Raw genomic sequence first — 114,608 nt, forward strand, 5'->3', positions numbered from 1 at the left:
CGAAGGCGAAAGCGGTGTCGCCGCCCCCGTCGCGATCGCGCCCGGCGTGCATGCGCTGTCGAATGCGCGGCTCGATACGCCCTGGCCGAAAGTGGTACGCAAACGCGCGGAACTCGGCACGCTGCTTACCGACAATCCGACCCCGTCACTCGACGACCTGATCGCGTTGATGCGCGACCCGCATGTCGCGGACGACGACGCGCTGCCGCACACGGGCATTCCGATCGAGCGCGAGCGTGCGCTGTCGGCCGCGTTCATCGAGACGCCCGAATACGGCACACGCGGCACGACCGCGCTGCGCGTCACGATGAAGGAAGGCGTGCGGCTCACGGTCGAGATCAAGGAGCGCTGCGACGACGACGGTTCGCACCGCACCGTGCGGCCGGGTTCGTTCGAGCGCGCGTTCACGTTCGACCTCGACGCGACCCCGCCGCGCTGAGCGCGCGGGTGGGCGCCGTGCTACGGCGCGCGCGCCATCTCGACGTGCGGCACGCCCGCTTCGACGAACGGTTCGCCGACCGCCGTGAAGCCGTGCCGCAAGTAGAACGACACGGCCGAATCCTGCGCATAGAGCCGCACGACGATTTCGCCGCGGCGCCGCGCCGCGTCCAGCAGCGCGTCCAGTACGGCCGACCCGACGCCCTGGCCGCGTGCATCGGCCAGCACCGCGACGCGGCCGATCGTGCCCGACGGCAGCAGCCGCCCCGTCGCGACCGCGCGGCGCACGCCGGTCGCGGCATCGACCCGGTACGCCACCGCATGGAGCGACAGCGGATCGTCGTCGTCGAGTTCCCATTCCGGCGGAATCTGCTGCTCGCGCACGAACACCGCGTCGCGGATCCGCGCGGCGTCGCCGCCGAGCACCGCCCAGTCGCCCGTTTCCACCACGCCGTCCGTCATCGCAGCCCTCCACGCGGCGCGCGCGCCGTCAAATGCCGCCAACGTCGTCAAACATCGTCGAATGCGGCCTTCAGTGCCGCGACCGCGTCGGCATGCGCGGCCCGCACCTCGGGGATGTAGCCGCCCATCTTGAAGAATTCGTGGATCATCCCCGGATAGCAGACCAGCGTGACCGCATTGCCTGCCGCACGCAACTTCTCCGCATACGCGGCACCCTCGTCGCTCAACGGATCGTATTCGGCCGTCGCGATCCACGCCGGCGCGACGCCCGCGAACGACGGCGCATCGCGTGTGCCGTCGAGCGGTGCGAAACGCCAGTCGTCGCGGTCCGCCCGATCGCGCACGTATTGCGTGAAGAACCACTGGATCGTGTCCTGCGTCAGCAAGTAACCGTTCGCGAGCCGTGCGTGCGATCCGGTGTCCTGGTAGCCCGTCACGCCCGGATAGATCAGCATCTGCAGCGCAAGGCGAATGCCCGCGTCGCGTGCGAGCACCGCGCAGACGGTCGCGAGCGTGCCGCCCGCGCTGTCGCCGCCGACGGCCAGCCGTTCGGCATCGATGCCGAACGTGGCGGCCTCGCGATGCAGCCATTGCAACGCGTCGTCGGCGTCGTTCACCGCGGTCGGGAACCGATGCTCCGGCGCGAGCCGGTAGCCGACCGACAGCACCGCACACTGCGCGTCGTGCGCGAACATCCGGCACAACGCGTCGTGCGTATCGACGCTGCCGACCGTGAAACCGCCGCCGTGGTAGTACACGAGCGCAGGCAACGGCTCCGCGAGGCTCGGCGCGACCGGCAGGTACAGCCGCGCGCCGATCGTGCGGCCATCGCGCGTCGGGACGACGCACTCCTCGACGGAATGCATCGGCGCCGGTGCGACGTCGAGGATCGGCGCGCTCTTCTCGTACGCGGCGCGCGCCTGCTGCGGCGTCTGGTGATGGTAGGACGGACGTTTCGCGCGCTCGATCATGTCGAGCACCTGGGCGATCTTCGGATTCAGCGGCATCGATAAGGACGGCGCCGGTGCGACGCCGTGAACGGACAAGCGTCACATGATGCCACGCCCTCGTCGCGCGGGCGCGGTGCGCAATCCCGACCCTCTCTCGGCCTGCCGCGAACGCGTTCGACGGCACACCTGCGACGTGCAAAACAAAACGGCCCTGCCGGCAAAGCGGCAGGGCCGTGCGTCCCGGCGCTTACGCGTCGCTCGGGCCGGGCTGGGCGTCCGGCGCCGTACGCGAGCGTTGCCGTTTGATGTCGCGGCCCACCGCGAGCCGCCGCATGTACTTGAACGTGCCGAGCGCCTTCGCGACGAAATTGCCGTCGCTGTCGCGCACTTCGCCTTCGCAGTAGGCCATCGTCGTCGAGCGATGCATCACGCGCCCGTAAGCGCGCAACTCGCCGCGCCCCGGCTGCATGAAGTTCACCTTCATCTCGACCGTCACGACGCCGACACCGTCGTCGGTCAGGCTGCGCGCGGCCATCGCGAGTGCGATGTCCGCGAGCGTCATCGTCACGCCGCCGTGCGCGATGCTCCACGTGTTCATGTGCCGCTCTTCGAGCGGCAGCACGAGCTCGCTCGCCCCGTCCTTCGCGGACACGAGCTGCACGCCGAGCAGGTCGACGAACGGGCTTTCGATCGACGGGCCGTCCGTCGGGGTTGCCGCGTCGCTCATCGTGCGCTGTCGACGATGTAGTCGACGCATTCGCGCGACTCGGCCACCGCGACGACGAATTTCTTCACTTCCTGGTGAACCGGGTGCACCTGGTAGGCATCGAGCGCGGCCTTGTCCGCGAAATCGGACACGAGCACGATGTCGGCGGTCGCGTCGAGGCCAGGCGTTGCCACGCCGACGTCGATCTGCAGCGTGCCCGGCACGAGGTCGCGGCAGCCTTCGAGCTTTTCCTTCAGCTTCAGCGCGTTCTGCGCGCGCGTCGCGCCTTCGGCCGATTCTTTCAACTTCCACATGACGATATGTCGGATCACTTCGGTTGCTCCAGTTCGTTGGTGTTCACGATGCGAGTTCGGCCCGCTTCGTGGCCGGCCGGATGATGCCCGACCAGTCGTCTGCCCGCTTCGCTTGCACACGGTCGCGGCAACGGAGGGAAAACGCGTATCGAATCGGCTGTCGCCCGGCCTTTCCGGCGACGATACGCGCAATTTCCCCGTGTCGCTCACCGACGGCGCGATCCGCGCAAGCGGCGGCAATCGCCAAGCCTACCAAACTTGAAGGCTCCGATGGAACGATCGCGCACCTTCCATTGAATCGCGGGAACGCGGCTTGCCCGGCTTCGCGTGCGCCGCTTCGGCGCAGGCCTGCGCGCCTCGGCAATCGCCTGCGCAAACTGGACGATTCAATTCCGGCACGGCAGCAATCGGCAAAATGAAACGTCATTGCCGATTATTTATTCACCGAATATTCGGATTCCAATACCCGCCTTCATTAAATCGCACAATTTACCGACTCAATGAGTAATAGTTACGATCGCTTTTTTCGCAAAACAGCCTGAAATCAGGAAAACGCCATTGACTTCGATTCTTCTGAAAATTTAGAATTCCCTACAGCGGCTTACGATTGATTTTCTCCCGCCGCACACAAGGCGGCACGTGCCTGCACGAACGCCCCCCGCCTTGCCTTTTCTCGCTTCACGTCGGGGCGGCGTCCCTTGCCGTTTCAGCTTTCGGCATTTATCGCCTGTTTGCCAATTTCCTGCTCGATTCACTCACCGCAACAGCATCACATCCTGATTAACACCCGGCATTCACTCGAATGCCCGCGACACGGTACCAAACGGACAACAGATCCGTTCATTCGACCATCCCGATAAAAAAATCGCCAGTCATCAGGAGGGACATCAACATGCATCGCCTTGTGAAGTCGCTGTGCCTCGGATTCATCTGCGCCGGCCTGCTCGCGGCCTGCAACGACGACGACGTCAAATCGAACAGCCCGCCGTCGAACAACGCCGCCCTATCGTTCCGCATGGACGCCGGCGGCCAGATCAACGCGTTCTACCGGCAGGACAAGGTCGCCGCGCACCTGCTGGTGCGCTCGTCGACGAAACCGCGCCTGCTCGTGGTCTTCCCCGCCGGCAACAGCGGCACGGGGCTGTGGTTCGACGACACCCCGCAGCCGGTGAACTGGAGCCTCGACACGCCGCCGTCCGCGCTGTCGGCACCCGACGCGCACGGCCGCCCGCTGTACGGCATCGGCGCCGACGTGTCGGTGGACACCGGCACGCTGACGATCCGCCAGGGCGTGCTCAGCAACGTGCGCTTCCTGCGCGACTTCAACGGCGGCGCAACGATTCCCCAACAGATTCTCGCCGCGCCGACGGTCCAGGGCAGCGCCGCGCAATGGCAACGCGACCGGATCGACGGCGCGCCCGGCTATTCGCTGCGCATCACGTTGCGCGACGGCGGCAGCATCGTGCCGGCTGCGGGCGGCAAGCTCGTCCTGAGCGCACCCGCGGGCTCGCACACGCTGCGGCTGCATGTCGATGCGCTGTCAGGCGAGACGCCGTTGTCGCCGATCACGCGCGCCGACCTGCTCGCGCCGTCGGTGAACCCCGACCCCGTGAGCCAGAACGTGCTCGAATTCCTGAGCTTCCACGACAAGCTGCTGGCGGGCTCGTGGCAGTACGACACCTACTTCGGCCGCGACACGCTGATCTCGGTTCGCATGCTGATGCCCGTGCTCGAACCCGCGGCGATCGAGGCCGGCCTGTCGTCGGTGCTCAGCCGGCTGTCGGCCGACGGCAAGGTCGCGCACGAGGAAGGCATCGGCGAGTTCGCACTCGTCGACAACCAGAAGAATGGGAAACCGAACGATCCGACGCCGACCTACGACTACAAGATGATCGACAGCGACTACCTGCTCGCGCCGATCGCGGCCGCGTGGCTGATTGACGATACGCGCGGCCAGGCGCGTGCGGCTGCGTATCTGGCCCAGCGCGGCAGCGACGGGCAGACCAACGGCGCCCGCCTGGTCGTCAACCTGCTGCACGTCGCGACCACCGCGCAGCCGTTCGCGCAGCAGCCGTCGGTCGCGAACCTGATCCACCTGCGGCCCGGCGAAATCGTCGGCAACTGGCGCGACAGCACCGACGGGCTCGGCGGCGGCGTCTACCCGTACGACGTGAACGCGGTGCTCGTGCCGGCCGCGTTGCGCGCGGCGAACGCGTTCCTCACGCGCGGCCTGCTCGATCCGTACCTGGATGCCGGACAGCGCGCGACGCTCGCCAACACGGCGAACCAGGCGGCCACATGGGAAACGCAGGCGCCGCCGCTGTTCCAGGTCAGCGTGCCGGCCGCGCAGGCGACCGCCGACGTGTCGGCCTATGCGCCGTCCGCCGGCGTGCCGCCCGGTGCCGCGCCAAGCGCACCGCTGGCCTTCTACGCGCTCTCGCTCGATCAGCAGGGCAATCCGATTCCGGTGATGAACTCCGATGGCGGCTTCGCGTTGCTGTTCGGCACACCGCCGGACGACCAGCTCCAGCGGATCGTCGCCGACGTCACGCGGCCGTTCCCGACCGGGCTCGTGACCGATGCCGGCATGCTGATCGCGAACCCTGCGTATGCGAGCCAGTCACTGTGGCCGAAGTTCACGAGTTCCGCGTATCACGGCACGGTGATCTGGTCGTGGCAGCAGGCGATGTGGGTGGCCGGGCTCGATCGCCAGCTCGCGCGCCAGGACCTGTCGGCCGCGACCCGCACGCTGCTCGCGCAGGCGCGGCAGACGATCTGGCAGGTGATCTCGAACGGGCGCGACATGCGGACGTCGGAAATGTGGACGTGGTCCTACGTGAACGGCAAGTACCAGACCGACGCGTTCGGCACGCGCAGCGCCGATGCGACCGAAGCCAACGCGGCACAGCTCTGGAGTACGACGTATCTCGCGATCCGCGATCCGCAGCAGCGCGCGGGCAAGTATTGGTGGCAGGCGTCGCGGCAGATGCAGGATGCGCAGCCGGAAAACGCGGCGGCCCTGGCATCGCGCTAGCTGCGTATCACCCGTCGCATGCCGACCGGGCATGCTGAAGCCCCGGGTACGTTACCTCGCCCGGGGCTTGGGCGGAAATCGAAACGATCGACACGCCTTCGGCACAGCCGCGTTGCCGAACGTCCGGCGTACCGTGCCCCCCGCGTCACCGCGACACGACGCGGTTTCGCCCTTCCCGCTTCGCCTGGTACAGCCGTTCGTCGACGACGCGCAGCAACGCGTCGACCGTGCTGCCGTCGACCCCGTATTGCGCGACGCCGACGCTGACCGTCACCTGCACGCGCTTGAAATCGAGCCCGAACGGCGAGCTCGCGATCGACGAGCGCACGCGCTCGGCCGTCATCCGCGCGCCTTCGAGCGGCATCTCGGGCAGCAGCGCCATGAACTCCTCGCCGCCGACCCGCGCGAGCCCGCCGGCCGGCCGGATCGCGTCGAGGCACTGACGCACGACGCCGCGCAGCACCTCGTCGCCGATCTGGTGCCCGTACGCATCGTTGATGTTCTTGAAATTGTCGAGATCGAGTGCGAGCAGGCAGAACGGCGTGCCGTCGCGCTCGGCCCGAACCATCTCGCGCTCGACCTGCGCGATGAACTGCCGGCGGTTCGACGCGCCCGTCATCGGATCGGTCGCGGCCATGTATTCGAGCTTCTGGTTCGTGCGCCGCAGTTCCTGCAGCGCGCTCTCGGTGCGCGCCATCGATTCCGACAGCCGGCTCATCAGGTCTTCCTGGCTGTAGATCGCCGAGAACGAGCGCGTCGTCTGCAGCGCCTGCACGACGCCGTAGCTGAGCAGGAAGAAGCCGCCCGCGAAAATCGCGTGCGCGAGCCACCACATGTGATTCCACGGCTTGCCGAGAATGAACGCCAGCGACGACAGCGCAAACGCCATGATCGACACGCCGTAGATCACCATCAGCGGCGAGCGGATCCGGCGCGCGAGCAGCATGGCGACGTTCAGCAGCGAGAACACGAGCGCGCCGCCTTCCATCGACAGCCGCGTGCCCGGCGCGCCCGCGACCGGCGAATACGCGATGTACGCCACGACGACGTTGACGATCACGAAGAACACGATCCACGGCAGCCACGTGCGCACGCTCGTGCGCTTGTCGAAGCGATCGGGCGGACGGGCATAGGACAGCAGGCCCGTGAGCAGCAGGATCGACATCACGAGCCGCGACGCAGGCCCGTACAGCAGGAACAGCCAGATATTGTGATGCGCCATCCCGGTGAACGCACCGTGCAGCGCGTAGATCATCGCGAAGCCGAGAAAGCCGAGTGTCAGCCAGCGCAGCAGCGGTTCGCCGGACGACCGGTAGCACACCCACGTCACGTAGGTAACGAACCCGCCCTCGAGGGTCGCGGCCGCGATCGCGATTTCATGGAACGCGTGGTTCTCGAACACCGCGTGCGGGTCGCTGAAGAACCACAGATAGGCGATCAGATAGGCGGGCAGCAACGCGAATCCGACCAGCAGGCATTTCGCGTAGAGCCTCGCGGCCGCGCTGACGACGCGCGGCGGTTCCCCGGCTGCATAGGTCGTACTCATTCGGTCCCCGGTCGGTCTGCTGCGTTGGTTCGAACCTTCGCGGCACGGATCGTGCGACGCACGATCCGGCCCATCGTGCCGAAAGGCAAATGTCAGAGCAAGTATAGGTGGGGCAAATTGTTTGACAAGTAAGGGGAAACGGCATTGCCCGGCGCACGCCTTTTGCTTCCCGATTGTTTCGAATGGCGGTTCAGTCGCGCCGATTCGCATCGCGGCCGCCTGCCTCGCCGAAGCGAAGCCGCGGCCGCCACCCGCCAAAGATCAGAGGATTTCGAACAGGCCGGCCGCACCCTGCCCGCCGCCGATGCACATCGTGACGACCACGTACTTCACGCCGCGCCGCTTGCCTTCGATCAGCGCGTGGCCCGTCAGGCGCGCGCCCGACACGCCGTACGGATGGCCGACCGCGATCGCGCCGCCGTTCACGTTCAGGCGATCCTCAGGAATCCCGAGTGTGTCGCGGCAGTACAGCACCTGCACAGCGAACGCTTCGTTCAGTTCCCACAGGCCGATATCGTCGACCTTCAGCCCCGCCTGCTTCAGCAGCTTGGGCACCGCGAACACGGGGCCGATGCCCATCTCGTCCGGCTCGCAGCCCGCCACCGCGAAACCGCGGAATACGCCGAGCGGCTGCAGCCCTTCGCGCTGCGCGGCGTCGGCGCTCATGACGACACAGGCCGACGCGCCGTCCGAGAACTGGCTGGCGTTGCCGGCGGTGATCACGCCGCCCGGCACGGCCGACCGGATCTTCGACACGCCTTCGAGCGTCGTGTCCGGGCGGATCCCTTCGTCGGCCGATACCGTCACTTCCTTCGTGAACAGACGGCCCGTGGCCTTGTCGGCGATGCCCGCGAGCACCGTGATCGGCACGATCTCGTCGCGAAAGCGTCCGGCTTCCTGCGCGGCCGCGGCACGCAGTTGCGACTGCACGCCGTACTCGTCCTGCCGCTCCTTCGAGATGCCGTAGCGCTTCGCGACGTTCTCTGCCGTCTGCAGCATGTTCCAGTAGATCTCGGGCTTGTGCTGCGCGAGCCAGCCTTCCTGGATCATGTGGTGATTCATCTCGTTCTGCACGCACGAGATCGATTCGACGCCGCCCGCGACGTACACCTCGCCTTCGCCCGCGATGATCCGCTGCGCGGCCAGCGCGATGGTCTGCAGCCCCGACGAGCAGAAGCGGTTCACCGTCATCCCCGGCACGCTCACGGGCAGCCCCGCGCGCAAGGCGATCTGCCGCGCGATGTTCGCGCCGGTCGCGCCTTCGGGGTTCGCGCACCCCATGATCACGTCCTCGACGCGCGCGGGGTCGAGCTTCGCGCGTTCGAGTGCGGCCGCGACCACGTGGCCGCCGAGCGTCGCGCCGTGCGTCATGTTGAAAGCACCGCGCCAGGATTTCGCCAGCGGCGTGCGGGCGGTCGATACGATTACGGCTTCGGTCATGCGAGTCTCCTTCGGTCCTGCTTCATGTCCTGCATCGAATGGGGAAATGCGCTACGCCGCCGGGCGCGCGCCCGCGGACGTCACATGCGCGACGCCCGCTGCCTGCATCTGCTGCCATGCGTGGGCGAGCGACCCGTTCAGGTCGATCGCGCGGCACGCATCGTTGATCACCGCGGCGTCGAAACCGGCCGCACGCGCGTCGAGCGCCGACCACGCGACGCAATAATCGGTCGCGAGCCCGCAGCACCACACGCGCTTCGCGCCGAGCTCGCGCAGATAACCCGCGAGCCCCGTGCGCGTCGTGCGATCCGCTTCGACGAATGCGGAATAGCTGTCGACCTGCGCGTCGCCGCCCTTGCGGATGACGAGTCGTGCATGCGGGATGTCGAGATCGCGATGCAGCGCCGCGCCGTCGGTGTCCTGCACGCAGTGCACGGGCCACAGCACCTGCTCGCCGTACGGCAGCGCGAGCGTGGAGAACGGCTCGCGCCCCGGATGGTTCGCCGCGAACGACACGTGCTCGCGCGGGTGCCAGTCCTGCGTCAGCACGACCTGGTCGAAGCGCCGCGCCAGCGCGTTGATCACCGGCACGACCGCGTCGCCGTCGGGCACTGCGAGCGCGCCGCCCGGCATGAAGTCGTATTGCACGTCGATCACGAGCAGTACGTCGTCGGTGTGTCTCATTGCGTTTCTCCGGGTGTTCGTCGCGCCGCGATCCGGCGCGTCAGCCGTTGAACCCGCGGCCGGCCTTCGCGAGCTCCGTGATCGACGGCGCGAGCTGCCATGCGTCGCCGTTCGGCGCGGCCGCGTAGCGGCGAATCGCGCGCTCGACGTTGTAGAGGCCGACCACGTCCGCGTACAGCATCGGGCCGCCGCGCCACAGCGGGAAGCCATAGCCGGTCAGGTAGACCATGTCGATGTCGGACGCCTTCGACGCGATCTTCTCCTCGAGGATCTTCGCGCCTTCGTTCACCAGCGCGAACACGAGCCGCTCGACGATCTCGTCGTCGCCGATCTTGCGCCGCTCGACGCCGCGCTCCTTCGAATACGCGACGACCATCTCGTCGACGAGCGACGACGGCTTTGCCTTGCGCTCGCCCGGCACGTAGTCGTACCAGCCGGCGCCTGTCTTCTGGCCGAAGCGGCCCTGCTCGCACAGGCGGTCGGCGATCTTCGAGTACTGCAGGCCGGGCTGCTCGACATAGCGGCGCTTGCGGATCGCCCAGCCGATGTCGTTGCCGGCGAGGTCGCTCATCCGGAACGGCCCCATCGCGAAACCGAATTTCTCGATCGCGCGATCGACCTGCGCGGGCAGCGCGCCTTCCTCGAGCATGAACAGCGCCTGGCGGATGTACTGCTCGATCATCCGGTTGCCGATGAAGCCGTCGCACACGCCCGACACGACCGCCGTCTTGCGGATCTTCTTCGCCACGGCCATCACGGTGGCAAGCACGTCCTTCGCGGTCTGCGCGCCACGCACGACCTCGAGCAGCTTCATCACGTTCGCCGGGCTGAAGAAGTGCATGCCGACGACGTCCTGCGGACGCTTCGTGAATGCCGCGATCTTGTCGACATCGAGCGTCGACGTGTTCGACGCGAGGATCGCGCCCGCCTTCGCGACTTCGTCGAGCTTCCTGAACACCTGCTCCTTCACGCCGAGTTCCTCGAACACGGCCTCGACGATCAGGTCGGCATCCTTCAGGTCGTCGTAGGACAGCGTCGGCGTGATCAGCGCCATGCGCGTGTCGAGCTTCTCCTGCGTGAGCTTGCCCTTCTTCACCTGCGCGTCGTAGTTCTTGCGGATCGTCGCGACGCCGCGCTCGAGCGCTTCCTGTTTCGTTTCGAGCAGCGTGACGGGCAGCCCTGCGTTCACGAAGTTCATCGCGATGCCGCCGCCCATCGTGCCCGCGCCGATCACGCCGACACGGCGAATCTCGCGCAGCGGCGTATCGGACGGCACGTCGGGAATCTTGCTCGCCGCGCGCTCACCGAAGAACGCGTGCCGCAGCGCGCGGCTTTCCGGCGTCATCATCAGCGCGACGAAACCCTCGCGCTCGGCAATGCTGCCCTTGTCGAAGCCGTGCAGCACGCCGGCCTCGATCGCGTCGATGCACTTGTGCGGCGCGGGAAAATTCGGGGCGGCGGCCCGGGCCGAGTTGCGCGCGAACTGGATGAAGCCCGCGGCGTTCGCGTGGACGATCTTGCGATCGCGCACGCGCGGATGCGGCCCCTGCTGCACACCGGCCTTGCGCGCGAACGCGACGGCCGCGTCGAGCAGGTCGCCGTCGGCCATCTCGTCGAACAGCCCGCTCTTCGCGAGTTGCTCCGACGGCACGGGCGCGCCCGACACGATCATGTTCAGCGCGGTCTCGAGCCCCACCGCGCGCGGCAGGCGCTGCGTGCCGCCCGCGCCCGGCAGCAGGCCGAGCTTCACCTCGGGCAGCGCGACCTGCGCGCCGGGTGCCGCGACACGGTAATGCGCGCCAAGCGCGAGCTCGAGGCCGCCGCCCATCACGACGCTGTGCAGCGCCGCGACGACGGGCTTCGCGCTCGCCTCCACCGCGCGGATCACGGTGTGCAGCGTCGGCTCCTGCAGCGCCTTCGGCGTATTGAATTCGGTGATGTCGGCGCCGCCCGAGAATGCGCGTCCCGCGCCGGTCAGCACGATGGCCGTGACCGACGGGTCCTGCGCGGCGCGATCGAGCGCGTCCATGACGCCCTGACGGGTCGACAGGCCGAGCCCGTTGACGGGCGGATTGTTGAGCGTAAGGACGGCCACGCCGTCGCGAGTCGAGTAATCCACTGCCATCTGCCTGCCTCCATGCATCGCGCGCCGGGGTGGCTGCGCTTCATTGTGCGCGGTCGAACAGCCGCATGTCCGGTTGAACGCAGGCAGCATACAACGAAAAAGCACGGTCGTTCAATTTGAATTTTGTTCCCGATCCGGGGACGGATCGGGCGACCGTTTCGCGAGCCGCTTGCGGCCCGGGCGCAGACGTTACGGCTCGCGTTACGACTCGCCGACCGCCGTCGGCAACACGTAATCGCGGAATGTCTCGCGCAGCTTCAGCTTCTGCAGCTTGCCGGTCGCGGTGTGCGGCAGCGATTCGACGAACACGACGTCGTCGGGAATCCACCATTTCGCGACCTTGCCTTCGTAGAACGCGAGCAGCGCGTCGCGGTTCAGGTTCGCCCCTTCGCGCGGCACCACGACGAGCAGCGGGCGCTCGGTCCATTTCGGGTGCGCACAGGCGATGCAGGCGGCCTCGGCCACGCCCGGGTGCGCGATCGCGACGTTCTCGATGTCGATCGAGCTGATCCACTCGCCGCCCGACTTGATCACGTCCTTGCTGCGGTCGGTGATCTGCAGGAAACCGTCGGGGTCGATCGTCGCGACGTCGCCGGTCGGGAACCAGCCGTCCGACAGCGGCGACGTATCGCCGCGAAAGTAGTGGTCGATCACCCATGGGCCGCGCACCTGCAGCTCGCCGAACGCGACGCCGTCCCACGGCAGCTCGTGGCCGTCCTCGCCGACGATGCGCATGTCGACGCCGCAGATCACGCGCCCCTGCTTCTCGAGCAGCTTGCGCTGCGCGTCGAGCGGCCGCTGCGACTGCGCCCAGTTGAGCTTCGCGAGCGTGCCGAGCGGCGACAGTTCGGTCATCCCCCACGCATGGATCACGCGCACGCCGTATTCGTCCTCGAAGGTGCGCAGCATCGCGGGCGGGCACGCGGAGCCGCCGATCACCGTGCGGTTCAGCGTCGAGAAGCGCACACCGGCCTCGCGCATGTAGTTCAGCAGGCCGAGCCACACGGTCGGCACGCCCGCGGAGAACGTCACGCGCTCGGCTTCCATCAGCTCGTACAGCGATTTCCCGTCGAGATCCTTGCCGGGCAGCACGAGCTTGCCGCCCGTGAGCGGCACCGCGTACGGCAGCCCCCACGCGTTGACGTGGAACATCGGCACGACAGGCAGCACCGCGTCCATCGCGGACAGGTTCATCGCGTCCGGCAACGCGGCGCCGTACGCGTGCAGCACGGTCGAGCGGTGCGAATACAGCACGCCCTTCGGGTTGCCGGTCGTGCCCGACGTGTAGCAGAGCCCCGACGCCTGCTGCTCGTCGAGGCGCGGCCAGTCGTAGCGGCCGTCCTCCGCTTCGACGAGCGTTTCGTAGCACAGGAACGGCGTCGTGCCGGACGGCAGGTGCGCGGCGTCCGTCATCGCGACCCAGCCCTTCACGTGCGGGCATTGCGGCGCGATCGCATCGACGAGCGGGGCAAAATTGAGGTCGAAGAAGACGTAGCGGTCTTCCGCGTGATTGACGATGTACGCGATCTGCTCGGGGAACAGGCGCGGGTTGATCGTGTGGCACACGGCACCCATGCCGCCGATCCCGTAATACGCTTCCAGATGCCGGTAGCCGTTCCACGCCAGCGTGCCGACGCGATCGCCGGTTTCGACGCCGAGCCGCGCGAGCGCCTGCGCCAGTTGCTTCGCGCGGCGTTCGCAATCGCGGTACGTGTAGCGATGCAGATCGCCTTCCACGCGCCTCGATACGATCTCCGTGTCGCCGGCATGTCGCGCGGCATGAGAAATCAGCGAGGACACCAGCAACGGCATGTCCATCATCTGGCCCAGCAACGGCTTACCCATCGTCTTGTTCTCCGTGAGGATGCGAATCGGTGACCAGCCTCTGCGGCGCGCCCGTCAGCGGCCCCGGACGGGCGTCGCGCATCGCGCGCGAGCCGCCATGCGGGCGGCGCGGCGCCGCCTTACAATATCGGCTTACCCAGAGGCGCTCAACATGTCGTTTTCCCGAAGCGCAGCCGATACGGCTGACACCCTCCCCGACCTCGCCGCCACGCTCGGCGCGCCCGCCGCCGGCGCGTTCGTCGCGCTCGGCGACGCGTTTCATACGCGGTTGCCGGCCGCGCCGCTTGCCGCGCCGTACGTCGTCGGCTTTTCCGGCGAAGTCGCGCACCTGCTCGACCTGCCGCCGTCGCTCGCCGCGCAGCCCGGTTTCGCCGAGCTGTTCGCCGGCAACCCGACACGCGACTGGCCCGCGCACGCGATGCCGTACGCAGCGGTGTATTCCGGCCACCAGTTCGGCGTGTGGGCGGGCCAGCTCGGCGACGGCCGCGCGCTGACGATCGGCGAGCGCACCGGCACCGACGGCCGCCGCTACGAATTGCAGCTGAAAGGCAGCGGCCGCACGCCGTATTCGCGCATGGGCGACGGCCGCGCGGTGCTGCGCTCGTCGATCCGCGAATTCCTGTGCTCGGAAGCGATGCATCACCTCGGCATCCCGACCACGCGCGCCCTGACGGTGATCGGTTCCGACCAGCCGGTGGTGCGCGAGGAAATCGAGACGTCGGCCGTCGTCACGCGCGTGTCGGAGAGCTTCGTGCGCTTCGGCCACTTCGAGCACTTCTTCTCGAACGATCGCCCCGACCTGCTGCGCCAGCTGGCCGATCACGTGATCGACCGCTTCTATCCGGCGTGCCGCGACGCGGACGATCCGTACCTCGCGCTGCTCGAAGCCGCGACGCTGCGCACGGCGGATCTCGTCGCGCAGTGGCAGGCCGTCGGCTTCTGCCACGGCGTGATGAACACCGACAACATGTCGATCCTCGGCGTGACGATCGACTACGGCCCGTTCGGTTTCGTCGATGCGTTCGATGCGAACCACATCTGCAACCACTCGGATACGAACGGCCGTTATGCGTACCGGATGCAGCCGCGCATCGCGCACTGGAACTGCTACTGCCTCGCGCAGGCGCTGCTGCCGCTGATCGGGCTGCAGCACGGCATCGCCGACGACGATGCGCGCGCCGAGCGCGCGGTGGACGACGCGCAGGCCGTGCTCGCGAAATTCCCGGAACGTTTCGGCCCCGCGCTCGAGCGCGCGATGCGCGCAAAGCTCGGCCTCGAGCTCGAACGCGAGAACGATGCCGACCTCGCGAACAAGCTGCTCGAGACGATGCATGCGAGCCACGCGGATTTCACGCTGACGTTCCGCCGGCTCGCACAGGTCTCGAAGCACGACGCGAGCCGCGACGCCCCCGTGCGCGACCTGTTCATCGACCGCGACGCGTTCGATGCGTGGGCGAACCTCTACCGCGCGCGGCTGTCCGAGGAAACACGCGACGACGCGACACGCGCGGCCGCGATGAATCGCGCGAACCCGAAATACGTGTTGCGCAACCATCTGGCCGAAGTCGCGATCCGGCGCGCGAAGGAAAAGGATTTTTCGGAGGTCGAGCGGCTCGCGCAGATCCTGCGCCGGCCGTTCGACGAACAACCGGAGCATGAAGCGTACGCGGCGTTGCCGCCCGACTGGGCCGGGTCGCTCGAAGTGAGCTGCTCGTCCTGAGGCCCGCAACCCGCGCGTATCGACCGACCGATCAGGAGAACCCCATGTCCCACGATTCCGACGACAAGACCTTCCCGTACCAGAAGGACGACGCCGAGCTGCGCCGGCGGCTCACGCCGATGCAGTACGAAGTCACGCAGCACGCGGCAACCGAGCGTGCGTTCACCGGCGAATACACCGACACCGAGGACGCCGGCATCTACAAATGCGTCGTCTGCAGCACGCCGCTGTTCGAATCCGGCTCCAAGTTCCACTCCGGCTGCGGCTGGCCCAGCTACTTCAAGCCGCTCAACGGCGAGGTGATCGACGAGAAGGTCGACTACTCGCACGGGATGGTGCGCGTCGAGGTCCGCTGCAACCACTGCGGCGCGCATCTCGGCCACGTCTTCGAGGACGGCCCGCGCGACAAGACCGGTTTGCGCTACTGCATCAATTCGGCTGCGTTAAACTTCGAGTCCCGACCCGAAAACGAATGAGCGGCGCCGGGCGGATCGGCGGGCTACGCCGCGCCGCCGCCCCGATCCGCTCCGGCGGTGCCTGGCGGGTCCCTACAACGGTGAAAGGCCGCGCAAGCGGCCTTTCACGCAGCTGCGAGCGCCATGAAATTCCTGTTCGATCTGTTTCCGATCATCCTGTTTTTTGCCGCCTTCAAGGTCTGGGGCATCTTTACCGCCACCGCCGTCGCGATCGTCGCGACGCTGGCCCAGGTCGCGTGGGTCGCCTTCCGGCACCGGAAGGTCGACACGATGCTGTGGGTCAGCCTGGGCGTGATCGTCGTTTTCGGTGGTGCCACCCTCGTCCTGCATGACGAGAAATTCATTCAATGGAAACCGACTGTGCTGTACTGGCTGTTTGCGATCGGGCTGCTCGCCGCGCGCTATGCGTTCGGCAACAACCTGATCGAGAAGATGATGGGCAAGCAGCTCACGCTGCCGCACCCCGTGTGGGACAAGCTGAACGTCGCGTGGGCGCTGTTCTTCGCGGTGCTCGGCGTCGCGAACCTGTACGTGGTGCACAACTTCACCGAGTCGCAATGGGTGAACTTCAAGCTGTTCGGCACGACGGGCGCGATGGTCGTATTCATCATCCTGCAGAGCCTGTGGCTCACGAAATACCTGAAGGACGAGTGACATGACGGACGCCTTTCTCCACGCGTCGCCCGACGAACGCATCGCGCTGATCGAAGCGCGCCTCACCGCAGCGCTCGCCCCGCTGTCGCTCACCGTGCGCGACGACAGCGCGCAGCACGCGGGCCACGCCGGCGCGTCCGCCGGCGGCCACTTCACGGTCACGATCGTGTCGGCCGCGTTCGCGGGCAAGCCGCGCGTCGCGCGGCACCGGCTGGTGTATGATGCGCTCGCTGATGCGATGCAGCGCGGCATTCACGCGCTCGCGATCGTGGCTTACACGCCCGAAGAATTCAACGAATCTTCAATCTAGTCTCATTAGGAATTCCCGATGATCCTGAAATCCCCCCGCCTGTGGGTCGCGGCGGCTGCTTTCGCAGCGGCACCGGCATTTGCCCAGAACATCGCCGTCGTCAACGGCACGCCGATTCCGAAGTCGCGCGCGGACGCGATGGTCGCCCAGCTCGTGCAGCAAGGCCAGACCGACAACGCGCAGCTGCAGCAGGCCGTGCGCCAGGAACTCGTGAACCGCGAAATCCTGATGCAGGAAGCAATCCGTGAAGGCATCCCGAACCGTCCGGACGTGAAGGCGCAGGTCGCCGTCGCGCAGCAGACCGTCGTGCTGCGTTCGATGATCGAGAGCTTCCTGAAGAAGAACCAGCCGACCGACGCAGAAGTGAAGGCGCGCTACGACGACCTCGTCAAGGGCGCCGGCGGCAACCGCGAATACCACCTGCACCACATCCTCGTCAGCGACGAGCAGCAGGCGAAGGACCTGATCGCGAAGATCAAGGCCGGCGCGAAGTTCGAGGATCTCGCGAAGCAGTTCTCGAAGGACCCGGGCTCGGGCAAGAACGGCGGCGATCTCGACTGGTCCGACCCGAAGGCGTACGTGCCGGAATTCGCGGCGGCCGCGCAGAAGCTGCAGAAAGGCCAGATGACCGACACGCCGGTGAAGACGCAGTTCGGCTGGCACATCATCCGCGTCGACGACATCCGCGACATCGCGCCGCCGCCGCTCGAGCAGGTGAAGGCGCAGATCGCGCAGCAGCTCGTGCAGCAGAAGCTGCAGGCGTTCGAGGAAGGTCTGCGCCAGCAGGCAAAGATCCAGTAACGCAGGCGCTCGCCGCTCGTGCATCGAAAAGCCGCTCCCTGGAGCGGCTTTTTTGTTGCCCGCAGTGCCCGCAGGCTGGCCTGCCGGCGCATCACGATGTGCGGCGTTCCCACCAAAGAAAAGGCCGCTCCGAAGAGCGGCCTTTGCCGTATGCCTGATCGGCTCGCGCCGCAGACTTATGCGGGATGGAACACGTCGTGATAACGAACGTTGCCTGACGGCCGCGGCGCCGAGTCGTCGAGCGACAGCGCAAGGAAATACTCGGGCGGTACGCCCGGGAACACGATGTCTCCGGAAGGCGCAAAGCCGAAACGCGTGTAGTACGCGGGCTCCCCGAGCAGGACGCAGCCGCGCGCACCGAGGCGGCGCAACGCGTCGAGCCCCGCGCGCACCAGCCCCGTGCCGATGCTCTGCCGCTGGCAGTCGGGCAGCACCGCGAGCGGCGCGAGCCCGTACCAGCCCTGGCTGCCGGGCACCTCGCCGCCGATCGACACCGGCGAGAACGCGACGTGCCCGATCAGCCGGCCGTCGCGTTCCGCGACGAGCGAGACGCTCAACGCACCGTCCGCGCGCAACGTGTCGACGATCCGCCGTTCGAACTGCCCGCCTTCCGGCTCGCCCGCGAACGCGGCGACGATCACGCGGCCGATCGCGTCGGCCTCGCTCGCGCGCTCGTCGCGCAGCGTGACGACCTCGACCGGCGCGTTCGGATCGAACATCATCCCGATCAGCCGATCCAGCGGCGCGCGTTGCGGAACACGCGCATCCACGGGCTCGCTTCGCCCCAGCTTTCCGGGTGCCAGCTCATCGTGACCGTACGATGCACGCGCTCCATGTGCGGCATCAGCACCGAGAAGCGGCCGTCGGCCGTCGTGACCGACGTGATACCGGCCGGCGAGCCGTTCGGGTTGAACGGATAACGCTCGGTTGCTTCGCCGCGGTGGTCGACGAAGCGCATCGCGACCGCGACGCGATCGATATCGCCCTGTTGCGAGAAGTCCGCATAACCTTCGCCGTGCGCGACCGCGACCGGAATCCGCGAGCCTTCCATCCCCGCGAAGAAGATCGACGGCGATTTCTCGACTTCGACGAACGAGAAACGCGCCTCGAACTGCTCGGACTTGTTGCGCGTGAACTTCGGCCAGGCTTCCGCACCCGGGATCATCGACGAGATGCTCGACAGCATCTGGCAGCCGTTGCAGATGCCGAGCGCGAACGTGTCGGGACGCGCGAAGAACGCCGAGAACATGTCGGCGAGATTCGCGTTGAAGCGGATCGTCTTCGCCCAGCCTTCGCCCGCGCCCAGCACGTCGCCGTACGAGAAGCCGCCGCATGCGACCGCACCCGCGAAATCGGCGAGATTCGCGCGACCGGCCAGCAGGTCGCTCATGTGCACGTCGTGCGCATCGAAGCCCGCGCGGTCGAACGCGTAGGCCGTTTCGAGATGCGAGTTCACGCCCTGCTCGCGCAGGATCGCGACACGCGGCCGCGCACCCGTCGCGATGAACGGCGCCGCGATGTCGTCGGCCGGGTCGAAGCTCAGCACCGGCGAGATGCCCGGGTCGGCCACGTCCAGCAGCGCGTCGTATTCGGCATCCGCGCACGCGGGGTTGTCGCGCAGGCGCGCGATGCGCCAGCTCACTTCGCTCCACGCGCGATGGAGTTCGGCGCGCGGTGCGTCGAAAATCTTCTTCGCGTCGCGGTACACCTCGATCACGTCGCGATCGTTGACCGAGCCGATCACGTGCGAGCATGCCGACAGGCCGAATTCGCGCAGCGCGCCCAGCACCGCGTCACGGTCGGTCGCGCGCACCTGCACGACGGCGCCCAGTTCCTCGGAGAACAGCGCGCGCAGCGTGCGATCCTCGCGGCGGCCGCTCGTCTGCTTCGCCCAGTCCTTCGCGTCGCCGTAGTCGGATTCGTGATTCGGGTCGAGCGTCAGCATGTCGACGTTCAGCGACACGCCCGCGTGCCCCGCGAACGCCATTTCGCACACCGTCGCCCACAGGCCGCCATCCGAGCGGTCGTGGTACGCGAGCAGCTTGTCTTGCGCATTGAGCGACTGGATCGCGTTGAAGAAACGCTTCAGGTCTTCCGCATCGTCGACGTCCGGCGTCGTGTCGCCGACCTGCTGCGTGACCTGCGCGAAGATGCTGCCGCCCATCCGGTTCTTGCCGCGGCCGAGATCGATCGCGATCAGCACGCTGTCGCCCGCGTCGGCGATGCGGCGCAGCTGCGGCGTCAGGTGACGGCGCACGTCCTCGACCGGCGCGAACGCGGAGATGATCAGCGACACCGGCGACACCACTTCCTTCGCGACGCCCTGCTCGTCCCACTTCGTCTTCATCGACAGCGAGTCCTTGCCGACCGGGATGCCGATCCCGAGTGCCGGGCACAGCTCCATGCCGATCGCCTTGACCGTGTCGAACAGCGCGGCGTCCTCGCCGGCCGTGCCGCACGCGGCCATCCAGTTCGCCGACAGCTTCAGCTTGTCGAGCGACGCGATCGGCGCGCTCGCGATGTTCGTGATCGCCTCGCCGACCGCCATGCGGCCCGATGCCGGCGCGTCGATCACCGCGAGCGGCGTGCGCTCGGCCATCGTCATCGCCTCGCCCTTGAAACCCGCGTAGTCGAGCGCGGTGACCGCGCAGTCGGCCACCGGCACCTGCCACGGGCCGACCATCTGGTCGCGCACCGACGTGCCGCCGACCGAACGGTCGCCGATCGTGATCAGGAACGACTTGCTGCCGACCGTCGGGTGCTTCAGCACGTCGATCGCGACTTCCGACAGCGCGATGCCCGTCACGTCGACCGGCGCGCGCTCGGTCGTCACGCGCGTGACGTCGCGATGCATGCGCGGCGGCTTGCCGAGCAGCACTTCCATCGGCATGTCGACCGGGTATTCGTCGGCGCCCGTCGCTTCGTCGTCGACGAGCTTCAGCTGGCGTTCGTCGGTCGCGACACCGACCACCGCGAACGGGCAGCGCTCACGCGCGCAGATCGCCTCGAAACGCGGCAGGTCGGCCGGCGCGATCGCCAGCACGTAGCGCTCCTGCGCTTCGTTCGACCAGATTTCGCGCGGCGACAGGCCCGATTCCTCGAGCGCGACCTTGCGCAGTTCGAAGCGCGCGCCCTTGCCCGCGCCGTCGACGATCTCGGGGAACGCGTTCGACAGGCCGCCCGCGCCGACGTCGTGGATGCTCAGGATCGGGTTTTCCGCGCCGAGCTGCCAGCAGCCGTTGATCACTTCCTGCGCGCGCCGCTCGATTTCCGGGTTGCCGCGCTGCACCGAGTCGAAGTCGAGTTCGGCCGTGTTCGCGCCGGTCGCCATCGAGCTCGCGGCGCCGCCGCCCATCCCGATCCGCATGCCGGGGCCGCCGATCTGGATCAGCAGCGAGCCGGCCGGCACGTCGTGCTTGTGCGTATGCTGATCCGCGATGTTGCCGAGGCCGCCCGCGATCATGATCGGCTTGTGATAACCATGCACCTTCCCGCCGACGTTCTGCTCGTACACGCGGAAGTAGCCGCCGAGGTTCGGGCGGCCGAATTCGTTGTTGAACGCGGCGCCGCCGAGCGGGCCGTCGATCATGATCTGCAGCGGCGACGCGATGCGGTCCGGACGGCCGTACGGGCCGTACGCGTCGTTGGGGTTGCGCTCGCCGACCGGCTGCGCGGCGTCGCGCGCGTTTTCCCACGGCTGGCGGGCGTCCGGCAGATCGAGGTTCGACACGGTGAAGCCCGTCAGGCCGGCCTTCGGACGCGCGCCGCGGCCCGTCGCGCCTTCGTCGCGGATCTCGCCGCCCGCGCCGGTCGCCGCACCCGGGAACGGCGAGATCGCCGTCGGGTGGTTGTGCGTCTCGACCTTCATCAGCGTGTGCGTGAGCTCGGTGTGGCGGCCATAGCGCTCGCCCGGCTCGCCGGCCGCGCCCGCGTTGCGCGGGAACCAGCGTTCGGCTTCGGCACCGACCATGATCGACGAGTTGTCCGAATAGGCGACGATCGTGCCCTGCGGGCTCAGCTTCTCGGTGTTGCGGATCATCGCGAACAGCGACATGTCCTGCGCTTCGCCGTCGATCGTCCACTGCGCGTTGAAGATCTTGTGGCGGCAGTGTTCGCTGTTCGCCTGCGCGAACATCATCAGTTCCACGTCGGTCGGGTTGCGTTCGAGCTTGCGGAACGCGTCGACCAGGTAGTCGATCTCGTCGTCGGCGAGCGCGAGGCCCAGCTCGACGTTCGCGCGCTCGAGCGCGCCGCGGCCGATACCCAGCACGTCGACGGTCGACAGCGGCTTGGCCGGCAGTTCGTCGAACAGGTGCTGCGCGTCGTCGCGCGCCGCGACCACGCTTTCGGTCATCCGGTCATGCAGCGCGGCCGCGACGGCCGCGCGCGCGTCGTCCGACAGCGCCTTCTTGCCGCCGAGCAGGCCCGACTTCAGCGTGACCGTGAATTCGACGCCGCGCTCGATGCGGCGCACGTGCGTGAGGCCGCAGTGCCGGGCGATGTCGGTCGCCTTGCTCGCCCACGGCGAAACCGTGCCGAAACGCGGCAGCACGACGAAGGTCTCGGTCGTGCCCTTCTCGGCCGCCGGCTCGAACGGCGCGCCGTAGTGCATCAGCGCGTCGATGCGCGCGCTGTCGTCGGCCGACAGCGGCTCGGCCGCATTGACGAAGTGCAGGAACTGCCCGCGCACCGCGACAATGTTGGCGTCGATTTGCCTGAGCGTGTCGAGCAGACGGGTTTGACGGAAATCGGAGAGGGCCGAAGCGCCGGGAAAACACGAGAAGTGAGCCATGGGCTGGACTGACGTCGATGAGTCGCGCGAGGTGGCGACGTGGGGCGAAAGGAAGGCCGTAATTATACCCGGAAGTCGGTCGCCCAAGACCGGCCGATCGGCAACCCGCATGCACCGCATCGGTGCCGCGATGTCCACCGCGCACGGCCTGCCCGCCGGGCCGCCCCGCGCGGGCGCGGCAGCCGGCGGCCGCGGCCCGGCGGCACGGCCCGTGCCACCCCGGCGCCGGCTCCCGCGATTTTGGCGCTATCATTCCGGGTTCACCGGGCCCGGGCCCTCAGCGAATTCTCACCGGGCAGCGCCTGCGCGCCGCCCGTCATCGAAGCAATCCATGGATGTCATCGTCATCGGCGGCGGAATCAGCGGCGTCGCCACCGCCTACCAGTTGCGCGCGGCCGGCCATCGCGTATGCGTGGTCGAACGCCACGCGACCGTCGCGCAGGGTGCGACCTACGGCGACGGCGGCGCGCTGCTGCCGAGCCCGCTCGACGTCTGGTTCGGCCCGACCTTCATGCGCCAGCGCCAGCCGCGCGACAGCGGCATCGTCTACAAGCCCGGCTTCAACGGCGGCGTACGGCGCTTCGTCAAGCAGCTCGGCAGGCTGCGCGAGCCCGACGCGTTCGCCGCGCAGTACACGCGGCTGCGGCCGCTGATCGACGCGTCGCGCGACGCGCTCGCCGACATCGAGACGCGCCTCGAGCTCGAATTCGAGCAGAAGCCCGGCATCCTGCACGTCGTGCGCGATCCGCGCGACTGGGAAGCGATGCAGCCCGCGCTCGACCTCCTTCGCACGCTCGACCAGCCGTACCGCCTGCTCTCCGCAGACGAATGCGCGGCACTCGAGCCGTCGGTGCCGGCCGAGCCCGGTTTCGCCGGCGGCGTGCTGCTCGAGACCGAGCGCACCGGGAATTGCCCGCTGTTCGCGAAACTGGTCAAGCAGACGCTCGACGAGCACGGCGTGCAGTTCCGCTTCGGCGCGGAAGTCGCCGCGATCCGCGTCGACAACGGCCGCGTCGCGGTCGAGCTCGTCCCGCCCGGCGACCGCCACGCGTCGAACGCCCGCGACGTCGACGTGATTTCCGCCGATGCGATCGTGGTCGCCGCCGGTGCCGGCAGCCTGCCGCTGCTCGACCGGCTCGGCTGGCGCCTGCCGCTGCACCCGGTGCGGGTCCACGCGCTGACCGCGCCGGTCGCCTACGAAGAACATGCGCCGCACCTGAACGTCATCGATTCGATCAAGCGCATCTCGATCACGCGCACCCACCAGCGGCTGCGCGTCGGCGGCGGCGCCGTGCTGCAGAGCCTGCCCGACACCGCGAAGCCGCTCGCCGAGCCGCTGTCGGAGGCCGCGCTCGCGTTGCTCGGCCAGGCCGTCCACGACTGGGTGCCCGGTGCCGCGAGGATCTCGGCCGCGCTGTCCTGGCAAGGTACGCAGCTGCTGTCGCCGGACGGCCTGCCGGTCGTCGGTCCGACCCCGCATCCGCGCGTATTCGTCAATTTCGGGCATGGCCCGGCCGGCTGGGGGCTCGCATGCGGGTCTGCTAAAGTGGTGGCCGACTACCTGGGCGGCGACGTGCAGCACTGGCGCGCCGACACGCTCGCCGCGCTAAGCGCCGGGCGCTTCACGACCTGACCGCCGCGGGCCCGTCCCCGGCGGCCGCCTTGCCAGCCGCCGCGACCCGGCGATGACCCCGCGATGACCGTTACCCTTCCGCTTCCCGATTCCGCCCCGATCGCGCTGCTGCGCGTCGCCGACCTGCGCACGGCCGAAGCCGACGCAGCCGCAGCGCTGCCGCCGCATACGCTGATGGGTCGCGCAGGCGCCGCCGCCGCGCGCTGGCTGTCCGAACGCGCGGCCGGCGACGACCGCCCCGTCTGGTTCGCGGTCGGCCCGGGCAACAACGGCGGCGACGCGCTCGTAGCCGCCGCGCACCTCCAGCAGCTCGGCGTCGCGACCCAGGCGTGGATGCCGGTGCCGGTAAAGCCCGACGACGCGCAATGGGCACTCGGCCTCGCGCGCGCCGCCGGCGTGCCGCTGTCGGCCACGCCACCTGCTTCGCTGGATGGCTATGCGTGGGTGGTCGACGGACTCTTCGGCATCGGTCTCGGCCGCGCGCTCGACGGCGCGTTCGCCGAGCAGGCCGCGCGCATCGCCGCGCATGCGCGCAGCGGCGGCCGCGTGCTTGCACTGGATGTGCCGAGCGGCCTCGACAGCGATACGGGCCAGATCGTCGGCGCGGGCGTCGCCGTCGCCGCCACCCACACGCTCACTTTCATCGGCGCGAAGCCGGGCCTCTACACCGGCGAAGGCCGGGATCTCGCCGGCGCGATCGACGTCGAATCGCTCGACGTCGCGCCACCGGCCGCGCCGGCCATCGTACTGAATGCGCCCGCGCTATTCGCCGCCGCCCTGCCCGCGCGCGCATTCGCGTCCCACAAGGGCACATACGGCAGCCTCGCGGTACTCGGCGGCGACACCGGCATGTGCGGCGCGCCGATCCTGGCCGCGCGCGCCGCGCTGTTCGCCGGCGCCGGCAAGGTGCATGTCGGCTTCCTCGGCACCGGCGCGCCGCCGTACGATCCGCCGTTCCCCGAACTGATGCTGCACGCGGCCGACACCCTCGACCCCGGCGCGATGACCGCCATCGCCGCAGGCTGCGGGCTGGGCACGCGCGAGGCCGCGGCGACGCTCGTGCGCGACACGCTTGCCCACGACGCCGCAACGCTGCTCGACGCCGACGCGCTGAACCTCGTCGCGACGCACGCGGATCTCGCGGCAGCCGTCGCGACGCGCGGTGCGCGCGGTTATCCGTGCGTGCTGACGCCGCATCCGCTCGAGGCCGCGCGGCTGCTCGGCTGCGACACGGCTGCGATTCAGCGCGACCGCCTCGCGGCCGCGCAGGCGCTCGCGTCACGTTATGCGGCCATCGTCGTGCTGAAAGGCTCGGGCACGGTGATTGCGGCGCCCGACGGCCGCATGACGATCAACCCGACCGGCAACGCGGCGCTTGCCACGGGCGGCACCGGCGACGTGCTCGGCGGCCTGATCGGCGCGCTGCTCGCGCAACGCGTCGCGCCGTACGAAGCGGCGCTGGCAGGCGTCTACCTGCACGGCCTCGCGGCCGACACGCTGACCGCGAACGGAACCGGCCCGGCCGGACTCACGGCAGGCGAACTCGCGCCGATGGTGCGCACGCTGGTCAATCGCCTTTTTTATGCGTCGCCGCGCGCCGGCACATAACGCCGCTATACTGACTGCCCCGCCGCACGGCGGGCCCTCTCGTCCGCCGGCCTTCCGATCCCGATGAGCCGGCGCGGCATTCCTCCCGATTCACGCTTCACTCGAACCGCCATGACGCTGAATTCGCTCCCCGCCTGGACTGCCCTTCAATCCCACTTCGAACAGATCCGTCACGCCCGGCTGCGCGACTGGTTCGCGCCGGAACATGACCACGCGCCGACCCGCGCCGAACGCTTCACGATTCCGGGCGGCGGTCTCGCGGCCGATTTCTCGAAGAACCGCATCAACGACGAAACGCTGCGCCTGCTCGTCCAGCTCGCGCGCGACGCGGGTGTCGAGGCGCGCCGCGACGCGATGTTCGCGGGCGAAATCGTGAACCCGACCGAAGGCCGTGCCGCCCTGCACACCGCGCTGCGCGCGACCGATCCGCAAGCGCCGTTCCACGCGCAGGTGAGCGCCGAGCGCGCGAAGATGGCGACGTTCGCTCGCGCCGTGCGCAGCGGCACCTGGACCGGCTACACCGGCAAACGCATCCGCCACGTGATCAACATCGGCATCGGCGGCTCCGATCTCGGGCCGAAGATGGTCGTACACGCGCTGCACCACGTCGCGACGCCCGAAATTGCCACGCACTTCGTGTCGAACGTCGACGGCGCCGATCTCGCACGCGTGCTCGAACAGGTCGATCCCGAGGAAACGCTCGCGATCATCGTGTCGAAGACCTTCACGACGCTCGAGACGATGACGAACGCACGCTCGCTGCGCGACTGGTTCGTCGCGCGCGGCTGCCCCGAGGACGCGCTCGCAAAGCACTTCGTCGGCGTGTCGGCGAACCCGGCCGAAGTCGTGAAGTTCGGCATCGCCGCGGACAACGTGTTCGAAATGTGGGACTGGGTCGGCGGCCGTTATTCGCTGTGGTCGGCGGTCGGGCTGTCGATCATGATCGCGATCGGCCCCGAGCAGTTCGATGAGCTGCTGGCCGGCGCGAACGACATGGACCGTCATTTCCGCGAGGCGCCGCTCGAGCGCAACCTGCCCGTGCTGCTGGGCCTGATCGGCATCTGGTACCGGAATTTCTTCGGTTCGCAGAGCTATCTCGTCGCGCCGTATTCGGAAGCGCTGCACTACCTGCCGTCGTACCTGCAGCAGCTCGAAATGGAAAGCAACGGCAAATCCGCGCGCCTGGACGGCACCTTCGTCGACTACCCGACGTCGGCCGTCACGTGGGGCGAGCCGGGCACCAACGGCCAGCATGCGTTCTTCCAGATGCTGCACCAGGGGCCGACGATCGTGCCGATCGACTTCATCGCGGTGCTGACGCCCGAGCATCCGCTCGCGAGCCACCACCCGAAGCTGCTCGCGAACTGCTTCGCGCAGAGCGAGGCGCTGATGCTCGGCCGCACGCTCGAGGAAGCGCGCAAGGTCGCGGGGCCGGGCAAGGAGGCGCTCGCGCCGCACCTGACGTTCCCGGGCAACCGCCCGACGACGACGCTGCTCGTCGATGCGCTGACGCCGCGCACGCTCGGCGCGCTGATCGCGCTGTACGAACACAAGGTGCTCGTGCAGGCAACGGTGTGGGACATCAACCCGTTCGACCAGTGGGGCGTCGAGCTCGGCAAGATACTCGGCAAGGTGGTGGAAGCCGACCTGTCGGCCGAGTCGGTCGATCCGGCGAAGCACGACTCGTCGACCACCGCGCTGATCGAGCGCGCCCGCGCGGCGTTGAAACGCTGAGGCGCTGAGGCACTGACGCAGCGGCGTCGTGCCCATGCCGGCCGCTCGGCGCACGCCGCGCGGCCGCCAAAAGCACTCAACCGTTGCGCTGCGCCGCGCGCGGCTCGACGATACGCCCGGCATCGAGCGTCACCGTCGTCGCGCAGCGGCGTGCCAGTTCGGCATCGTGCGTGACGAGCACGAGCGTTGCACCGTTCGTGCGGTTCAGTTCGAACATCAGGTCGATGACCGCATGGCCCGTGGCCGCATCGAGGCTGCCGGTCGGCTCGTCGGCGAAGAGGATCGCCGGGCGCGTGACGAATGCGCGCGCAAGTGCGACGCGCTGCTGCTCGCCGCCGGACAACAGCTTCGGATAATGCGCGGTGCGTTCGCCGAGGCCGACCTGCACGAGCAGCGCCCGGGCGCGATCGGCGGCATCGCGCGCACTGATGCCGCCCTGCAGTTCGAGCGGCAGCATCACGTTCTCGAGCGCCGTCAGGTGCGGCATCAACTGGAACGACTGGAATACGAACCCGACTGCGCCGTTGCGCAGCGCCGCGCGCGCGTCCTCGTCGAGCTGGTCGAGCGCGCGACCGAGCAGGCGAACCGTGCCGCTCGTCGCGCTGTCCAACCCCGCAAGCAGGCCGAGCAGCGTCGATTTACCCGACCCCGACGCGCCGACGATCGCGAGACTGCTGCCCGGCCGCACGGCGAGCGTGATGCCGTCGAGGATCGTCAGCTCGCCGGTTGCGTCGGCGACCCGCTTGCACACGTCATGGACTTCGATGATCGGATCGGTAATCTTGAACATGGACACGACATTTCGCTGGAAAAGACGCGCGGCGCTCGCCGCGCTGCTGGGTACGCTGCTGGCCGCCGCCGCGCCCGCACGCGCCGCGACGACGCCGGCCGCGACATCGGGCCAGCCCGTGATCGTCGTGCTCGGCGACAGCCTGTCCGCCGAATACGGGCTGCCGCGCGACACCGGCTGGGTGGCATTGCTGCGGCAACGGCTCACGACCGAGCGAATCGATTATAGCGTCGCGAACGCCAGCGTCAGCGGCGACACCACCAGCGGCGGCCGCGCGCGGCTGCCTGCGGTGCTGCAGCGGCTCAAGCCGTCGATCGTCGTCGTCGAGCTCGGCTCGAACGATGCGCTGCGCGGCGTGCCGCTCGCGACGACCGAACAGAACCTGCGCGACATCATCGCCGGGGCGCGGCAAGCGCGGGCCAGGGTCGTGCTGGTCGGCATGTACGTGCCGCCCAACTACGGCCCGGACTACACGCAGAAGTTCCACGCCGTCTATACGCGGCTGTCGAAGGATCTCGGCGTGCCGCTCGTGCCGTTCCTGCTGGCCGGCATCGAGAACAAGCCCGAGATGTTCCAGGCCGACCAGATGCATCCGACGCAGCAGGCCCAGGGCATTCTGCTCGACAACGTCTGGCCGGCGCTGAAACCGCTGCTCGGCAAGCCGCGCGGCTGACGCCGCCTCGCCCCGCCGAAAAACAAAAAGCCCCGCGTGACGCGGGGCTTTTTGTTGCGGGCGAAACGATGCTCAGTTGTCGCCGTCCGGCGACTGGCTGGCCGTCGAGCCGTACAGCTTCACCTTCGAGCGATCGCGCAGCGCGGCGAGATACGCTTCGCCTTCGCTCTGCGCGTCGACCTGCGCCATCTGCTGCTGCGCGGCCGCCAGTTGCTGCGGATCGACCGCCGAACCCGGGATCACCGCGTTCACGCGATAGATCGCATAGCCGTCGGCGCCGAGATCGACACCGACGTAGGCCGGCAGCGTCTTCGCGTCGACCTTGTAGACGGCGCTCAGCGCAGCCGGCGTCAGGCCCTGCGACTGCGTACGCGATACCTTCTGCGCGGCCGCGAACCCGTCGGTCGACTTCGACTTCTGCAGTTCGGCCAGCTTCGCCGCGCCGTCCTTCTTCGCGAGTTCGGCAGCCTGCTCGGAGACCACCTTCTGGCGCACGACATCCTTGATCGCGTCGAGCGCGGGCACGGCAGCCGGTTTGTAGTCGGTCACACGCGCCGAGATCAGCGTGTTGTTGCCGACGTCGATCGCCTGCGTGTTGTTCTGGTTCTTCACCGAGTCGTTGGCGAACACGGCGGCCAGGAACTTCGGATTGTTCAGCGGGCTCGTCGGCGGCAACTGCGGATTCGGCGTCGGCGTGACGGTAGCCGTCTGGATCGTCAGCTTGTACTTGTCCGCGGCCGGCTGCAGCGTCTTCGCCTTTTCGTAGACGGTGGACGTGAAGCCTTCCGCGTTGTCCGTGAACGCCTTCGATGCGTACTGCTGCTTCAGGTCGGCTGCGATCTGGTCCTTCACTTCCGCGAACGGCTTGACGGCCGCCGGCTTCACTTCCGTTGCCTTCAGGATGTGGAAGCCCAGATCCGACTGCACGACACCGCTCACATCACCTTGCTTGAGCGCGAACGCGGCATCGTCGAACGCCTTGCCGCCCGCCGTCGAGCCGCGCGTGATGAAGCCGAGGTCGCCGCCCTTCGCGGCCGACGGTGCATCCTGCGAGTCCTTCTGCGCGATCTGCGCGAACTGGTCCGGGTGCGCCTTCACGTCGGCGAGCAGTTGCTCGGCCTTCGTCTTCGCTGCAGTCTTGTCGGCCGCGCTTGCGCTGCCCGGTGCGGCGATGAAGATGTGGCTCACGCGCACCTGCGCTTCGGTGCGGAAGTGCGTCGGGTTGTCGTCGTAGAACTTCTTGATGTCCGCGTCGGTCGGCTGCGCGCTCGCGGCCGCTGCCGCCGGCGAATAGACGAGGTACTGGATCGTCGCGGTCTCGGGCGTCGCGAAGCTCTGCTTGTGCGCGTCGTAGTACGCGGTGAGCTGTGCGTCGGTCGGCTGGACCTTCGCGGCGAAGTCGCTCGTCTTCAGCACGAGCGCCTGCACTTCGCGCTGCTGCGCGGCGAGTTCGGACAGGCGTTGCGCGAGGCTCTTCGGCGTGAACGCGCTCGACACGATGCTGGCCGGAATCTGCTGCAGCGCGAGGCTGTAGCGCACGCGCTCCTGGTACTGCTCGGGCGTCATCCCCTGGAACGACAGCAGCTGCGCATAGCGCTCGACGTCGATCGACCCGTCGGGCTTCTTCAGCGACGCGATCATCGGGTCGCTCATCAGTGCATCGCGCACGGCGTTGTCCGATGCGGTCAAGTGCAGACGTTGGGTCTCGTCGGCCAGCACGCGTTGCTGGATCAGGCCGTCGAGCACCTGCTTGCGATGCTCGGGCGTATCGAACATCTTGATGTCGAACTGCCCGCCGAGTGCCTGGCGCGCCTGGTCGATCTGCTGGCGGAACGCGCCGTCGAATTCGACCCGCGTGATCTTGTGCCCGTTGACTGCCGCGACGTTCGCACTATCGTCGAAGAAGCCGCGGAAGCCTTGGATCCCGACGAAACCCAGCCCCGGCAACACGATCAGGAGCAGGAGCGCCATCATCAGGCGCTGGTGATTACGGAAGAAATCGAGCATGCGTGACGGGAAAATTGGACAAAACGACCGATATTACAACATACGGGATGGGTCGGGAGAAAAGCGGCGGCGCCCGCGGCGATCACCACCGGAAGTACAGGCAAAAATGCCCGTCTTTCAGAGCCGGGGATACGCCGTCACCCGCCTCTCCTCGTGAAGTTCAGAAAGCAGTTCGCCCAATGATCGACTCCATCGCAGCCGCCCAGGCTCGCGGCAGCACACGATCATTCGTTCGCCGAGCGGCTTGCCCGATGCGGGACTGTCTCCATCCGCGCCGACGACCGCAAGGCACCGCCGGGGCAGCGAATCGAGCCAACGGGAGGTGCTCGACACGGGAGCACGCGGTACAAGCCTGGCCTGTACGTCCCGGCATAGGCCGCGAGAAACGCGACGGCCGGAAAGACGACAGGGATCAACCGCACGATGCCGATCGGTCTCCACCGCCCTAACGAGTCGTCGGACTTTGCTTATCGAAAATGGATCGTTCGTGCCGCATCGCAAGCCGGATACGCTTTTCGCGCCGTGCAATCCGTGCCACGCTCGTCGACGGAACGATGAACGGGTGCGGCCCATTCGACCATACAACCCTACCGCACCACTCGATGAGTTTTCTTCACCACGCGCGCCTCGTCGCATTCGCTGCCTCTGTCGGCCTTCTGGCGGGCTGCAATGGGGAAAGTGTCGATAGCTCGGGCGTTTCGCCCGTCGCGACGGAAAATGCCGCAAACAGTGCCACGCTGTTCACGATTGCGCTGTACCAGTTCTACGCAACCCGACAGAGCTACATCGCCCAGGGCCTTGCGCCGAATACGTTTCTGCACAATCGCCAGCTGTCCGATGCTTCGTCCACCTCGGTGACGAAACCCAATCACGACACGCTGTATTCCATCGCCATGCTTCAACTGGACGCGGGCCCGATTCAGATCGACACGCCCGCCAGCGGCACCCGCTACTTCTCCCTCGCGCTGATGGACGCCTATACGAACAACTTCGCGATTCGCGGCACGAGCGCCGACAACGGTGTCGCGAAGGTCTTCTGGGTCGTCGGGCCGAACTGGCAGGGAAGCGCTCCGGCAGGCGTCACCGTGCTCCGCTCGTCGACCAACGCGGTGTGGGCGTTGGCGCGGACTTACGTGAGCGATGCGAACGATTATCCCGCCGCGTGGGCCGTTCAGAATCAACTGGTCGTGTCGCGCCCCGCTGGAACCGGTGTCGCTGCGTGGGACAGCGTGGACACGCAAAAGCCTCCCGGTTATGCCAACTGGCCGTCGTATTTTCAGTACGTGAACCGGCTCTTGAAAAAGAGTCCGCCGACGCCGCAGGACACGGCCGAGGCGACGAACGCGCTCGACGTGATAGGCATAGGCCCTGCGCAGACCTTCAACGCGTCGTCCGCCGACGTCGCATCGATCGACGCGGGCGCGGCCCGGGCGCTGGCGAGCCTGACGGGCGGCGGAACGCAGCAGGCCGCCGCCCAGGCAAGTACCGGCTCGAACGGCTGGACAGGCGGCCCGGCCAACGTCGGCAACTACGGAACCCAGTACACGCTACGGGCGCGCGTTGCGCTGAACGGCCTCGGTGCGCTGCCCGGCAGCGAAGCGATCTACTACACCAGTACGGGAGCGGCGAACACGTCGGGGGCGAATTACGACGGTAACGGCGTCTATCAGATGACGTTCCCGGCGGGACAGCTTCCTCCGGCGCGCGCCTTCTGGTCGTTGACGCTGTACGCCGGCACGAACCAGGCGCAGGCTTTCTTTTATCCGAATCCCGATGGAATCTATGCGCTGTCCTATCCGGCGTCGAACTTTCAGTTCGCGAGCGACGGCTCGCTCGTGCTCACCATCAGCCATGTGCGACCCGCGGGTGTACCCGCCAGCAACTGGCTGCCGGCCCCTGCCGGCGCGTTCAATCTGACGCTGCGCACCTACTTGCCGGACGCCCCGCTCCTGAACGCAACCTACAAGTTGCCGCCGGTAATACGCGTTCAGTAATACCGCTCCGCGCGAGCCGGAAAAACCGGCGCCTCCGCGGCGAGAAAGCATGAAAAACCCGCGACCGCGTTCGAGCCGTCGCGGGTTTTCCGTTCCGACGGCTGCGCACTCCGGGGCATTTCCTGTCGGATTGTCTGCTGCCATGCCGCTCGCCCGGCATCGTAAGGTCAAGCCCCGCCGGAAGCCGCGCAGGCGGCTTCCTCCGCTCCGCGGTCACGCGCCCGCCAGCGGGCGCAATCGACGATACAAATGAAAAAGCCCGCACAAGGCGGGCTTTTTCATTTTCTGGCGGAGCGGACGGGACTCGCCTACATCCTGCAGGCCGCGGATGCGCGTGCACGCGCATCCCTTCGAGCCCCGCCGGAAGCCGCGCAGGCGGCTTCCTCCGCTCCGCGGCCACGCGCCCGCCAGCGGGCGCAATCGACGACACAAATGAAAAAGCCCGCACAAGGCGGGCTTCTTCATTTTTTGGCGGAGCGGACGGGACTCGAACCCGCGACCCCCGGCGTGACAGGCCGGTATTCTAACCGACTGAACTACCGCTCCTTGGTCTGGCTGAATCAGGAAACTGGTGGGTGCTGAGGGGTTCGAACCCCCGACCTACGCCTTGTAAGGGCGCCGCTCTACCAGCTGAGCTAAGCACCCGTTTCCGATTCGTTCTGGCTGCGATCTGCGTTTCGGCATCAACAACCAGCGAGCCCGCAAGTTTAATTCATCCCCGATCATTTTGCAAAGCTCCGGCGCGAATATTTTTCACGCTCGCGCATACGATTCCGGGACGCATGAAAAAACCCGCGGCCAGGCCGCGGGTTTCGTGAACAACCGTCAGAACGAACGGCGCTCCGATGCTCAGTGCTTGACGAATTCCGTCGAGCCGGCATCCTTCGCCGCATCGGCGACCGGTGCCGCCGCCTTCGCCTCTTCTTCCGGCGGCAGCGGGGTCGGCGAACGCTCGAGCGCGAGTTCAAGCACCTTGTCGATCCAGCGGACCGGCACGATCTCGATCGCGTTCTTCACGTTGTCCGGAATCTCGGCGAGATCCTTGACGTTCTCTTCCGGGATCAGCACGAGCTTGATGCCACCGCGATGCGCTGCGAGCAGCTTCTCCTTCAGGCCGCCGATCGGCAGGACTTCACCACGCAGCGTGATTTCGCCCGTCATCGCGACATCGGCCCGCACGGGGATACCCGTCAGCACCGACACCAGCGCGGTCGTCATCGCACCGCCCGCGGACGGACCGTCCTTCGGCGTCGCGCCTTCCGGCACGTGGATGTGGATGTCCTGCTTCTCGAACGCTTCGTCCTTGATGCCGAGACGACGCGAGCGCGAGCGCACGACCGAACGTGCCGCCTCGACCGACTCCTTCATCACGTCGCCGAGCGAACCCGTACGGATCACGTTGCCCTTGCCCGGCATCACCGCGGCTTCGATCGTCAGCAGATCGCCACCGACTTCCGTCCACGCGAGGCCCGTCACCTGACCAACCTGGTTTTCCTTGGCCGCGAGGCCGAAGTCGTACTTGCGCACGCCGAGGAACGTATCGAGGTTTTCGCCGTCGACCTTGATCGCGCCCGATGCCTTCTTCAGCAGCAGCATCTTCACGACCTTGCGGCAGATCTTCGACACTTCCCGCTCGAGCGAACGCACACCGGCTTCGCGCGTGTAGTAGCGGATGATGTCGCGGATCGCCTGCTCGGTGACCTCGATCTCGCCTTCCTTCAGCCCGTTGTTCTTCTTCTGCTTCGGCAGCAGGTAACGCTGGGCAATGCTGACCTTCTCGTCTTCCGTGTAGCCCGACAGACGGATCACTTCCATCCGGTCGAGCAGCGGCGGCGGGATGTTCAGCGAGTTCGACGTCGCGACGAACATCACGTCCGACAGGTCGAAGTCGACTTCGATGTAGTGGTCGGCGAACGTGTGGTTCTGTTCCGGATCGAGCACCTCGAGCAGCGCCGACGACGGATCGCCGCGGAAATCCATGCCCATCTTGTCGACTTCGTCGAGCAGGAAGAGCGGATTACGCACGCCGACCTTCGTGAGGCTCTGCAGGATCTTGCCCGGCATCGAACCGATATACGTGCGACGGTGGCCGCGGATCTCGGCTTCGTCACGCACGCCGCCGAGCGCCATCCGGACGAACTTGCGGTTCGTCGCACGGGCGATCGACTGGCCGAGCGAGGTCTTGCCGACGCCCGGGGGCCCGACGAGGCACAGGATCGGCGCCTTGACCTTGTCCACGCGCTGTTGCACCGCGAGATACTCGAGGATGCGTTCCTTCACCTTCTCGAGGCCGAAGTGATCTTCGTCGAGCACCTGCTCGGCGTTCGACAGGTCGTTGTTGACCTTGCTCTTCTTGCGCCACGGCAGGCCGATCAGCGTGTCGATGTAGTTGCGCACGACGGTAGCTTCCGCCGACATCGGCGACATCAGCTTCAGCTTCTTCAGCTCGGCGTCGGCCTTCTTCTTCGCTTCCTTCGGCATGCGCGCGGCGTTGATGCGCTTCTCGAGTTCCTCGAGATCCGCACCTTCTTCACCTTCGCCCAGTTCCTTCTGGATCGCCTTGACCTGCTCGTTCAGGTAGTACTCGCGCTGGCTCTTTTCCATCTGGCGCTTCACGCGCCCGCGGATGCGCTTTTCGACCTGCAGGATGTCGATCTCGGCTTCGAGCTGCGCGAGCAGGTGCTCGAGGCGCTCGATGACCGGGAACATCTCGAGGATGTGCTGCTTCTGGTCGAGCTTCAGCGGCAGGCGCTCGGCGATCATGTCGGCGAGGCGGCCCGCTTCGTCGATGCCCGACAGCGACGTGAGGATCTCCGGCGGGATCTTCTTGTTCAGCTTCACGTACTGGTCGAACTGCGACACGATCGCGCGGCGCAGCGCTTCCGTTTCAGCGCTGTCGGCGTGATCGGGCTCGAGCGGCATCACTTCGCAGGAGAATTGCGTTTCCTGCTCTTCGATCGACAACGCCTTCGCACGCTGCAGGCCCTCGACGAGCACCTTCACGGTGCCGTCCGGCAGCTTCAGCATCTGCAGGATGTTGGCGATACAACCGACCTCGTACATGTCCTTTTCGGTCGGTTCGTCCTTGGCCGCGGTTTTCTGGGCGACAAGCATGATGTGCTTGCCGCCTTCCATCGCTGCTTCGAGGGCCTTGATCGATTTCGGCCGGCCCACGAAGAGCGGAATGACCATGTGCGGGAAAACGACGACATCCCGCAGCGGCAGCAGCGGGAGCGTGATGCGTTCCGGCGGGAGAAGTTGGGTGCCTGACATTTCATTTCCCCATGAGTGGAATCAATTGTTCGGTAATTGAGGCCGCCACAACGAATTGCAAGCCTTCAAGTGCGGGAAATATTCGGTAAGAAAGTAACCACCGCGTTTCGAGTCAGAGTTACCCACAAGATAAACGAAAAAAAGCCGCCCACGGACTCATGAACGGCCTTTTTCGCAGAACATCGTCGGCAAGCCGGTCAGTTCGAACCCGCCACCTTCGGCGTGTCCTCGTAGATCAGCAAGGGCTTGCCGTCCCCATCGATCACGTTCTCATCGATGATGACCTTGCTGACCCCTTTCATCGTCGGCAGCTCGTACATCACGTCGAGCAATGCCTGTTCGATGATCGAACGCAAACCGCGCGCGCCGGTCTTGCGGCGGATCGCCTTGCGGGCGACTGCCTGCAGCGCGCCCGGCCGGATCTCCAGCTCGACGCGCTCCATCGCGAACAGCTTGTGATACTGCTTGACGAGCGCATTCTTCGGCTCGACCAGGATCTTCATCAGCGCCGCTTCATCGAGCTTGCCGAGCGTCGCGACCACCGGCAGGCGGCCGATCAATTCCGGGATCAGACCGAATTTGATCAGGTCTTCCGGCTCCGTTTCACGCAGCACTTCGCCCGCGTCACGCTCCTGCTTGCTCTTGACCGTCGCACCGAAGCCGATACCGGTTTTCTCGGTACGATCGGTGATCACCTTTTCGAGGCCGTCGAACGCACCGCCGCAGATGAACAGGATGTTGGTCGTGTCGACCTGGATGAAATCCTGGTTCGGGTGCTTGCGGCCGCCCTGCGGCGGCACCGACGCCATCGTGCCCTCGACGAGCTTCAGCAGTGCCTGCTGGACACCCTCGCCCGACACGTCGCGCGTAATCGACGGGTTGTCCGACTTGCGGCTGATCTTGTCGATTTCGTCGATGTAGACGATCCCGCGCTGGGCCTTGTCGACCTCGTAGTTGCAGTTCTGCAACAGCTTCTGGATGATGTTCTCGACGTCCTCGCCGACGTAGCCGGCTTCGGTCAGCGTCGTCGCATCGGCGATCACGAACGGCACGTTGAGCAACCGCGCGAGCGTCTGCGCGAGCAGCGTCTTGCCGGAGCCCGTCGGGCCGATCAGCAGGATGTTGCTCTTCGACAGCTCGACGTCGTCCTTCTTGTCGAGATGCTTCAGGCGCTTGTAGTGGTTGTACACGGCCACCGCGAGGATCTTCTTCGCGCGCTCCTGGCCGATCACGTACTGATCGAGGATGTCGCGAATTTCCTGCGGGCTCGGCAGATCCGACCGGGACAGGCTGGCCTCGACGCCGGCGGCAGCCGCCTCGTCGCGAATGATTTCGTTGCAGAGGTCGATACATTCATCGCAGATGAACACCGACGGGCCCGCGATGAGTTTTTTCACCTCATGCTGGCTTTTTCCGCAAAACGAGCAATACAACAGCTTCTCGCTGTTCGAACCTTTTTTGTCCGCCATGAATGTAGAGCCTCCGGACAGGTAAATGACATGATACGCCGAATGCTCCGGGCACCGCGCCTAGGGCGCGACCGGAGCCGACCGGATGCGCTTGCCGCAGATGCTCTGGGCGTTCGGGAAGTCGCAGGGGCGCCGCACGAATCGGGGCAGCACCCCACTTAATCTCACGGGCGCTTCAGCAGCACCTGGTCGATCAGCCCGTACGCCTTCGCATCCTCGCTCGACATGAAGTTATCACGGTCGGTGTCGCGCGCGATGCGCTCGACGTCCTGACCCGTGTGCTGCGCGAGCAACTGGTTCAGCCGCTCCTTCAGGTAGAGGATTTCGCGCGCCTGGATCTCGATGTCCGATGCCTGGCCGCGTGCGCCGCCGAGCGGCTGGTGAATCATCACGCGCGAGTTCGGCAGCGCGAAACGCTTGCCCTTCGCGCCCGACGCGAGCAGGAACGCGCCCATGCTGGCCGCGAGGCCCATGCACAGCGTCGACACGTCCGGCTTGATGAACTGCATCGTGTCGTAGATCGCCATGCCGGCCGACACCGACCCGCCCGGGCTGTTGATGTACAGGCTGATGTCCTTGTCGGGATTCTCGCTCTCGAGGAACAGCAACTGCGCGACCACGAGGTTGGCGGTCTGGTCGTTCACTTCACCGACCATGAACACCAGGCGCTCCTTCAGGAGACGCGAATAGATATCGTACGAACGCTCGCCGCGGCCGCTCGTTTCGACGACGATCGGCACCAGCCCCAGCGCTTGCGCCTCGAAACCTTGCGGCGCGTTCGAAGCAAGCATGTCCAGCAATTCAGCGCGAGTGATCATTCAATGAACCTTGTTCGAATGGAAAATTGAACGGAAGGAAGCCGCCCGCTCAATCGCCATATTAATGGCAACCGTGCGCTTGACGTAAAAACGGCGTGCGGGCCGTCGCTCCGACAGCCGGCACGCCGCTAGAGCAACACTTACGCTTGCGCCGATGCGCTCGCGAGTGCTTCGAAGCTCACTTCCTTGTCCGTCACCTTCGCCTTGCCCAGCACGAAATCGACGACGTTGCTTTCAACGACGAACGCTTCCATCTCGGCGAGGCGCTGCTGGTTCGAATAATACCAGCGGACCACTTCCTTCGGGTCTTCGTAGCTCTTCGCGAACTCGTCGACTTCCGCGCGGATCTGTTCCGGCTTCGCTTCGAGGCCGTTCGACTTCACCAGCTCGGCCAGCACGAGGCCCAGCTTCACGCGGCGCTCTGCCTGCTCGGTGAACATCTCGGCCGGGATCGGTGCGTCCTTCGCGTTCGGCACGCCGCGCTGCGCCAGATCCTGGCGAGCCATTTCGACGAGGCGTTGCTGGTCCTGCTCGATCAGCGCCTTCGGCACGTCGAGTTCGGAGATCTTCAGCAGCGCGTCCATCACCTGGTTCTTGACGATCGACTGCGTGCGACGCTTCGCTTCGCGCTCGAGGTTTTCCTTGATCTCGGCGCGCATCTTCGCGAGGTCACCGTCTTCGATGCCGAGCGACTTTGCGAACTCCGCGTCGATTTCCGGCAGGTGCGGCCACTCGATCTTCTTCATCGTGACCGTGAACTGCGCCGTTTTGCCGGCGACGTCCTTGCCGTGGTAGTCATCCGGGAACTTGAGGTCGAACGTACGCTGTTCGCCGACCTTCAGGCCCAGCGCCGCGGTTTCGAATTCCGGCAGCATGCGGCCTTCGCCGAGCACGAACGGGAAATCTTCGGCCGTGCCGCCCTGGAACGCGACGTCGTCGATCTTGCCGACGAAGTCGACCGTCACGCGGTCGCCGTTCTTCGCTGCGGTGTCCGCGCCGCCGTCGCCGTGCTCGCCTGCTTCGCCGCGTGCGTGGAAGTGCACGCGCTGCTTGCGCAGGATGTCGAGCGTACGGTCGATTTCGGCGTCGCCGATCGACGTCGTCGAGCGCTCGACTTCAGCCGTCGCCAGATCGCCGATCTTGACTTCCGGGTAGACCTCGAACGTCGCGTCGAACGCGTATGCATCTTCAGCCTGCTCCTGCTTCGGCTCGAAGCTCGGCTGGCCGGCGACGCGCAGGTTTTCCGCGCGGCTGATCGTGAAGAATTCCTGGCCGATCTTGTCGCTCAGCACTTCCGCTTCGACCTGACCCGCGTACTGTTGCGCGACCATCTTCAGCGGCACCTTGCCCGGGCGGAAACCCGGCATGCGCACGTTCTTCGCGAGTTTCTGGATACGGGCGTCGATTTCCTTCTGCACGGTGTCTTTCGGCAGGGAAATCGTCACGCGGCGTTCAAGCTTGCCGAGGTTCTCAACAACGTTAGCCATGGCTTCAATCGTCCTAAAATTATTCGAGCGAATCGGGTTTTCCTTGCCGTGCCTGCCTGCGGCGTGATGTGCGTCACATACACTCGCCGCGCCGGAGCGCCACGCCATCCCTGCACGCGCCGGATGGCTAGCGCAAGCGGCTCGGAGCACGGCTTTGGCCGGAAGAATCGACTATTCTAGCAAACAATTTTCCTCACACCGCCAGATCGGCGCGACGCGCGTGCGTCCGCACCGCGCCGGCAGCCCTTCGCACGGCAATGCGCGCGGATCGCCGCTATGCCGCATGCCGTATCCACCACGGGCCCGCCATCCTGTAAGCTCCGAATGAGGGTGCACCGCCGTCGCGCCCCAATATTCTTCACACCAATCACGCCTTCCGGAGACACCATGCCGCAACACCCGTCCGCGCCTGTCGTCGTCATCGCGCCCGATTCGTTCAAAGGCTCGCTTTCCGCCGAGCAGGTCGCGGACGCGATCGCCACCGGCATCCGCCGCGCCCGGCCCGACGCCGTCGTGCGCTGCTGCCCGATGGCCGACGGTGGCGAAGGCACGCTCGACGCGATGCTGGCAAGCGGCGGCACGCGGCGCACGCTGCGGGTAGCCGGTGCGTCGCTCGCGGCACGCGACGCGGCGGTCGGCGTGATCGACGCGCGCACCGCGATCGTCGAAACGGCCGAGATCGTCGGCATCACGGATCCGGTCGGCATGAGCGTACCGGTCGACGCGCGCAGCACGCGCGGGATGGGCGAGGCGATCCGCACGCTGCTCGACGAAGGCGTGCGCCGCTTCTTCGTCGCGCTGGGCGGCAGCAGCACCAACGACGCGGGCGCCGGGCTGCTCGCAGGCCTCGGCCTGCAGTGCTTCGACGCGGACGGCCAGCCGGTCGAGCCCGTGCCGTCGCGGCTCGCCGACATCGCGCGCATCGACGCGTCGGGGCTCGACCCGCGGCTGAAGGAAACCGAATTCATCGGCATGTCCGACGTCGACAACCCGCTGACGGGCGCGCACGGCGCAACCGCCGTGTTCGGCCCGCAAAAGGGCGTGACGCCCGGGCAGGTCGCCACCCTCGACGCCGCACTCGCCCGCTTCGCCGACCTGCTCGAAGCCGCGCTCGACCGTCGCGGCCGCGACCTGCCGGGCGCCGGTGCCGCGGGCGGCCTCGGATTCGCGCTGCACATGCTCGGCGCGCAATTCGAAGCGGGGGCCGAGGTGGTCGCGCGGCAGGTCGGGCTCGACGCGGCGCTCGCCGGCGCGGGCTGGCTGATCACCGGCGAAGGCCGCTCCGACGTACAGACGCTGCACGGCAAGGCGCCGTTCATCGCGTGCCGCCACGCGCAAGCCGCCGGCGTACCCGCGTCGCTGCTGTCCGGCGCGGTCGACCCGGCCGCGCTGCCCCGCCTGTCCGAACATTTTTCCGGCTGCTTCTCGCCGGCTCCCGGGCCGATCACGCTCGACGTCGCGATCCGCGACGCGGCCAATCTGCTCGCGAACGAAGCGGAGCAATTGACACGCCTGAAGTACGGCGCACACTGACCGTTGACCCGAGCGCGCGATACAGGAACAATCGGGCCCGCCCTTTTTCTTCAGGATTCGACATGAAAGGCCGTCAAGCCGGGCTCGATCAGTTTCTGACCTATCGCCTCCACGCGCTCACGAAGCGATCCGACCGCGGGATCGGCGAGGTGTACCGGCACAAGCTCGACATCTCGCTGCCCGAGGCGCGCGTGATCGCCGCCGTCGGCGCCTTCGGCCCGTTCTCGATCATGGATCTGGCGCGCCACACCAATCTCGACAAGAGCCAGGCGAGCCGCGCAGCCGAGGCACTGCTGCGCCAGGGGCTGCTCGAACGCAGCGCAAGCGAGGAGGATGGCCGGATCGTGTTGATCGCGCTGACCGCCGACGGCCGCGCGCTGCATCGCAAGATCATGCCGATCGTGCGCAAGTGGAACGACGGCTTGCTCGCATGCCTGTCCGACAGCGAACGCCAGACATTCGAGCGGCTGCTCGACAAGGTCGTCGCGCACGCGATCGAGCGGGACGACTGACCGGCACGCGGGCACGATGCCCGCGGTATTGATCCGATGAATTCGACGGGCCGCCCCGGTCGCCACACCCGCGACGCGGGCGGCCCGCTTTGCGTGATACGCTGCGCGCGGCAACCGGATTGCAGCGCGCGACCTCGCCGGCATCGCGCATGCAGCGACCCCGCCCGCGCTTACAGTCCGCTGTTCGTCGCCCGCTGGCGCAGCAGCCCGAGCACCGCGTCGCAATACGGAGTCGGCACGTCGAGCTTGCGCCCGAGCTCGGGAAACACACCGAGGATCGGCCCGATCTCGAGCGCGCGGCCCGCTTCGAAATCCTGCAGCATCGACGTCTTGAACGCACCGAGCTTGCGCGTGACCGCGATCCGCTCGGGCCCGCTCATCCCCGTCGACAGGCCGAGCTTCGCGCCGATCGCGGCCGCCTCCTCCATCATCCGCAGCGCGAGACCCTGCGTGAACGGATCGTCGAGCAGCTGCTCGGCCGTCGACCCCGTCAGCGCGCTCAGCGGATTCATGTTCATGTTGCCCCACAGCTTCGTCCAGATCTCGGCCCGGATCGCCGGCGTCGACTCGACGTCGAAACCGCCCGCCGCGAGCGCCGCGGCGAACCGGGCAGTAGCCGTATCGAGCCGCGCATCGGGCGCCCCGACGATCAGCCGGTTGCCGCGCCCGCGGCGCACGACGCCCGGCGCATCGGTACTCGACGACAGGTGAACGACACACCCGATCGCCTGTGCGGGCGGCAACGCCGCCGACACCGCGCCGGCCGGGTCGACCGCGTCGAGCGGCACGCCGTCGAGCGCGCCTTCGAGCCCGTGCGTGAACCACCAAGGCAGCCCGTTCATCGCCGCGACGATTACCGTGTCCGGCCCGACCAGCGGCGCGATGCGCGCGGCCAGTGCCGGCAGTGCCTGTGCCTTCAGCGCGATCACCACGTAGTCCTGCACGCCGAGCGCGGCCGCATCGTCACTCGCTCGCACCGGAACCGACGACGTCGTGCCCGCCTCGTCGATCACGCGCACGCCGTGCGCGTTCAGCGCGTCGAGCGTCGCGCCGCGCGCGTACGCGCTCACGGTCATCCCGGCCCGCGACAACGCGGCCGCGAGCAATCCGCCGATCGCGCCGACCCCGACCACCGCCGCGCGCACCGACCCTGAATTCGTGTCGTTCATGATGGAATTCCGTCTCCTGGGAGCTGACGAGCATAACGCTCAATGGTTGCGGGCACAACCATTCACGCGCCGCCGTGCGACGCACGGCGTTCGCATGCGTCAGCGCGGCTCGCCGCCGGCTTCCACCGGTTCGTCGTCGGCCGCGCCGCCCGTCGCGCCGAGCACGCCGGCGATCTGGCTCTTGTCGTGCATGCCGAGCTTGCGGTATGCGCAGCGCAGGTAGTGGCGCACGGTCGTCGGCGAAATCGCCATCTGTTGCGCGACTTCCTTGTGCGAGCGCCCGGCGCCGTAATAGCGGATCGCCGCGAGCTCGCGCGGGCTCAGGCGGTCGAGCAGCGAGCGCGGCCGCGCCTCGATCTGGAACAGCCCCGCAACCGGCACGCACTGGATCCGCAATGCATCGCCGACGAACGGCTGGCCCGGCTGGCGCCGCAGGTGCGCAACGAGCGGCTCCGGCACGCGTGCACCGGCCCATGCCGGCCATTCGGTGCGCAGCACGTCGTCGAAACCATGATCGGCGTGATGCAGCACACCGAAGTTGTCGCACAACGCGCGGGCGGCCGGCGCAACCGCATCGCCGCGCTCGCGCGTGAGCTGCGCGGCGCGATTGATGGTCAGCGCCGCCGCGAGATGCGGAATCACTTCCTCGAAACGGCGCGCATCGTCATCGCCGAACGGACGGTTCAGGCCCTGTCGGTAGATCGACATGAACGTCGTCAGGCCGAAACGGCGATCGAGCGTGCACACGCACATCAGTTGCGCGAGCCCGTACTTCACGCACCAGTCGCGAAACCGTGCATCGAGCCCCGGCTCGACGACCGACAGCCGCACCGCGTGGCCGTGCGCGCCGCGCAGCGTGCGGTGCGCGAGCGGGTCGCAATCGCGCACGCGCTTCCAGTCGCTGAAGAACGCGTGCGGCAGACGGTACAGGAAACTGTTGTGCATCACCGGGCCGGTCGGCACATGCGTCGCGACGCCCGTCCACGCGGCGTCGAACGGAATGAGCGCTTGCAGCAGCGAAAAGAAGCGGTATTCGAATTCGCCGATGCCGGACCGCGCGGCAACCGCGTACAGGTCGAGCAGCATCAACCCGAGTTCGCGCTGCGCTGCGTCGCCGCGCGTGACGCCGTCGAAATCCGCGCGCCGGGACGGCAGCGGCGGCCAGGCGAAGTCGTCGAGCACGATGGCGGCCGGCACGTCACGCAGCGCTTCGAGATCCTGCCCGATATCCGTCGTGATCCTCACCTTCCGCTCCCCTGCCCGATCGGGCTGCTGACGTGCCCAACGACACCGGCCGATTATAGCGACCGGCTTTTTTGACGGGCCCCGGTGCCGGAACCGGCACCAGCCCCATCCATTTGAACGGTGCGCGGCACGTTGCTGCTCCGCAGCACGCCGCGCGACGCCAGCGCGGCGCGACCATGCCGCGCCCCTCGGGTTTTCCGCACCGTTCATCTGTACGACTGTTCGAAGGTTTTCCCGCTGCGGACACTGCGTCGCGACAACACCAACGACAAACCGATGCAGGACGGTATGGAGAACCCCACGTGACGAAACCCCGCTTCATCCGCACGGCCGCGGCCGTCGCAACGCTTGCCGCGTGCAGCGCCGCCGCGCATGCGCAGTCGACCCTCACGCTGTACGGCGCGCTCGATGCCGGCGTGCAATACCTGACGCATGCCGACGGGCGCCATTCGGCCGTGCAGTTGCAGAACTACGGCATCCTGCCCTCTCAGGTCGGCCTGAAGGGCAACGAGGATCTCGGCGGCGGCTGGCGTGCGCTGTTCAAGCTCGAACAGGGCCTCAACCTCAACGACGGCACCGCGACCGCGCCCGGCTACGCGTTCTTCCGCGGCGCGTACGTCGGCATCGCCGGGCCCGTGGGCACCGTCACGCTCGGCCGTCAGTTCAGCGTGCTGTTCGACAAGACGCTGTTCTACGACCCGCTCTGGTACGCGTCGTACAGCGGCCAGGGCGTCATCGTGCCGATGAACGCGAACTTCATCGACCACTCCGTCAAGTACCAGTCGCCGACCTTCGCCGGCTTCGACGTCGAGGCGCTTGCCGCGACGTCCGGCGTCGCCGGCAATACGCGCGCCGGACGCGTGCTCGAACTCGGCGGCCAGTACACGAGCAACGGCCTGTCGGTCAGCGCGGTGCTGCATCAGGCACACGGCGATGTATCGGCGGCCGACGACACGTCGGCGCGCCGCCGCGAACTCGGCACGCTCGCCGCGCGCTATGCGTTCGCCGCACTGCCGCTCACCGTCTACGCAGGTGTCGAACGCCTGACCGGCGACCTCGACGCCGCGCGCACGATCGTCTGGGGCGGTGCGCGCTACCTGACACCGAACGGGATCGGCCTGAACGCCGGCGTCTACCACACCGACTCGCGCGCGCCGGCCATCGGCCACCCGACGCTGTTCATCGCGAGCACCACGTATGCGCTGTCGAAACGCACCGTCGCCTACGTGAACCTCGGCTATGCGCGCAACAGCGGCCAGAGTTCGCAGACCGTCTACGAATACGACCCGACGCCGCTCGCCGGCGCATCGCAGTTCGGCGCGATGGTCGGCATGTACCACCTGTTCTGATTCCCCACACGAGACCCCGCCATGAAAACCCTGTCCCCGGATGCCGCACTCCCGCCCGACGGCCGCGCATCGACCTTCGCGCGCTCGACGCTCGTCGCGCTCGTCGTGTTCGCGGCCATCACGCCGCTGCTGCTGCTCGTGGCGCCCGCCGTCGCCGGCCAGCTCGCGACGCAGCTCGGGCTGTCCGCCTCGCAGATCGGCACCTACTTCTTCGTCGAACTCGGCGCGTTCAGCCTCGCGACCGTGCCGTCGTACCTGTGGCTCGGTCGCATCGACGCACGCCGCGTCGCCGCGTTCGCCATCGCGCTGTTCGGCGTGGGCAACCTGCTGACCGCGCTGTGGATGCCGGGCTTCGTCGCGCTGCTCGCACTGCGCGCCGTGACCGCGCTCGGCGGCGGTTCGCTGATGGTGCTCTGCATGACGAGCGCCGCAACGAGCGAGAACAGCGACCGCGTGTACGGCCTGTGGGTCGTCGGCCAGTTGATCGCGGGCGCGATCGGCCTGTTCGTGCTGCCGCATGTGTTCGCGGCATTCGGGCTGCGCGCGCTGTACGTCGCGCTCGCCGGGCTCGCGCTGCTCGCGGCGCCGCTGTCGCGCGGCTTCCCGTCATCGCTGGGCGCGCGAACCGCGCCTGCGCAACACGCGCGCGGCGCGGCGGCACGGACGCCGCAAGGCTCGATCGTGCTCGCGATCGGCGCGGTGCTGACGTTCTATCTCGCGATCGGCAGCGTGTGGACGTTCGCAAGCCGTGCCGCGTCCGAAGCCGGGCTCGATCCGCAGTCGACCGGCAACGTACTCGCGATCGCGAGCGTGATGGGCATCGCCGGCGCGGCGCTCGCATCGTGCGCGGGCGGCCGGCTCGCGCGGCGCGCCATGCTGACGGCCGGTTACGCGCTGCTGGCGGCCTCGCTCGTCGCGCTCGCCGTGATGCGGCAAGCCGGCGGTTACAGCGCGGCGATCTTCGCGTTCAAGTTCGCGTGGACGTTCGTCCTGCCGTTCATCCTCGCGACCGTCGCGCAGATCGATACGTCGGGCCGCCTCGTGGCCACGCTCAATTTCGTGATCGGCGCCGGGCTTGCTGCCGGCCCGTTGCTCGCCGGGCTGATGCTCGACGCCGGCGGCACGATGCACGCGCTGTTCACGGCCGCGACGGCCGTCGCGATCGTGTCTTTCGCCGCGCTGCGCCACATCGATCGCCGCACGCACGCCTCCGTTTCCTCCCAACCGTGACAGGTCTCGCACATCCATGAATCGCACTGCCTTCTTCACCGACGAACGCACTTTCTGGCACACCGGCGGCACGCATGCGCTGTTCTTCCCGGTCGGCGGCTGGGTCCAGCCGCCGTCGAGCGCGGGCTACGCGGAATCGCCCGATTCGAAGCGCCGTTTCCTGTCGCTCGTGCAGGCCTCGGGCCTGGCCGCGCAGCTCGACCTGCGCGGCGCCGAACCGGCAACGACCGCCGACCTGCTGCGCATTCATCCCGCGCACTATCTCGATGCGTTCCGCGCACTCAGCGACGAGAACGGCGGCGACCTCGGCGATCTCGCGCCGTTCGGCAAAGGGAGCTACGAGATCGCCGCGCTGTCTGCCGGCCTTGCGATCGCGGCCGTCGATACGGTCGTCGGCGAGCGCACGGCCAATGCGTTCTCGCTGTCGCGGCCGCCCGGTCACCACTGCCTGCGCGATCGCCCGATGGGCTTCTGCATGCTGGCGAACATCCCGATCGCGATCGAGGCCGCCCGCGCGAAACACGGCATCGAGCGCGTCGCGGTGATCGACTGGGACGTGCATCACGGCAACGGCACGCAGTCGATCTACTACGACGATCCGGACACGCTGACGATCTCGCTGCACCAGGACCGCTGCTTCCCGCCCGGCTATAGCGGCGCGGACGATCGCGGCGAAGGCGCGGGCGTCGGCGCGAACCTGAATGTGCCGCTGCTCGCGGGCAGCGGCGACGATGCCTATCGCTACGCGTTCGAGCGGATCGTGCTGCCGGCGCTCGCGCGTTTCCGGCCCGAGCTGATCGTCGTCGCCAGCGGCCTCGACGCGAGCGCGGTCGATCCGCTCGCGCGCATGCAGTTGCATACCGACAGCTACCGGTTCATGACGCGTGCGGTGAAGGATGCCGCGCAGCGCCATTGCGGCGGGCGGCTCGTGATCGTTCACGAAGGCGGCTATTCGGAGGCATACGTGCCGTTCTGCGGGCTCGCGATCGTCGAGGAACTGGCCGGCATTCGTACCGACGTCGCCGATCCGATGCTCGACCTCGCGATCGCGCAGCAGCCGGGCGAGCGGTTCATCGCGTTCCAGCGCGGGCTGCTCGACGAGCTGGCGGCGTCGTTCGGGTTGTAATGCGCGCTGACGAATGCGCCGGGGCCGGCGGGCGGCGGCCCTCTTGCGCGATCGGAGCGGATGGGGTCTCCTGTGCCTTTATCCCCGTTCCGGCCCGAAGCCGTACTCTTCCGATGAAATCGTCCCCGCGCGACAACAATGACGATACCAAGACGCGCCGCCAGCCTTCGAAGCTGGCCCTGAACATCGCCGCCGTGACGGTCGGCCTCATCACGTTCGCGCTCGGCGCGGCGTGGGTGATCTATAGCTGGATCGTCGATCGCGAAGCGCAGTATTTCGCGATCCCGCTGGTTTTTTCGGTGCCGGTGATCGTGGCGGTCGCGATCCGGAGTTTCTGGGAATAGACGTGCCTGAAACGGCGAAGCGCCGCGAGTCGGGTGACGCGCGGCGCTTCGTCGGGCTTGTTCTGGATAACGCGGCGAGCCCCTCGACTCGCCTGCGCGCCGGTCACAGGCCGGGACGCGGGCACGGATTGGAGACCGCGCCCTGATACCCACCGGTGACGGCGCCCAGCACGGCGCCGGCCAGCGACGTGCCGAGCGCTTTCAGCACGTTTTCGGTCGACGGCGACTCGCCGCCCGACATCACCCGCCCCGAGTACGCAGAGCACGCCGACGTCGATGCCGCCGCGTGCAGCGGCCTGGCGCTCCATGCGACGTTGTCGGCAGGTGTATTGGCAAATGCCGGCGCGGCCAGCATCAGCGCCAGAACGGAAATCGGGATGCGTACGGTGTTTTTCATCGGTGGCCCCTCGGTGTTGTCGTACTTGCTGTATTCGATCGCGCTGACGATGTTACACGCGGCCGAATTCGAGGGTGCACTCCTCGCACGCGCTGCACGTCCACGAACAAGACGGGCATCAACAAAAAAAGCGCTGCGGTCAGCCGACCGGCAGCGCTTTTTCGGGAACAGCACCCTGACGAGTGCTTGTTCGACTTCTGGTGCGTGAGGCCGGACTCGAACCGGCACACCCTTGCGGGCGTCAGGACCTAAACCTGGTGCGTCTACCAATTTCGCCACTCACGCGCATTTTTCGTCGCCTGACTACGCGGCACGCAAGCTGCGTTGCCGCGCGCCCGGGACATCGCGCCGGCCTCGAGCCGGCACGCCCGATCAGGCGAGCGCGAGATTCTACCCGATCCGGGCGGCGTTGTCTCGCCCCGCCGGCACCCGTCGTGCGGCGGTGCTAGAATGCCGCGCTCGACGTTTCGGCAACGCGCCGCCGCGCGTCCCCCGAACCCGCCCCCACACGATTCCGCCCGTGAACTTCGACGACTACTGTCAGCAAAAGGCCGCCCCTGCGGGCTCCAGCGTCTACTACGCGCTGCGTCAGGCGCCGCTCGCCACGCAACCGCGCCTGACCGCGCTGTTCGCGCTGCGCCGCGAACTCGAGGAAACCGTCAAGGAAACCAGCGACCCGACCGTCGGACACACGAAGCTCGCGTGGTGGCACAAGGAACTCGCGGCGCTGGCCGACGGACAGCCGTCGCATCCGGTCACGAAGGCACTCGCGCAGCATCACCCCGCGATCGTCGCCGAAGCCGACGCGTTGCGCACGCTCGTCAACGGCTACGGGATGGATCTCGAACAGGCGCGCTACCTCGATTTCGCGAATCTGCAGCGCTACATCGCGCAGGTCGGCGGCACCTTCGCGTCGCTGGTCGCGCGCGCCAGTTCAGCCAACCCGGCCGACCCGCAGCCGTGGGCCGCGGACGCCGGCCGCGCGCTGATGCTCGCGCAGTTCGTGCAGGAACTCGGCAACGACGCGCGCCACGGCCGCATCTACCTGCCGATCGACGAACTGCAGCGCTACAACGTGACGGCGGCCGACCTGCTGAACCGTCGCTACAGCCCGGCGTTCACCGAGCTGCTGCAATTCCAGACGGCACGGGCGCGCGAAGCGCTTGCGGGCGCCGAAGCGGCGATCCCCGCATCCGGGCGCCGCGCACAGCGCACGCTGCGCGCGCAGATCGCACTGGCCGGCGCGCTGCTCGACGAAATCGAGCGCGACGACTACCAGGTGTTGCACCAGCGCATTGCGCTGACGCCGATCCGCAAGCTTTGGATCGCGTGGCGCGCCGCGCGCCGCCGCTGAACGTCACGACGCGTCACGCCTTCAACAACGGCAGCGTGTCGAAGCGCTGCTGCAGCACGCGCGTCGCATCGAGCCCCCACCACGGCCCGAGCACGGTCGCATAAAGCTGGCGGAAATCGACCGCGACCGGCAGGTTGCCGTTGCCGTCGAGCCGCCCGAGCGCCGGCGGTGCGCCGTACAGCCCGCCGGCCACGCGACCGCCCATCACGAAATGCGGCGCGGCCGTGCCGTGATCGGTGCCGTTGCTCTGGTTCTCCCGCACGCGCCGCCCGAATTCCGCATACGTCATCACGAGCGTCTGGTTCCAGCGCCCGAGTTCGATCAATGCGCCGCGCATCGCGCTCATCCCTTCCGCAAACTGCTTGAGCAGCGCGGCCTGCTGCCCCGGCTGGTTCTGGTGCGTGTCGAAGCCGTTGAGCGTCAGGCGCAGCACCGCGACACCATCCTGCGCGCCGGGCCCGGACGCTTCGCACGCGGCCAGCACCTGCATCGCGGTCTTCACCGACGTGCCGAACGCGCCGGCCGGAAACGCCGTCCGGAATTCGCGCATCCCGCCGCGCGGGCGCAGCCGGTCGGCGGCCTTCACGATGTCGTTCTCGACGTCGATGATGTGTGCGAGCGCAGGGTTCTGCTCGCGCAGCGACGACGGCTCGGCGAGGCGGGCCGCACGGATGAACTGCGCGGGATTGACCAGCGCGATCGCGCGCGCGCCGTTCGCGAGCGGCCCCATCTCGGCGCTGCCGAGCACGACGCCGTCAGCCGCGAACCCGGGCGGCACCGGCGCCTGCGCGAACGTCCGCGTGAGCCAGCCTTCGTGCAGGTACTGGTCGGAGCGTGACGCGGTATCCCAGATCTCGATCGAGCGGAAATGCGACAGGTTCGGCTGCGGATAACCGACGCCCTGCACGACCGCGACCTGCCCGTCGCGCCACAGCGGCATCAGCGGCGCGAGCGACGGATGCAGCCCCGTGTGCGCGTCGAGTTGCAGCACCTGCTCGCGCTTGATGCCGATGCTGCGCCGGAACTGGTAATACAGCGGATCGGCATACGGCACCACCGTGTTGAGGCCATCGTTGCCGCCCTTCAGCTCGACGAGGATCAGCACGTTCGCATACCCTGCCGCCGGCTGCCGTCCGGTGGCAGCCATCGCGGGCGCCTGCCACAGCGACACGCCGGCTGCGGCCGCGGCGCCCGTCAGCGTCAGAAAATCACGTCGGTTCATCGCGCATCCTTTGGTTCGCCGCCCGGCACCTTTGCCGCGCCGGCTCCCCGCTTCATCGTCGTTCGAATCATTTCAGTTGATAGGCCGGGTCCATCAGCAGCGCCTCGAGATACGCGCTGCCGGTCGAATCCGTGTCGATCGCCGCGACCGGCGAAAGCTGCAGCACCGCGTGCTGCAGCTGGAGCTCGGTCGACAAGCCCGCGATCGCCTGCGGCCGCGCGCGATATTGCGCGAGCCAGCGTTCGAGGTCGAAACGCAGGCCGCCGCGCGCGGGCCTGGCAGGCGCCGCGCGCATGCCGGCGGCGGACGCCGCATCGACCACCGGCATCGCGTGCGCGCGGACATTCGGCGGCGGCACCGTCGCACGCGCCGGCGGGTGCATGCCGGCCGTCTCGGTCGCGCGGAACAGTTGCTCGACGAACTGCTTGCGCGCAAGCAGCGTGGTGCTGTTGATCCACAGCGCGCCGCCCGGCCAGCCCTTCACGTTCGGCGGATAGAACAGGTTCTGCCCGAGCGTGCGCACGGTGTTCGCAAGCATCTGCGGATCGCCGTACGCAACGTCGAACAGCCGTACCGAGCCGACGACGAATTCCGCCGGCGACTTGACGAGCACGCCGCGATTGCGCGGGTCCCAGAAGGCGTCGGTCGACCACAGTGCGGCGAGCGCCGCGCGAATGTCGTAGCCGCTCGAGCGAAACCGCTCGGCCACCGCATCGAGCGCGCCCGGATCGGGCGTATCCGACACGAACTCGCGCCACAGCTTGCCGGCGATGAAGCGCGCGGTACCGGGCCGCTTCAGCAGGATGTCGAGAAAGCCGTCGCCGTCGAACGGCCCGGTTTCGCCGAGGATCGTCTTGTCGCCCGCATCGTGCCATTCCGGCCGCACCTCGAAGCGCAGCGTGTCGGGATCGACCGTCCAGCCCGTCATCGCGCGCGCGGCTTCGGTCACGTCGTATTGCGTGTAATGCCCTTCGCCGAGCGTGAACAGCTCCATCACCTCGCGTGCGAAGTTCTCGTTCGGGCGGCCCTTGCGATTGCTCGCGCCGTCGAGATACTGAAGCATCGCCGGATCCTTCGCGACCGCGTGCAGCAGCACGCCGAAGTTGCCGAGCGCCTCGCGGCGAAACAGCGCGTTCTGCGCGGCCATCGTCTGCGGGTAAGGCACCTTGTCCTGCCCCGACGTGAAGTGCCCGTGCCAGAACAGCGTCATGCGCTCGGTCAGCGGCGACGGCGTGACGATCATCTCGTTGATCCAGGCCGCGCGCAGCGCATCGTAGCGGACATTGCGCTCGCGCTGCTCGTCGCGCCGCATGTCGGGGGTCAGCGCCTGGCGTTGCGCGCGCGTCGGCGGCAACTCGGCGATCCAGTCCGGCCACGTCGTGACGGGCTCGCGCCGAACACTGCCGAGCGTGTCGGCCACGACCTGCGCGCGCGTCATGCCGACGATGCGCGCGACATCGGCGGGCGCGGGAGAAAAACCGGTACGGCTCAGGAAAAACAATGCATCGTCGGCGTCGAGCGGCGACTGCATGGCGGGCGACGGCGCCGGTGCGGCAGCGTTCGCTTTCATCGTCATGGACTCCCGGTGCGCACCGGCGGTGCGGATGCCGGTACAACGGCAATCGGCAGGCGAAAGTTGACGGAAAAATTGCTACGAATCTTTTCCGCGCGATGGATCGCGTTGTGATCCGCAGGGCGAAGACGGCGCGTCAGCGCTTGTACAGCTCGCGAACGGCGTCCTCGATGTGCTGGCGCAAAAGGTGGCGCTCCTCGGGCGTCATGTGCCCGTCGCGGCGGCGCTGTTCGAGATCGGGAGGCACGGCGGAACGAACCGTCATCTCGGCGGTACGATCCGACTGCGGCGCTTTGCCGCGCGGCAGCTTGCGCGACGATGCGCCCTGCTCGGGGCGCTGCGCATACGCGAAGTTCGACGCATACGGACCGGCGAGCGCGATCGTCAGCATCAGTGCAATCCGGGCAGATCGCATGACCGTCCTCGCTTCTTTGGTCGATTTGTTCCCTTCGTCACGCGGCAACCGGTTACCTCTGGTACTTGAAAAACCCTGCGGAATTCGGGTGTGCAAAGATGAATGATGGAGTGCAGGGGAGTATCTACCGAATTTCGGCTTCGAGTAAAGGAATCTCTATAGCCTGCCTTTACTCGGCGCGACACTACGGGTAAATTTTGTAACCGACTGTAACGCGCGAAAATACGCGGCCGTGCGTCAATTCCCATTCGCGATAAGATGCCGATCATGGAAACGAAAAACCCCTCCAAGATTCTCGTCGTCGACGACGACCCGCGCCTGCGCGATCTGCTGCGCCGCTATCTCGGCGAGCAGGGTTTCAATGTCTACGTCGCCGAAAACGCGACCGCAATGAACAAGCTCTGGGTCCGCGAGCGTTTCGACCTGCTCGTGCTCGACCTGATGCTCCCGGGCGAGGACGGCCTGTCGATCTGTCGCCGCCTGCGCGGCAGCAACGACCGCACGCCGATCATCATGCTCACCGCGAAGGGCGAGGACGTCGATCGCATCGTCGGCCTCGAGATGGGCGCCGACGATTACCTGCCGAAGCCGTTCAACCCGCGCGAGCTCGTCGCACGCATTCATGCAGTGCTGCGCCGCCAGGCGCCGGCCGAGCTGCCGGGCGCACCGTCGGAAACCACCGAGGTGTTCGAGTTCGGCGAGTTCTCGCTGAACCTCGCGACCCGCACACTGACGAAATCCGGCCAGGAAATTCCACTGACGACCGGCGAATTCTCGGTGCTGAAGGTATTCGCGCGCCATCCGCGCCAGCCGCTGTCGCGCGAGAAGCTGATGGAGCTCGCGCGCGGCCGTGAATACGAAGTGTTCGACCGCAGCCTCGACGTGCAGATCTCGCGCCTGCGCAAGCTGATCGAACCGGATCCGGGCAGCCCGCGTTTCATCCAGACCGTCTGGGGCCTCGGCTACGTGTTCATCCCGGACGGCGCCGCCTGATCTTTTTCCTTTCCGGTTTCGCCCGCCCACGGCCCGTCCCATGCGTATCGACCGGCGCCTCCTGCAGCTCGCGTTCGGCGGGCTGTTCTGGCGCACCTTCCTGCTGATCGCGCTGCTGATCTCGGTCAGTCTCGCCGCGTGGTTCCAGAGCTTTCGTGTGATCGAGCGCGAGCCGCGCGCGCAGCGCGTGGCGCTGCAGCTCGTCGCGGTCGTGAAGCTCACGCGCACCGCCCTGCTCTATTCCGATCCCGACCTGCGGCGCGCGCTGCTGCAGGATCTCGAGAGCAACGAGGGCGTGCGCGTGTACCCGCGCGAAAAGACCGACAAGTTCAAGCTGCAGCCCGACGAATCGCTGAACCGCCTGATCGAGCACGACATCCGCAGCCGCCTCGGCGACGATACCGTGATCGCACAGTCGGTCAACGACATTCCCGGCGTGTGGATCAGCTTCAAGATCGACGACGACGATTACTGGGTCGCGCTCGACCGCGACCAGCTCGACAACGTCACGGGCCTGCAGTGGGCCGGCTGGGGGTTGTTCGCGCTCGCGCTGTCGCTGTTCGGCTCCGCGTTCATCACCAGCCTCGTGAACCGGCCGTTCTCGCGGCTCGCGCTCGTCGCACGCCAGGTCGGCTCGGGGCAGGCGCCCGACCCGCTGCCCGAGCGCGGGATGGGCGTCGCGGCCGACACCAACCGCAGCTTCAACCAGATGGTGCGCGACCTCGAGCAGCTCGAGGCCGATCGCGCGCTGATGCTCGCGGGCATCTCGCACGACCTGCGCACGCCGCTCGCGCGGCTGCGGCTCGAGACCGAGATGAGCCCGTCCGACCAGGCGACCAAGGACGCGATGGTCGACGACATCGAGCAAATGGATCGCATCATCGCGGCCTTCATCGACTACGCGCGTCCGACCCAGCGCAAGCCGGAGCCGGTCGACCTGTCGTCGATCGCGCACGAAGTCGCCGCGCGCGTGTCGGGCGAGGACGGCGTCCAGATCCGCACGCGGCTCGCGCCGAACGCCGTGATCGAAGCCGACGAGACCGACATGCGCCGCGTGATCGGCAACCTCGTCGAAAACGCGCGCAAATACGGCCAGAGCCGCGACGACGGCGTGTCGCGCATCACGCTCGAGACGCGCGTGACGCACGCGCGCGTCGAGTTGTCGGTGAGCGACGAGGGCCCCGGCATCCCCGAGGACCAGCTGCCGCTCGTGATGCGGCCGTTCTATCGCGTCGACACGGCGCGCACCAAGGCGGACGGCACGGGGCTCGGGATGGCGATCGTGCTGCGCCTCGTCGGCCGCTATCGCGGTGCGCTGCGCCTGCGCAACCGCAGCCCCGACGCGGGCCTCGAAGTCACGCTCGAATTCCCCGGCGCCGGCAAGGCACGTGCGACGGCGTGACGCGCTCGCGTACGCCTGCCGCCCTTCACACTATCGATCCGGTTGAAAAAAACTATGGATGGCGTTAGTCAAAATCTATTGAAGCGCCTTGCTAATAGTGTTACAGTCCCACCCATGCTGTCACACCATCGTTGCAGCACCGAGGTAGCTTGACTCAGTCTTCTTCCCAACTCATACAGGAGTATCCGCATGAAAACCGTTGGCGATAAACTCGAAGCTTTCACCGTCGTGGCCGCGAAGCCGGGCTTCAACAACCACGAAGAAAACGGCCAGTCGGCATTCGAGACCGTCACCGAAGCGTCGTTCCCGGGCAAGTGGAAGATCATCTACTTCTACCCGAAGGACTTCACGTTCGTGTGCCCGACGGAAATCGTCGAATTCGCAAAGCTCACGAAGCAGTTCGAAGAGCGCGACGCCGTTCTGCTGGGCGGCAGCTCGGACAACGAATTCGTCAAGCTCGCATGGCGCCGTGAGCACAAGGACCTCGACAAGCTGAACCACTACTCGTTCGGCGACGTCAAGGGCGAGCTGATCGACCAGCTCGGCGTGCGCGACAAGGAAGCCGGCGTGGCCCTGCGTGCAACGTTCATCGTCGATCCGGACAACACGATCCAGCACGTTTCGGTGAACAACCTGAACGTCGGCCGCAGCCCGGAAGAAGTCCTGCGGATTCTGGACGGCCTGCAAACGGACGAACTCTGCCCGTGCAACCGTGCAGTCGGCGGCGCAACGCTGTAAGCGCATCGATGCACGAAGCCCGCGGCGCACGTCCTGCCTGCGGGCTTTTTTAACGGCCAACCCATAGGAGATATCAATGGAATTCATCGATTCGATTAAGGCACGTATTCCCGACTACGCGAAGGACATTCGCCTGAACCTCGACGGCACGATCTCGCGCTCGTCGCTCGAAGGCACCGACGCTGTCGGCGTCGCGCTGGCGGCGGCGATCGCGGCGAAGAGCACGGTGCTCATCAAGACGATCCGCGAAGCCGGCGTCCTGTCGCCCGAAGAAACGAACGCCGTGCTGACGGCGGCCGCGCTGATGGGGATGAACAACACCTGGTATCCGTATGTCGAGATGGCCGACGACGCCGACCTGAAGACGCAACGCGCCGAACTGCGGATGGGCGCGTACGCGACGCACGGCGGCGTCGACAAGCGCAAGTTCGAGATGTACGCGCTCGCCGCGTCGATCGTCGGCAAGTGCCACTTCTGCGTGAAGTCGCACTATGCGCTGCTGAAGAACGAGCAAGGGATGACCGTCACGCAGCTGCGCGACGTCGGCCGTATCGCATCGGTGATCAACGCCGCCGCGCAGGTGATCGCCGCCGAAGGCGAATAAGCGGTTGCGCCGCGCGCACCGGCGGCGATGCCGGGAGCGACGCCCGCTTCAAACGGAAATGCCACGCATCAGCGTGGCATTTCCGTTTCCGCGGGACGGCGTGCGGCGCGAACCACGCGCCGCCACGGGCAACCGTCAGCCGCCCTGCTTCACCAGCAGCGCGGCGGCCTGCGCCTCGATCCCTTCGCCGCGGCCGAGATAGCCGAGCTTTTCGTTGGTCTTCGCCTTCACGTTCACGCGATCGAGCGGCAGCCCGAGATCGGCCGCGATGTTCGCGCGCATCCCGTCGATATGCGGTGCCAGCTTCGGCGCCTGGGCGATCACGGTGCTGTCGACGTTCTGGATCGTGAAGCCGGCCGCCTTGATGCGGGCCGCGCACTCGCGCAGCAGCACGCGGCTGTCCGCGCCCTTGAATGCCGCGTCCGTGTCGGAGAAGTGGCGGCCGATGTCGCCGAGCGCCGCCGCGCCGAACAGCGCGTCGGTGATTGCGTGCAGCAGCACGTCCGCATCCGAGTGGCCGAGCAGGCCGCGTTCGTACGGAATCGTCACGCCGCCGATGATGAGGGGGCGCCCCTCGACGAGCTGGTGCACGTCGTAGCCTTGTCCGATTCTGAAATCCATGCGTGTTCCGATAAAGAAGGGGTGAAAGTCAGGAGGCGTTCGCGGGGCGCGCGAGGATCGCTTCCGCGAGCGCGAAATCTTCGGGGTACGTGACCTTGAAATTGCGCAGGCTGCCCTGCACGACGCGCGGCGTATGGCCGGCCCATTCGATCGCGCTCGCTTCGTCGGTCAGGTCGTGCCCTTCGCGCTGCGCGCGCAGGATCGCCTCGCGCAGCATGCCGATGCGGAACATCTGCGGCGTCTGCGCCTGCCACAGCGCGTCGCGCGACTCGGTGCGCGCGATCGCGTCGCCGCCGGCCGGCACGCGCTTGAGCGTATCGGCCACCGGCAGCGCGACGATGCCGCCGACCGGATCGTCCTTCAGCGCCGCGACGAGCGTGCGGATCAGCTCCGGCGTGATACCCGGGCGCGCGGCGTCGTGCACCAGCACCCAGTCCTGGTCGGTCGCGCCGAATTCGGCCAGCTCGAGCAGCCCGTTCAGCACCGACGCCTGGCGCGAGCCGCCGCCGCAGCGGCGCACCGCGAAGCGCAGGCCCGCGAAGCGGCGCGCGTCGAAATGGGAATCGTCGGGCGCGAGGACGACGAGCGTCTGCGCGAATTCGCTGCACGCGTCGAACGCGGCGAGCGTGTAGTGCAGCAGCGCGCGGCCGGCCAGCGTGCGGTATTGCTTCGGCACGGCCGAGCCGGAACGGCTGCCCGTGCCGGCACAGGGAATCAGGGCGAAAAGTCGGGGAGTCACGAAGGGAAACGCCGGAAAGATGAAATCGAGAAGCGGATTTTATAATAGGTCTTTCGTCTCGACCGGCGCACCGCGATGCGCCCGTGCACGCCACCCCTGTCGTCCCTATGCCAGATAACGCTTCCACCCCGTCCGCCTCGCCCATTGCCCGCGTCAAGTCCGGCCAGCGTTTCGCCTTCGACGGCGCGCATGGTTCCGCCGACGCGCTCGCCATCGCCCGTTATCTCGCCGACAACCGCCAGGACGTGCCGCTCCTCGCGGTGATCTGCGCGAATGCGGTCGACGCGCAGCGGCTTTCGCAGGAAATCCGCTACTTCTCGCCCGACGCCCGCGTGCGCCTGCTGCCGGACTGGGAAACGCTGCCGTACGACACGTTCTCGCCGCACCAGGACCTCGTATCGGAGCGTCTCGCGACGCTGCACGATCTCGGCGAGGGCCGCTGCGACATCCTGCTCGTGCCCGCGACCACCGCGCTGTACCGGATGCCGCCCGCGTCGTTCATGGCCGCGTATACGTTTGCATTCGCGCAGGGCGAGCGGCTAGACGAGGCGAAGCTGAAGGCGCAGCTCACGCTGGCCGGCTACGAGCACGTGAGCCAGGTCGTGCGGCCCGGCGAATACTGCGTACGCGGCTCGCTGATCGACCTGTACCCGATGGGCTCGCCGCTGCCGTACCGGATCGACCTGTTCGACGACCAGGTCGACTCGATCCGCGCGTTCGACCCCGACACGCAGCGCAGCCTCTACCCGGTGCGCGACGTGCGCCTGCTGCCCGGCCGCGAGTTTCCGTTCGACGAAGCCGCGCGCACGGCCTTCCGCAGCCGCTGGCGCGAGACGTTCGAAGGCGACCCGAGCCGCGCGCCGATCTACAAGGACATCGGTAACGGCGTGCCGTCGGCCGGCATCGAGTATTACCTGCCGCTGTTCTTCGACGAAACCGCCACGCTGTTCCACTACCTGCCGCAGGATGCGCACCTCGTGTTCGCCGGCGATCTCGACGCGTCGATCCGCCGCTTCACGGCGGATACGAAGCAGCGTCATGCGTTCCTCGCGCACGATCGCGAGCGGCCGATCCTCGAACCGCAGCGCCTGTTCCTGTCCGACGAGGATTTCTTCGCGTTCGCGAAGCCGTTCGCACGCGTCGTGCTGCCCGCGCAGCCTGCCGGCGGCTGGGCGACGGCGCTGCCCCAGCTCTCCGTCGATCGCCATGCCGACGATCCGCTCGCGTCGCTGCGCACGTTCGTCGAATCGTCCGGCAAGCGCGTCCTGCTGACCGTCGAATCGGCCGGCCGTCGCGAGACGATCCTGCAACTGCTCGCCGAACACCATCTGCGCCCCGCGTCGAACGACCACTTCGCGGGCTGGCTCGAGAGCGACGAACGTTTCGCGCTCGGCGTCGCGCCGCTCGCGAACGGCTTCGCGGTGCCGGGCGAAGGTTACGCTGTCGTCACCGAGACCGAGCTGTACGGCGCGCTCGGCCGCCGCGCGGGCCGCCGCCGGCAGGAACAGGCCAGCAACGTCGACGCGATGGTGCGCGACCTGTCGGAACTGAAGGTCGGCGACCCGGTCGTCCACGCGCAGCACGGCATCGGCCGCTACATGGGCCTCGTGTCGATGGACCTCGGCGAAGGCGAGACCGAATTCCTGCATCTCGAATACTCGGGCGACAGCAAGCTCTACGTGCCGGTCGCGCAATTGCACGTGATCTCGCGCTACAGCGGCGCCGATCCGGACAGCGCGCCGCTGCACGCGCTCGGCTCCGGCCAGTGGGAACGCGCGAAACGCAAGGCCGCGCAGCAGATCCGCGATACGGCCGCCGAGCTGCTGAACCTGTACGCGCGCCGCGCGGCCCGCGAAGGCCACGCGTTCTCGCTCGATCCGCGCGACTACGTGAAGTTCGCCGAAAGCTTCGGCTTCGAGGAAACGCCCGACCAGGCGGCAGCCATCGCGGCCGTGATCGGCGACATGACGAGCGGCAAGCCGATGGACCGCCTCGTGTGCGGCGACGTCGGCTTCGGCAAGACCGAGGTCGCGCTGCGCGCCGCGTTCATCGCGGTGCTGGGCGGCAAGCAGGTCGCGCTGCTGTCGCCGACCACGCTGCTCGCCGAGCAGCACACGCAGACCTTCGCCGACCGTTTCGCAGACTGGCCGGTGCGGATCGTCGAGCTGTCGCGCTTCAAGACGACGAAGGAAGTGAACGCGGCGATCGCGCAGATCAACGAAGGCAGCGTCGACATCGTGATCGGCACGCACAAGCTGCTGTCGTCGGACGTGCAGTTCAAGCGCCTCGGCCTCGTGATCATCGACGAGGAACACCGCTTCGGCGTGCGCCAGAAGGAAGCGCTGAAGGCGCTGCGCGCGGAAGTCGACGTGCTGACGCTCACCGCGACGCCGATTCCGCGCACGCTCGGGATGGCGCTCGAGGGGCTGCGCGACTTCTCGGTCATCGCGACCGCGCCGCAGAAACGCCTCGCGATCAAGACCTTCGTGCGCCGCGAGGAAGAAAGCGTGATTCGCGAGGCGATGCTGCGCGAACTGAAGCGCGGCGGCCAGGTGTACTTCCTGCACAACGAAGTCGAGACGATCGAGAACCGCAAGGCGATGCTCGAGGCGCTCGTGCCCGAGGCACGCATCGTGATCGCGCACGGCCAGATGCACGAACGCGAGCTCGAACGGGTGATGCGCGATTTCGTCGCGCAGCGCGCGAACGTGCTGCTGTGCACGACCATCATCGAGACCGGCATCGACGTGCCGAGCGCGAACACGATCATCATGCATCGCGCGGACAAGTTCGGCCTCGCGCAGCTCCACCAGTTGCGCGGCCGCGTCGGCCGCTCGCACCACCAGGCATACGCGTACCTGCTCGTGCACGATCCGCAGGCGCTGACCAAGCAGGCGCAGCGCCGGCTCGAAGCGATCCAGCAGATGGAGGAACTCGGTTCGGGCTTCTATCTCGCGATGCACGACCTCGAGATCCGCGGCACCGGCGAGGTGCTCGGCGACAAGCAGTCGGGCGAGATCCACGAGATCGGCTTCCAGCTCTATACCGACATGCTGAACGACGCGGTGAAGGCACTGAAGAACGGCAAGGAACCCGACCTCACCGCCCCGCTCGCCGCGACGACCGAAATCAACCTGCATGCGCCGGCGATCCTGCCGGCCGACTACTGCGCGGACGTGCAGGAGCGGCTGTCGCTGTACAAGCGGCTCGCGAACTGCGAGCACGGCGACGCGATCGACGGTATCCAGGAGGAACTGATCGACCGCTTCGGCAAGCTGCCGCCGCAGGCGCACGCGCTGGTCGAGACGCACCGGCTGCGGATCGCCGCGAAGCCGCTCGGCATCGTGAAGATCGATGCGAGCGAGGCCGCGATCGGGCTGCAGTTCGAGCCGAATCCGCCGATCGATCCGATGCGGATCATCGAGATGGTGCAGAAGCACCGGCACATCAAGCTGGCGGGACAGGACAAGCTGCGGATCGAGACGCGCTCGCCCGACCTCGCGATCCGCGTGTCGACGATCAAGGAAACGCTGCGCGCGCTCGCCCCGAGGCAGGGCGCGGTGGCCGCGGCGCGCTGACGGATCGTGACGCGGTACTGACGGCCGCGCCGATGCTGCACCGCACTGCGCGCGGCGCGGGCGGGCCGGCGCGTTTTTGAGTATGATTTTCGCATTCATCAGACGGAGTTTTGCCATGTCCACTCTCGACGCCACGGCGCCGTCCACCGACACCCAGGGCGACGCGTCGCTCGTCAGCCTGCCCTGGATCAAGCAACTGGTGTCGATGGACACGACGAGCCGCGTGCCGAACCTCGGCCTGATCGAAACGGTGCGCGACGCGCTCGCCGCGAAAGGCATCGCATCGACGATCACGCACGATCCACGCGAGGGCTGGGCGAACCTGTTCGCGACCGTGCCCGCGCACGACGGCTCGACGAACGGCGGCATCGTGCTGTCGGGGCATACCGACGTCGTGCCGGTCGACGGCCAGCAATGGGACAGCAACCCGTTCGCGCCGGAAATCCGCGACGGCCGCCTGTATGGCCGCGGCACCTGCGACATGAAGGGTTTCATCGGCGCCGCGCTCGCGCTGCTGCCCGAGATGCAGGCGACGAAGCTCGCGAAGCCGATCCATTTCGCGCTGTCCTACGACGAGGAAATCGGCTGCGCCGGCGCGCCGCTGATGATCGCCGATCTCGTCAAGCGCGGCGTGCAACCGTCGGGCTGCATCGTCGGCGAGCCGACCAGCATGCGGCCGATCATCGCGCACAAGGGCATCAACGCATACCGCTGCTGCGTGCGCGGCCACGCGGCGCACTCGTCGCTGACGCCGAAGGGGCTGAACGCGATCGAGTATGCGGCGCGCCTCATCTGCCACATCCGCGACATCGCCGACCGCTTCCGCGCCGAAGGCCCGTTCGACGCGCTGTACGACGTGCCGTTCACGACCGCGCAGACGAGCACGATCCAGGGCGGCAACGCGATCAACACGGTGCCGGCCGAGTGCCGCTTCGACTTCGAATTCCGCAACCTGCCGACGCTCGATCCCGAGCAGATCTTCACGCGCATCGAAGCGTATGCACGGGAAACACTGCTGCCGCAGATGCTCCGCGAGCATCCGAATGCCGCGATCGAATTTTCGAAGATCGCCGCGGCGCCGGGCCTCGACGCAACCGAACAGGCCGCGATCACACAACTCGTGCGCGCGCTGACGGCGGACCAGGACAAGCGCAAGGTCGCATACGGCACCGAGGCCGGCCTGTTCGAGCGCGCGGGCATCCCGAGCGTCGTATGCGGGCCCGGCAACATCGAGCAGGCGCACAAGCCGAACGAATATGTCGAGCTCGCGCAGCTCGCCGGCTGCGAGCAGTTCCTGCGCAAGTTCATCCGCAGCATGTCGGTCGACGCGCACTGACTGCCTCCCGCCACGCCGGCCCGCGTGTGCGGGCCGGCCCACTCCGCCACCCGCCACGTCATGTCGACTGAACAACAGGGCACGGCCCATACGACGATCGACGGCGAGCCGATCCCGACGCTCGACGAAATCGCCGCGCAGCATTTCGCGCTGTCGCCCTGGGTCGCGCGCACGCCCGTGTTCGAACGCGCCGACCTGCCGTCCCTCGAGGGCACGCACGTCAACTTCAAGTTCGAACTGCTGCAGGTGAGCGGCAGCTTCAAGGCGCGCGGCGCATTCACGAACCTGCTTGCGCTCGACGAGGCCCGCAAGAACGCGGGCGTCACCTGCGTGTCGGCCGGCAATCACGCGGCGGCCGTCGCGTATGCGGCCATGCGGCTCGGCAGCAGCGCCAAGGTCGTGATGTTTCACACCGCGAGCCCGACGCGCATCGCGCAGTGCAAGCAGTACCGTGCGGAAGTCGTGCTGGCCGGCAGCGCGTCGCAGGCGTTCGATCTGGTGCGCCGGATCGAGGCCGAGGAAGGCCGCTTCTTCATCCATCCGTTCAACGGCTATCACACGATCCTCGGCACCGCGACGCTCGGCTACGAATGGGCGACGCAGACTCCCGACCTCGACGCGGTGATCGTACCGATCGGCGGCGGCGGGCTCGCGGCCGGCATGGCGACCGCGCTGCGGCTCGCGAATCCGCGCGTGCACGTGTACGGCGTCGAGCCGGAAGGCGCCGACGCGATGAGTCGCAGCTTCGCGGCCAATCACACGATCAAGATGAGCGCGATGCAAACGATCGCCGATTCGCTGATGGCGCCGCATACCGAGGAATACAGCTACCAGCTGTGCCGGCGCCACGTCGACCGCATCGTCACCGTGTCCGACGACGCGCTGCGTGCCGCGATGCTGTTCCTGTTCTCGCAACTGAAGCTGTCGGTCGAACCGGCATGCGCGGCCGCCCTCGCCGCGCTGCTCGGCCCGCTGCGCGAAACGCTGCAGGGCAAGCGCGTCGGCGTGCTGCTGTCGGGCACGAATACCGACCCGGGCACGCTCGGCATGCATCTCGCGCACGCGAAACCGCAGCACTGATCGCGCGCCGGGCGTCAGCGAACCAACCTAGGGTTATCCCCAGATTATGTTGACAGCCCTGTTGATAACCCGCCGGACAAACACGCAAGTGGTTGAGCGCGCAGCGTTTTGCGCGCGCGGAGGTCGATCGACACGAATTGGGCAGATGCGGCCTTCAGCCGCGTGCCCCAAGACCTGGTGGCACCGCGCGGCGCCCATGATCGGGGGCGTCGCGATCGCACTGCTCTCCGGTTGCGCGGCACCGCCCCCGCCCGCCGCCGGCACGGCGCCGGCCTGCACCCAGCCGGGCGAGAGCCGCATGCTGCAGGCCGACCTGCTGTTCGGGCGCGACATCGCGGGACACGGCTCCGTCACCGATGCGGAGCGCGCGGCGTTTCTCGCCGACACGGTCACGCCGCGTTTTCCCGACGGCCTGACCTACTGGGATACGCACGGCCAATGGCGCGACCGCACGAGCGGCGGTATCACGCGCGAGGACAGCTTCGTGATCCGTATCATCGCCGACGATACGCCCGACACGCGCGTGCGGCTCGCCGCGATCCGGAAGGCCTATATGGAGCGGTTTCATCAGGAATCGGTCGGCATGACGGTGGTGCCTGCCTGCGCGTCGTTCTGATTCCGCCGCTCCCGCTTGCGTCGACGCACAAAAAAACGGGCGCCCGAAGGCGCCCGTCGCACGCATGAACAGCGGTATTCCGCTTACTTGTTCTCGAACATGTCCATGATCTGCTGCTTCTCCTGCGGCGTGACGGGCGGCGGCGCGAGCCCGGCCGCACCGGCCGAACCCAGCGCGTCGTTCGCGCTGATCGCGTTCTCGGCCGGGTTGATGTCGACGTTCGCGACGAAGCCGTTGCCCGGCGTGCGATCGGCGTAGTACAGCTCGCCGTCGATCGAGGTCAGGCCGTCCGGCATCGGCATCTGCTGCTCGGGCACGCCGTTCAGCGCGGTGCGCATGTAGTTCACCCAGATCGGCAGCGCGAGCTGCGCGCCGAACTCGCGGCTGCCGAGGCTCTTCGGCTGGTCGAAGCCCATCCATGCCACCGCGACGAGCGATTGCTGGTAGCCGGCGAACCAGCCGTCCTTCGCGTCGTTCGTCGTACCGGTCTTGCCCTGCAGGTCGCTGCGGCCCAGTGCGTTGGTGCCCGCGCCCGTGCCGGCAGTCGCGACCGAATGCAGCAGGCTGTTCATCACGTACGCGTTGCGGCCTTCGATCGTGCGCGGGGCCGTGCTGCCCGCCAGCACCGGCTGCGACTTCTGCAGCGGCTGGCCGCGCGCGTCGTCGACCTCGGCGATCAGGTACGGATCGACCTTGTAGCCGCCGTTCGCGAACACCGCATAACCCGTCGCGAGCTGCAGCGGCGTCACGAGGCCCGCGCCGAGTGCCATCGGCAGGTAAGGCGGCGTCTTCGCGGGATCGAAGCCGAAGCGCTGCGTCACGTACTGCTGCGCATACTGCGTGCCGATCGACGCGAGGATCCGGATCGACACGAGGTTCTTCGAACGCTGCAGGCCGGTACGCATCGTCATCGGGCCGTCCGGCTGGTCGTCGTCCTTCGGCTCCCAGGCGGTGCCGCCCGGCACGCTCGGCGGGAAGTACAGCGGCGCGTCGTTGATCATCGTCGCCGGCCCCATGCCCTTGTCGAGCGACGCCGAGTAGATGAACGGCTTGAACGACGAGCCCGGCTGCCGCCATGCCTGCGTCACGTGGTTGAACTTGCTCTTGTTGAAGTCGAAGCCGCCGACGAGCGAGCGGATCGCGCCATCCTGCGGCGCGATCGCGACGAGCGCGCCTTCGACCTGCGGCAGCTGCACGACCTGCCAGCCCGTCTTGCCGTCCTTCAGCACGCGCACGACCGAGCCCGGCTTGATGCGCAGCGTATCGTTCGCGCGCGGGCTCAATGCGGCCGACACGAAGCGCAGCCCGGCCGGCCCGATAGTCGTGGTCGCGCCGCCGACGAACTGCACCTCGACCGCGTTCGGCGACGCCGACAGCACGACCGCCGACTGCAGGTCGCCGTTGTCCGGGTGATCGGCGAGCGCGTCGTCGATCGCCTCGTCGCGGTCGTCGCCGGCCGCGGGCAGCTGGATCGACGCTTCCGGCCCGCGATAGCCGTGGCGGCGCTCGTAGTCGAGAATGCCGCGACGCACGGCCTGGTACGCGGCTTCCTGGTCGGCCGAATTGATCGTCGTCGTGACGGTCAGCCCGCGCGTATAGGTTTCGTCCTTGTACTGCTGGTACATCATCTGCCGCACCATCTCGGCGACGTACTCGCCGTGCACCGCGTACTGGTTGCCCGGCGTGCGCACGTGGATCTCTTCCTTCACGGCCTCGTCGTACTGCGGCTGCGTGATGTAGCCGACCTCGAGCATGCGCTTCAGGATGTATTCCTGGCGCACCTTCGCGCGTTTCGGATTGACGACCGGGTTATAGGCGGACGGCGCCTTCGGCAGCCCCGCGAGCATCGCCGCTTCCGCGAGCGTGATGTCCTTCAGGTCCTTGCCGAAATACACGCGCGCGGCGGCCGCGAAGCCGTACGAGCGCTGGCCGAGATAGATCTGGTTCATGTACAGCTCGAGGATCTGGTCCTTCGTCAGGGCCTTCTCGATCTTGTACGCGAGCAGCATTTCGTAAATCTTGCGCGTGTACGTCTTCTCGCTCGACAGAAAGAAGTTGCGCGCGACCTGCATCGTGATCGTGCTCGCGCCCTGGCGCGCGCCGCCGTGCATCAGGTCGGCGACGCCCGCGCGCAGGATGCCGACGAAGTCGACACCGCCGTGCTCGTAGAAGCGGTAGTCCTCGATCGCGAGCACGGCCTTCTTCATCACGTCGGGAATGTCCTGGAACCGCACGAGGCTGCGGCGCTCCTCGCCGAACTCGCCGATCAGTACGTGATCGGCCGTGAACACGCGCAGCGGCACCTTCGGCTGATAGTTGGTCAGCGCATCGAGCGACGGCAGTTGCGGCGCCATCACGACCAGCGCGTAGCCGACGATCAGCGCGCCGACGATCGCCAGCGTCGCGAACAGGCCGGCGAACCACAGCGCGACGCGCGAGCCGAACGAGCGACGGCGCCCTCCGCCGCCGCTGCTGCGCTGGGTGCGGCGGTCGTCGTCGCGATCGTCGTCATCGGGGTAATAGGCTCCGGACGGCGAACGGCGCAGCGTGTAGTGGGGTTCGTTCCTGTCGGAAGAAGAAGGCGGTCGTTTGATAATTGGCATGTCGGAATGGCGGGCGTACGTGGCACCCTCGGACGCATGCGGAAATGCAAGCGGATGAATCAGAGCGGGTACAGCGTGATGCGGCTGTCACGTCGACAGACCCCGCCGCGCGGCGATCCGTTCCCGCGACGTGACAGCGCATTTTAATGAAATCGACCGGGTGCCTTCGCGATTTTTTGTAAAAATTCCCGCAATGCCGTGATTTGAGGAACGTATTGTCGGCATCCTCTGCCTATCATGGACACGCAATATGGTGCGCACGGTCGATTTTCTTTCAACCGCGAAAGGTTCGACATCCTGATGCGCACGCCGCTTGAACTCGCGCGTTTAAGCCGTATTTAAGTGAACCGGTGGTGTAATATCCGCCGGCTCATGCGGGTCGGAACCGGCTCGCTACGGGCACTGCCGCGGTGACGCGGCGCCTTTCAATCACGGAGGATTTCATGTCGCTTTTCGACTCTGTTTCGCGCACGATCAAAGGCCTGCTGAACGATGCGGCCGATTCGGTACAGGATCCGTCGCGCGACGCACGGCAGATCGTGCGGGAGCTCGACGACAGCATCGGTCGTGCCGAGAATTCGCTGATCGAGATCGAGGCACAGGTCGCGACCCAGCGCAGCAAGCGCGATGCGGCCGACGACAAGGTGAAGAAGTACGAGGACGGCGCGAAACGCGCGCTGCAGGCCGGCGACGAGGCACTCGCACGCGAGGCGCTCGGCGCGCAGTCGAACGCGGAAGCCGAGCGTGACGCGCTCGCGGCCGAACTGTCGACGCTCGAGCCGTCGGTCGACAAGCTGAAGGGGCAGATCGCCGACATGCGTCAGCGCCGCAACGACCTGAATGCACGCTCGAACATCCTGCAGGCCAAGCAGGAAATCGCACAGGCGAAGGACGTCGCGGCCAGCGCGCTGGGCGGCATCGGCGGCAAGAACCTGTCCGAAGACTTCCAGAAGCTCGAGGACAAGGTCGCGCTGCAGAACGCCCGCTCGGACGCGCGCCTCAATTCCGCCGACACGTCGAGCGGCAAGGCACTCGACGACAAGCTCGCCGCGCTGAACAAGGGCCCGTCGGTCGAGGATCGCCTCGCCGCGCTGAAGAAGCAGCTCGACACGCCCGCGCAGTAACGGCAACTGCGGGCAACCGCGCCGCCGCCCGCCCCGGGCGCGCGGCGCGAACCGATCGTCAGGAGACGGGCGCCTGCGCCCGGTTCGACCATGAAGAAATCTCTCGCCGCACTCGGCCTCTCGCTGATGTTGCTGTCGTCCGCCGCGTTTGCGGTCCCGTCGCTGCAGCAGGTCGAGCAGTCGATCGCGCAACGCAACTGGCAGCAAGCCGACACGCAGCTGTCGCAAGTCATCGACGCCCATCCGAACAACGCGCACGCGCGCTACCTGTATGCACAGGTGCTGGACCGCGAGGGCCGCGCGTCCGATGCGCTCGCGCAGCTGCAGCGCGCGAAGTCGCTCGATCCGCAGCTGAAGTTCACCGATGCGTCGCGCTTTGCCCAGACGGAGTCGCGCATTCGCGCCGACGCCGCGCGCGTGAGCGGCAACGTGCCGTCGGCGACGCAGGCCGGTACGCTGCAATCGTCGCTCGCGCCCGCCGCCGCGCCGGCCGAAAAACATGGCCCGTCGACCGGCATGTGGATCGGCCTCGGGCTGATCGTCGCGGTGATCGCGCTGGTGCTGCGCTGGACGCTGCGGCGCGCGCGCACGGCCGACGACAGCCGCGCCGACGACGAGCGCCGCACGCAGCTCAAGCGCGCCACCGACGTGCTGAACGACATTCGCCCGCTGAAGCTCGACGCGAAGCTGTCGACGGCGCCGGGGGCGGCGGCGCTCACGGGCGAACTCGAAGCGATCGAGACCGACGCGCGCACGCTCGTCGAAACGCTGTCCAACGGCAAGAATCCGGTGCCGCCCTATCGCGTCGATGAACTCGAACAGCGCCATGCGAGCGTGAAGGCACGCGTCGAAGGGCGTCCCGACCCGGCCGCGCAACCTGCTGCACCGGCGAACGGCAGCGGCTCCGTGTATGCGCAGGAAGCCGATCGCATGACGGGCGCGCAGGGCCAGCCGTATCCGCCGCCACCCTACCCGCAACAGCAACCGCCCGTCGTGATCCAGCAAGGCGGCGGCGGTTTCGGCGGCGGCATGGGCGGGCTGCTGACGGGCGTATTGCTCGGCGAGGCGATGTCGGGCGGCCGCGAGCGCGTGGTCGAACGCGACGTGATCGTCGACGGCGAACGCCACCGGCAGGAGAACGACCCGGGCTTCGACCTGGGCCGCGGCGATGCGTCGAACTGGAGCGACGGCAACGGCGGCGGCGGCATGGACCTCGGCAGCAACGACGACGGCTGGACCGACGACAACACCTGACGCCGCGCAGCGCGTCGACACACCCGCGACGCGCTGCAACGCACGCCACGCTCCCCTTCATCGCCGGCCGCGCCGACGCGCGGATTTGTCAATCATTTCAAGATGGACTACCGGCAATGGGGAGCGTTCGCTATCATGCGGCCATCGGCGTGCCACCGACCCTCATTCGACGCTCCGCATCCCCGCGCGTCGCGGCACGCCTCCCCTCGCCCCCAACAGGAGAAAGCCGCTCATGAGCATCATCAAGGAATTCAAGGAGTTCGCCGTCAAGGGCAACGTCATGGATCTCGCCGTCGGCGTGATCATCGGCGGCGCGTTCTCGAAGATCGTCGACTCGGTCGTGAAAGACCTGATCATGCCGGTGATCGGCGTGCTGACGGGCGGTCTGGATTTCTCGAACAAGTTCGTTCTGCTCGGCACCATCCCCCCGACGTTCAAGGGTAATCCCGATTCGTTCAAGGATCTGCAGGCCGCGGGTGTCGCCGCGTTCGGCTACGGCTCGTTCATCACCGTGGCGATCAATTTCGTCATCCTCGCGTTCATCATTTTCCTGATGGTGAAATTCATCAACAAGCTGCGCAAGCCGGAAGAAGCCGCACCGGCCGCGACGCCGGAAGACACGGTGCTGCTGCGCGAGATCCGCGATTCGCTGAAGCAGCGCTGATCGCCGAGCACTCCGCCTGCCAGGCCCGCCTCGTGCGGGCCTTTTTATTGCGCGCGCGATGCACCGCCGCATGCGGCCTGTCTCACTTTTTTGTGACGGGCGAATGCACGCGCGGGAAAAGCAGGTCTATGATGGAGACTAAACGACAGTACGGGCGCCAAGACGCTGGCTGTGTCGATCATGGCGAGCAGGTCGACGGGAGACATTGATCGTCGTACTGCACGAAGGCAGCATTTTCGTGTGCTATAAAGGATCGACATGCGGCGTACATAGCCGGGAGTGGGTCGCATGAAAATGCCGCATTTCTTGCAATTGTTTTTGAGGCGAGTGTTTATGTCCTTCCCGAAAAAACGTCGGCGTGCCCAGCAGGATGGCCAGGAGTCATTCCTCGCGGTATTGCGCCACTCGAAACCGTTTGCCCAGCTCGACACCAAGATTGCCCGCGCCCGTGCGCAGGACGAACCCGTCCTGTACGCCCACGTGCTGCCCGGTCTCGACGTGCTCCTGTGCAGCGTGCGCGGCGCCCAGCCGCCCTATCCCGCCATCGCCGAGCTGCGCAAGCGCTGCATCGAATCGATCGCCAACGCACTCGAGCAGCCGCTCGACGGCCTCGAGAACGGTGGTTACTGGTACGAAGCGAACGGCTTCGGTTTCCTCGTGTTCGCCAGCCGTGCGCGTGCGCGCATCCTGCCCGAGTTTGGTGCAGGCACGAAAGCGAGCCTGCGCGGCGGGCTCGGCCGCCAGAACGCCGGCGACACGACACCCCGCTCCCTCGGCTGATCCGCCTGCCATTCGATGGGCCGCCTCCGGGCGGCCCATCTGCCATTCACGCGCCCCGCTTGCCCGTCACGACGCCTGGCGACGCCCGTTGCCGGGCCGCACGATGTCGATGAACGCGGCGAAATCGGCGCCGGCGAGCCCTTGCGCGGCGCCCAGCCGCAGCACCTGCTGCACGGTGGCCGACACCGGCATCACCGCACCCGTGTCGCGTGCCGCGTCGGCGATCGCATCGACGTCCTTCTGGAACGTGCCGAGCGCGCCGATCGGTGCATGACCGCCCGACGTCATGCGCGGCACGAACGTCTGCAGCAGCACCGAATCGGCCCAGCCGCCGGCCAGCGCTTCGGCCAGCCGGGCGGCATCGATGCCGCTCGCCTGCGCGAGGCCGACGGCCTCGGCAATCGCGGTCACCGTCGCGGTGACGATCGCCTGGTTGCACAGCTTCGCCGTCTGCCCCGCGCCCGCGTCGCCCATGTGCGTGATGCGCGACGCGTACGTGTCGATCAGCGGCCGCACCGTGTCGAGATCGGCCGCGCGGCCGCCGGCCATCACCGCGAGCGTGCCGGCCTGCGCACCGGGCACGCCGCCCGATACGGGCGCATCGATCCAGCCGACGCCGAGTGCAGCCGCGCGCGCCGCGTAATCGCGCGTCGCGGCGGGCGGGATGCTCGAATGATCGACGATGCGTTGCAGGCGACGCGCGGCGGCATCGCCGGCCAGCAGCCCGTGCTCGCCGAACACGACGTCGCCCACCGCGCGGCCGTCGAGCACGCACACGAATACCGTATCGACGCGCTCCGCCAGTTCACGCGGCGTGCCGGCCACCTGCGCGCCATCCTTCACGAGCGCCTCGGCCTTGTCGCGCGAGCGATTCCACACGCTGACCCGATGCCCGGCCGCCAGCAAATGCCGAATCATCGGCGCGCCCATCAATCCCGGTCCGCAAAATCCGACTTCCACGATGTTCCTCGTCTCCGATATGGGTTGCACTTGCCGCCCATCATACCTATCACTCAAGAAGCCGGGCACGCGCGGCGCCGCTTCGGGAACGCGACCTGCACCGGCGACATATGCCGATATCCCAGGGAGCGCATCATGAGCGACCACGTGTACAAGATGATCGAACTGACCGGTTCGTCACAGCAATCGAGCGACGACGCCATCCGCAACGCGATCTCGAAAGCCGGCAAGACGCTGCACAACCTGCACTGGTTCCAGGTGACCGAAACGCGCGGCCACATCGAAGGCGACCAGGTGGTTCACTGGCAGGTGACGCTGAAGGTCGGCATGCGCATCGACGACTGACGCGCCCGTCGCATCCCACGCCGCGCCGCGATCCGGAGTCGCGCTACACGTGCCTCCGCGCGGCGCGGCGCGCCCGCTTGCAGCCCCGTTCAGGCCCCTTGTCGAGGCCCGGCCGGCGGGTGCCTGCGGGTATCCATCTCTTGACGCTGACTTTCGTTCATATTAAAAACGATATACCCACAGTACCCCTCGATCAGCCCAGACATATAACCCGGAGAAATCATGAGTCAGCAACGCGAGGCGATCGACACGTACCTCTTGCGCGTCTTGCACACCTTGTTGATGGAGCGCAGCGTCACGCGCGCGGCCGTCAAACTGAACCAGTCGCAACCGGCGATCAGTGCCGCGCTGCGGCGCCTGCGCGACATCACCGGCGATCCGCTGCTGGTGCGCGGCAAGTCCGGCATGGTGCCGACCGAATACGGGCTGCGCCTGCTCGAGCCCGTGCAGAACGCGCTGCGTGAAATCGAACGGATCAAGTTCCAGCAGCACAACTTCGACCCGGCCACGTCGATCCGCTGCTACCGGATCGGCTGCCCCGACTACCTGAACGTGCTGTTCGTGCCGACCGTCGTCGAGCGCTTTCGCCTGGCCGCGCCGAACGCGACGCTCGAGTTCCATTCGCTCGGCCCCGCATTCGACTACGAGCTCGCGCTGGAGGACGGCAAGCTCGACATCGTCGTCGGCAACTGGCCGGAACCGCCCGAGCAGCTGCATCTGTCGAACCTGTTCGTCGACGAAATCGTCTGCCTGATGAGCAACACGCACCCGTTCGCGAAGCGTGGCGGGCTCACGCTCGACCAGTACCTGAACGCGCCGCATCTCGCGCCGACGCCGTACTCGGTCGGCCAGCGCGGCGCGATCGACGTGCATCTCGCGCGCGAACGCCTGAAGCGCCACGTGGTCGTCACGCTGCCGTACTTCAACCTCGCGCCGTACGTGCTCGTGAAATCCGACCTGATCTTCACGACGACGCGCCTGTTCGCCGATCACTACGCGAAGTTCCTGCCGCTGTCGGTCGTGCCGGCACCGCTCGACTTCCCGCCGATGCAGTACTACCAGCTGTGGCACGAGCGCTGCCACTACTCCGACGAAGTGCGCTGGCTGCGCAGCCTCGTCGCCGAAGCCACCCGCACGCTGATCGAAGCGTAAGCGCGCACGACGTGCGCGCCGGCCACGCCGCTGCGGCGTGGCCCGAAGTGGCCCGAAGTGGCCTCGTGCGGCCGCGCGTGACGGATCCCGGCCTCGGCCGCCACGCGCCCGTGCAGCGCGCGGCGCACTCTCCCGCTCACGGCATCAGCGCGACGCCTCCACGAGTGCCTGCGCCAGCGCGTTATGCCGCGCGATGACAGGCGGCAGATCGAGCGTCGCCAGCCGCCCCTCCCGCACCACCACCTTCCCGTTCACCACCGTGTACGCCGTCTGCGACGGCGCGCAGAACACCAGCGCCGCGACCGGATCGTGCAGCGCGCCCGCGAACAGCGGCTGGCGCAGGTCGAATGCGGCGAAGTCGGCGGCCATGCCGGGCTTCAGCGCGCCGATATCGTCGCGGTTCAGCACCTTCGCGCCGCCGAGCGTCGCGATCTCGAGCGCTTCGCGCGCGGTCATCGCATCGGGCCCGAAACCGACCCGTTGCAGCAGCAGCGCCTGCCGCACTTCCGCGACCATCTGCGCACCGTCGTTCGACGCGGAGCCGTCGACGCCAAGGCCGACCGGCACGCCCGCGAGACGCATCTTCTTCACCGGCGCGATGCCCGACGCGAGCCGCATGTTCGAGCACGGACAGTGCGCGACGCCGGTGCCGGTGCGCGCGAACAGGCCGATGCCCGCATCGTCGAGCTGCACGCAGTGCGCATGCCACACGTCGTGGCCGACCCAGCCGAGATCTTCCGCATATTCGGCCGGCGTCATCCCGAACTTCTCGCGGCTGTACGCGATATCGTTGACGTTCTCCGCGAGGTGCGTGTGCAGCGACACGCCGTATTCGCGCGCCAGCACGGCCGCGTCGCGCATCAGCTCGCGGCTCACCGAGAACGGCGAGCACGGCGCGACCACCACGCGCAGCATCGCGTAGCGGCCTTCGTCGTGATAGGTCTCGATCAGGCGCTGCGTGTCGCGCAGGATCTCGGGCTCGCGCTCGACGACCGAATCGGGCGGCAGCCCGCCGTCGCGCTGGCCGACGCTCATCGAGCCGCGGCTCGCGTGAAAGCGCATGCCGATCCGCTGCGCGGCGCCGATGCTGTCGTCGAGGCGGCTGCCGTTCGGGTAGATGTACAGGTGATCGCTCGACGTCGTGCAGCCCGACTGCAGCAGCTCGGCCATCGCGGTAAGCGTCGACACCTCGATCATCTCGGGCGTCAGGTGCGCCCAGATCCGGTACAGGTTCGTGAGCCAGCCGAACAGTTCGGCATTCTGCGCGGCCGGCACCGCGCGCGTCAGGCTCTGGTACATGTGGTGGTGCGTGTTCACGAGCCCCGGGATCACGAGGTGGCCGCGCAGGTCCAGCACTTCGTCGGCCGTGTCGGGCAGCTCGGCGCTCGGGCCGACCGCGACGATCCGGTTGTCTTCGATGTAGAGCCCGGCGTCGCGCAGCTCGCGGCGCGTGTCGTCCATGGTCACGAGCACGTCGGCGTGCTTGACCAGCAGGGTTTTCGGGCGGGATGAGGAAGGGTTCGGCGCGCGTGCGCCAGCGTGCTGCTCAAGGTTCATGCGTTCTCCGCGTCGGTCTGCCCCAGGCGCTGATCCTGGTGGCGGTCACACAGCCGTTCGAACGCTGAATCGCGGCACGCTCCGGTGCCTGCGTCCGTTCGAACGCCCTGGCCCGGTTACCCGGCGTGCTCGCCGTCTTCGGGGTACGCGCGGGCCACAGGCCGACGCGCACGGCGGGAGGATCGCCCAAGCACGCGCCGCACACAATGCGCGATCCGGAATACCGCGCTTCACGGTTTCGATATGGTACGCCGCGCACCGCCCGGCGGAAGGCCGGAAACACCCGAAAAGCGCGCCGGAAGCGGTGTCCGCCGTACCGTCGACAGCCGCTCATGCGCGGCGCATTATCTTTGATATCGCGCCCGTATTTGCGCGGGGAACCTTTTTACAATGCCTGCACGGCGCTCGCTTCAATCTCGCCGACGGGTATGTAGCCACGTGACGTGGAGCCTCGATCCGCCGCACAGTCAATGGATCGAGTCGCCGCCGAACCTCGCATTCACACAAGGACTCAACGAATGGGAAAGCTCACTACCCACGTACTCGATACGGCGCACGGCCGTCCCGGCGCGGCAATCAAGGTGGACCTCTACGCGCTGGACGGCGAATCGCGCCGCGCGATCAAGACCGTGCTGACCAATAGCGACGGCCGCTGCGACGAACCCCTGCTCGAAGGCGCCGCGCTCGCCGCCGGCGAATACGAACTCGTGTTCCATGCCGGCGACTACTTCGCGTCGCTCGGCGTGAAGGTGCCCGAACCCCGTTTCGTCGACCGCGTCGTGCTGCGCTTCGGCATCGCCGACACCGCTTCGCACTACCACGTGCCGCTGCTCGTGTCGCCGTGGTCGTACAGCACCTATCGCGGCAGCTGACATTCGAATCAGCGCCCGCATCAAACAAACGATTTGAGTCTGGAGGAGTTTCATGGAAGGCTTCATCACCGACTGGCTGAACCTCGCGCTGCGATGGCTGCACGTCATCGTCGCCATTGCGTGGATCGGCGAGTCGTTCTATTTCGTCGCGCTCGACAACAGCCTGAAACCGCCGACCGACCCGAACCAGCGCAAGCGCGGTGTGTTCGGCGAGCTGTGGCATGTCCACGGCGGCGGTTTCTACAACATGCAGAAGTACACGGTCGCCCCGCCGGAAATGCCGGATGACCTGCACTGGTCGAAGTGGCCGTCGTACACGACCTGGCTGTCGGGCTTCTCGCTGTTCTTCGTGCTGTACCTGCTCGCACCGAACACCTACCTGATCGACAAGAGCGTGCTCGACATGGGCCCGGTGGTCGCCGTCGCGTCCGCACTCGGCTTCCTCGCGGCCGGCTGGATCGTCTACGACTCGCTGTGCCGCATCCTCGGCACCAACGACCGCGTGCTCGGCATCTGCGTCGGCATCTACGTGGTCGCCGCCGCCTACCTCGCGTGCCATATCTTCGCGGGCCGTGCCGCCTACCTGATCGTCGGCGCGATGCTCGCGACGATCATGTCGGCGAACGTGTTCTTCGTGATCATCCCCGGCCAGCGCAAGATGGTCGACAAGATGCTCAAGGGCGAAGAGCCGAACCCGATCTACGGCAAGCGCGGCAAGCAGCGCTCGGTGCACAACACGTACTTCACGCTGCCGGTCGTGTTCGCGATGCTGTCGAACCACTACGCGATGACCTACACGAACAAGTTCAACTGGGTCGTGCTCGTGCTGATCATGCTGGCCGGCGCGCTGATCCGCCAGTTCTTCGTGATGCGTCACCGCGGCAAGCAGCTGTGGTACCTGCCGATCGGCGGCGTCGCACTGCTGTCGGGTGCGCTGGTCTGGACGATGCCGAAGCCGGTCGCGCCGGAAGCGCAAGCGGCCAACGCACCGAAGATCGTGATCAACGACATCATGCCGATCCTGCAGCAACGCTGCGTCGAGTGCCACTCGTCGAAGCCGACGCTGATGGGCAGCGCGCCCGCGGGCGTGATGTTCGACACGCCGGACGAAGTGTCGAAGAACGCACAGCGTATCTACGAACAGGCCGTGCGCCTGAAGGCGATGCCGATCGGCAACGTCACACACATGACCGACGACGAGCGGACGAAGCTCGCCGCCTGGTTCGAGGGTGGCGCGAACAAATAAGCCGCCGCGCGCCGGGTGTGAGTGCCCGGTGCAATCCTCTCCGTTCTCGGGCCCGGTGACGGGCCCGTTTTTTTTGGCGCGGCCCGGATGCCCTGCGCGCGTCAGCCGCGCGTCGCGCCGCGCTGGAGCGCGACGAGCGCATCGAGCGCGCGCGGGCCGTCGTCGAACGGCACGAAGATGTGATCGTGGTACGCGGCCGCCATCACGTTGCAGCTGATGCCGGCCGCGCCGAGTGCCCGCGCGAACGCCGCCGTGAGGCCGACGGCCGCCAGGTCGGAATGCACGGTCAGCGTGATCCAGGCCGAGCGGAACAGCACCGGCCAGCCGCGACGTGCAGCCGTTTCCTCGTCGACCACGACCGTCAGCCCTTCCGCTTCGCGGAACGTCGCAATGACTTCGGATAACGATACGTCTGCATCGGCCGGCAGCGACACGAAGGCGAACGCACCCGGATGCAGTTCGGGCTGCATCGTGCTCAGCAGGATTGCGAGGTCGTTTTCAGGTTGGCTCATCGGAAGAACACGCCCGGAACCGGGCATCGTGCGGTGGAGGTGCGGGCACGATAGCATGCGCCGCCGCTGCCACAGCTGCAACTACGCGCGCATCGTCGCGACTTCGTCCGCGAGCCAGCCGCGCAGTGCGACGATGCGCGGATCGTCCTGCGTGCGTTCGGGATACACGACGTGATACGCAAGGCCCGGCGCCACCCCGACGTTCACGTCGAACAGCTGCACGACGCGCCCTTCCGCGAGATCGCGCGCGATCATGTGCGGTTCCGCAAGACCGACCGCCGTGCCGTCCGTCACGGCCTGCACGACGTGGCTCGAATCCGGAAACGACACGCACCGGCTGTCGTCGAAACCGTCGACGCCGGCCGCGGCCATCCACGCCGACCAGCGCGGCCAGGTCACGCCGTCGACTTCGCAGTCGACATGGCAGAGCGTATGGCGCAGCAGATCGCGCGGCTTGCGCAACGGCGGCCCGGCCGACAGCAGTGCCGGGCCGCAGACCGCGACGACCGACGTATCGAACAGGCGCTGCGCGCACGCGTCGCGATAACGCCCGGTGCCGAAGCGGATCGCGACATCGACGTCGTCGTCGTCGAAATCGCGCAACCGGTCGGTGATGTCGAACGTCAGCTCGAACGCCGGATGCGCGGCCCTGAAACGCGGCAGGCGCGGCAGCAACCAGTGCGTCGCGAAACGCGCGCCGACCGACACGCGCAACTCCGTCTGCTCCCGCGCGATGCGCCGCGCCCGGGCCGTCGCGCGCTGCAGGCCCGCCAGCGCATCGGCGGCCGCGGCGGCCAGCACGACGCCGGCCGGCGTCAGCCGGATGCTGCGGCTCGTGCGGACGAACAGTACGACGTCGAGCTGAGCCTCGATTTCCTTGATCTGATGACTGACTGCCGCCGGCGTCAGCCCGACCTCGTCGGCCGCCCGCGAGAAATTCAGGTGCCGCGCCGCCGCATCGAACGTCCTCAGCGCGCGCGTACCGGGCCACATGCGTTCCATCGATCTTCAAACCGGATTTGATGACCGTTCCAAAACTACTCGTTTTTCAAGATGCCATCAATCTGCAAACAATAGACTTTCTTGACGATGCCGCGAGCCGCCCCCCGCTCGCGACCGAACCCGGAGATCCGCCGATGACCGTTGCCCCGTTCCCGTCCGTCGTTCAGCTCAACGGCGGTGCCGCCACCCCGGACGCGCTCGCGCCGCTCGCATTCGCGGGCCACGCGCATTTCACCGCGATGCAGGTGCGCGACGGCCGCGTACGCGGCCTCGACCTGCATCTCGCACGGCTGCACGATGCGTCGAACGCACTGTTCGGCCAGGCGCTGCCCGACGACCGGATTCGCGCGCTCCTGCGCGCTGCGCTCGAGCGCGCGCCGTCGGCGCTGTCGCTGACGGCGACCGTGCATGCGACGACGGGTGAATTCGTCGCACCGCGCGACGACGAAACGCTCGACGTGCTGGTGCGCACCGCCGCGCCGTCGTCGGGGCCGGCGGGCCCGCTCGATCTCGCGCTGTTCGAATACGAGCGCGTGCTGCCGGAAATCAAGCATGTCGGCGAAGTCGCCAAGACACACTTCCTGCGCCGCGCGATCGCGCAGGGATTCGACGATGCGGCATTCGTCGATCGCCACGGGCGCATCAGCGAAGGATCGATCTGGAATCTGGCGTTCTGGACCGGCGACACGGTTGTGTGGCCGGTGGCGGACATGCTCGGCGGCGTCACGATGCGCATCGTGCGCCGGCAACTGGCACGCCTGGGCGTCGCACAGCGCGATCGCGAACTGACGCCGGCCGATCTGCCATCGATGGCCGGCGCCGTCGTGATGAACTCGTGGACACCCGGTGTCGCCGTGCGACGGTTCGGCACGGCGACGCTGCCGGACTCGTCGTCGCTCGTCGCGCTGCTGCATCGTGCGTATGAACAGGAGATGCCCGTCGCGCCGTGACGCGCGGGCCCCGTGTCGGGCATGGCTCACCCGTCGACGGTCTCCGGCAGCCGCGCGATCGCCTTGATCTCGAACTGGAAGCCGTACAACCAGGTCACGCCGACGGCAGTCAGCGTCGGATAAGGCGCGTCGCCCCAGTACTCGGGGACGATCTCCCAGATCCGCTCGAACGTCGCTTCGGGATCCACGAGGAACACCGTCACGTCGACGACGTCGCCGAACGTGCAGCCGGCCGCGCGCAGTACCGCGTTCAGGTTGTCGAACGCGCGGCGGACCTGCGCGCCCAGTTCCGGTTCAGGCGAGCCGTCCTCGCGGCTGCCCACCTGCCCGGACACGAACAGGAAGCCGTTCGAGCGCAGCGCCGGCGAATAGCGGTTGCGCTCGTACAGTGCCCGCCGACCGGGCGGAAAAACCACGCTACGCTTTACCATTCAGCACCTCCTTCGGTTGGTGGGGCGAAACCGCCCCGGCATCGACGATGAAGGCACTTTAAGGACCGTGGCGCGGTGAATAAACCGGCAACCCTGTCCAACACTGTTTGCGCGCCCCAAACAATTCCCGACCGATGCGGAGCCCTGACCCGATGGATCGATTCGACGCAATGCAGGCATTCGCCCGCGTGGTGGAAGCCGGCAGCTTCACGAAGGCCGCCGAGACACTGCACATGAGCCGCACCACCGTCACGCAACTCGTGCAGCAGCTCGAGGCACGGCTGCGCGTGAAGCTGTTCAACCGCACGACGCGCAAGGTTGTCGTCACCGCGGACGGCGCCGCGTACTACGACCGCGTCGTGCGGTTGCTGGCCGACATGGACGATGCCGAAACCAGCCTGTCCGCGGCGTCCGCGACGCCCCGCGGGCGGCTGCGCGTGGACGTGCCGAGCCCGTTCGCGCGCCTGATCCTGATCCCCGCGCTGCCCGTGTTCCACGCGCGCTATCCGGACATCCAGCTCGACATGGGCGTGAGCGACCGCGTGGTGGACGTGATCGGCGAAAACGTCGACTGCGTCGTGCGCGGCGGCGAGCCGACCGACCGCTCGCTGGTCGCGCGGCATGTCGGCGACCTGCGGCTCGGCGTGTACGCATCGCCGGCCTATCTCGCGCGTGCCGGCACGCCGGCTCATCCGGACGAGCTGGAGGACTCGCATCACCGGATCGTCGGGTTCCTGTGGGCGCGCACCGGCAAGCCGTTGCCGTTTGCGATGGCATGCGGCGGCGAGCGGATCACCGTGCGCGGACGCTACGTGCTCGCGGTCGACGACGGCAATGCGTACCTCGAGGCCGGCCTCGCCGGGCTGGGCATTCTGTGGCTGCCCGACTACATGGCCGGCGTGCATCGCGCCCGTGGCGAACTGGTGCCGCTGTTCGAGCGATGGCAGCTCGAACCGATGCCGATGTACGTCGCGTTCCCGCCGAACCGGCACGTCAGCGCGAAGCTGCGTGTCTTCATCGACTGGGCCGCCGGGCTGATCGCCGAGCATGCGCCGGTCGCGAACCGGCGCCGCGGCGCCCACGGTTCGCGCGACGCGCGCAAGACCGCGGCGACCTGAATCGCGTCGCACCATGAAAAAACCCGCGCAGCGTGCGCGGGTTTTGGACCGGGAATGGCAGAACCGCCGGCGACGACTCAGGCCGTCAGCGCGTGCAGCGCCTCGTCGGTGAGCCACAGCGATTCCTGCAGGTCCTGCTCGTTCAGGTTCAGGCCGTCGCCGCCGCGATCGACGACGATGAAGTCGCTGACGCCGCCGAGCGCGATCAGCGGGTGATGCCACACGCCCTTCGCATAGTTGACGCCCTGCCACCCGCTCGTCACGAACGCGCGGATCTTCGCCGGATCGAGATCGCCCGCGGGCGCCACGACGACGAGATACGGCTGGTCGTTCAGCGGCACGAACGCCTGGCTGCCGAGCGGGTGCCGCTCCAGCATCTTCACTTCGAACGGCAGCGTGCGCGGCTGGCCGCGGAACAGGTTGACGAGCGTGCGGCCGTCTTCGTCGGTCACGTCGACTTTCGCGAGATCGTGGAAGCGGATCGTCGTGCCGAGGTTGATCGGGATCTGCTTTGCCCCTTCCGTTTCGATCACGTCGCCGAACGGCGCGAACGCTTCCTTTGTCAGCGGTTCGATGACAAGCGTCTTCATTTGTCGAGCGTCCCCCACAGACGCAGGCGCGACACGCCGCCGTCCGGAATGATGTTCAGTCGCACGTGCGTGACGGGGCCGAGCGACGCGATCTCCTGTTCGAAGTAGTGCTGCTTGTCCATCTGCAGCTTCTGTTCGCCGAGCAGCACCGGCCAGAACATCGACTGCGTGATCAGCGAGCTGTCCGTTCCGCCCGACACGTACGCGGCCTGGATCGAGCAGCGATCCGGATAGTTGCCCTTGAAGAACGCGGTATCGACTTCGATCTTGCGGATCACGCCCGGCTGCGCGAGCGCGATGATCGCCCAGTCGTTGCCTGGTTCGCGGCGGCGGCGGGTTTCCCAGCCGTCGCCCATGTTCACGCCGCGACCCGGCAGCAGCAGGTTCGACGCGACGCCGAAGTGCTGGTTGTTTGCGGCCACCACGTAACCGCCGTTTTCCATCGCCGCGAGGTCGAACTGCTCGGTCGCGCTCGCGCCGGCCCAGTCGAGCTGCGGCTGGCCGTACACGCGCAGGCGCGCGATGCCGCCGTCCGGGTAGATGTTCACGCGCAGGTGCGTGAACGCACGCGCGTCGCTCGCGTCGACATAGTGATGGCTGTTGCCCTGCAGCGTCGTCGACGGCACGATCTCGACCCACTCGGTCGCATGCGTCGGCGCGCCGTCGGCCACGAACGCGGCCTCGATCGACGCGGCCGGCGGGAAGTTGCCGGTGAAGTGGCTCGTGTCGATGTCGAAGCCCTTGATCACGCCCGGGCGCGCGAGCTTGACGATGCACCAGTCGTAGCCCGTCGTGCGCTTGCGGCGCGTTTCCCAGCCGTCCATCCACTTGCCGTGGTCGTCGTACTTGCCGGGAATGAAGACGGCCGGCTCGGGGTTCAGCATCCGGTCCTTCGGCGCGAAGAAATCGTCGCTGGCCTCGAGCGCCTGCGCACCGAGACGCGGATCGGCAAGATTCACGTAGCGCCGCGTGAATTCGGGTGCGTTGGGGTCGAGAAGCGGAACAGCCATGATGTTTCCTTGTTTCAGTGAGGCGATCCGGCCGCTGCGACGCAGCGGGCCGTACTGCGGTGTCAGGCGTCGATCAGGTCGTCGAGGCGAAAGCGCGCGATCCGGTAGATCTGGTCGAGGCTCGCGCGCAGTTCCTCGGTGCGCGAATGATTCACGCGCGACTCGAAGTTCGCGATGATGCCGTGCCGGTCATAACCGCGCACCGCGAGGATGAACGGGAAGCCGAACTTCTCGCGATACGTGCGGTTCAGCGTCAGCAGCTTGTCGAACTCTTCCTGCGTGCACTGGTCGAGGCCCGCGCCGCTCTGCTCGCGCGTCGACTCGGCCGTCAGCTCGCCGCGCACGGCGGCCTTGCCGGCCAGTTCCGGGTGGGCGTTGATCAGCGCGAGCTGGCGCGCTTCGCCGGCCGATTCCACGGCACCCGACATCGTCTTGTGCAGCGCGTCGATGCTCGCGAACGGCCGCTCGCCGGCGGCGACTTCGGCCACCCACGGCGAATGTTCGAAGATCCCCGACAGCGCCGCGACAAATGCGCTCGGCGCCATCGTGTTCAGTTGATCCAACGTGTAGCGCATCGCCTTCATGCTTTCCCTTCGTTTCGATGATTGGGCTGATACGGATGATGTTCACGCCAGTGACGCGCGATATCGACACGGCGCGTCACCCATACGCGATCGTGCTTTTCGATGTGATCGAGGAAACGCTGCAGCCCGCGGAAACGGCCCGGCCGGCCGAGCAGCCGGCAGTGCATGCCGATCGACAGCATCTTCGGCGCCTCGTCGCCCTCCGCGTACAGCACGTCGAACGCGTCGCGCAGGTAGTCGAAGAAATGATCGCCGGTGTTGAAGCCCTGCGGCGTCGCGAAGCGCATGTCGTTCGTGTCGAGCGTGTACGGCACGATCAGCTGCGGCGACGTCTTGCCGCCCGACACTTCGACGCCCATCCAGAACGGCAGGTCGTCGCCGTAGTTGTCGGAGTCGTACAGGAAACCGCCGTATTCCGCGACGAGACGGTGCGTGTTGGGGCTGTCGCGGCCGGTGTACCAGCCGAGCGGGCGCTCGCCCGTCACGCGCTCGATCGCTTCCATCCCGAGGCGCATGTGTTCGGCCTCGAGTTCCGGCGTCATGCTCTGGTAGTGGATCCAGCGCCAGCCGTGGCACGCGATCTCATGACCCAGCTCGACGAACGCGCGCGCGAGCTCCGGGTGACGTTCGATCGCCATGCCGACGCCGAATACCGTCAGCGGCATCCCGCGCTTCTCGAATTCGCGCAGGATGCGCCACACGCCGGCCCGCGAACCGTACTCGTAGATCGACTCCATGCTCATGTGGCGGTCGGGATACGCGGCCGCCCCGACGATTTCGGACAGGAACTGCTCGGAGCCCGGATCGCCGTGCAGCACGCAGTTCTCGCCGCCCTCTTCGTAGTTCAGCACGAATTGCACGGCGACGCGGGCGCGCCCCGGCCAGTTCGCCTGCACGGGATGGCGGCCGTAGCCGATCAGGTCGCGAGGATAGTTGGGATCGAGTGACATGGTTCGAAGTGCGGCGAAAGCTCGCTGAAATAATGGGTTCGCATCGACCGCGCGGGTGCCGCAGGCCGGCCGCGCGGGCCGATGCGATGACGGCCCAGTGTAGCGAAAACGCCCATACGCGCCCATACAGCGGCGCAGATAGTGCGTGTCAGACGGTGTGTATGTGCGGTTGCGGCAAATTCGGGGCCGGCTCTGCCTCGTCCCCGTCCGGCGGGCTGAAGCGGGCGAACGCGCCGTCGTAGCGCTTGGGCAGCGGGCGCGCGTAATCGCCGCGCTTCGCCGTCGCGAGGCGCAGCGCGACGAGCGCCTCGGCCCACTTGACCGCCGCGGTGACGCCCTCGACCACCGGCGCGCCGATCTGCTGCTCGATTTCGTGCGCGAACTCGGCCATCCCCGCGCAGCCGAGCACGATCGCGTCGGCACCGTCCTCGTCGAGCGCGCGCCGGCATTCGTCGACGATGATCCGCCGCGCGGCCGAGCCCGGCCGGTCGAGCTCGAGCACGGCGACGTCGGTCGCGCGCACGTTGCGGCAGAACCGCTTCATTCCGTAGCGCTCCGCGAGGTGCCACGCCATCCCGCAGGTGCGCGCGAGCGTCGTGACGACCGAGAAGCCGGGCGCGAGCACGCTCGCCGCATGCATCGCGGCCTCGGCAATGCCGATCACCGGCCCGCGCGCGAGTTCGCGCGCCGCGTACAGGCCCGGATCGCCGAAGCACGCGATCACGTATGCGTCGCAGCCGTCGCGCTCGCCTTGCGCGATCTCGGCAAGCAGCCCCGGTGTCGCGAGCGCCTCGTCGTAATACCCTTCGATCGACGGCGGCCCCATCGGCGGGCTCACCGCCACGATCTCCGTGCCGGCGGCCGCGACCTCGCGCGCGCAGCGGCCCATCGCGTCGGTCATCCGCTGCGTCGTATTCGGATTGATCAGCCGGATCTTCATCGCACGCTCCTCAGGCCTTCGTGTTCACGAGCAGCCGGTAGAACACGAAGCCGAGCCCCGCGCCGATGAACCACGAGAAGTTCGCGACGCCCTGCCAGCCCGGCACCATCACGCACACGATCGCGATCACCGCGGCCGGCAACAGCGCGGCGAGCGCGCGGCGGTTCACGCCGCCCGTGTACCAGTACGTCCCGCTTTCCGACATCGTGTACAGGTCGTCGCGCACGAGCCGGCCGCGCTTGACGAGGTAGAAGTCCGCAATCAGCACGCCGTACAGCGGGCCGATGAACGCGCCGAGCACGTCGAGCGTGTAGTGGATCACGGCCGGGTTGTTGAACAGGTTCCACGGCGTGATGAAGATCGACGCGATGGCCGCGAGCATCCCGCCCGCGCGCCAGCTGATCAGGCGCGGCGCGACGTTCGAGAAGTCGAATGCGGGCGACACGAAGTTCGCGACGATGTTGATGCCGATCGTCGCGATCGTGAACGTCAGCGCGCCGAGGATCACCGCGGTCGGATGGTCGATGCGGCCGACCGTCTCGACCGGGTCGGTGATGAGTTCGCCGAACACGGGCAAGGTCGCTGCCGTCGTGATCACCGTGACGAGCGAGAACGCGAGGAAGTTGACCGGCAGCCCCCAGAAATTGCCGCGCTTCACCTCGCCGAACGAGCGGCAGTAGCGCGAGAAATCGCCGAAGTTCAGCATCGGCCCGGAGAAGTACGACACGACCAGCGACACGGCCGTGATCATCACCGGAATCACTTCCGCGCCGTGATACTTGACGCCGCCGAGGTTGATGCCGATGTTGCGCCAGCCCGCGCGCCACACCATGTAGCCGGCGAGGATGAACATCACGACGTAGACGGCCGGGCCCGCGAAGTCGATGAACTTCTTGATCGTCTCCATCCCGTTCCAGAACACGAACGCCTGGAGCACCCACAGCAGCATGAAGCCGGCCCAGCCGACCGCCGACAGCCCGAGGAAGCCGTAGCGATGGACGTCCGCGTACGGCAGCCATTGCGGGAAGAATTTCAGCACGACGATCACGAGCGCGCTCGACGCGAGATAGGTCTGGATGCCGTACCACGCGATCGCGATCAGCCCGCGAATCACGGCCGGCACGTTCGCGCCGAGCACGCCGAACGTCGCGCGGCACGCGACCGGATACGGCACGCCGATCTGCTGGCTCGGCCGTGCGATCAGGTTGCACAGCACGTTCACGAGGCTGATGCCGACGATCAGCGCGATCAGCACCTGCCAGCTCGTCAGCCCGAGCGCGAACAGGCTGCCCGCGAACACGTAGCCGCCCACACTGTGCACATCCGACATCCAGAACGCGAAGATATTGTACGAACCCCATGTCTGGTTTTTAAGGGGTGCCAAATCTTCGTTGTACAGACGTTCGCTGTAACCCTTCGGCAGCGTCGGGTCGCCGCCCTCGCCGCCTTCATCCGCCGGATAGGCGCTATCGTGCGCCACACTGAACTGAGCCATGACTTCTCCTTGACGCGACCGGATGGCCGCTCCACCGTCATCGATATCGCTCCGGATAGACGCCCGGAGTCGGACCAGCGGCCCGCGGCAAACGCCGCGGGCCTGCATTTCGCTCGTTCTGTGGCGCGCGGCCGGGTTCGCGTCGCCGCTCAGGCGCCGCCGAACACTTCGCGCAAATCGACCTGCCCTTGTGCGGGCCGGTCCAGCATCTTCAGTTCGACATGCTGCAGGTGGTGCGCCATCAGCGTCACCGCCCGCTTCGGATCGCCCGCCTCCAGCGCGGCGAGGATCTCGTCGTGGTCGTCGCACGAGCACGGGCTGCGCCCGTGCGATTCGTACAGCGCCGACATCAGCGTCGAGCGTGCGACGAGCCCTTCGAGGCACTCGCTGAGCGTCGCATTGCCCATCAGCGTGGCGAGCGCCGTGTGGAATTCGCCCGACAGCCGGATCCACGCCGCGAAGTCGTGCCGCTCGAACGCCTTGCGTTCCTTGTCGATCAGCGCGGCGACGCCCTTCAGCCGCTTCGCGCCGGGCCCGGTCGCGAGCCGCTCGACCACGGCGAGCTCGATGATCCGGCGCATCTCGAACACCTCGTGCACGTCCTGCAGCGTCGGGCTCGCGACGAACGCACCGCGGTTCGGCTCGAGCTCGACGAGCTTGTCGGTCGCGAGTTGCGCAAGCGCCTGGCGGATCGCCCCGCGCTTCACGCCGAATACGTCGCACAGCTGCGCCTCCGTCAGCTTCGAACCAGGCGCGAGCCGATGCTCGAGGATCGCCGTGCGGATCCGCTCGGCGATCGCTTCGGGGCTGGCTGCACCGGACAGGTGGGCTTCGGGCTCGTTCATGATCGGCATCGTGTGATGATCCTCATCCTAGGGCGGACATAAAGATTGTCAACAATTCTTTTCCGGCATTGCGCACAATCGGCGTGCATCGACGCGACCCCGTTCGGTGCATGATGCGTCGAATCCATGCACGACAAGGCTGAGACGTACGACAGAGGCCCTTCTCGTCGTATACCCTTCCGGCATTTTTGTTGACAAAACTGGTGCAAGATTCGGCGATCGCACTGCAGATGCCGACGAAAAAACTTGATCGTTAGTTGCGTGCCTACATAAAGAAAAAGGCGGGGAACCCGCCTTTCGATCGATCGCGCGCACCTCAGCCGAGGTGCGGATAGTCCGACAGCGTGAGCCGGAACCCGTGCGCATTCGCGACCAGTTGCGCGTGCGCGCCGAACGGCAGCGTCAGCAGGTCGGGCACGTGGCCGAACTGGAGCCCCGTGACGACCGGAATCCCGACCACCGCGCGCACCTGCTCGATCATCGCCTGCATGTCGTAGCCGTTGTCGTACTCGAACGGCCGCGCACCGGTGAACTGGCCGAGCACCAGCGCCTGCTGGCGCGCGAGCAGCCCCGACAGGTGCAGTTGATAGATCATCCGTTCGATCCGGAACGGCTGCTCGTTGACGTCCTCGATGAACAGGATGCCGCCTTCGATGTCGGGCATGTACGGCGTGCCGACGAGCGACGTGAGGATCGCGAGGTTGCCGCCCCACAGCGTGCCCGTCACGTTCACGCTCTGCACCTGCGGCGCGTCGGCGATGATCGTCGTGCTCGGCTGCGTCAGCGTCTGCCAGAAGTGCTGCATCGTGAAGTCGCTCGGCGTTTCCGCGCCGAAATCGGCGGACAGCATCGGGCCGCCGAACGTCTTGATGCGTGCCTTCGCATACAGCGCGAGCTGGAGTGCCGTGAAGTCGCTGTGGCCGACGAGCGCGACCGGCTGGTCGCGCAGCCTGCGTTCGAGCCCGCGATAGTCGAGCCCGTGCAGAATGCGCGCGGCGCCGTAGCCGCCCCGCACCGCCAGCGCGATGTCCGGCAGCGGCCGCTCGGGATCGGCAAGACGGTTCAGGTCGCCTGCCCGCTCGCCGTCGGTGCCGCCGAACCGCTGGAAGCGCCGCTGCGTCGCCTCGATGTTCTCGATGCGGTGCTGTGCGGTGCTGAGGCGCTCGAGCGCGCGGTTGATCGCGTCGGGGTCGTGCGGATAGCCGGACGGCGCAAGCAGCCGGATGGTGTAGGACGCGGCGGGCTGGAAGGACATGGCGAAAGGTGTCGGGTCGTCAAACCTGCTTAGAGGGTCTGAACCGTCTCCGGTTCACGAAGCCGTGCATGCCCGGCTCGGGCCGGGGCGGCGGGCGCGCCTATGAGGCACCGGATTCGGCGTCGCGGGCCAGCCGCGCTTCGCGCAGCGCGCGACGGCGCTCGGCGAAGAACGACTTCAGCGCGGCGCCGCACTCGTCGGCGAGCACGCCGCCGGTCACTTCGGTATGGTGGTTCAGCTGCGGATTCGCGAACGCGTCGATCACGCTGCCGCAGGCGCCCGTCTTCGGATCGGCGGCGCCGAAGACGACCCGCGCGATACGCGCATGCATGATCGCGCCCGCGCACATCAGGCACGGTTCGAGCGTCACGTACAGCTCGCAGCCGGGCATCCGGTAATTCTGCAGATGCTGCGCGGCCATGCGCAGCGCGGCCATTTCCGCATGGGCCGACGGGTCGTGCCCACCGATCGGATGGTTGAAGCCGCGCGCGATCACTTCGTCGCCGCGCACGAGCACAGCACCGACCGGCACTTCGCCGGCCGCGCGCGCCTCTTCGGCGGCGGCCTGCGCGAGACGCATGAAATGCAGGTCGCGCGCCGATACGAGCGCAGCTTCGGGAACGGGGGACTCGGCGCCGGGTTCGGCCGCCGGGGTGTCTGCCGGACGGGCTGCGTCATGCAGCGCGTCGGACGTCACATCGGCCCCGCTTCGGCGGACGCTTCGTCGAGCCCGCGCTCGCACAGGCGCTCCGCGATGCGCCGGCAGTAGTCGCGCGGCATCACCATCGGGCCGCCGCGCAGCGATTCGAGCGCCATGTCGAGCGCGAGGATCTTCGCCTGCAGCCGGCACCGCGCGGCACGGTCGCTGACCGCCTGCACTTCGTCGTGCAGGTTGCGCAGCGCGCGCAATTGCTCGACGGCCGGCGGCACGAAGCCTGCATTCTTCAGGATACGGTTGGCCACCCGCACCTCCTCGGGCACGAGCAGGTCGTCATCCAGCGCCTGCGGCGCGCCGGTACCCGGCAAATCGTCGAACTCGCCCCGCGCGGCGGCGGCGGCAATACGTTGTTCGACCAGGGCGTCAAGCAATCTCATCAGTCAATCGGAACAATGCGGCAGGCCGAATTCTAGCAGGGTGACGCGGGTATGACAGGCCCTTCGAATATATGCTCGATATTGCGTTTTTAGGGGCCGAATCGCGGCGCATGCGTGCCGATCGGCATCATTTGCCGCGCTGCTGCGCCGCAGCGGGCTGCAGGCTGCCCAGACACCCGCGAACGGACACAATGCCGGCCCTGTTTTTTGTCAGTGGCAACGCGGGCCGCGCCGCGCCGATACGGTGAAATTCAGGCCGCCGCGTTTCCGCCGCCGGCTCACGCGGCCGCCGTGTCCGGCCGCGCTTTCACGAACGGGCGGAACATCATCGCCATCAGGAACGCGCCGACGCCGATCGCGAACGAACCGACGTACAACCAGCCATAGCTGCCGAACGTATCGACGATCAGGCCGCCGGCCACGGGGCCCGCGGCCATCCCGAGGCTGCCGGCCATCGCGCAGCCGCCGATCACGGTGCCCATCATCCGCAGCGGGAAATTCTCGCGCGCGAGCACCGAATACAGCGGCATCACGCCCGCATAGATGAAGCCGAACAGGGTCGCGACCGCGTAGAACCCGTCGAGCGTGCGCACGAAGTCGTACCCGAGCGCGCCGAGCGCCTGCGCAAACAGCCCGGCCACCAGCGTGCGCTTCGCGCCGATGCGGTCGCCCAGGATCCCGAACACGATCCGGCCGCCCATGCCGGCGAGCCCTTCGACGCTGTAGATCGACACCGCGACGATCAACGGAATCCCGCACGTCACCGCGTAGCTGACCGTATGGAAGATCGGGCCGGAATGCGTCGCGCAACAGAAGAAGTTGGTCAGCAGCAGCACGATGAACTGCGGCGAACGCAGCGCGTGCGCGACCGACATCGCCGCGGGGTCACCGGCCGGCGCGGGGGCCGCGGGGGCCGCCAGCGCCGCATTCGCGCCGTCGAGCGCGGGTGCCCGGCGCACCAGCAGCGACACCGGAATCATCACGACGGCCGCCAGCGTCGCAATCAGCAGCATCGACGTGCGCCAGTCGCGCACCGACACGAGCCACGCGGCCAGCGGGGCCATCGTCATCGGCGCCATCCCCATGCCGGCCGACACGAGCGACACCGCCAGGCTGCGGTGCGTGTCGAACCAGCCCGTCACGCATGCCATCATCGGCGCGAATATCGCGGCCGTCGCACCGCCGACGGCGAGGCCGAAAGTGAACTGGAACGCGAGCAGCGACGGCGCGCGGCTCGCCAGCGCGAGGCTTGCCGACAGCAGGACGGCACCCGTCATGACGACCGGGCGCGTGCCGACGCGGTCCGACAGGCTGCCCCACCCCATGCTCGCGAAGGCCATCGCGATGAAGCCGAGCGTCATCGCGCCGGAAATGCCGGTCATCGACCAGCCGGTGTCGCGCGCGATCGCGCGCAGGAAAACGGGCAGCGAAAACATCGCGCCGATGGCGATGCAGCCCATCAAGCCGCCCGCGGCGACGATGACCCAGCGGTATCGGGAATCCGGCATGGGATGTCTCCTTTTCGTTACGGCAATCCTCGGTACCCGGGCGCTACCCGCGTGGCGCAATGCCCGGTCGACATGGATACGACGGGCGACGCATCGGGAAATCGACACGCGCGACACATGCGCCTGCGAATTGCCTTGATTGTCCGCCGCTCCACTTCGCCCGTCATGGGCGGATCGGATCGACACCGCACGCCGGATCGTCCGTTCGGTCCGCCCCTGCCGCCGTGCTTTTCCGGAATCGGAAAGTCGAAATCAGAAATCGTTGGTTGGGACGCGCGATCGCGCTGACTACACTCGAGCAATCTTGTCATAACAAGTTGATCGATGACCTCACCCAACGTCGTGCCGCTGTCGGCGGCCCCGCTCTACGTGCAGATCAAGGACACGCTGCGCGCACGCATCCTCGACGGCACCTATGCGCCGCACAGCCGGATGCCTTCCGAGCACGAACTCTGCGCGGCGTTCGGCGTCAGCCGGATCACGGTGCGCCAGGCGCTCGGCGATCTGCAGAAGGAAGGACTGCTGTTCAAGCTGCACGGCAAGGGCACCTTCGTGTCGAAGCCGAAGGCATTCCAGAACGTGACGTCGCTGCAGGGTTTCGCCGAGGCGATGTCGTCGATGGGCTACGAGATCGTCAACCAGGTGCGCAGTGTCCGCACCGTCAAGGCCGACCGCCATCTCGCAACGAAGCTGAACGTGCCGGAAGGCGCACCGCTCGTCGAGATTCACCGCGTGCGGCTGCTGAATCGCGAGCCCGTGTCGCTCGAACAGACCTGGGTGCCAGAAGCGCTCGGCAAGCGCCTCGCCGGTGCCGATCTCGCGACCCGCGACATCTTCCTCGTGCTGGAAAACGATTGCGGCATTCCGCTCGGCCATGCCGACGTGTCGATCGACGCGATCCTCGCCGACGACGAGATCGTCGATGCGCTGCAGGTCGAGGACAGCAGCCCCGTGCTGCGCATCGAGCGCCTCACGCATGACGCGTCGGGTGCACCGATCGACTACGAATACCTGTACTTCCGCGGCGATGCCTTCCAGTACCGGCTGCGCATCGACCGGCAAAAACCGCGCAAACCTGCAAGGAAACAACGATGACTACCCATGTGCTCGAATACGACATCGTCGTGGTCGGCGGCGGCACGGCCGGCCCGATGGCGGCGATCAAGGCGAAGGAGCGCGACCCGTCCCTGCGCGTGCTGCTGCTCGAAAAAGCCAACGTGAAACGCAGTGGCGCGATCTCGATGGGGATGGACGGCCTGAACAACGCGGTGATTCCCGGGCATGCGACGCCCGAGCAATACACGCGCGAGATCACGATCGCCAACGACGGGATCGTCGACCAGGAAGCCGTGTACGCGTATGCGACACACAGCTTCGCGACGATCGAGCAGCTCGACCGCTGGGGCGTGAAGTTCGAGAAGGACGGCACCGGCGACTATGCGGTGAAGAAGGTCCATCACATGGGTTCGTACGTGCTGCCGATGCCGGAAGGACACGACATCAAGAAGGTGCTGTACCGGCAACTGAAGCGCGCACGCATCGCGATCACGAACCGGATCGTCGCGACGCGCGTGCTGACCGACGCACTGGGCCGCGCGAGCGGCGTACTCGGCTTCGACTGCCGCACGGCCGAGTTCCACGTGATCCGCGCGAAGGCCGTGATTCTCTGCTGCGGCGCGGCCGGCCGCCTCGGCCTGCCGGCCTCGGGCTACCTGATGGGCACGTACGAGAACCCCACCAACGCGGGCGACGGCTACGCAATGGCCTATCACGCCGGTGCCGCGCTCGCGAATCTCGAATGCTTCCAGATCAATCCGCTGATCAAGGACTACAACGGCCCCGCGTGCGCGTACGTGACCGGCCCGCTCGGCGGTTTCACCGCAAACGGCAAGGGCGAACGCTTCATCGAATGCGACTACTGGAGCGGCCAGATGATGTGGGAGTTCTATCAGGAACTGCAAAGCGGCAACGGCCCCGTGTTCCTCAAGCTCGACCATCTCGCGGAGGAAACGATCCAGACCATCGAGCAGATCCTGCATACGAACGAGCGGCCGAGCCGCGGCCGCTTCCATGCGGGGCGCGGCACCGACTACCGCAGCCAGATGGTCGAGATGCACATCTCCGAGATCGGTTTCTGCAGCGGCCACAGCGCGTCCGGTGTGTACGTGAACGCACGCGCGGAGACGACCGTGCCCGGCCTTTACGCGGCCGGCGACATGGCGGCCGTCCCGCACAACTACATGCTCGGCGCATTTACGTACGGCTGGTTTGCCGGGCAGAACGCGGCCGATTACGTGGCCGGCCGCGAGCATGCGCCGGTAAACGACGAACAGGTCGACGCCGAACGCAAGCGCGTGCTTGCCCCGCTGCTGCGCGAGCGCGGCCTGGCACCGGCGCAGGTCGAATACAAGCTGCGCCGCATGGTGAACGACTATCTGCAACCGCCGAAGGTGACGCGAAAAATGGAAATCGGCCTCCAGCGCTTTGACGCCATTACTGAGGATATCGAAGAGATAAAGGCAAGCCATCCGCACGAACTGATGCGCGCCGCCGAGGTGCGCGCGATCCGCGACTGCGCGGAAATGGCCGCGCGCGCTTCGCTGTTCCGCACCGAGAGCCGCTGGGGGCTGTACCACCATCGCGTCGACTTTCCGCATCGCAACGACGCCGAATGGTTCTGCCACACCTGGCTGCGCAAGGACGCCGACGGCGCGATGCGCAGCGAGAAGCGCCCGGTCGAGCCGTACATCGTGCCGCTCGCCGACGACGATCGCGGCGCCTACACGAATCTGCGCATCCGCGAACCCGCCGCGCTCGCGGCCGCCCTCTGAGGAGCCCTACCGTGCCCCATACCCCGCACGACATCTTCCTGCGCAGCAGCGCGCCCGTGACGATCGACGAGGAACGCTGCATTGCCGACAAGGGCTGCACCGTCTGCGTCGACGTGTGCCCGCTCGACCTGCTCGCGATCGACGTGACCAAGGGCAAGGCCTACATGCAGTTCGACGAATGCTGGTACTGCATGCCGTGCGAGCGCGACTGCCCGACCGGCGCGGTCAAGGTCGACATCCCTTACCTGCTGCGCTGAGCGCGCGCGGCCGGTCGTCGTCGTGCCGCCCGTGCGGGCCGTGCGGGCCGTGCGGGCCGTGCGGGCCGTGCATCGGCGACGTGACGGCCGGGCCGGCGTTCGCCAGGTTCGCATCGCCACGCCGTGCCGCCCATGCATCGCGCTCCGCGAGCAGCGGCTTTTTCAACGAACCGATCCTTTGCCCATGACCGCTTTCTCCTTCACCGCCTCGTTGCCCGGCACGCACGATCCGGATCGTGCCGCACTCGCCGTCCGCCTCGCCGCGCCCGACGCATCCGTGCGCCGCATCGCACTGATCGAGCTTGCCGATCTCGAGGAATCCGATCTGGTGCCGTCATTCGTTGCGGCACTGTGCGACGATCCGTCGGCCGACGTGCGCAGCGAGGCCGCGCGCGTACTCGGCGCTTGGGAGCAGCCCGACGTCGTCGACGCACTGTGCGGCGCATTGCTCGATCCGGACGAAGGTGTACGCGCCACCGCCGCGCAGAGCCTGTCCGAACTGAAGGACGCGGCATCGGGTACCGTGCTGTGCCGATGGGCCGACCGGCCCGAGTCGTTCGTGCGCCGCGCCGTGCTGCGCGGATTGCGCGAGTTGCGCGACCCCGGCGCGTTCGCGCCCGCGCTGCGCGCACTCGATGCCGAACACGCCGCCGTGCGCGCTGAAGCCGTCGCGGTGCTCGGCTGGCTCAGGGACCCACGTGCGCTGCCGCCGCTCGCGCGCATCGCGACCACCGATGCCGCAGCGGACGTGCGACGCGCCGCGGTCGGCGCGATCGGGTTCGCGGCACCCGACGATGCGGCCACCATCGACGCACTGCTCGCCGCGCTGCGCGACCACGAATGGCAGGTGCGCGAGGAAGCGGCCACGACGCTCGGCAAGTTGCGTGTCGCGGCCGCGCGCGACCCGCTCGCCGCCGCGCTCGACGACGACTACTGGCAGGTGCGCTTGCGTGCCGCGCGTGCGCTCGGGCAGCTGCGCGATGCTGCGGCGGCGCCTGCCGTCACAGCACTGCTGTCGCATGCGATCAGCAACCTGCGCAAGGAAGCCGCGCTTGCGCTGGGTGAATTGCGCGACCGCGTAACGTTGGCCGCGCTCACTCACGCATTGGAGGATCACGACCCGGAAGTGCGCAAAGCCGTGCGAATCGCGATCCGGCAAATCGACGAGGCGTCGCGATGATCGCGCCGACCGAAATCGCGCTCGATCACGCTGCACGCACGTTGACGCTCCGCTGGCCGGACGGCCGCACGCAACACATCGGTTATGCGCGGTTGCGCGGCGATTGCCCGTGCGCGGAATGCCGAAGGATCCGGCTCGACGGCGGTCGTGTCGATGCGCGGCCCGACCTGACGCTGACCGGCCTCGAGGCCGCCGGCTACGGCATCCGCGCCCTCTTCGGCGACGGCCATGCCCGCGGCATCTATCCGTGGCCGTTTTTGGCCGACATGGCTGAAAGGGCTGAAAGGGCGGACACGACGGCGCGGCCGTGACGTGGCTCCCGCGGGTGCGCGGACGACATGGCAGACGTGCGGAAACGCTGCGATACTGACGCCCACGATCGTCTCCACCCACCGTGGGAGTCAGAACATGCAAACCGCAGTCGGATTCATCGGCCTCGGCGTGATGGGCACGCCGATGGCGCTCAATCTCGCGCGAGCCGGCACGCCGCTCGTCGTATGGAGCCGGTCGCACGGCAGCGACGATGCGTTGCGCGACGCCGGCGCACGCGTGGCCGAGCACGCCGACGACGTGTTCGCCGCCTGCTCCACCGTGATCCTGATGCTCGCGAACGACGCGGCGATCGACGCCGTTCTCGCGCGCGGCACGCCCGGTTTCGCTACCCGTGTCGGCGGGCACACCATCGTGAACATGGGCACGAACGCACCCGGTTATTCGCGCGCGCTGGCCGATGAAATCGCCGCCGCGTCGGGCCGTTACGTCGAAGCACCGGTGTCGGGTTCGCGCAAGCCGGCCGAAGCCGGTCAACTCGTCGTGATGCTCGCCGGCGCGCCGGACGACGTCGACGCCGTCCGCGCGCTCGTGAAGCCGCTGTGCCGGGACAGCTTCGTGTGCGGCGACGTACCGTCGGCGTTGACGATGAAGCTCGCCGTGAACCTGTTCCTCATCACGATGGTCACCGGCCTGACCGAAGCCACACATTTCGCGCAAAGCCACGGTATCGATCTCGCCCGCTTCGCCGACGTGCTGAACGCGGGACCGATGGCGAGCGACGTGTCGCGCGTGAAACTCGGCAAACTCGTCGCGGCGGATTTCTCGGTGCAGGCCGCGATCACCGACGTGCTGAAAAATGCACGCCTGGTCGCGGAATCCGCGCGCGGCGCCAACATCGCGTCGCCGCTGCTCGACATCTGCCACGCGCTTTACGGCGAGACCGAGCGGGCCGGACACGGCGCGGACGACATGGTCGCCGTGATCCGCGCGATCGAGCAGCGCACGCACGATGCGCGGTGAATCGCCACCTGCCGCCCCCTCGACCACACGCACGCATCGATCCGTCATGTCCGATTCGCCCCGCTCCCCGACCGGCGTCATCGCCGCCGTACGCCCCGTTCCCGCCGTGATCGGCGTCGTCCTGCGGGAACGCGACGTGCTGCTGGTGCGCCGCGCCAATCCGCCCGATGCGGGATGCTGGGGCTTTCCTGGCGGCAAGATCGAAGCAGGCGAATCGATTGCGAACGCGATCGTGCGCGAGATCGTGGAAGAGACGACCGTCGACGTCGAGGCACTCGACGTCTTTACCGCGCTGGATGCCTTCGATTACGATGCTGGCGGCAACGTGCACCAGCATTTCGTCATGGTCGCGGTGCTGTGCAACTGGCTGCGCGGCACACCTGCTGCCGGCGACGATGCGCTCGACGCACGCTGGTTCGATCTCGCCGAGCTCGACCGCGACGATTTACCGATGAGCGCGGGCGTTCGCGACGTCGCACGCCGAGCGATCGAGCGTGCAGCGAGCCTCGGCGACGCACGGCGCGCGGCCACTCCCTGAAACAACGCCGTCTGCCCGCATCCCTTGCGCGCGGCCCGATCGCGGCCATGACGGTGTCGGCGAGCCGCCGACCTTCAAACTACCAATCAAAACAGGTCAGACATGATCAGAATTCGCAAGTCCACCGAGGCCGACGGCGCACGCGTGCTGGATATCTGGCGCAACGCGGTCGACGCCACGCATCACTTCCTGAGCGACGACGACCGTCGCGCGATCGAATCCGAAGTGGTCGGGTTCCTGCCCGGTGCGCCGCTCGATCTCGCCGTCGACGAGGCCGACCATGCGATCGGCTTCATGCTGCTCGACGGCAGTCACATGGAAGCCCTGTTCGTCGATCCCGCGCACCATCGCGCAGGCATCGGGCGCCTGCTCGTGGAAGACGCACTCACGCGCCATCCCGACCTGTCGACCGACGTCAACGAGCAGAACGAATCGGCAGCACGGTTCTATGAACGGCTGGGCTTCGAGCGCTGCGGGCGATCGGCGCTCGATGGACAAGGACGGCCCTATCCGCTGATCCACCTGCGCCGTCGCGCGGCACCGCCCTCGTCGTCAAGACACGCGTAACAACTTTTCCGGGCCGGGATATCGCGCCGCCCGCCACGTCACACGCGCCGGACACGCGAATGCGGCTGCGTACTACCGCGTCCGCGCCACGCATGCCGCGCGCACCGGTACGTGTGCCAGATGGCGCGTCATGGGCGACGCATCGGCAGCACGCGTTCGACCATTGAGAAAGCACGCTGCACGAAGCCGTTGAACCGGTCGGCATCGCGCCGCAGCCCGGCCTGTTGTCCGCCAATCAGGCACAAGTGCACGGCCTGCCCGACGATCTCGGCCTCGCCCGGCGTGCGCACCAGCCGGCGCGACGTGTCGATCGCAAACGCGAGCCGCGCCGCGTCGACGCGCTGCTGGCATTCCGCGACCAGCGGATCGTGCAACGCCCAGGCGCGGATCGCGATTTCACGCCCGGGCCGTTTCTCGGCGGCAATGCGCAGGTAGCGCAACAGCGTGTCGCCGGCACCGTGGCCCTCCGCCGCATACGCCAGCATGCGCGCGGTGTAGTCGTCCTCCCACGCGGTCAGCAACGTCCTGACGAAGTCCTCGCGATTGCGGAAGTGGTGATAGAACGATCCGCGCGTCACGTTCAGCCGACGTGCGAGGCTCTCGGCCGAAATCCCCGCGTACCCTTCTCCGTCGAGGGCGTCGAAGCCCGCGGCAATCCAGTCATTTCGCGTCAGTGTGCTCATCGTCATCGCCATACAGGCTGTGTATGGTGCGGCATGGACAGATAGGCTGCGCACTCTATCACGGCCGCCGCCGCTTCCGGCAGCGCGCCATTACTTAAGGAGTCCGCCTTGAAAGACATTGCACTCGTCGCATTCGACCGGTTCACCGACGTCGACCTGTTCCTGATGTGGGACATCCTCGGTCGCAACAACAAGGACTGGCGCGTCCGGATCCTGGGTGCAACGCCGGTGCTGCATTCCGCCCATGGTCTGGCCATCCCGACGCACGGCCCGCTCGCCGACGCCAATCGCGCCGACGCGGTCCTGTTTTCGAGCGGCAAGGAAGGCGTACCGGCCGCGCTCGCCGATCCCGGTTTCCTGCCGTCGTTCGATCTCGATCCCGAACGCCAGCTTGTCGGGTCGATCTGCGGCGGCGCCTTCATTCTCGAACGGCTCGGGCTGCTGCCGCAGCGCCGCGCGACGACGCACCCCGAAGCGCGGCTGGGTTTGCAGGCAGTCGGGCTGCAAGTGATGGACCAGCCGCTGGTGTGTCACGGCAACGTCGCGACCGCGGGCGGATGCCTTGCGTCGCTCTACCTGACGGGATGGCTGGTGGAATCGATGTTCGACGCGGACAAGCGGCGCGAGACGCTGCTGCCCGTGCTGCCTGCCGGGCAACGGGAGATTTACGAGGACCTGATCGAGTTCAGCATCAGGCAGGGTGCGGGACAAGCGACGGGCCCGATCCGGATCGTCGAAGGCGAAAACGGGCTCACGGCATGACGCGCGGGTCGATGGGCTGTCGATAGCCGGCAGCCAGTACGCTGTTGCAGCGTTGTGCGTCCCGCCGGGTCAACAGCGGATCGGGACGCATTCGCGGGCGATCCGGGCCATCGATCGGGTCGGCCTTCGCCGCACGGATGGTCGTTTCTCGAGCCGAACGAGTCTGCCGCTGGCCTGGAGATGCTAACCTCTCGGCCTCTCTGAACGACACCGCGTGAAGCAACAGGATTCGACCATGCAAACCGTTGCGGTACTGGACTTCGAAACAACCGGACTTTCGCCGAACCTGGGTGATCGTGCGACCGAAATCGCCGTCATCCTCCTCCGGGACGGACAAGTCGTCGATCGTTTCCAGAGCCTGATGAATGCAGGCAGACGCATACCGTCGGACGTCGTCGCGCTGACCGGCATCACGAACGAGATGATCGCATCGGCGCCGCCGGCATCGAAAGTCATGAAGGAAGCGGCTGCGTTCGTCGGCAAACACGCGGTCGTGGCCCACAACGCCGGTTTCGACAAACGGTTCTGGCAGGCGGAACTCGGGTTGCTTGGCATGACGGCCGAGCATGCCTTTGCCTGCACGATGCTCGTGGCGCGCCGCATTTACCCGGACGCGCTGAGTCATCGCCTGTCGAGCCTCGCGGACATGCTGCGGCTGCCGAAGTCGGGACGGGCGCACCGGGCGATGGTCGATGCCGAAATGGCCAGCCACCTGTGGTGCAGGCTGCAGCAGGACATTGCCCGGACTTACGGGCTGGATCGTATCGATCACGCGCTCATGGCACGTGTCCAGGCAACGGCGAAGGCGAAAGTGCCGATGTACCTGCGCTCGCTCGCGGGCGCGCATGCGTGAGAATCGGTCGACGGCCGCGGGCGATCGCTGTCGGGCACATGACGGATTGCCGCCTCACGCGTGCCACGCGACGTTTCACGACTCAGGCAGCATGTGAGCGCAAAACGGCTTGGGAATCTCCCGACACGCATTGAAAAAAGGCCATGCAGTCGCATGGCCTTGGTCAACGATTGCCGCAGGTACTGAAAATTCGTTATCAGGTGCCTCAGGCGAAAACGGCATTCAGCGTTGCAAGAATTGCGGTCTGGCTGCCCCCTGCCAACGGAACCGTCACCGTCGATCCACTGAAGCCGACCACGCTTTGTCCGGCCGGAGCAGACTGTACGAAACCATTCCGGGTGGTCGAGCCGGCCATACTGCCGAACGGGCCGTAAGTTGCCCCGCTTTTCCCGGTCAATGTGAGTTGCAAAACACATTGCCAGCCGTACCACACGCCCGTGTAGCCGGAAATGGACACGATCGGATCGTCAAGCGGAATATTGATGACCTGGGCAGTCCCGCTGTTTCCGCCGTGTTGCAACAAGGTAAATATTCCGGTTCCCGTTCCCTGGGTGCCGGTGTTATAGGGCCCCGTCCCGGTATTGACGGCCTGAACCGCGTTGAGTACGTCGCCTGACCGGATCGTCACTCGGGTTAGGTTGGGATTACCTGCGGCGCTGATAATAGGTGTGTCGTCGAAGGTGTTGCTGGTGGGCGGATTGCCGAGTTGATCGAGAATCATGAACTGCGCCTGCTCGAACTGGAAGTTTCCAGAATTGAAGCGCCAGACGAAAATATCCTGATAATCATACCGCGTACCCCCGGAAGAAAAACCTTCCGAAACCATGCTCCAGACTTGTTGCGCACTGGCATTGGGGGCTGAATTTCCTGGTTCGAACTGAGCGCCATACCCGATCCTGGACGGCGATATGCCGGCATCAAGAAAATCCGACAGCGGCGTGCCGTCGTAGAATTGAGGCGATACAAAATCGAACTGGCTATTGACCGTAGCGTAATCAATCGAACTGGTGGGCCATGCAGGCGTGAACGATAGATAATATTTCACCGGCTGCCGATCGAATTCGGCGCGAATTGCAGAGAACAGAATCTGGAACTGCGATTGCGTCATTTTATCGGAAACATCGCCTTCCCAATCGATATCCAGGCCATTCATTCCGTTGTTCCGGAGATATGTCACCAGATTATTCGCAAAATTGGCCGCCTGCGTTTGCGGATCCCCACCACCCGAGAAAACCGCCGCCAATGTATTGGCGCCGGAATACACCATCGTGGCCAGAAATTTGATTCCAGGATTCACCTGACGCGCATCACGGAGTACAAAATTCAAATAATCCTGATTGGTCAGCCCACCCGAATGCGATGCGTTGCCGATCTGGATCGTGGAACCCTGTGCGGCGGGAACGACTTCGAAAAAAGCAATGCCAAGAAAATTTGCACTGCCGTAAACCTTGTAATCGATCAGCGATTGATAGCAACTTTCGGGACTGTTGTAGTTGGTTTGTGGCGGTTCGTCTTCGTTCAAGAAAATCCACGCATTGATGCCGTTTTGTAGGTTTGCCATTTTTCTTTCCTGTGACGTAGCGTTTTTTGGCGGTGGCGCACGACGCTGCAACTACAGTAGAAGGCCACCAAATACCACGGCCAATTGACCGTGGCGCATCGGCAATGCGGTCACGCCCGGAGACGATACAGCCACGTAATGAACCAAGGCGTTCCACGTTGCTGAAGACCATTATAGGAAGTGGCAAAAGATAAAACGGCGCAAACTGCGCGAAAAAAACATCGATCCTTTGGGGAAACACGTGACATCAATTCGACGACAAAATCCCTGTCGAGCGCAACAATGCACTTTCGGATTCACCATTCCGGCTTCATTACGCCAACTGGCGACGCATTCGGCGAAGGGCTTCGACGCGGCGCACGGCCGCCGTCGTTTCTCTTCACTCAATAATGTGGGTAATCGTATCGAAGAAAGGAAATATGCCCGCCGGAGATACTGCGACATGCATACCGTCGCGGTCGGCGATCTTGTACAGGGCTGTACGGGATTCAAGAGGATTGCGGAATGCGAATTCAGTGAGCCTCGCTTTTTGTTCTCGTGATGGGCACCGCTTTTACCGTTACCAATCACGAGCCCTCGATGTGCCCGCAAACCCGCACCGCGTCCCGAATTCTGGAAGGAGTTTTACTGCCACGACCGAATCCCGTTGCCGGCAGATTATCGAGTCGCAATCGTGCATTCGGCTACTGCCCGCCCCACTGTCATTGGCAGCGCATACGCGGCGGGCAGTCTCCGGATTCGTAGAAAGTTCGCTTCTACGTCAATGGCTTAGAACCATGCGGATCGCAACGAAAACCCTGCAAGGTCCTGCGTCAGCCAATGATTCAAGAGGAGCTTTTTACCGCTCACTCCCACTCGATCGTCGCCGGCGGCTTGCCCGAGATGTCGTACACGACCCGGTTGATCCCGCGCACCTCGTTGATGATCCGGTTCGACGCGCGGCCGAGCAGCGCGTACGGCAGGTGCGCCCAGTGTGCGGTCATGAAGTCGGTCGTCTGCACGGCGCGCAGCGACGTCACGTAGTCGTACGTGCGGCCATCGCCCATCACGCCCACCGACTTGACCGGCAGAAACACCGCGAACGCCTGGCTCGTCAGGTCGTACCAGGTCTTGCCGACGTCGGCTTCGCCGCACAGGCCGGCAGCCGCATCCTGCGCGGTCGCGGTCGTGTTGCGCAGTTCCTCGATGAAGATCGCGTCCGCGCGGCGCAGCAGGTCTGCATACTCGCGCTTCACTTCGCCGAGAATCCGCACGCCGAGGCCCGGGCCCGGGAACGGATGGCGGTACACCATCTCCGGCGGCAGGCCGAGTGCGACACCCAGCTCGCGCACTTCGTCCTTGAACAGGTCGCGCAGCGGCTCGAGCAGCTTCAGGCCGAGCGTTTCCGGCAGGCCGCCGACGTTGTGGTGGCTCTTGATCGTCGTCGCCTTCTTCGTCTTCGTGCCGCCCGATTCGACCACGTCCGGGTAGATCGTGCCCTGCGCGAGCCACTTCGCCTTCGACAGCTTCTTCGCCTCGGCCTGGAACACCTCGACGAACTCGCGGCCGATGATCTTGCGCTTCGCTTCCGGATCGGTCACGCCGGCCAGGTGGCCGAGGAACTGTTCGGATGCATCGACGTGCACGACCTTCGCATGCAGGCGGCCTTCGAACATGTCGAGCACCATCTTGCCTTCGTTGAGGCGCAGCAGGCCGTGGTCGACGAACACGCAGGTCAACTGGTCGCCGATCGCGCGATGGATCAGCGCGGCTGCGACGCTCGAATCGACACCACCCGACAGGCCGAGAATCACTTCCTCGTCACCGACCTGCTCGCGGATCTTCGCGACGGCTTCCTCGATGTGATTCTTCATGATCCAGTCGGGCTTCGCGCCGGCGATCTGCAGCACGAAGCGCTCGATGATCTGGCGACCCTTCACCGTATGCGTGACTTCCGGGTGGAACTGCACCGCGTAGTACCCGCGCGCCTCGTCGGCCATCCCGGCGATCGGGCAGCTCGGCGTCGACGCCATCAGCGCGAAGCCCGGCGGCAGCTCGGCCACCTTGTCGCCGTGGCTCATCCAGACCTTCAGCATCCCGTGGCCTTCGTCCGTCTTGAAATCCTCGATGCCGTCGAGCAGGCGCGTATGGCCGTGCGCGCGCATTTCCGCGTAACCGAATTCGCGGTGGTCGCTCCACTCGACCTTGCCGCCGAGCTGCACGGCCATCGTCTGCATGCCGTAGCAGATGCCGAGCACCGGCACGCCGAGATCCCACACGGCCTGCGGCGCGCGCAGCTGGTGGTCTTCGTACGTGCTCGCGTGGCTGCCCGACAGGATCACCGCCTTCGGCGCGAATTCGCGGACGAAGTCGTCGGACACGTCGTTCGGATGGATTTCGCAGTAGACGTGCGCTTCACGCACGCGGCGCGCGATCAGTTGGGTGACTTGCGAACCGAAGTCGAGAATCAGGATTTTGTCGTGCATGGCTGCGGACGGGATGAAGAGAATAAGAAAAGCAGCGCATCGTTTGCATCATGCGCTGCGTCAAAAGCATGGACAGCGGCGTCGGGCGGAAAGCTGCACGCGCGACGCATGGCCGGTCAATCCTGCATCGGCGGGCGCTCGTCGAGTGCGACGGTGCCTGACGACGATTGGCCGGATGCGGCCGATGACGGTGCGGCGGCCGGCGACGCCGCCGCGGGACGGCTGACGACGGGTTCGACACGCTGCGGCGCGGCCGACGACGCTTGCGCCATCGCCGGCTCGGCCGGACGCGGCGCCGGCGCGCGCGCCTCGAGCGCCTGCGCTTTTTCGCGCCGACGCACGGCCGATGCGAGCCGCACGCCGCCGAGGCCAAGCACGATCAGCGCGACTCCGGCCACGGCCGACAGCACCCTGCCGGCGGCGGCGAGCGCGGGACCGCTGCCGGTGCCGATCGACCAGACGATCGTCAGCGCGCCGGTCAGCCAGTGCACATGGCCGACCGCGCGCGCGACGGGCGCGGTGAGATCCCCGTTGAACGCTGCATGAAACGCGAGCCACGCGAGCCCGAGCAACGCAATGCCGAACGCCTGGCCGAGCATCGCCGGCTGGACGTTCGCAAGCTGCAGCGCGTTGAAAAGCGACTGCCAGGGCGTCAGCACGAACAGCACGCCGAACGCCAGCAGCAGCACGGCATCGATGATCAGCACGGCTCGCAGCAGCGGTTTCATCGGCGATCAGTCCACGTGGTAGTTCGGCGCTTCCTTCGTGATCTGCACGTCGTGCACGTGCGACTCGCGCATGCCTGCCGCGGTGATCTGGACGAATTCAGCCTTGTCGTGCAGCTCGTCGATCGTGCGGCAGCCGCAGTAGCCCATGCTGGCGCGCACACCGCCGACCAGCTGGAACAGGATCGCGTTGACCGAACCCTTGTACGCGACACGGCCTTCGATGCCTTCCGGCACGAGCTTGTCGATGTTCGCCGAGTTGTCCTGGAAGTAGCGATCCGCCGCGCCGTCCTTCATCGCACCGACCGAACCCATGCCGCGATACGACTTGTACTGGCGGCCCTGGTACAGAAACACGTCGCCCGGCGCCTCTTCGGTGCCCGCGAACATGCTGCCCATCATCACCGCGTTCGCGCCGGCTGCGAGGGCCTTCGACACGTCGCCCGAGAAGCGCACGCCGCCGTCGGCGATGCACGGCACGCCCGTGCCCTTCAGCGCTTCCGCGACGTTCGCGATCGCGCTGATCTGCGGCACGCCGACACCGGCGACGATCCGCGTCGTGCAGATCGAACCCGGGCCGATACCGACCTTGACCGCGTCCGCGCCGTATTCGACGAGCGCCTTCGCGGCGGCGGCCGTCGCGATGTTGCCGCCGATCACTTCGACGTGCGGGAAGTTCTGCTTGACCCAGCGAACGCGCTCGAGCACGCCCTTGCTGTGGCCGTGCGCGGTATCGACCACGATCACGTCGACGCCGGCCTGCACCAGCAGCTCGACGCGTTCTTCGTTGTCCGGGCCGACGCCGACCGCCGCGCCTGCGCGCAGCTTGCCGTGTTCGTCCTTGCACGCATCCGGGTGCTCGGTCTGCTTCGTGATGTCCTTGACGGTCATCAGGCCGCGCAGTTCGAACGCGTCGTTGACGACCAGCACGCGCTCGAGGCGGTGGCTGTGCATCAGCGCCTTCGCTTCGGCGAGCGGCGTGCCTTCCTTGACCGTGACGAGGCGCTCGCGCGGCGTCATGATCGACTTGACCGGCTCATCGAGGCGCGTTTCGAAACGCAGGTCGCGGTTCGTGACGATGCCGACGAGCTGCGGGCCTTCGACGACCGGGAAGCCCGAGATGCCATGCTGGCGCGACAGCGCGATCACGTCGCGCACCTTCATTTGCGGCGGCACCGTGATCGGGTCGCGCACGACGCCCGATTCGAAACGCTTGACCTTCGCGACCTCGCGGGCCTGCTCGGCCGGCGTGAGGTTCTTGTGGACGATACCGACGCCACCCTGCTGGGCCATCGCGATCGCGAGGCGACCTTCGGTGACCGTGTCCATCGCGGCGGACACGAGCGGCATGTTCAGGGAGATGTTGCGGGTCAGCTTGGTCTTGAGGCTGGTGTCGCGCGGGAGAACGTCGGAGAAGGCGGGAACGAGGAGCACGTCATCGAAAGTGAGTGCTTTTTGGATCAGACGCATGGCAAATCCTATGGGCGCAAAAGCGAATTATACGCGAAGCGCCGTGAATTTTCACAACACGAACAACGGCTTAGCCGGTTTCGGCCGTTCGGGGGCCGAATCGTTCGGTTCGCCGTTCGGTTCGTTTTCGATCGCCTTTCGTTTCACCGCCGCATCGAGCCATTCGCGCAACGGGCGGCAACACGGCCCCTCTGCCTGTTGCAAACGGGTCACGCGGCCGAAGCGGCCGCGGCGAAGCAAGGCCCGGCAATGTGTCGAATCGGCCGGCCGGCCTTGAGTTATAGCAGCCCGGCCGCGCGCGCGATCATCACGATGCCGCCGCCGACCGCCACGCAACCGGCGATCCGCTCGACACGCCCGCCGGGCGGCGCGAGACGCTCGGCGGTGATCGCGACCGTCACGGCAGCCATCACGCGCAGGTCCATCATGCCGGCCGCCAGCGCGATCGCCATCAGGTTCCCGCAACAGGCGCCGCAGTGCATGGCGCCCCGCACGCCGTGCCACCATGCCGCACCGGCACCCGCCGACGACCGGTGTGCGTCGCCTGCCGCATGCCGGCAGCACGCCAGCCGCCGGACCTTCCACGCGGAAAATTGCAGCATGCCCGCAACCGACACGACCGCGCCGGCCGCAAACGGCAGCGCACGGGCAAATGCCGGCAGCCGTGCGGCGGCGGCCGTCAGCGCGGCGCCAGCCGGAAACACGAGCGCCCCGAGCGCCATCCACACCGCGAAGTACCCGGCGCCCGCCACGACGACGAGCCAGGCGGAACGCGCCGTCGCCATCGGGCCGATGCGCTGCCGGTATCGCCAGAGCATCGGCGCGAGTACCGGCAGCATCATCGCCACCGTCATCGCGCCCCACATTCCGGTGAACGCCGCGAATGCGCGCCCGGCGCCCCGGCCGCACGGCTGCAGCCATGCGGCCGAAGCCATCCAGCCGCCGGCCATCGGTTCGCTGCCCATCGCGGCCATCGACGCATGCTGCGCCACGGTCGCGAGCGCGGCAACGGCGAACACGGCCACGAGCGCCGCGCCGAACGCTCGCGGATCGGGGCCCGCGTCGCCGGCCGGCGGCCGTGCCATCGCCCGCCCGTCGCCGGCGCGCTCAGCCGCGTGCGTACTCGTCATGACGGCGCCACCACGGTCCGGCCTCGTTGCGTCCGCGCGGCGCGCGATCGAGCCACTGGTACATCCCCCACAGCCCGTCGAGCCCGCGCGCATAGGTGGAGTACGTGTGATAAACGGCGCCGTCCTCGCGCACGAACGCGCTCATCCCCGGCCGGTCGAGCGAATACGTGAGCGCATCGGTGCCGCACGTCGCAGCGAACTGCACGACGGGTGCCGGCGGCGGATCCATGTCCATCGCGTGACCGGCCAGCGCGTAGTTGTATTCGACGGCGCCCGCGCGCTGCTGCGTTTCGGTGAACGACACATTGAAGTCGAAGTTGAAATCGCTGCCGACCGACGACGCCCACGGGAAGCGCCACCCCATCCGCTGCCGGTAAGCGAGGAGTTTCGCGAGCGGCGCACGCGACACGGCGGCGAGCGTCACGTCGTGGTTCGCCAGGTGCACGGCGAAGCCGTCGAAACCGTCGGCGAGCGCCGAACACGACGGGCAGCCTGCCTGGTAGTCGGGGCCGAACATGAAGTGATAGACGAGCAGTTGCGAACGGCCGCGAAACAGGTCGCCGAGCGTGGCCGGCCCGTCTTCGGTGTCGAACCGGTAGGTCTTGTCGACGCGTACCCAGGGCAGCGCCTGGCGCCGCCGCGCGAGTTCGTCGCCTTGCCGCGTCAGCGCCTTTTCCGCGTCGAGCAGCGCGCGCCGCGCGGCCAGCCATTCGTCGCGTGTTCCGGTGAGATGGGTCGTCATTGCGGGTTCCTCCTTCCGATGGGTATCCGGGCACGGCGTCCGGTGCCGTGTGCGTGGTGCTAGATTAGTGGCGGGCATCGGGCCGGAGGGAGTGACAAGTGTGTCGGGATTCGGATGGATTCGGATGGATTCGCTGATCACGGCGGCCGCGCGCGCGCTCGCGGCCGGTGACGCGCTCGGCGCGCTGAACCGCGTCGCGCTGCGCGACGATGCGCCGGCGCTCGCGCTGCGCGGGATCGCGATGGCGCAGCTCGGCGATTTCGAACGCGCGCGCACACTCGTGCGCGGCGCCGCACGCGCGTTCGGCACCCGGGAGGCCGTGGCGCGTGCGCGCTGCGTCGTCGCGGAAGCGGAGATCGCGCTCGCATCGCGCGACTTGCGCTGGCCGACACGCGCGCTCGATGCCGCCTGTGCGACGCTCGACGCGCACGGCGACCGCGCGAACGCCGCGCACGCGCGCTACCTCGGCGTGCGACGGCTGCTGCTGGTCGGCCAGCTCGACGACGCCGAGCGGATGCTCGCGAATCTCGATCCCGCACCGCTGCCGGCTGCATCGCGCGCCGCCCATGAGCTGATCGCGGCCGGCATCGCGATGCGCCGCATCCGCACGCAGGCGGCCCGCGCGGCGCTCGTGCGGGCGCGCGCGGCGGCCCGCGACGCCGGCATCGCCGCGCTGACGGCCGAGATCGACACCGCGGCACGCGTGCTCGACGCACCGGCCGCGCGCCTCATCGCGCGCGGCACGTCGCGGCTCGTGCCGCTCGACGAAGTCGAGACGCTGTTCGCGTCGAACGCACTCGTCGTCGATGCGTGCCGCCACACGGTGCGCGACGCGCGCACGACCGTGTCGCTCGCGCGGCGGCCCGTGCTGTTCGTGCTCGCCCGCGCGCTCGGCGAAGCATGGCCGGCCGACGTGTCGCGAAACGCGCTCGTCGCGGCCGCGTTCCGCGCGAAACACGCGGACGAATCGCATCGCGCGCGCCTGCGCGTCGAGATCGGCCGGTTGCGCGCGGTGCTGCGGCCGCTCGCAAACATCGTCGCGACGCCGCGCGGCTTTGCGCTCGAACCGCTCGGCGTACGCGAGACCGTCGTCCTCGCGCGCCCGGTCGACGATCGCCACGCAGCCGTGCTCGCGCTCCTCGCCGATGGCGAAGCATGGTCGAGTTCCGCGCTGGCGCTGGCCCTCGGCGCGAGCCAGCGCACCGTGCAGCGCGCGCTCGACGTGCTCGCCGAAGCCGACAAGGTCCAGGCGCTCGGCCGGGGCCGCGCGCGCCGCTGGATGACGCCGCCGCTGCCCGGTTTCGCGACGACCTTGTTACTCCCTGCCCCGCTGCCGGGAGATTAGGATGACCTCACCGAACGACGAGGTGACGAACATGAAACGCTCCAGTGCAGAGATCCTTCGCGAATACGGCCCGTTTCCCGGGGTCGACGGCGTACACGGCGTCACGTTCGACGGGAAGTACGTGTGGTATGCGTCCGGCGACAAGCTGAATGCGCTCGACCCGGAGCGCGGCACGACCGTCCGCTCGATCGACGTCGCCGCGCATGCGGGCACGGCGTTCGACGGCCGCCACCTGTACCAGATCGTCGAGGACCGCATCGAGAAGATCGACCCCGAATCGGGCCGCGTGCTCGCGACGATTCCCGCTCCCGGCGGCGGCGGCGATTCGGGGCTGGCATGGGCCGAAGGCGCGCTGTGGGTCGGCCAGTACCGCGATCGCAAGATTCATCAGGTGGATCCGCAGTCGGGCGCCGTGCTACGCACGATCGAGTCGAACCGCTTCGTCACCGGCGTGACGTGGGTCGACGGAGAGCTGTGGCATGGCACCTGGGAAGCCGACCAGGCCGACTTGCGGCACGTCGATCCACGCACGGGCCGGGTGCTCGAGCAGATCGACATGCCGGCCGGCGTCGGTGTGTCGGGGCTCGAATCCGACGGCCACGACCGCTTCTACTGCGGCGGCGGCAACAGCGGCACGCTGCGCGCCGTGCGGCGGCCCGTGCGGGCGCGGGCGCCGGGCGACGGTGCAGCGACGCCCGATCCGGCTGACGACTGATCCGCCGCCTGCCGCGATCGCTGCTGCGCGCCGCGCGCCCACCGGCCTGCACCGAGTGCAGGAATGAACAAGACGACGCCGCGACGGCGTCGCTAAGATGCGCGCTCGTCAGTCATGTTCGGAGCGGTCGATGCAGCGCGGTGTGGTCTATGGTGTCCTGGCAGGTGCCCTGTGGGGCATGGTGTTTCTCGTTCCGCGGCTGCTGACCGACTTCTCGCCGCTGCTGCTGAGCGCCGGCCGCTATGCGATGTACGGTCTCGTGTCGCTCGCGGCCGCGCTGCCGGCCGCCCGCTCGCTGCTCGCGCGACTGACCCGCGAGGATCTCGTCGCGCTGGTCAGGCTCGCCGTCGTCGGCAACGTCGCGTACTACATGCTGCTGTCCGGAGCGGTGCACCTGATCGGCATCGCACCCAGCTCCCTGATCGTCGGCGTGCTGCCCGTCACGGTGACGCTCGCCGGCCTCGGCGACCACGGCGCCGTGCCGCTGCGCCGGCTCGCCGCCCCGCTGGCGCTGGTGATCGCGGGCATCGTCTGCATCAACGTCGACCTGTTCACGTCCGAGGCCGCGCATGCGACGACGCTCGGCCAGAAACTCGCCGGCATCGCCTGCGCGGCGGGCGCGCTCGCGAGCTGGACCTGGTATGCGGTCGCGAACGCACGTTATCTGCAGCGCCATCATCGTTTCGGCGGCAACGAGTGGTCGGTGCTGTGGGGTGTCGTGACGGGCCTGATCGGCGGGCTCGTCTGGATCGCGATCCTCGCGCTGCCGGCCGGCACGTTCCAGGAAGCGGTGCCCGCGTCGCGCTGGCAGTTGTTCTGGCTGCTGAACCTCGTGCTCGCGATCGGTGCGTCGTGGCTCGGCAACGGGCTGTGGAATGCGGCGTCGAAGCGGCTGCCCCTCACGCTGTCGGGCCAGCTGATCGTGTTCGAAACCGTATTCGCGATGCTTTACGCGTTCGTGTACGACCGGCGGATGCCGCATGCGCTCGAGATCGCCGCGCTGGTGCTGCTGCTCGCCGGCGTCTATGGATCGGTGCGCCGGCACGGCGACACGCCCGCCAGCGGCGGGACGTCGGGAAGCGCGCCGGGAAGCGCACCGGCAAACGCGAATGCCGCAGCACACTGAACGCCGCGGCGTTTGCTCAGAAGAATCGTGTTGAAGGACGCGGATCGCTCCGCGTCAGCGCGCGTCCTTGTGCATCCACTTGCGGCCCTCGATGGAGCCGTCGCGGCGAGACTTGTCGACGCGCCGCTGGCGCGCGAGCTTCGGATCGACGATCAACGGGCGGTAGATCTCGACGCGGTCGTGGTCGGCGAGCAGCGTGTCGAGCGGCGCGAGCTTCCCGTACACGCCCGTCTTCGCGTTCGCGAGATCGATTTCCGGATGCAGCGCGAGCACGCCGCTCGCATCGATCGCCGAACGAACGGTCGCCCCTTCGGGCAGCGACAGCGGAATCAGCGTCTGACGATCCGGCAGCGCGTAGCAGACTTCGATCGACAGCATCGCGTCACCCCTTCCCGTAGCGCTGGTCGGCGCGCTTCACGAACGAATCGACGAACGTGTTCGCGATGTGGCTGAACACCGGCCCGATGATCTTCTCGAGCAGGATGTTCGAGAACTCGTAGTGCAGCGCGAATTCGATCTTGCACGCATCGGCACGCAGCGGGATGAAGCGCCACGAACCCGTGAACTTCTTGAACGGCCCGTCCGCGAACTCCATGTCGATCCGTGTCGGACGCTGCTGCGTGTTGCGCGTCGCGAAATGCTGCTTGATACCCTTGAAGTTGATGTCGATGCGCGCTTCCATTCCGCTCTCGTCCTGACGGCGAACCTCGACACCGCCGCACCAGGGCAGGAAATTGGGGTAGTCGGCCACGTCGGTGACGAGGTCGAACATCTGTTCCGCCGAGTGGCGGATCAATACGGTTTTCTGGACATCTGCCATAAATCGCGCGGCATCGCTTAAAGTGGGAACGCCAAGCCGGGCGATTCCCGCCCCGCTTTGCTAAAATCGTGATTTTAAACGAGTTGGCCCGATCCTTTCATGAGCATCATCGACAACAGGAAAGCGCACTTCGATTATCACATCGAGGAACGCTACGAGGCGGGGCTCGTGCTGGAGGGCTGGGAAGTCAAGGCGCTGCGCGCCGGGCGCGGCCAGATCAAGGAAGGCTACGTCGTCGTGAAGAACGCCGAGATCTTCCTGATCGGTACCCATATCAGCCCGCTGCCCGAAGCCTCGACGCACATCAAGCCCGACCCGGTTCGCACGCGCAAGCTGCTGCTGCACCGCGAGGAAATCAAGAAGCTGATCGGCAAGGTCGAGCAGCGCGGCTACACGCTCGTGCCGCTGAACTTCCACTACAAGGGCGGTCGCGTGAAGTGCGACATCGCGCTCGCGAAGGGCAAGAAGCTGCACGACAAGCGCGAAACCGAGAAGAAGCGCGACTGGGAACGCGAAAAGGCACGCATCATGCGCGCCGGCACCTGACGCGCGACGCACCCACGCAAACGACACGGCCCGCTCGAAGCGGGCCGTGTTGCTTTGGACTACGTGAATCGCCGACGCCGGCTGCGCGGCGGCGGCTGAGGCGGCGCGGCTGAGGCAGTTTTCGGCACGCCCTACCGCCTGCGTCGACTGAAGAAAGGTGCCGCGGGCATCATCCGCGCCCCGGCTGCGCGACGATTCGCCGCACATCGATCGCACGCGGCGCGCCCTTCACGCACCGCGTACATCCGACTCAGGCCTTCCCGCCCGAGGGCGCCCCCGCGTTCTTGACGATCGTCAGCGCCGACGAGATCGCGGTGCCGAGATCCGACAGGTTCGACGGCACGATCAGCGTGTTGCCCTGCTTCGCGAGATTCGAGAACGCCCCGACATACTGTTCGGCGACCTTCAGGTTCACCGCATCCATGCCGCCCTGCGACTGGATCGCGTTCGCGATCTTCTGGATCGCCTGCGCGTTCGCCTCGGCCACCGCCAGAATCGCAGCGGCCTCGCCCTGCGCCTGGTTGATCGCAGCCTGACGCTCGCCTTCGGATTTCTGGATCGCCGCTTCGCGCGCGCCCGATGCGAGGTTGATCTGCTCCTGCTTGCGGCCTTCGGATGCGGCGATCAGCGCGCGCTTTTCACGCTCCGCGGTGATCTGCGCCTGCATCGCATGCAGGATTTCCTTCGGCGGCGTCAGGTCCTTGATCTCGTAACGCAGCACCTTCACACCCCAGTTCGCCGCGGCCTGATCGAGCGCCGACACGATGTTGTGGTTGATGAAGTCGCGCTCCTCGAACGTCTTGTCGAGCTCGAGCTTGCCGACCACCGAACGCAAGGTCGTTTGCGCAAGCTGCGTGATCGCGAGCACGAAGTTGCTCGACCCGTAAGACGCCTTCATCGGATCGGTCACCTGGAAGTACAGCACGCCGTCGACCTGCAGCTGCGTGTTGTCGCGCGTGATACAGACCTGGCTCGGCACGTCGAGCGGGATTTCCTTCAGCACGTGCCGGTACGCGATGCGATCGACGAACGGCAGCACGATATTCAGGCCGGGCGACAGCGTCGCGTGATAGCGCCCGAAGCGCTCGAGCACCCACGCATGCTGCTGCGGCACGATCTTCACCGTCTTCGACACGATCACGATCGCGATGACGAGCAGGACAACCCAGATGATCAGCGAATCCATGAAATATTCCCT

The 114,608-nt window shown here is 67.2% G+C and carries 103 protein-coding genes and 3 tRNA genes (1 of these 106 only partly in view); 51 read left to right on the forward strand and 55 right to left on the reverse strand.

Annotated elements, in window-relative coordinates:
• A protein-coding gene (locus tag VK92_RS06100; RefSeq protein ID WP_048021023.1) for an NRDE family protein crosses the window boundary here: on the forward strand, window positions 1-439 show its 3' portion. It extends 407 nt beyond the left edge of the window; only the last 439 of its 846 coding nucleotides appear in the window; the start codon falls outside the window, past its left edge; the stop codon is at window positions 437-439.
• A 20-nt stretch (window positions 440-459) separates the two neighbouring features.
• Here the strand turns inward: VK92_RS06100 and VK92_RS06105 are convergent, their stop codons facing one another.
• From VK92_RS06105 to VK92_RS06120, 4 genes are all read right to left on the reverse strand, one after another.
• Window positions 460-900 carry a GNAT family N-acetyltransferase gene (locus VK92_RS06105; RefSeq protein ID WP_021162651.1) on the reverse strand — a complete coding sequence of 147 codons (441 nt, stop codon included), beginning with the start codon at window positions 898-900 and terminating at the stop codon, window positions 460-462.
• Window positions 901-947: 47 nt separating this feature from the next.
• Entirely contained in the window at window positions 948-1,907 is a 960-nt protein-coding gene (locus tag VK92_RS06110; protein ID WP_021162652.1) for an alpha/beta hydrolase, read from the reverse strand.
• Window positions 1,908-2,097: 190 nt separating this feature from the next.
• A complete protein-coding gene (locus tag VK92_RS06115) occupies window positions 2,098-2,577 on the reverse strand; it encodes a PaaI family thioesterase (protein WP_011352338.1) in 480 nt (159 codons plus the stop codon).
• Complete coding sequence (locus tag VK92_RS06120) at window positions 2,574-2,888, reverse strand: Dabb family protein (protein WP_027787175.1); 315 nt, start codon at window positions 2,886-2,888, stop codon at window positions 2,574-2,576. Before VK92_RS06120 ends, VK92_RS06115 begins: the two co-directional genes overlap by 4 nt.
• 874 nt (window positions 2,889-3,762) lie before the next feature.
• Between VK92_RS06120 and VK92_RS06125 the strand changes: the two genes are divergently transcribed.
• Window positions 3,763-5,904 carry a hypothetical protein gene (locus VK92_RS06125; protein WP_048021020.1) on the forward strand — a complete coding sequence of 714 codons (2,142 nt, stop codon included), beginning with the start codon at window positions 3,763-3,765 and terminating at the stop codon, window positions 5,902-5,904.
• 145 nt (window positions 5,905-6,049) lie between these two features.
• On the opposite strand, the gene VK92_RS06130 is transcribed toward VK92_RS06125, so the two are convergent.
• The 5 genes from VK92_RS06130 to VK92_RS06150 all read right to left on the reverse strand — a co-directional run bounded on the left by VK92_RS06130 (window position 6,050) and on the right by VK92_RS06150 (window position 13,544).
• Window positions 6,050-7,450: a GGDEF domain-containing protein gene (locus tag VK92_RS06130; RefSeq protein WP_021163392.1), complete on the reverse strand. Its 1,401-nt coding sequence runs from the start codon at window positions 7,448-7,450 to the stop codon at window positions 6,050-6,052.
• Window positions 7,451-7,711: 261 nt separating this feature from the next.
• Window positions 7,712-8,890 carry an acetyl-CoA C-acyltransferase gene (locus VK92_RS06135; protein ID WP_027787172.1) on the reverse strand — a complete coding sequence of 393 codons (1,179 nt, stop codon included), beginning with the start codon at window positions 8,888-8,890 and terminating at the stop codon, window positions 7,712-7,714.
• Window positions 8,891-8,941: 51 nt separating this feature from the next.
• Complete coding sequence (gene pncA / locus VK92_RS06140; protein WP_027787171.1) at window positions 8,942-9,574, reverse strand: bifunctional nicotinamidase/pyrazinamidase; 633 nt, start codon at window positions 9,572-9,574, stop codon at window positions 8,942-8,944.
• Window positions 9,575-9,614: 40 nt separating this feature from the next.
• Complete coding sequence (locus tag VK92_RS06145) at window positions 9,615-11,699, reverse strand: 3-hydroxyacyl-CoA dehydrogenase NAD-binding domain-containing protein (RefSeq protein WP_048021018.1); 2,085 nt, start codon at window positions 11,697-11,699, stop codon at window positions 9,615-9,617.
• Window positions 11,700-11,900: 201 nt separating this feature from the next.
• A complete protein-coding gene (locus tag VK92_RS06150) occupies window positions 11,901-13,544 on the reverse strand; it encodes a 3-(methylthio)propionyl-CoA ligase (RefSeq protein WP_048021015.1) in 1,644 nt (547 codons plus the stop codon).
• Between the two features lie 151 nt (window positions 13,545-13,695).
• Here VK92_RS06150 and VK92_RS06155 point away from each other — a divergent pair, with 151 nt between their 5' ends.
• The 5 genes from VK92_RS06155 (at window position 13,696) to VK92_RS06175 (ending at window position 17,505) form a co-directional block, all read left to right on the forward strand.
• The gene (locus VK92_RS06155) at window positions 13,696-15,264 is read left to right on the forward strand and encodes a protein adenylyltransferase SelO (protein WP_048021013.1); all 1,569 of its coding nucleotides are present in this window, start codon (window positions 13,696-13,698) and stop codon (window positions 15,262-15,264) included.
• A gap of 44 nt (window positions 15,265-15,308) precedes the next feature.
• The gene (gene msrB, locus VK92_RS06160) at window positions 15,309-15,740 is read left to right on the forward strand and encodes a peptide-methionine (R)-S-oxide reductase MsrB (RefSeq protein WP_021163396.1); all 432 of its coding nucleotides are present in this window, start codon (window positions 15,309-15,311) and stop codon (window positions 15,738-15,740) included.
• A gap of 123 nt (window positions 15,741-15,863) precedes the next feature.
• Window positions 15,864-16,394 (forward strand): septation protein A, encoded by a 531-nt coding sequence (locus tag VK92_RS06165; RefSeq protein ID WP_011352350.1) that lies wholly within the window; start codon window positions 15,864-15,866, stop codon window positions 16,392-16,394.
• A 1-nt stretch (window position 16,395) separates the two neighbouring features.
• Window positions 16,396-16,704, forward strand: a complete 309-nt coding sequence (locus tag VK92_RS06170; RefSeq protein WP_021163397.1) for a BolA family protein — start codon at window positions 16,396-16,398, stop codon at window positions 16,702-16,704.
• Window positions 16,705-16,722: 18 nt separating this feature from the next.
• Complete coding sequence (locus tag VK92_RS06175) at window positions 16,723-17,505, forward strand: peptidylprolyl isomerase (protein WP_048021011.1); 783 nt, start codon at window positions 16,723-16,725, stop codon at window positions 17,503-17,505.
• A gap of 176 nt (window positions 17,506-17,681) precedes the next feature.
• On the opposite strand, the gene VK92_RS06180 is transcribed toward VK92_RS06175, so the two are convergent.
• Window positions 17,682-18,227 (reverse strand): GNAT family N-acetyltransferase, encoded by a 546-nt coding sequence (locus VK92_RS06180; protein ID WP_048021142.1) that lies wholly within the window; start codon window positions 18,225-18,227, stop codon window positions 17,682-17,684.
• A gap of 5 nt (window positions 18,228-18,232) precedes the next feature.
• A complete protein-coding gene (gene purL / locus VK92_RS06185) occupies window positions 18,233-22,297 on the reverse strand; it encodes a phosphoribosylformylglycinamidine synthase (protein ID WP_048021009.1) in 4,065 nt (1,354 codons plus the stop codon).
• Window positions 22,298-22,628: 331 nt separating this feature from the next.
• On the opposite strand from purL, the gene VK92_RS06190 reads away from it, so the two are divergent.
• The 3 genes from VK92_RS06190 (at window position 22,629) to pgi (ending at window position 27,272) form a co-directional block, all read left to right on the forward strand.
• Window positions 22,629-23,930: an FAD-dependent oxidoreductase gene (locus tag VK92_RS06190; protein WP_048021007.1), complete on the forward strand. Its 1,302-nt coding sequence runs from the start codon at window positions 22,629-22,631 to the stop codon at window positions 23,928-23,930.
• 63 nt (window positions 23,931-23,993) lie between these two features.
• Entirely contained in the window at window positions 23,994-25,538 is a 1,545-nt protein-coding gene (locus tag VK92_RS06195) for an NAD(P)H-hydrate dehydratase (protein ID WP_048021005.1), read from the forward strand.
• Between the two features lie 111 nt (window positions 25,539-25,649).
• A complete protein-coding gene (gene pgi, locus VK92_RS06200) occupies window positions 25,650-27,272 on the forward strand; it encodes a glucose-6-phosphate isomerase (RefSeq protein ID WP_027787161.1) in 1,623 nt (540 codons plus the stop codon).
• Window positions 27,273-27,348: 76 nt separating this feature from the next.
• Here pgi and VK92_RS06205 read toward each other — a convergent pair whose 3' ends face one another.
• A complete protein-coding gene (locus VK92_RS06205; protein WP_021163968.1) occupies window positions 27,349-28,062 on the reverse strand; it encodes an ABC transporter ATP-binding protein in 714 nt (237 codons plus the stop codon).
• Between VK92_RS06205 and VK92_RS06210 the strand changes: the two genes are divergently transcribed.
• Complete coding sequence (locus VK92_RS06210; RefSeq protein WP_048021003.1) at window positions 28,061-28,735, forward strand: arylesterase; 675 nt, start codon at window positions 28,061-28,063, stop codon at window positions 28,733-28,735. The two genes, VK92_RS06205 and VK92_RS06210, sit on opposite strands and share 2 nt — an antisense overlap.
• Before the next feature lie 72 nt (window positions 28,736-28,807).
• Here the strand turns inward: VK92_RS06210 and VK92_RS06215 are convergent, their stop codons facing one another.
• Complete coding sequence (locus VK92_RS06215; RefSeq protein WP_048021001.1) at window positions 28,808-30,742, reverse strand: SurA N-terminal domain-containing protein; 1,935 nt, start codon at window positions 30,740-30,742, stop codon at window positions 28,808-28,810.
• Between the two features lie 602 nt (window positions 30,743-31,344).
• Here VK92_RS06215 and VK92_RS06220 point away from each other — a divergent pair.
• On the forward strand, window positions 31,345-32,736 hold the full coding sequence (locus VK92_RS06220) for a DUF1254 domain-containing protein (RefSeq protein WP_053076236.1): 1,392 nt from the start codon (window positions 31,345-31,347) through the stop codon (window positions 32,734-32,736).
• Window positions 32,737-33,205: 469 nt separating this feature from the next.
• Here VK92_RS06220 and VK92_RS06225 read toward each other — a convergent pair.
• The 6 genes from VK92_RS06225 to tig form a co-directional block, all read right to left on the reverse strand.
• A tRNA-Asp gene (locus VK92_RS06225) sits at window positions 33,206-33,282 on the reverse strand.
• Between the two features lie 23 nt (window positions 33,283-33,305).
• Window positions 33,306-33,381, reverse strand: a tRNA-Val gene (locus VK92_RS06230).
• A gap of 204 nt (window positions 33,382-33,585) precedes the next feature.
• Entirely contained in the window at window positions 33,586-36,009 is a 2,424-nt protein-coding gene (gene lon / locus VK92_RS06235) for an endopeptidase La (RefSeq protein WP_011352361.1), read from the reverse strand.
• Window positions 36,010-36,206: 197 nt separating this feature from the next.
• Window positions 36,207-37,478 carry an ATP-dependent Clp protease ATP-binding subunit ClpX gene (gene clpX / locus VK92_RS06240; RefSeq protein ID WP_006489345.1) on the reverse strand — a complete coding sequence of 424 codons (1,272 nt, stop codon included), beginning with the start codon at window positions 37,476-37,478 and terminating at the stop codon, window positions 36,207-36,209.
• 164 nt (window positions 37,479-37,642) lie between these two features.
• Complete coding sequence (gene clpP / locus VK92_RS06245) at window positions 37,643-38,296, reverse strand: ATP-dependent Clp endopeptidase proteolytic subunit ClpP (protein WP_010092137.1); 654 nt, start codon at window positions 38,294-38,296, stop codon at window positions 37,643-37,645.
• A gap of 140 nt (window positions 38,297-38,436) precedes the next feature.
• Window positions 38,437-39,783, reverse strand: a complete 1,347-nt coding sequence (tig, locus tag VK92_RS06250; RefSeq protein WP_048020997.1) for a trigger factor — start codon at window positions 39,781-39,783, stop codon at window positions 38,437-38,439.
• A 387-nt stretch (window positions 39,784-40,170) separates the two neighbouring features.
• Here tig and VK92_RS06255 point away from each other — a divergent pair, with 387 nt between their 5' ends.
• Both VK92_RS06255 and VK92_RS06260 read left to right on the forward strand, forming a co-directional pair.
• Window positions 40,171-41,316, forward strand: coding sequence for a glycerate kinase (locus VK92_RS06255; RefSeq protein WP_048020996.1), 1,146 nt, complete (start codon window positions 40,171-40,173; stop codon window positions 41,314-41,316).
• A 62-nt stretch (window positions 41,317-41,378) separates the two neighbouring features.
• Window positions 41,379-41,828 (forward strand): MarR family winged helix-turn-helix transcriptional regulator, encoded by a 450-nt coding sequence (locus VK92_RS06260; RefSeq protein WP_021160399.1) that lies wholly within the window; start codon window positions 41,379-41,381, stop codon window positions 41,826-41,828.
• Window positions 41,829-41,998: 170 nt separating this feature from the next.
• On the opposite strand, the gene VK92_RS06265 is transcribed toward VK92_RS06260, so the two are convergent.
• Window positions 41,999-42,997 (reverse strand): 2-dehydropantoate 2-reductase, encoded by a 999-nt coding sequence (locus tag VK92_RS06265; RefSeq protein WP_048020993.1) that lies wholly within the window; start codon window positions 42,995-42,997, stop codon window positions 41,999-42,001.
• 99 nt (window positions 42,998-43,096) lie between these two features.
• Window positions 43,097-44,242: a helix-turn-helix transcriptional regulator gene (locus VK92_RS06270; RefSeq protein WP_048020991.1), complete on the reverse strand. Its 1,146-nt coding sequence runs from the start codon at window positions 44,240-44,242 to the stop codon at window positions 43,097-43,099.
• 302 nt (window positions 44,243-44,544) lie between these two features.
• Here VK92_RS06270 and VK92_RS06275 point away from each other — a divergent pair, with 302 nt between their 5' ends.
• From VK92_RS06275 to VK92_RS06290, 4 genes are all read left to right on the forward strand, one after another.
• The gene (locus VK92_RS06275) at window positions 44,545-45,591 is read left to right on the forward strand and encodes a porin (RefSeq protein WP_048020989.1); all 1,047 of its coding nucleotides are present in this window, start codon (window positions 44,545-44,547) and stop codon (window positions 45,589-45,591) included.
• Window positions 45,592-45,612: 21 nt separating this feature from the next.
• On the forward strand, window positions 45,613-46,821 hold the full coding sequence (locus VK92_RS06280; RefSeq protein ID WP_048020986.1) for an MFS transporter: 1,209 nt from the start codon (window positions 45,613-45,615) through the stop codon (window positions 46,819-46,821).
• A 16-nt stretch (window positions 46,822-46,837) separates the two neighbouring features.
• Entirely contained in the window at window positions 46,838-47,947 is a 1,110-nt protein-coding gene (locus VK92_RS06285) for a class II histone deacetylase (RefSeq protein WP_048020985.1), read from the forward strand.
• Between the two features lie 113 nt (window positions 47,948-48,060).
• Entirely contained in the window at window positions 48,061-48,291 is a 231-nt protein-coding gene (locus VK92_RS06290) for a hypothetical protein (RefSeq protein ID WP_048020983.1), read from the forward strand.
• A gap of 103 nt (window positions 48,292-48,394) precedes the next feature.
• Here the strand turns inward: VK92_RS06290 and VK92_RS42810 are convergent, their stop codons facing one another.
• Together VK92_RS42810 and VK92_RS06300 are read right to left on the reverse strand one after the other, a co-directional pair.
• Window positions 48,395-48,862 carry a hypothetical protein gene (locus VK92_RS42810; protein ID WP_230953670.1) on the reverse strand — a complete coding sequence of 156 codons (468 nt, stop codon included), beginning with the start codon at window positions 48,860-48,862 and terminating at the stop codon, window positions 48,395-48,397.
• Between the two features lie 24 nt (window positions 48,863-48,886).
• Window positions 48,887-48,973 (reverse strand) — tRNA-Leu (locus VK92_RS06300).
• A gap of 235 nt (window positions 48,974-49,208) precedes the next feature.
• On the opposite strand from VK92_RS06300, the gene hpnD reads away from it, so the two are divergent.
• Window positions 49,209-50,042, forward strand: a complete 834-nt coding sequence (hpnD, locus tag VK92_RS06305; RefSeq protein ID WP_048020981.1) for a presqualene diphosphate synthase HpnD — start codon at window positions 49,209-49,211, stop codon at window positions 50,040-50,042.
• A 13-nt stretch (window positions 50,043-50,055) separates the two neighbouring features.
• On the opposite strand, the gene VK92_RS06310 is transcribed toward hpnD, so the two are convergent.
• The 3 genes from VK92_RS06310 to VK92_RS06320 all read right to left on the reverse strand — a co-directional run bounded on the left by VK92_RS06310 (window position 50,056) and on the right by VK92_RS06320 (window position 53,252).
• On the reverse strand, window positions 50,056-51,264 hold the full coding sequence (locus VK92_RS06310) for a DUF1501 domain-containing protein (RefSeq protein ID WP_027787148.1): 1,209 nt from the start codon (window positions 51,262-51,264) through the stop codon (window positions 50,056-50,058).
• A 67-nt stretch (window positions 51,265-51,331) separates the two neighbouring features.
• A complete protein-coding gene (locus VK92_RS06315) occupies window positions 51,332-52,834 on the reverse strand; it encodes a DUF1800 domain-containing protein (protein ID WP_042975615.1) in 1,503 nt (500 codons plus the stop codon).
• A 139-nt stretch (window positions 52,835-52,973) separates the two neighbouring features.
• Complete coding sequence (locus VK92_RS06320) at window positions 52,974-53,252, reverse strand: hypothetical protein (protein WP_011352385.1); 279 nt, start codon at window positions 53,250-53,252, stop codon at window positions 52,974-52,976.
• Between the two features lie 258 nt (window positions 53,253-53,510).
• Here VK92_RS06320 and ompR point away from each other — a divergent pair, with 258 nt between their 5' ends.
• The 4 genes from ompR to VK92_RS06340 all read left to right on the forward strand — a co-directional run bounded on the left by ompR (window position 53,511) and on the right by VK92_RS06340 (window position 56,989).
• Complete coding sequence (gene ompR, locus VK92_RS06325) at window positions 53,511-54,245, forward strand: osmolarity response regulator transcription factor OmpR (RefSeq protein WP_006478565.1); 735 nt, start codon at window positions 53,511-53,513, stop codon at window positions 54,243-54,245.
• Window positions 54,246-54,285: 40 nt separating this feature from the next.
• Entirely contained in the window at window positions 54,286-55,647 is a 1,362-nt protein-coding gene (locus VK92_RS06330; RefSeq protein ID WP_021160387.1) for an ATP-binding protein, read from the forward strand.
• Between the two features lie 189 nt (window positions 55,648-55,836).
• Window positions 55,837-56,385: a peroxiredoxin gene (locus VK92_RS06335; RefSeq protein WP_006478563.1), complete on the forward strand. Its 549-nt coding sequence runs from the start codon at window positions 55,837-55,839 to the stop codon at window positions 56,383-56,385.
• Between the two features lie 76 nt (window positions 56,386-56,461).
• On the forward strand, window positions 56,462-56,989 hold the full coding sequence (locus tag VK92_RS06340; RefSeq protein WP_011352388.1) for a carboxymuconolactone decarboxylase family protein: 528 nt from the start codon (window positions 56,462-56,464) through the stop codon (window positions 56,987-56,989).
• A 135-nt stretch (window positions 56,990-57,124) separates the two neighbouring features.
• Here VK92_RS06340 and ispF read toward each other — a convergent pair whose 3' ends face one another.
• Complete coding sequence (ispF, locus tag VK92_RS06345; RefSeq protein ID WP_021160386.1) at window positions 57,125-57,610, reverse strand: 2-C-methyl-D-erythritol 2,4-cyclodiphosphate synthase; 486 nt, start codon at window positions 57,608-57,610, stop codon at window positions 57,125-57,127.
• Between the two features lie 28 nt (window positions 57,611-57,638).
• Window positions 57,639-58,349: a 2-C-methyl-D-erythritol 4-phosphate cytidylyltransferase gene (gene ispD / locus VK92_RS06350; RefSeq protein ID WP_021160385.1), complete on the reverse strand. Its 711-nt coding sequence runs from the start codon at window positions 58,347-58,349 to the stop codon at window positions 57,639-57,641.
• Between the two features lie 107 nt (window positions 58,350-58,456).
• Here ispD and mfd point away from each other — a divergent pair, with 107 nt between their 5' ends.
• From mfd to VK92_RS06370, 4 genes are all read left to right on the forward strand, one after another.
• On the forward strand, window positions 58,457-61,927 hold the full coding sequence (mfd, locus tag VK92_RS06355; protein WP_048020979.1) for a transcription-repair coupling factor: 3,471 nt from the start codon (window positions 58,457-58,459) through the stop codon (window positions 61,925-61,927).
• Window positions 61,928-62,042: 115 nt separating this feature from the next.
• The gene (gene argE / locus VK92_RS06360; protein ID WP_021160382.1) at window positions 62,043-63,263 is read left to right on the forward strand and encodes an acetylornithine deacetylase; all 1,221 of its coding nucleotides are present in this window, start codon (window positions 62,043-62,045) and stop codon (window positions 63,261-63,263) included.
• A 60-nt stretch (window positions 63,264-63,323) separates the two neighbouring features.
• Complete coding sequence (locus VK92_RS06365) at window positions 63,324-64,343, forward strand: threonine/serine dehydratase (RefSeq protein ID WP_021160381.1); 1,020 nt, start codon at window positions 63,324-63,326, stop codon at window positions 64,341-64,343.
• Window positions 64,344-64,539: 196 nt separating this feature from the next.
• On the forward strand, window positions 64,540-64,959 hold the full coding sequence (locus VK92_RS06370; protein ID WP_048020977.1) for a DUF3574 domain-containing protein: 420 nt from the start codon (window positions 64,540-64,542) through the stop codon (window positions 64,957-64,959).
• A gap of 83 nt (window positions 64,960-65,042) precedes the next feature.
• On the opposite strand, the gene VK92_RS06375 is transcribed toward VK92_RS06370, so the two are convergent.
• The gene (locus VK92_RS06375) at window positions 65,043-67,562 is read right to left on the reverse strand and encodes a penicillin-binding protein 1A (protein WP_021160379.1); all 2,520 of its coding nucleotides are present in this window, start codon (window positions 67,560-67,562) and stop codon (window positions 65,043-65,045) included.
• A 443-nt stretch (window positions 67,563-68,005) separates the two neighbouring features.
• Here VK92_RS06375 and VK92_RS06380 point away from each other — a divergent pair, with 443 nt between their 5' ends.
• The 4 genes from VK92_RS06380 to VK92_RS06395 all read left to right on the forward strand — a co-directional run bounded on the left by VK92_RS06380 (window position 68,006) and on the right by VK92_RS06395 (window position 71,384).
• Window positions 68,006-68,686, forward strand: a complete 681-nt coding sequence (locus VK92_RS06380; RefSeq protein ID WP_021160377.1) for a PspA/IM30 family protein — start codon at window positions 68,006-68,008, stop codon at window positions 68,684-68,686.
• A gap of 90 nt (window positions 68,687-68,776) precedes the next feature.
• Entirely contained in the window at window positions 68,777-69,940 is a 1,164-nt protein-coding gene (locus VK92_RS06385) for a tetratricopeptide repeat protein (protein ID WP_048020972.1), read from the forward strand.
• 232 nt (window positions 69,941-70,172) lie between these two features.
• The gene (gene mscL / locus VK92_RS06390) at window positions 70,173-70,604 is read left to right on the forward strand and encodes a large conductance mechanosensitive channel protein MscL (protein WP_006487991.1); all 432 of its coding nucleotides are present in this window, start codon (window positions 70,173-70,175) and stop codon (window positions 70,602-70,604) included.
• 333 nt (window positions 70,605-70,937) lie between these two features.
• A complete protein-coding gene (locus VK92_RS06395; RefSeq protein ID WP_027784713.1) occupies window positions 70,938-71,384 on the forward strand; it encodes a hypothetical protein in 447 nt (148 codons plus the stop codon).
• A gap of 66 nt (window positions 71,385-71,450) precedes the next feature.
• Here VK92_RS06395 and VK92_RS06400 read toward each other — a convergent pair whose 3' ends face one another.
• The gene (locus VK92_RS06400) at window positions 71,451-72,344 is read right to left on the reverse strand and encodes an NAD(P)-dependent oxidoreductase (RefSeq protein WP_048020970.1); all 894 of its coding nucleotides are present in this window, start codon (window positions 72,342-72,344) and stop codon (window positions 71,451-71,453) included.
• 135 nt (window positions 72,345-72,479) lie between these two features.
• Between VK92_RS06400 and VK92_RS06405 the strand changes: the two genes are divergently transcribed.
• Together VK92_RS06405 and VK92_RS06410 are read left to right on the forward strand one after the other, a co-directional pair.
• Window positions 72,480-72,689, forward strand: a complete 210-nt coding sequence (locus VK92_RS06405; RefSeq protein ID WP_021160372.1) for a dodecin — start codon at window positions 72,480-72,482, stop codon at window positions 72,687-72,689.
• 222 nt (window positions 72,690-72,911) lie between these two features.
• A complete protein-coding gene (locus VK92_RS06410) occupies window positions 72,912-73,841 on the forward strand; it encodes a LysR substrate-binding domain-containing protein (protein WP_006478550.1) in 930 nt (309 codons plus the stop codon).
• Window positions 73,842-73,985: 144 nt separating this feature from the next.
• Here VK92_RS06410 and VK92_RS06415 read toward each other — a convergent pair whose 3' ends face one another.
• Window positions 73,986-75,398 carry an 8-oxoguanine deaminase gene (locus tag VK92_RS06415; protein WP_021160371.1) on the reverse strand — a complete coding sequence of 471 codons (1,413 nt, stop codon included), beginning with the start codon at window positions 75,396-75,398 and terminating at the stop codon, window positions 73,986-73,988.
• Window positions 75,399-75,916: 518 nt separating this feature from the next.
• On the opposite strand from VK92_RS06415, the gene uraH reads away from it, so the two are divergent.
• Together uraH and VK92_RS06425 are read left to right on the forward strand one after the other, a co-directional pair.
• Window positions 75,917-76,270, forward strand: a complete 354-nt coding sequence (gene uraH, locus VK92_RS06420) for a hydroxyisourate hydrolase (RefSeq protein ID WP_011657188.1) — start codon at window positions 75,917-75,919, stop codon at window positions 76,268-76,270.
• A gap of 52 nt (window positions 76,271-76,322) precedes the next feature.
• A complete protein-coding gene (locus tag VK92_RS06425; RefSeq protein WP_021160368.1) occupies window positions 76,323-77,516 on the forward strand; it encodes a urate hydroxylase PuuD in 1,194 nt (397 codons plus the stop codon).
• Window positions 77,517-77,617: 101 nt separating this feature from the next.
• On the opposite strand, the gene VK92_RS06430 is transcribed toward VK92_RS06425, so the two are convergent.
• Complete coding sequence (locus VK92_RS06430) at window positions 77,618-78,028, reverse strand: ACT domain-containing protein (RefSeq protein WP_048020966.1); 411 nt, start codon at window positions 78,026-78,028, stop codon at window positions 77,618-77,620.
• A gap of 81 nt (window positions 78,029-78,109) precedes the next feature.
• Complete coding sequence (locus tag VK92_RS06435) at window positions 78,110-79,030, reverse strand: LysR substrate-binding domain-containing protein (RefSeq protein ID WP_021160366.1); 921 nt, start codon at window positions 79,028-79,030, stop codon at window positions 78,110-78,112.
• A gap of 134 nt (window positions 79,031-79,164) precedes the next feature.
• On the opposite strand from VK92_RS06435, the gene VK92_RS06440 reads away from it, so the two are divergent.
• Window positions 79,165-79,980: an aminotransferase class IV family protein gene (locus VK92_RS06440; RefSeq protein ID WP_048020964.1), complete on the forward strand. Its 816-nt coding sequence runs from the start codon at window positions 79,165-79,167 to the stop codon at window positions 79,978-79,980.
• Window positions 79,981-80,006: 26 nt separating this feature from the next.
• Here the strand turns inward: VK92_RS06440 and VK92_RS06445 are convergent, their stop codons facing one another.
• On the reverse strand, window positions 80,007-80,411 hold the full coding sequence (locus tag VK92_RS06445; protein WP_048020962.1) for a RidA family protein: 405 nt from the start codon (window positions 80,409-80,411) through the stop codon (window positions 80,007-80,009).
• A gap of 152 nt (window positions 80,412-80,563) precedes the next feature.
• On the opposite strand from VK92_RS06445, the gene VK92_RS06450 reads away from it, so the two are divergent.
• Window positions 80,564-81,529, forward strand: coding sequence for a LysR family transcriptional regulator (locus tag VK92_RS06450; RefSeq protein WP_048020960.1), 966 nt, complete (start codon window positions 80,564-80,566; stop codon window positions 81,527-81,529).
• Window positions 81,530-81,606: 77 nt separating this feature from the next.
• Here the strand turns inward: VK92_RS06450 and VK92_RS06455 are convergent, their stop codons facing one another.
• From VK92_RS06455 to VK92_RS06505, 11 genes are all read right to left on the reverse strand, one after another.
• Window positions 81,607-82,119, reverse strand: a complete 513-nt coding sequence (locus tag VK92_RS06455) for an ureidoglycolate lyase (protein ID WP_021160363.1) — start codon at window positions 82,117-82,119, stop codon at window positions 81,607-81,609.
• A complete protein-coding gene (alc, locus tag VK92_RS06460; RefSeq protein WP_021160362.1) occupies window positions 82,116-83,129 on the reverse strand; it encodes an allantoicase in 1,014 nt (337 codons plus the stop codon). The genes VK92_RS06455 and alc overlap by 4 nt, the downstream gene beginning before the upstream one ends.
• A gap of 62 nt (window positions 83,130-83,191) precedes the next feature.
• Window positions 83,192-83,713 (reverse strand): 2-oxo-4-hydroxy-4-carboxy-5-ureidoimidazoline decarboxylase, encoded by a 522-nt coding sequence (uraD, locus tag VK92_RS06465; RefSeq protein WP_021160361.1) that lies wholly within the window; start codon window positions 83,711-83,713, stop codon window positions 83,192-83,194.
• Window positions 83,710-84,663 carry an allantoinase PuuE gene (puuE, locus tag VK92_RS06470; RefSeq protein WP_048020958.1) on the reverse strand — a complete coding sequence of 318 codons (954 nt, stop codon included), beginning with the start codon at window positions 84,661-84,663 and terminating at the stop codon, window positions 83,710-83,712. Before puuE ends, uraD begins: the two co-directional genes overlap by 4 nt.
• Before the next feature lie 148 nt (window positions 84,664-84,811).
• A complete protein-coding gene (locus VK92_RS06475; RefSeq protein WP_048020956.1) occupies window positions 84,812-85,603 on the reverse strand; it encodes an aspartate/glutamate racemase family protein in 792 nt (263 codons plus the stop codon).
• Between the two features lie 10 nt (window positions 85,604-85,613).
• Entirely contained in the window at window positions 85,614-87,098 is a 1,485-nt protein-coding gene (locus VK92_RS06480; protein WP_048020954.1) for an NCS1 family nucleobase:cation symporter-1, read from the reverse strand.
• A gap of 149 nt (window positions 87,099-87,247) precedes the next feature.
• Window positions 87,248-87,952, reverse strand: a complete 705-nt coding sequence (locus tag VK92_RS06485) for a GntR family transcriptional regulator (protein ID WP_048020953.1) — start codon at window positions 87,950-87,952, stop codon at window positions 87,248-87,250.
• Between the two features lie 307 nt (window positions 87,953-88,259).
• On the reverse strand, window positions 88,260-89,198 hold the full coding sequence (gene ldcA / locus VK92_RS06490; protein WP_021160356.1) for a muramoyltetrapeptide carboxypeptidase: 939 nt from the start codon (window positions 89,196-89,198) through the stop codon (window positions 88,260-88,262).
• Window positions 89,199-89,298: 100 nt separating this feature from the next.
• Entirely contained in the window at window positions 89,299-89,895 is a 597-nt protein-coding gene (gene tadA, locus VK92_RS06495) for a tRNA adenosine(34) deaminase TadA (RefSeq protein WP_048020950.1), read from the reverse strand.
• A complete protein-coding gene (locus VK92_RS06500; protein WP_006478536.1) occupies window positions 89,892-90,293 on the reverse strand; it encodes a DnaJ family domain-containing protein in 402 nt (133 codons plus the stop codon). Before VK92_RS06500 ends, tadA begins: the two co-directional genes overlap by 4 nt.
• A gap of 278 nt (window positions 90,294-90,571) precedes the next feature.
• Entirely contained in the window at window positions 90,572-91,801 is a 1,230-nt protein-coding gene (locus tag VK92_RS06505; protein ID WP_048020948.1) for an MFS transporter, read from the reverse strand.
• 324 nt (window positions 91,802-92,125) lie between these two features.
• On the opposite strand from VK92_RS06505, the gene VK92_RS06510 reads away from it, so the two are divergent.
• From VK92_RS06510 to VK92_RS06545, 8 genes are all read left to right on the forward strand, one after another.
• Window positions 92,126-92,896: a GntR family transcriptional regulator gene (locus VK92_RS06510; protein WP_048020946.1), complete on the forward strand. Its 771-nt coding sequence runs from the start codon at window positions 92,126-92,128 to the stop codon at window positions 92,894-92,896.
• Window positions 92,893-94,632 (forward strand): fumarate reductase/succinate dehydrogenase flavoprotein subunit, encoded by a 1,740-nt coding sequence (locus VK92_RS06515; RefSeq protein ID WP_048020943.1) that lies wholly within the window; start codon window positions 92,893-92,895, stop codon window positions 94,630-94,632. The genes VK92_RS06510 and VK92_RS06515 overlap by 4 nt, the downstream gene beginning before the upstream one ends.
• 11 nt (window positions 94,633-94,643) lie before the next feature.
• Window positions 94,644-94,889, forward strand: a complete 246-nt coding sequence (locus VK92_RS06520) for a 4Fe-4S dicluster domain-containing protein (protein WP_006764074.1) — start codon at window positions 94,644-94,646, stop codon at window positions 94,887-94,889.
• Window positions 94,890-95,073: 184 nt separating this feature from the next.
• On the forward strand, window positions 95,074-96,069 hold the full coding sequence (locus VK92_RS06525) for a HEAT repeat domain-containing protein (protein WP_048020940.1): 996 nt from the start codon (window positions 95,074-95,076) through the stop codon (window positions 96,067-96,069).
• Window positions 96,066-96,380 carry a gamma-butyrobetaine hydroxylase-like domain-containing protein gene (locus tag VK92_RS06530; RefSeq protein WP_048020938.1) on the forward strand — a complete coding sequence of 105 codons (315 nt, stop codon included), beginning with the start codon at window positions 96,066-96,068 and terminating at the stop codon, window positions 96,378-96,380. Before VK92_RS06525 ends, VK92_RS06530 begins: the two co-directional genes overlap by 4 nt.
• Before the next feature lie 97 nt (window positions 96,381-96,477).
• Window positions 96,478-97,362, forward strand: a complete 885-nt coding sequence (locus tag VK92_RS06535; protein ID WP_027787118.1) for an NAD(P)-dependent oxidoreductase — start codon at window positions 96,478-96,480, stop codon at window positions 97,360-97,362.
• A 46-nt stretch (window positions 97,363-97,408) separates the two neighbouring features.
• The gene (locus VK92_RS06540) at window positions 97,409-97,900 is read left to right on the forward strand and encodes an NUDIX hydrolase (protein ID WP_048020936.1); all 492 of its coding nucleotides are present in this window, start codon (window positions 97,409-97,411) and stop codon (window positions 97,898-97,900) included.
• Window positions 97,901-98,002: 102 nt separating this feature from the next.
• Complete coding sequence (locus VK92_RS06545) at window positions 98,003-98,467, forward strand: acetyltransferase (protein WP_048020934.1); 465 nt, start codon at window positions 98,003-98,005, stop codon at window positions 98,465-98,467.
• Window positions 98,468-98,595: 128 nt separating this feature from the next.
• Here VK92_RS06545 and VK92_RS06550 read toward each other — a convergent pair whose 3' ends face one another.
• A complete protein-coding gene (locus VK92_RS06550) occupies window positions 98,596-99,150 on the reverse strand; it encodes a TetR/AcrR family transcriptional regulator (RefSeq protein WP_042975612.1) in 555 nt (184 codons plus the stop codon).
• Window positions 99,151-99,258: 108 nt separating this feature from the next.
• On the opposite strand from VK92_RS06550, the gene VK92_RS06555 reads away from it, so the two are divergent.
• Window positions 99,259-99,912 (forward strand): DJ-1/PfpI family protein, encoded by a 654-nt coding sequence (locus tag VK92_RS06555; RefSeq protein WP_048020932.1) that lies wholly within the window; start codon window positions 99,259-99,261, stop codon window positions 99,910-99,912.
• A gap of 235 nt (window positions 99,913-100,147) precedes the next feature.
• Window positions 100,148-100,765 (forward strand): 3'-5' exonuclease, encoded by a 618-nt coding sequence (locus tag VK92_RS06560; protein ID WP_042975604.1) that lies wholly within the window; start codon window positions 100,148-100,150, stop codon window positions 100,763-100,765.
• Between the two features lie 205 nt (window positions 100,766-100,970).
• Here VK92_RS06560 and VK92_RS06565 read toward each other — a convergent pair whose 3' ends face one another.
• The 6 genes from VK92_RS06565 to VK92_RS06590 all read right to left on the reverse strand — a co-directional run bounded on the left by VK92_RS06565 (window position 100,971) and on the right by VK92_RS06590 (window position 108,858).
• On the reverse strand, window positions 100,971-102,326 hold the full coding sequence (locus tag VK92_RS06565; RefSeq protein WP_082160803.1) for a glycosyl hydrolase family 18 protein: 1,356 nt from the start codon (window positions 102,324-102,326) through the stop codon (window positions 100,971-100,973).
• An 845-nt stretch (window positions 102,327-103,171) separates the two neighbouring features.
• A complete protein-coding gene (gene guaA / locus VK92_RS06570; RefSeq protein ID WP_027787108.1) occupies window positions 103,172-104,791 on the reverse strand; it encodes a glutamine-hydrolyzing GMP synthase in 1,620 nt (539 codons plus the stop codon).
• A 116-nt stretch (window positions 104,792-104,907) separates the two neighbouring features.
• Window positions 104,908-105,519, reverse strand: coding sequence for a hypothetical protein (locus tag VK92_RS06575; protein ID WP_048020929.1), 612 nt, complete (start codon window positions 105,517-105,519; stop codon window positions 104,908-104,910).
• Window positions 105,520-105,525: 6 nt separating this feature from the next.
• Window positions 105,526-106,986 carry an IMP dehydrogenase gene (gene guaB, locus VK92_RS06580; RefSeq protein WP_048020927.1) on the reverse strand — a complete coding sequence of 487 codons (1,461 nt, stop codon included), beginning with the start codon at window positions 106,984-106,986 and terminating at the stop codon, window positions 105,526-105,528.
• Between the two features lie 278 nt (window positions 106,987-107,264).
• Window positions 107,265-108,116, reverse strand: coding sequence for a DUF2182 domain-containing protein (locus tag VK92_RS06585; RefSeq protein WP_048020925.1), 852 nt, complete (start codon window positions 108,114-108,116; stop codon window positions 107,265-107,267).
• Window positions 108,094-108,858 (reverse strand): DUF899 domain-containing protein, encoded by a 765-nt coding sequence (locus VK92_RS06590; RefSeq protein WP_048020923.1) that lies wholly within the window; start codon window positions 108,856-108,858, stop codon window positions 108,094-108,096. Before VK92_RS06590 ends, VK92_RS06585 begins: the two co-directional genes overlap by 23 nt.
• 124 nt (window positions 108,859-108,982) lie before the next feature.
• Here VK92_RS06590 and VK92_RS06595 point away from each other — a divergent pair, with 124 nt between their 5' ends.
• From VK92_RS06595 to VK92_RS06605, 3 genes are all read left to right on the forward strand, one after another.
• Entirely contained in the window at window positions 108,983-110,203 is a 1,221-nt protein-coding gene (locus VK92_RS06595) for a DNA-binding protein (RefSeq protein ID WP_048020921.1), read from the forward strand.
• Between the two features lie 31 nt (window positions 110,204-110,234).
• The gene (locus VK92_RS06600; RefSeq protein ID WP_048021136.1) at window positions 110,235-110,918 is read left to right on the forward strand and encodes a Vgb family protein; all 684 of its coding nucleotides are present in this window, start codon (window positions 110,235-110,237) and stop codon (window positions 110,916-110,918) included.
• A 130-nt stretch (window positions 110,919-111,048) separates the two neighbouring features.
• A complete protein-coding gene (locus tag VK92_RS06605) occupies window positions 111,049-112,044 on the forward strand; it encodes a DMT family transporter (protein ID WP_048020919.1) in 996 nt (331 codons plus the stop codon).
• A gap of 54 nt (window positions 112,045-112,098) precedes the next feature.
• Here VK92_RS06605 and VK92_RS06610 read toward each other — a convergent pair whose 3' ends face one another.
• Both VK92_RS06610 and VK92_RS06615 read right to left on the reverse strand, forming a co-directional pair.
• Complete coding sequence (locus VK92_RS06610) at window positions 112,099-112,422, reverse strand: RnfH family protein (protein WP_021159122.1); 324 nt, start codon at window positions 112,420-112,422, stop codon at window positions 112,099-112,101.
• Window positions 112,423-112,426: 4 nt separating this feature from the next.
• Entirely contained in the window at window positions 112,427-112,864 is a 438-nt protein-coding gene (locus VK92_RS06615; protein WP_048020917.1) for a type II toxin-antitoxin system RatA family toxin, read from the reverse strand.
• A gap of 99 nt (window positions 112,865-112,963) precedes the next feature.
• Between VK92_RS06615 and smpB the strand changes: the two genes are divergently transcribed.
• The gene (gene smpB / locus VK92_RS06620) at window positions 112,964-113,410 is read left to right on the forward strand and encodes an SsrA-binding protein SmpB (RefSeq protein WP_006478511.1); all 447 of its coding nucleotides are present in this window, start codon (window positions 112,964-112,966) and stop codon (window positions 113,408-113,410) included.
• A gap of 250 nt (window positions 113,411-113,660) precedes the next feature.
• Here smpB and VK92_RS06625 read toward each other — a convergent pair whose 3' ends face one another.
• The gene (locus tag VK92_RS06625; RefSeq protein WP_048020915.1) at window positions 113,661-114,596 is read right to left on the reverse strand and encodes an SPFH domain-containing protein; all 936 of its coding nucleotides are present in this window, start codon (window positions 114,594-114,596) and stop codon (window positions 113,661-113,663) included.
• Window positions 114,597-114,608 lie beyond the last annotated feature (12 nt).

It is taken from the genome of Burkholderia sp. LK4 (assembly GCF_001043615.1).
GTDB classification, from domain to species: Bacteria; Pseudomonadota; Gammaproteobacteria; order Burkholderiales; family Burkholderiaceae; genus Burkholderia; species Burkholderia cepacia.

Bases quoted from the DNA above. Each gene is read 5' to 3' on its own strand.
- VK92_RS06105 (WP_021162651.1), bottom strand. From the start codon at position 900: ATGACGGACGGCGTGGTGGAAACGGGCGACTGGGCGGTGCTCGGCGGC.
- VK92_RS06110 (WP_021162652.1), bottom strand. From the start codon at position 1,907: ATGCCGCTGAATCCGAAGATCGCCCAGGTGCTCGACATGATCGAGCGC.
- VK92_RS06115 (WP_011352338.1), bottom strand. From the start codon at position 2,577: ATGAGCGACGCGGCAACCCCGACGGACGGCCCGTCGATCGAAAGCCCG.
- VK92_RS06125 (WP_048021020.1), top strand. From the start codon at position 3,763: ATGCATCGCCTTGTGAAGTCGCTGTGCCTCGGATTCATCTGCGCCGGC.
- VK92_RS06130 (WP_021163392.1), bottom strand. From the start codon at position 7,450: ATGAGTACGACCTATGCAGCCGGGGAACCGCCGCGCGTCGTCAGCGCG.
- VK92_RS06135 (WP_027787172.1), bottom strand. From the start codon at position 8,890: ATGACCGAAGCCGTAATCGTATCGACCGCCCGCACGCCGCTGGCGAAA.
- pncA (WP_027787171.1), bottom strand. From the start codon at position 9,574: ATGAGACACACCGACGACGTACTGCTCGTGATCGACGTGCAATACGAC.
- VK92_RS06145 (WP_048021018.1), bottom strand. From the start codon at position 11,699: ATGGCAGTGGATTACTCGACTCGCGACGGCGTGGCCGTCCTTACGCTC.
- VK92_RS06150 (WP_048021015.1), bottom strand. From the start codon at position 13,544: ATGGGTAAGCCGTTGCTGGGCCAGATGATGGACATGCCGTTGCTGGTG.
- VK92_RS06155 (WP_048021013.1), top strand. From the start codon at position 13,696: ATGTCGTTTTCCCGAAGCGCAGCCGATACGGCTGACACCCTCCCCGAC.
- msrB (WP_021163396.1), top strand. From the start codon at position 15,309: ATGTCCCACGATTCCGACGACAAGACCTTCCCGTACCAGAAGGACGAC.
- VK92_RS06165 (WP_011352350.1), top strand. From the start codon at position 15,864: ATGAAATTCCTGTTCGATCTGTTTCCGATCATCCTGTTTTTTGCCGCC.
- VK92_RS06170 (WP_021163397.1), top strand. From the start codon at position 16,396: ATGACGGACGCCTTTCTCCACGCGTCGCCCGACGAACGCATCGCGCTG.
- VK92_RS06175 (WP_048021011.1), top strand. From the start codon at position 16,723: ATGATCCTGAAATCCCCCCGCCTGTGGGTCGCGGCGGCTGCTTTCGCA.
- VK92_RS06180 (WP_048021142.1), bottom strand. From the start codon at position 18,227: ATGATGTTCGATCCGAACGCGCCGGTCGAGGTCGTCACGCTGCGCGAC.
- purL (WP_048021009.1), bottom strand. From the start codon at position 22,297: ATGGCTCACTTCTCGTGTTTTCCCGGCGCTTCGGCCCTCTCCGATTTC.
- VK92_RS06190 (WP_048021007.1), top strand. From the start codon at position 22,629: ATGGATGTCATCGTCATCGGCGGCGGAATCAGCGGCGTCGCCACCGCC.
- VK92_RS06195 (WP_048021005.1), top strand. From the start codon at position 23,994: ATGACCGTTACCCTTCCGCTTCCCGATTCCGCCCCGATCGCGCTGCTG.
- pgi (WP_027787161.1), top strand. From the start codon at position 25,650: ATGACGCTGAATTCGCTCCCCGCCTGGACTGCCCTTCAATCCCACTTC.
- VK92_RS06210 (WP_048021003.1), top strand. From the start codon at position 28,061: ATGGACACGACATTTCGCTGGAAAAGACGCGCGGCGCTCGCCGCGCTG.
- VK92_RS06205 (WP_021163968.1), bottom strand. From the start codon at position 28,062: ATGTTCAAGATTACCGATCCGATCATCGAAGTCCATGACGTGTGCAAG.
- VK92_RS06215 (WP_048021001.1), bottom strand. From the start codon at position 30,742: ATGCTCGATTTCTTCCGTAATCACCAGCGCCTGATGATGGCGCTCCTG.
- VK92_RS06220 (WP_053076236.1), top strand. From the start codon at position 31,345: ATGAGTTTTCTTCACCACGCGCGCCTCGTCGCATTCGCTGCCTCTGTC.
- lon (WP_011352361.1), bottom strand. From the start codon at position 36,009: ATGTCAGGCACCCAACTTCTCCCGCCGGAACGCATCACGCTCCCGCTG.
- clpX (WP_006489345.1), bottom strand. From the start codon at position 37,478: ATGGCGGACAAAAAAGGTTCGAACAGCGAGAAGCTGTTGTATTGCTCG.
- clpP (WP_010092137.1), bottom strand. From the start codon at position 38,296: ATGATCACTCGCGCTGAATTGCTGGACATGCTTGCTTCGAACGCGCCG.
- tig (WP_048020997.1), bottom strand. From the start codon at position 39,783: ATGGCTAACGTTGTTGAGAACCTCGGCAAGCTTGAACGCCGCGTGACG.
- VK92_RS06255 (WP_048020996.1), top strand. From the start codon at position 40,171: ATGCCGCAACACCCGTCCGCGCCTGTCGTCGTCATCGCGCCCGATTCG.
- VK92_RS06260 (WP_021160399.1), top strand. From the start codon at position 41,379: ATGAAAGGCCGTCAAGCCGGGCTCGATCAGTTTCTGACCTATCGCCTC.
- VK92_RS06265 (WP_048020993.1), bottom strand. From the start codon at position 42,997: ATGAACGACACGAATTCAGGGTCGGTGCGCGCGGCGGTGGTCGGGGTC.
- VK92_RS06280 (WP_048020986.1), top strand. From the start codon at position 45,613: ATGAAAACCCTGTCCCCGGATGCCGCACTCCCGCCCGACGGCCGCGCA.
- VK92_RS06285 (WP_048020985.1), top strand. From the start codon at position 46,838: ATGAATCGCACTGCCTTCTTCACCGACGAACGCACTTTCTGGCACACC.
- VK92_RS06290 (WP_048020983.1), top strand. From the start codon at position 48,061: ATGAAATCGTCCCCGCGCGACAACAATGACGATACCAAGACGCGCCGC.
- VK92_RS06310 (WP_027787148.1), bottom strand. From the start codon at position 51,264: ATGAACCGACGTGATTTTCTGACGCTGACGGGCGCCGCGGCCGCAGCC.
- VK92_RS06315 (WP_042975615.1), bottom strand. From the start codon at position 52,834: ATGAAAGCGAACGCTGCCGCACCGGCGCCGTCGCCCGCCATGCAGTCG.
- VK92_RS06320 (WP_011352385.1), bottom strand. From the start codon at position 53,252: ATGCGATCTGCCCGGATTGCACTGATGCTGACGATCGCGCTCGCCGGT.
- ompR (WP_006478565.1), top strand. From the start codon at position 53,511: ATGCCGATCATGGAAACGAAAAACCCCTCCAAGATTCTCGTCGTCGAC.
- VK92_RS06330 (WP_021160387.1), top strand. From the start codon at position 54,286: ATGCGTATCGACCGGCGCCTCCTGCAGCTCGCGTTCGGCGGGCTGTTC.
- VK92_RS06335 (WP_006478563.1), top strand. From the start codon at position 55,837: ATGAAAACCGTTGGCGATAAACTCGAAGCTTTCACCGTCGTGGCCGCG.
- VK92_RS06340 (WP_011352388.1), top strand. From the start codon at position 56,462: ATGGAATTCATCGATTCGATTAAGGCACGTATTCCCGACTACGCGAAG.
- ispF (WP_021160386.1), bottom strand. From the start codon at position 57,610: ATGGATTTCAGAATCGGACAAGGCTACGACGTGCACCAGCTCGTCGAG.
- mfd (WP_048020979.1), top strand. From the start codon at position 58,457: ATGCCAGATAACGCTTCCACCCCGTCCGCCTCGCCCATTGCCCGCGTC.
- argE (WP_021160382.1), top strand. From the start codon at position 62,043: ATGTCCACTCTCGACGCCACGGCGCCGTCCACCGACACCCAGGGCGAC.
- VK92_RS06365 (WP_021160381.1), top strand. From the start codon at position 63,324: ATGTCGACTGAACAACAGGGCACGGCCCATACGACGATCGACGGCGAG.
- VK92_RS06370 (WP_048020977.1), top strand. From the start codon at position 64,540: ATGATCGGGGGCGTCGCGATCGCACTGCTCTCCGGTTGCGCGGCACCG.
- VK92_RS06375 (WP_021160379.1), bottom strand. From the start codon at position 67,562: ATGCCAATTATCAAACGACCGCCTTCTTCTTCCGACAGGAACGAACCC.
- VK92_RS06380 (WP_021160377.1), top strand. From the start codon at position 68,006: ATGTCGCTTTTCGACTCTGTTTCGCGCACGATCAAAGGCCTGCTGAAC.
- VK92_RS06385 (WP_048020972.1), top strand. From the start codon at position 68,777: ATGAAGAAATCTCTCGCCGCACTCGGCCTCTCGCTGATGTTGCTGTCG.
- mscL (WP_006487991.1), top strand. From the start codon at position 70,173: ATGAGCATCATCAAGGAATTCAAGGAGTTCGCCGTCAAGGGCAACGTC.
- VK92_RS06395 (WP_027784713.1), top strand. From the start codon at position 70,938: ATGTCCTTCCCGAAAAAACGTCGGCGTGCCCAGCAGGATGGCCAGGAG.
- VK92_RS06405 (WP_021160372.1), top strand. From the start codon at position 72,480: ATGAGCGACCACGTGTACAAGATGATCGAACTGACCGGTTCGTCACAG.
- VK92_RS06410 (WP_006478550.1), top strand. From the start codon at position 72,912: ATGAGTCAGCAACGCGAGGCGATCGACACGTACCTCTTGCGCGTCTTG.
- VK92_RS06415 (WP_021160371.1), bottom strand. From the start codon at position 75,398: ATGAACCTTGAGCAGCACGCTGGCGCACGCGCGCCGAACCCTTCCTCA.
- uraH (WP_011657188.1), top strand. From the start codon at position 75,917: ATGGGAAAGCTCACTACCCACGTACTCGATACGGCGCACGGCCGTCCC.
- VK92_RS06425 (WP_021160368.1), top strand. From the start codon at position 76,323: ATGGAAGGCTTCATCACCGACTGGCTGAACCTCGCGCTGCGATGGCTG.
- VK92_RS06430 (WP_048020966.1), bottom strand. From the start codon at position 78,028: ATGAGCCAACCTGAAAACGACCTCGCAATCCTGCTGAGCACGATGCAG.
- VK92_RS06435 (WP_021160366.1), bottom strand. From the start codon at position 79,030: ATGGAACGCATGTGGCCCGGTACGCGCGCGCTGAGGACGTTCGATGCG.
- VK92_RS06440 (WP_048020964.1), top strand. From the start codon at position 79,165: ATGACCGTTGCCCCGTTCCCGTCCGTCGTTCAGCTCAACGGCGGTGCC.
- VK92_RS06445 (WP_048020962.1), bottom strand. From the start codon at position 80,411: ATGGTAAAGCGTAGCGTGGTTTTTCCGCCCGGTCGGCGGGCACTGTAC.
- VK92_RS06450 (WP_048020960.1), top strand. From the start codon at position 80,564: ATGGATCGATTCGACGCAATGCAGGCATTCGCCCGCGTGGTGGAAGCC.
- VK92_RS06455 (WP_021160363.1), bottom strand. From the start codon at position 82,119: ATGAAGACGCTTGTCATCGAACCGCTGACAAAGGAAGCGTTCGCGCCG.
- alc (WP_021160362.1), bottom strand. From the start codon at position 83,129: ATGGCTGTTCCGCTTCTCGACCCCAACGCACCCGAATTCACGCGGCGC.
- uraD (WP_021160361.1), bottom strand. From the start codon at position 83,713: ATGAAGGCGATGCGCTACACGTTGGATCAACTGAACACGATGGCGCCG.
- puuE (WP_048020958.1), bottom strand. From the start codon at position 84,663: ATGTCACTCGATCCCAACTATCCTCGCGACCTGATCGGCTACGGCCGC.
- VK92_RS06475 (WP_048020956.1), bottom strand. From the start codon at position 85,603: ATGAAGATCCGGCTGATCAATCCGAATACGACGCAGCGGATGACCGAC.
- VK92_RS06480 (WP_048020954.1), bottom strand. From the start codon at position 87,098: ATGGCTCAGTTCAGTGTGGCGCACGATAGCGCCTATCCGGCGGATGAA.
- VK92_RS06485 (WP_048020953.1), bottom strand. From the start codon at position 87,952: ATGCCGATCATGAACGAGCCCGAAGCCCACCTGTCCGGTGCAGCCAGC.
- ldcA (WP_021160356.1), bottom strand. From the start codon at position 89,198: ATGTCCTTCCAGCCCGCCGCGTCCTACACCATCCGGCTGCTTGCGCCG.
- VK92_RS06500 (WP_006478536.1), bottom strand. From the start codon at position 90,293: ATGAGATTGCTTGACGCCCTGGTCGAACAACGTATTGCCGCCGCCGCC.
- VK92_RS06505 (WP_048020948.1), bottom strand. From the start codon at position 91,801: ATGCCGGATTCCCGATACCGCTGGGTCATCGTCGCCGCGGGCGGCTTG.
- VK92_RS06510 (WP_048020946.1), top strand. From the start codon at position 92,126: ATGACCTCACCCAACGTCGTGCCGCTGTCGGCGGCCCCGCTCTACGTG.
- VK92_RS06515 (WP_048020943.1), top strand. From the start codon at position 92,893: ATGACTACCCATGTGCTCGAATACGACATCGTCGTGGTCGGCGGCGGC.
- VK92_RS06525 (WP_048020940.1), top strand. From the start codon at position 95,074: ATGACCGCTTTCTCCTTCACCGCCTCGTTGCCCGGCACGCACGATCCG.
- VK92_RS06530 (WP_048020938.1), top strand. From the start codon at position 96,066: ATGATCGCGCCGACCGAAATCGCGCTCGATCACGCTGCACGCACGTTG.
- VK92_RS06535 (WP_027787118.1), top strand. From the start codon at position 96,478: ATGCAAACCGCAGTCGGATTCATCGGCCTCGGCGTGATGGGCACGCCG.
- VK92_RS06540 (WP_048020936.1), top strand. From the start codon at position 97,409: ATGTCCGATTCGCCCCGCTCCCCGACCGGCGTCATCGCCGCCGTACGC.
- VK92_RS06545 (WP_048020934.1), top strand. From the start codon at position 98,003: ATGATCAGAATTCGCAAGTCCACCGAGGCCGACGGCGCACGCGTGCTG.
- VK92_RS06550 (WP_042975612.1), bottom strand. From the start codon at position 99,150: ATGAGCACACTGACGCGAAATGACTGGATTGCCGCGGGCTTCGACGCC.
- VK92_RS06560 (WP_042975604.1), top strand. From the start codon at position 100,148: ATGCAAACCGTTGCGGTACTGGACTTCGAAACAACCGGACTTTCGCCG.
- VK92_RS06565 (WP_082160803.1), bottom strand. From the start codon at position 102,326: ATGGCAAACCTACAAAACGGCATCAATGCGTGGATTTTCTTGAACGAA.
- guaA (WP_027787108.1), bottom strand. From the start codon at position 104,791: ATGCACGACAAAATCCTGATTCTCGACTTCGGTTCGCAAGTCACCCAA.
- VK92_RS06575 (WP_048020929.1), bottom strand. From the start codon at position 105,519: ATGAAACCGCTGCTGCGAGCCGTGCTGATCATCGATGCCGTGCTGCTG.
- guaB (WP_048020927.1), bottom strand. From the start codon at position 106,986: ATGCGTCTGATCCAAAAAGCACTCACTTTCGATGACGTGCTCCTCGTT.
- VK92_RS06585 (WP_048020925.1), bottom strand. From the start codon at position 108,116: ATGACGAGTACGCACGCGGCTGAGCGCGCCGGCGACGGGCGGGCGATG.
- VK92_RS06590 (WP_048020923.1), bottom strand. From the start codon at position 108,858: ATGACGACCCATCTCACCGGAACACGCGACGAATGGCTGGCCGCGCGG.
- VK92_RS06595 (WP_048020921.1), top strand. From the start codon at position 108,983: ATGGATTCGCTGATCACGGCGGCCGCGCGCGCGCTCGCGGCCGGTGAC.
- VK92_RS06600 (WP_048021136.1), top strand. From the start codon at position 110,235: ATGAAACGCTCCAGTGCAGAGATCCTTCGCGAATACGGCCCGTTTCCC.
- VK92_RS06605 (WP_048020919.1), top strand. From the start codon at position 111,049: ATGCAGCGCGGTGTGGTCTATGGTGTCCTGGCAGGTGCCCTGTGGGGC.
- VK92_RS06610 (WP_021159122.1), bottom strand. From the start codon at position 112,422: ATGCTGTCGATCGAAGTCTGCTACGCGCTGCCGGATCGTCAGACGCTG.
- VK92_RS06615 (WP_048020917.1), bottom strand. From the start codon at position 112,864: ATGGCAGATGTCCAGAAAACCGTATTGATCCGCCACTCGGCGGAACAG.
- smpB (WP_006478511.1), top strand. From the start codon at position 112,964: ATGAGCATCATCGACAACAGGAAAGCGCACTTCGATTATCACATCGAG.
- VK92_RS06625 (WP_048020915.1), bottom strand. From the start codon at position 114,596: ATGGATTCGCTGATCATCTGGGTTGTCCTGCTCGTCATCGCGATCGTG.